General features: G+C 42.9%; 80 protein-coding genes, 2 tRNA genes and 1 rRNA gene (1 of these 83 cut by a window edge). 50 read left to right on the top strand and 33 right to left on the bottom strand.

Going from position 1 to position 99,584, the window contains the following annotated elements; all coding sequences use genetic code 11:
• The 3 genes from rrf to Q0890_RS12130 form a co-directional block, all read left to right on the top strand.
• Positions 1-105 (top strand): 5S ribosomal RNA (gene rrf / locus Q0890_RS12140); the annotation flags it as partial.
• Positions 106-320: 215 nt separating this feature from the next.
• Positions 321-1,151, top strand: coding sequence for a nucleotide-binding protein (locus Q0890_RS12135; RefSeq protein ID WP_299221307.1), 831 nt, complete (start codon positions 321-323; stop codon positions 1,149-1,151).
• 131 nt (positions 1,152-1,282) lie between these two features.
• Complete coding sequence (locus tag Q0890_RS12130) at positions 1,283-2,062, top strand: hypothetical protein (protein ID WP_299221304.1); 780 nt, start codon at positions 1,283-1,285, stop codon at positions 2,060-2,062.
• Between the two features lie 323 nt (positions 2,063-2,385).
• Here the strand turns inward: Q0890_RS12130 and Q0890_RS12125 are convergent, their stop codons facing one another.
• Both Q0890_RS12125 and Q0890_RS12120 read right to left on the bottom strand, forming a co-directional pair.
• On the bottom strand, positions 2,386-3,279 hold the full coding sequence (locus Q0890_RS12125; protein WP_299221302.1) for a pirin family protein: 894 nt from the start codon (positions 3,277-3,279) through the stop codon (positions 2,386-2,388).
• Positions 3,280-3,441: 162 nt separating this feature from the next.
• Positions 3,442-3,702: a DUF1289 domain-containing protein gene (locus tag Q0890_RS12120; protein WP_299221300.1), complete on the bottom strand. Its 261-nt coding sequence runs from the start codon at positions 3,700-3,702 to the stop codon at positions 3,442-3,444.
• Positions 3,703-3,875: 173 nt separating this feature from the next.
• Between Q0890_RS12120 and Q0890_RS12115 the strand changes: the two genes are divergently transcribed.
• The 3 genes from Q0890_RS12115 to Q0890_RS12105 all read left to right on the top strand — a co-directional run bounded on the left by Q0890_RS12115 (position 3,876) and on the right by Q0890_RS12105 (position 7,307).
• Positions 3,876-4,499, top strand: a complete 624-nt coding sequence (locus Q0890_RS12115) for a YqiA/YcfP family alpha/beta fold hydrolase (RefSeq protein ID WP_299221298.1) — start codon at positions 3,876-3,878, stop codon at positions 4,497-4,499.
• 125 nt (positions 4,500-4,624) lie between these two features.
• Entirely contained in the window at positions 4,625-6,514 is a 1,890-nt protein-coding gene (parE, locus tag Q0890_RS12110; RefSeq protein WP_299221296.1) for a DNA topoisomerase IV subunit B, read from the top strand.
• Positions 6,515-6,665: 151 nt separating this feature from the next.
• The gene (locus tag Q0890_RS12105; protein ID WP_299221293.1) at positions 6,666-7,307 is read left to right on the top strand and encodes a lysophospholipid acyltransferase family protein; all 642 of its coding nucleotides are present in this window, start codon (positions 6,666-6,668) and stop codon (positions 7,305-7,307) included.
• A 185-nt stretch (positions 7,308-7,492) separates the two neighbouring features.
• Here the strand turns inward: Q0890_RS12105 and Q0890_RS12100 are convergent, their stop codons facing one another.
• A complete protein-coding gene (locus tag Q0890_RS12100) occupies positions 7,493-8,275 on the bottom strand; it encodes an SDR family NAD(P)-dependent oxidoreductase (protein ID WP_299221291.1) in 783 nt (260 codons plus the stop codon).
• A 307-nt stretch (positions 8,276-8,582) separates the two neighbouring features.
• Here Q0890_RS12100 and Q0890_RS12095 point away from each other — a divergent pair, with 307 nt between their 5' ends.
• The gene (locus Q0890_RS12095) at positions 8,583-9,983 is read left to right on the top strand and encodes a hypothetical protein (protein ID WP_299221288.1); all 1,401 of its coding nucleotides are present in this window, start codon (positions 8,583-8,585) and stop codon (positions 9,981-9,983) included.
• A 74-nt stretch (positions 9,984-10,057) separates the two neighbouring features.
• Here the strand turns inward: Q0890_RS12095 and Q0890_RS12090 are convergent, their stop codons facing one another.
• Positions 10,058-11,773, bottom strand: coding sequence for a mechanosensitive ion channel (locus Q0890_RS12090; protein ID WP_299221285.1), 1,716 nt, complete (start codon positions 11,771-11,773; stop codon positions 10,058-10,060).
• 472 nt (positions 11,774-12,245) lie between these two features.
• Here Q0890_RS12090 and Q0890_RS12085 point away from each other — a divergent pair, with 472 nt between their 5' ends.
• Positions 12,246-12,932, top strand: a complete 687-nt coding sequence (locus Q0890_RS12085; RefSeq protein WP_299221329.1) for an FKBP-type peptidyl-prolyl cis-trans isomerase — start codon at positions 12,246-12,248, stop codon at positions 12,930-12,932.
• Positions 12,933-13,050: 118 nt separating this feature from the next.
• On the opposite strand, the gene argA is transcribed toward Q0890_RS12085, so the two are convergent.
• Positions 13,051-14,373, bottom strand: coding sequence for an amino-acid N-acetyltransferase (gene argA / locus Q0890_RS12080; RefSeq protein WP_299221282.1), 1,323 nt, complete (start codon positions 14,371-14,373; stop codon positions 13,051-13,053).
• Positions 14,374-14,752: 379 nt separating this feature from the next.
• On the opposite strand from argA, the gene Q0890_RS12075 reads away from it, so the two are divergent.
• On the top strand, positions 14,753-15,346 hold the full coding sequence (locus tag Q0890_RS12075; protein WP_299221280.1) for a hypothetical protein: 594 nt from the start codon (positions 14,753-14,755) through the stop codon (positions 15,344-15,346).
• A gap of 106 nt (positions 15,347-15,452) precedes the next feature.
• Here the strand turns inward: Q0890_RS12075 and Q0890_RS12070 are convergent, their stop codons facing one another.
• A complete protein-coding gene (locus Q0890_RS12070; RefSeq protein ID WP_299221279.1) occupies positions 15,453-16,463 on the bottom strand; it encodes a patatin-like phospholipase family protein in 1,011 nt (336 codons plus the stop codon).
• Positions 16,464-16,719: 256 nt separating this feature from the next.
• Between Q0890_RS12070 and recG the strand changes: the two genes are divergently transcribed.
• The 9 genes from recG to Q0890_RS12025 all read left to right on the top strand — a co-directional run bounded on the left by recG (position 16,720) and on the right by Q0890_RS12025 (position 30,301).
• A complete protein-coding gene (gene recG / locus Q0890_RS12065) occupies positions 16,720-19,080 on the top strand; it encodes an ATP-dependent DNA helicase RecG (RefSeq protein ID WP_299221277.1) in 2,361 nt (786 codons plus the stop codon).
• A gap of 450 nt (positions 19,081-19,530) precedes the next feature.
• The gene (locus Q0890_RS12060) at positions 19,531-20,814 is read left to right on the top strand and encodes an efflux RND transporter periplasmic adaptor subunit (protein ID WP_299221275.1); all 1,284 of its coding nucleotides are present in this window, start codon (positions 19,531-19,533) and stop codon (positions 20,812-20,814) included.
• Positions 20,811-23,921: an efflux RND transporter permease subunit gene (locus Q0890_RS12055; RefSeq protein ID WP_299221273.1), complete on the top strand. Its 3,111-nt coding sequence runs from the start codon at positions 20,811-20,813 to the stop codon at positions 23,919-23,921. The genes Q0890_RS12060 and Q0890_RS12055 overlap by 4 nt, the downstream gene beginning before the upstream one ends.
• Positions 23,922-25,301: 1,380 nt before the next feature.
• Entirely contained in the window at positions 25,302-26,309 is a 1,008-nt protein-coding gene (locus tag Q0890_RS12050; protein WP_299221271.1) for a DUF1852 domain-containing protein, read from the top strand.
• 180 nt (positions 26,310-26,489) lie between these two features.
• Positions 26,490-27,533, top strand: coding sequence for a methionine synthase (locus Q0890_RS12045; protein ID WP_299221269.1), 1,044 nt, complete (start codon positions 26,490-26,492; stop codon positions 27,531-27,533).
• Between the two features lie 188 nt (positions 27,534-27,721).
• Entirely contained in the window at positions 27,722-28,225 is a 504-nt protein-coding gene (locus Q0890_RS12040) for a flavin reductase (protein ID WP_299221267.1), read from the top strand.
• Between the two features lie 43 nt (positions 28,226-28,268).
• Positions 28,269-29,093: a sulfite exporter TauE/SafE family protein gene (locus tag Q0890_RS12035; protein ID WP_299221266.1), complete on the top strand. Its 825-nt coding sequence runs from the start codon at positions 28,269-28,271 to the stop codon at positions 29,091-29,093.
• A gap of 774 nt (positions 29,094-29,867) precedes the next feature.
• Positions 29,868-30,023: a hypothetical protein gene (locus Q0890_RS12030; RefSeq protein WP_299188083.1), complete on the top strand. Its 156-nt coding sequence runs from the start codon at positions 29,868-29,870 to the stop codon at positions 30,021-30,023.
• A 62-nt stretch (positions 30,024-30,085) separates the two neighbouring features.
• On the top strand, positions 30,086-30,301 hold the full coding sequence (locus Q0890_RS12025; protein WP_299221264.1) for a hypothetical protein: 216 nt from the start codon (positions 30,086-30,088) through the stop codon (positions 30,299-30,301).
• A 13-nt stretch (positions 30,302-30,314) separates the two neighbouring features.
• On the opposite strand, the gene Q0890_RS12020 is transcribed toward Q0890_RS12025, so the two are convergent.
• Together Q0890_RS12020 and Q0890_RS12015 are read right to left on the bottom strand one after the other, a co-directional pair.
• Complete coding sequence (locus Q0890_RS12020) at positions 30,315-30,986, bottom strand: hypothetical protein (RefSeq protein WP_299221263.1); 672 nt, start codon at positions 30,984-30,986, stop codon at positions 30,315-30,317.
• Between the two features lie 88 nt (positions 30,987-31,074).
• Positions 31,075-31,530 (bottom strand): Lrp/AsnC family transcriptional regulator, encoded by a 456-nt coding sequence (locus Q0890_RS12015; RefSeq protein WP_299221261.1) that lies wholly within the window; start codon positions 31,528-31,530, stop codon positions 31,075-31,077.
• 148 nt (positions 31,531-31,678) lie between these two features.
• Here Q0890_RS12015 and Q0890_RS12010 point away from each other — a divergent pair, with 148 nt between their 5' ends.
• Positions 31,679-32,596, top strand: a complete 918-nt coding sequence (locus Q0890_RS12010) for a DMT family transporter (RefSeq protein ID WP_299221259.1) — start codon at positions 31,679-31,681, stop codon at positions 32,594-32,596.
• A gap of 184 nt (positions 32,597-32,780) precedes the next feature.
• Here the strand turns inward: Q0890_RS12010 and truC are convergent, their stop codons facing one another.
• From truC to hisF, 8 genes are all read right to left on the bottom strand, one after another.
• Positions 32,781-33,563, bottom strand: a complete 783-nt coding sequence (truC, locus tag Q0890_RS12005; RefSeq protein ID WP_299221326.1) for a tRNA pseudouridine(65) synthase TruC — start codon at positions 33,561-33,563, stop codon at positions 32,781-32,783.
• A 307-nt stretch (positions 33,564-33,870) separates the two neighbouring features.
• Positions 33,871-35,715 carry a glutamine--fructose-6-phosphate transaminase (isomerizing) gene (glmS, locus tag Q0890_RS12000; RefSeq protein WP_299221257.1) on the bottom strand — a complete coding sequence of 615 codons (1,845 nt, stop codon included), beginning with the start codon at positions 35,713-35,715 and terminating at the stop codon, positions 33,871-33,873.
• A gap of 220 nt (positions 35,716-35,935) precedes the next feature.
• Entirely contained in the window at positions 35,936-37,318 is a 1,383-nt protein-coding gene (gene glmU, locus Q0890_RS11995; protein WP_299221255.1) for a bifunctional UDP-N-acetylglucosamine diphosphorylase/glucosamine-1-phosphate N-acetyltransferase GlmU, read from the bottom strand.
• Between the two features lie 155 nt (positions 37,319-37,473).
• The gene (locus tag Q0890_RS11990) at positions 37,474-38,055 is read right to left on the bottom strand and encodes a phosphatidylglycerophosphatase A (RefSeq protein WP_299221253.1); all 582 of its coding nucleotides are present in this window, start codon (positions 38,053-38,055) and stop codon (positions 37,474-37,476) included.
• A 3-nt stretch (positions 38,056-38,058) separates the two neighbouring features.
• On the bottom strand, positions 38,059-39,075 hold the full coding sequence (gene thiL / locus Q0890_RS11985) for a thiamine-phosphate kinase (protein WP_299221251.1): 1,017 nt from the start codon (positions 39,073-39,075) through the stop codon (positions 38,059-38,061).
• A 2-nt stretch (positions 39,076-39,077) separates the two neighbouring features.
• Positions 39,078-39,941 carry a transcription antitermination factor NusB gene (gene nusB / locus Q0890_RS11980; protein ID WP_299221249.1) on the bottom strand — a complete coding sequence of 288 codons (864 nt, stop codon included), beginning with the start codon at positions 39,939-39,941 and terminating at the stop codon, positions 39,078-39,080.
• Between the two features lie 206 nt (positions 39,942-40,147).
• Positions 40,148-40,669, bottom strand: a complete 522-nt coding sequence (gene ribE, locus Q0890_RS11975; RefSeq protein WP_299221247.1) for a 6,7-dimethyl-8-ribityllumazine synthase — start codon at positions 40,667-40,669, stop codon at positions 40,148-40,150.
• A 258-nt stretch (positions 40,670-40,927) separates the two neighbouring features.
• The gene (hisF, locus tag Q0890_RS11970) at positions 40,928-41,710 is read right to left on the bottom strand and encodes an imidazole glycerol phosphate synthase subunit HisF (protein ID WP_299221245.1); all 783 of its coding nucleotides are present in this window, start codon (positions 41,708-41,710) and stop codon (positions 40,928-40,930) included.
• A 186-nt stretch (positions 41,711-41,896) separates the two neighbouring features.
• Here hisF and Q0890_RS11965 point away from each other — a divergent pair, with 186 nt between their 5' ends.
• The 3 genes from Q0890_RS11965 to Q0890_RS11955 are packed head-to-tail and all read left to right on the top strand — an operon-like array spanning position 41,897 to position 44,364.
• Positions 41,897-43,069, top strand: coding sequence for a homoserine kinase (locus tag Q0890_RS11965; RefSeq protein WP_299221243.1), 1,173 nt, complete (start codon positions 41,897-41,899; stop codon positions 43,067-43,069).
• A 41-nt stretch (positions 43,070-43,110) separates the two neighbouring features.
• Positions 43,111-43,455, top strand: a complete 345-nt coding sequence (locus Q0890_RS11960) for a hypothetical protein (RefSeq protein WP_299221241.1) — start codon at positions 43,111-43,113, stop codon at positions 43,453-43,455.
• Positions 43,456-44,364 (top strand): class II glutamine amidotransferase, encoded by a 909-nt coding sequence (locus Q0890_RS11955; protein WP_299221239.1) that lies wholly within the window; start codon positions 43,456-43,458, stop codon positions 44,362-44,364. It begins immediately after the preceding gene.
• Positions 44,365-44,530: 166 nt separating this feature from the next.
• Here the strand turns inward: Q0890_RS11955 and Q0890_RS11950 are convergent, their stop codons facing one another.
• Both Q0890_RS11950 and Q0890_RS11945 read right to left on the bottom strand, forming a co-directional pair.
• On the bottom strand, positions 44,531-45,091 hold the full coding sequence (locus tag Q0890_RS11950; RefSeq protein WP_299221237.1) for a YchJ family protein: 561 nt from the start codon (positions 45,089-45,091) through the stop codon (positions 44,531-44,533).
• Between the two features lie 59 nt (positions 45,092-45,150).
• Complete coding sequence (locus tag Q0890_RS11945) at positions 45,151-45,867, bottom strand: metal-dependent hydrolase (RefSeq protein WP_299221234.1); 717 nt, start codon at positions 45,865-45,867, stop codon at positions 45,151-45,153.
• A 114-nt stretch (positions 45,868-45,981) separates the two neighbouring features.
• On the opposite strand from Q0890_RS11945, the gene Q0890_RS11940 reads away from it, so the two are divergent.
• Entirely contained in the window at positions 45,982-47,028 is a 1,047-nt protein-coding gene (locus Q0890_RS11940) for a DUF3025 domain-containing protein (protein WP_299221232.1), read from the top strand.
• A 294-nt stretch (positions 47,029-47,322) separates the two neighbouring features.
• Positions 47,323-50,130, top strand: a complete 2,808-nt coding sequence (acnA, locus tag Q0890_RS11935) for an aconitate hydratase AcnA (RefSeq protein ID WP_299221229.1) — start codon at positions 47,323-47,325, stop codon at positions 50,128-50,130.
• 119 nt (positions 50,131-50,249) lie between these two features.
• On the opposite strand, the gene Q0890_RS11930 is transcribed toward acnA, so the two are convergent.
• From Q0890_RS11930 to gltX, 5 genes are all read right to left on the bottom strand, one after another.
• Entirely contained in the window at positions 50,250-50,903 is a 654-nt protein-coding gene (locus Q0890_RS11930) for a LysE family translocator (protein ID WP_299221226.1), read from the bottom strand.
• A gap of 268 nt (positions 50,904-51,171) precedes the next feature.
• On the bottom strand, positions 51,172-52,230 hold the full coding sequence (locus tag Q0890_RS11925) for a hypothetical protein (RefSeq protein ID WP_299221223.1): 1,059 nt from the start codon (positions 52,228-52,230) through the stop codon (positions 51,172-51,174).
• Between the two features lie 448 nt (positions 52,231-52,678).
• Positions 52,679-52,754: transfer RNA gene (locus Q0890_RS11920), tRNA-Glu, on the bottom strand.
• Between the two features lie 157 nt (positions 52,755-52,911).
• Positions 52,912-52,987: transfer RNA gene (locus Q0890_RS11915), tRNA-Ala, on the bottom strand.
• A 278-nt stretch (positions 52,988-53,265) separates the two neighbouring features.
• Complete coding sequence (gene gltX / locus Q0890_RS11910) at positions 53,266-54,801, bottom strand: glutamate--tRNA ligase (protein WP_299221323.1); 1,536 nt, start codon at positions 54,799-54,801, stop codon at positions 53,266-53,268.
• Between the two features lie 263 nt (positions 54,802-55,064).
• On the opposite strand from gltX, the gene rsmH reads away from it, so the two are divergent.
• The 7 genes from rsmH to Q0890_RS11875 all read left to right on the top strand — a co-directional run bounded on the left by rsmH (position 55,065) and on the right by Q0890_RS11875 (position 64,572).
• A complete protein-coding gene (rsmH, locus tag Q0890_RS11905) occupies positions 55,065-56,249 on the top strand; it encodes a 16S rRNA (cytosine(1402)-N(4))-methyltransferase RsmH (RefSeq protein WP_299221221.1) in 1,185 nt (394 codons plus the stop codon).
• 262 nt (positions 56,250-56,511) lie between these two features.
• The gene (locus tag Q0890_RS11900; RefSeq protein ID WP_299221218.1) at positions 56,512-56,988 is read left to right on the top strand and encodes a cell division protein FtsL; all 477 of its coding nucleotides are present in this window, start codon (positions 56,512-56,514) and stop codon (positions 56,986-56,988) included.
• Positions 56,988-59,087: a penicillin-binding protein 2 gene (locus tag Q0890_RS11895; protein WP_299221215.1), complete on the top strand. Its 2,100-nt coding sequence runs from the start codon at positions 56,988-56,990 to the stop codon at positions 59,085-59,087. The genes Q0890_RS11900 and Q0890_RS11895 overlap by 1 nt, the downstream gene beginning before the upstream one ends.
• 131 nt (positions 59,088-59,218) lie before the next feature.
• The gene (locus Q0890_RS11890; RefSeq protein ID WP_299221212.1) at positions 59,219-60,838 is read left to right on the top strand and encodes a UDP-N-acetylmuramoyl-L-alanyl-D-glutamate--2,6-diaminopimelate ligase; all 1,620 of its coding nucleotides are present in this window, start codon (positions 59,219-59,221) and stop codon (positions 60,836-60,838) included.
• A gap of 91 nt (positions 60,839-60,929) precedes the next feature.
• Positions 60,930-62,360, top strand: coding sequence for a UDP-N-acetylmuramoyl-tripeptide--D-alanyl-D-alanine ligase (gene murF / locus Q0890_RS11885; protein ID WP_299221209.1), 1,431 nt, complete (start codon positions 60,930-60,932; stop codon positions 62,358-62,360).
• A 3-nt stretch (positions 62,361-62,363) separates the two neighbouring features.
• Complete coding sequence (gene mraY / locus Q0890_RS11880) at positions 62,364-63,482, top strand: phospho-N-acetylmuramoyl-pentapeptide-transferase (RefSeq protein ID WP_299188003.1); 1,119 nt, start codon at positions 62,364-62,366, stop codon at positions 63,480-63,482.
• A gap of 121 nt (positions 63,483-63,603) precedes the next feature.
• On the top strand, positions 63,604-64,572 hold the full coding sequence (locus Q0890_RS11875) for a putative RNA methyltransferase (protein WP_299221207.1): 969 nt from the start codon (positions 63,604-63,606) through the stop codon (positions 64,570-64,572).
• Between the two features lie 11 nt (positions 64,573-64,583).
• On the opposite strand, the gene cls is transcribed toward Q0890_RS11875, so the two are convergent.
• Complete coding sequence (gene cls / locus Q0890_RS11870; protein WP_299221204.1) at positions 64,584-66,047, bottom strand: cardiolipin synthase; 1,464 nt, start codon at positions 66,045-66,047, stop codon at positions 64,584-64,586.
• A 437-nt stretch (positions 66,048-66,484) separates the two neighbouring features.
• Here cls and Q0890_RS11865 point away from each other — a divergent pair, with 437 nt between their 5' ends.
• From Q0890_RS11865 to Q0890_RS11855, 3 genes are all read left to right on the top strand, one after another.
• A complete protein-coding gene (locus Q0890_RS11865; protein ID WP_299221201.1) occupies positions 66,485-68,023 on the top strand; it encodes a sodium:alanine symporter family protein in 1,539 nt (512 codons plus the stop codon).
• 263 nt (positions 68,024-68,286) lie between these two features.
• Entirely contained in the window at positions 68,287-68,538 is a 252-nt protein-coding gene (locus Q0890_RS11860; protein ID WP_299221198.1) for a hypothetical protein, read from the top strand.
• Between the two features lie 258 nt (positions 68,539-68,796).
• Entirely contained in the window at positions 68,797-69,042 is a 246-nt protein-coding gene (locus Q0890_RS11855; RefSeq protein WP_299221196.1) for a hypothetical protein, read from the top strand.
• Between the two features lie 93 nt (positions 69,043-69,135).
• On the opposite strand, the gene Q0890_RS11850 is transcribed toward Q0890_RS11855, so the two are convergent.
• Positions 69,136-69,351 carry a hypothetical protein gene (locus Q0890_RS11850; protein WP_299221194.1) on the bottom strand — a complete coding sequence of 72 codons (216 nt, stop codon included), beginning with the start codon at positions 69,349-69,351 and terminating at the stop codon, positions 69,136-69,138.
• Positions 69,352-69,746: 395 nt separating this feature from the next.
• Between Q0890_RS11850 and Q0890_RS11845 the strand changes: the two genes are divergently transcribed.
• The gene (locus Q0890_RS11845; RefSeq protein WP_299221191.1) at positions 69,747-70,691 is read left to right on the top strand and encodes a DMT family transporter; all 945 of its coding nucleotides are present in this window, start codon (positions 69,747-69,749) and stop codon (positions 70,689-70,691) included.
• Positions 70,692-70,785: 94 nt separating this feature from the next.
• Positions 70,786-71,199 (top strand): PaaI family thioesterase, encoded by a 414-nt coding sequence (locus Q0890_RS11840; protein ID WP_299221188.1) that lies wholly within the window; start codon positions 70,786-70,788, stop codon positions 71,197-71,199.
• 148 nt (positions 71,200-71,347) lie between these two features.
• Here Q0890_RS11840 and Q0890_RS11835 read toward each other — a convergent pair whose 3' ends face one another.
• Positions 71,348-72,064, bottom strand: coding sequence for a hypothetical protein (locus Q0890_RS11835; protein WP_299221185.1), 717 nt, complete (start codon positions 72,062-72,064; stop codon positions 71,348-71,350).
• A 155-nt stretch (positions 72,065-72,219) separates the two neighbouring features.
• On the opposite strand from Q0890_RS11835, the gene Q0890_RS11830 reads away from it, so the two are divergent.
• The 6 genes from Q0890_RS11830 (at position 72,220) to Q0890_RS11805 (ending at position 79,291) form a co-directional block, all read left to right on the top strand.
• A complete protein-coding gene (locus tag Q0890_RS11830; protein WP_299221182.1) occupies positions 72,220-73,773 on the top strand; it encodes a type I restriction-modification system subunit M in 1,554 nt (517 codons plus the stop codon).
• A complete protein-coding gene (locus Q0890_RS11825) occupies positions 73,763-74,959 on the top strand; it encodes a restriction endonuclease subunit S (RefSeq protein WP_299221179.1) in 1,197 nt (398 codons plus the stop codon). Before Q0890_RS11830 ends, Q0890_RS11825 begins: the two co-directional genes overlap by 11 nt.
• Before the next feature lie 58 nt (positions 74,960-75,017).
• Complete coding sequence (locus Q0890_RS11820) at positions 75,018-76,412, top strand: anti-phage deoxyguanosine triphosphatase (protein WP_299221176.1); 1,395 nt, start codon at positions 75,018-75,020, stop codon at positions 76,410-76,412.
• A 254-nt stretch (positions 76,413-76,666) separates the two neighbouring features.
• Positions 76,667-77,947, top strand: coding sequence for a hypothetical protein (locus tag Q0890_RS11815; protein WP_299221174.1), 1,281 nt, complete (start codon positions 76,667-76,669; stop codon positions 77,945-77,947).
• Between the two features lie 21 nt (positions 77,948-77,968).
• Positions 77,969-78,247 (top strand): hypothetical protein, encoded by a 279-nt coding sequence (locus Q0890_RS11810; protein WP_299221171.1) that lies wholly within the window; start codon positions 77,969-77,971, stop codon positions 78,245-78,247.
• A gap of 363 nt (positions 78,248-78,610) precedes the next feature.
• Positions 78,611-79,291, top strand: coding sequence for a hypothetical protein (locus Q0890_RS11805; RefSeq protein ID WP_299221168.1), 681 nt, complete (start codon positions 78,611-78,613; stop codon positions 79,289-79,291).
• A 309-nt stretch (positions 79,292-79,600) separates the two neighbouring features.
• Here the strand turns inward: Q0890_RS11805 and Q0890_RS11800 are convergent, their stop codons facing one another.
• Complete coding sequence (locus tag Q0890_RS11800) at positions 79,601-80,194, bottom strand: BLUF domain-containing protein (protein ID WP_299221165.1); 594 nt, start codon at positions 80,192-80,194, stop codon at positions 79,601-79,603.
• A gap of 310 nt (positions 80,195-80,504) precedes the next feature.
• On the opposite strand from Q0890_RS11800, the gene Q0890_RS11795 reads away from it, so the two are divergent.
• From Q0890_RS11795 to Q0890_RS11785, 3 genes are all read left to right on the top strand, one after another.
• Positions 80,505-83,909: a type I restriction endonuclease subunit R gene (locus Q0890_RS11795; protein ID WP_299221162.1), complete on the top strand. Its 3,405-nt coding sequence runs from the start codon at positions 80,505-80,507 to the stop codon at positions 83,907-83,909.
• A 6-nt stretch (positions 83,910-83,915) separates the two neighbouring features.
• Positions 83,916-84,743, top strand: coding sequence for a M48 family metallopeptidase (locus tag Q0890_RS11790; protein ID WP_299221159.1), 828 nt, complete (start codon positions 83,916-83,918; stop codon positions 84,741-84,743).
• Positions 84,744-85,016: 273 nt separating this feature from the next.
• On the top strand, positions 85,017-87,566 hold the full coding sequence (locus Q0890_RS11785) for a membrane-bound PQQ-dependent dehydrogenase, glucose/quinate/shikimate family (protein WP_299221156.1): 2,550 nt from the start codon (positions 85,017-85,019) through the stop codon (positions 87,564-87,566).
• A 119-nt stretch (positions 87,567-87,685) separates the two neighbouring features.
• Here Q0890_RS11785 and Q0890_RS11780 read toward each other — a convergent pair whose 3' ends face one another.
• From Q0890_RS11780 to pqqA, 6 genes are all read right to left on the bottom strand, one after another.
• The gene (locus Q0890_RS11780; protein ID WP_299221154.1) at positions 87,686-88,735 is read right to left on the bottom strand and encodes a dipeptidase; all 1,050 of its coding nucleotides are present in this window, start codon (positions 88,733-88,735) and stop codon (positions 87,686-87,688) included.
• 10 nt (positions 88,736-88,745) lie between these two features.
• Positions 88,746-89,927, bottom strand: coding sequence for a pyrroloquinoline quinone biosynthesis protein PqqE (gene pqqE, locus Q0890_RS11775; RefSeq protein WP_299221151.1), 1,182 nt, complete (start codon positions 89,925-89,927; stop codon positions 88,746-88,748).
• Positions 89,924-90,220: a pyrroloquinoline quinone biosynthesis peptide chaperone PqqD gene (gene pqqD / locus Q0890_RS11770; RefSeq protein WP_299221148.1), complete on the bottom strand. Its 297-nt coding sequence runs from the start codon at positions 90,218-90,220 to the stop codon at positions 89,924-89,926. The genes pqqE and pqqD overlap by 4 nt, the downstream gene beginning before the upstream one ends.
• The gene (pqqC, locus tag Q0890_RS11765; protein ID WP_299221145.1) at positions 90,217-90,981 is read right to left on the bottom strand and encodes a pyrroloquinoline-quinone synthase PqqC; all 765 of its coding nucleotides are present in this window, start codon (positions 90,979-90,981) and stop codon (positions 90,217-90,219) included. Before pqqC ends, pqqD begins: the two co-directional genes overlap by 4 nt.
• A 183-nt stretch (positions 90,982-91,164) precedes the next feature.
• Complete coding sequence (gene pqqB / locus Q0890_RS11760) at positions 91,165-92,076, bottom strand: pyrroloquinoline quinone biosynthesis protein PqqB (RefSeq protein WP_299221142.1); 912 nt, start codon at positions 92,074-92,076, stop codon at positions 91,165-91,167.
• A gap of 90 nt (positions 92,077-92,166) precedes the next feature.
• Positions 92,167-92,241, bottom strand: coding sequence for a pyrroloquinoline quinone precursor peptide PqqA (gene pqqA, locus Q0890_RS11755; protein ID WP_201500340.1), 75 nt, complete (start codon positions 92,239-92,241; stop codon positions 92,167-92,169).
• Positions 92,242-93,100: 859 nt separating this feature from the next.
• Here pqqA and Q0890_RS11750 point away from each other — a divergent pair.
• The 5 genes from Q0890_RS11750 to Q0890_RS11730 form a co-directional block, all read left to right on the top strand.
• Positions 93,101-93,286, top strand: a complete 186-nt coding sequence (locus tag Q0890_RS11750) for a hypothetical protein (RefSeq protein WP_299221140.1) — start codon at positions 93,101-93,103, stop codon at positions 93,284-93,286.
• Positions 93,283-93,492 carry a hypothetical protein gene (locus Q0890_RS11745; protein WP_299187981.1) on the top strand — a complete coding sequence of 70 codons (210 nt, stop codon included), beginning with the start codon at positions 93,283-93,285 and terminating at the stop codon, positions 93,490-93,492. The genes Q0890_RS11750 and Q0890_RS11745 overlap by 4 nt, the downstream gene beginning before the upstream one ends.
• Before the next feature lie 12 nt (positions 93,493-93,504).
• On the top strand, positions 93,505-95,298 hold the full coding sequence (locus Q0890_RS11740; protein WP_299221138.1) for an N-6 DNA methylase: 1,794 nt from the start codon (positions 93,505-93,507) through the stop codon (positions 95,296-95,298).
• 167 nt (positions 95,299-95,465) lie between these two features.
• Entirely contained in the window at positions 95,466-98,549 is a 3,084-nt protein-coding gene (locus Q0890_RS11735) for a type I restriction endonuclease (protein ID WP_299221135.1), read from the top strand.
• A protein-coding gene (locus tag Q0890_RS11730) for a class I SAM-dependent DNA methyltransferase (RefSeq protein ID WP_299221134.1) crosses the window boundary here: on the top strand, positions 98,543-99,584 show its 5' portion. It continues 593 nt past the right edge of the window; only the first 1,042 of its 1,635 coding nucleotides appear in the window; it begins with the start codon at positions 98,543-98,545; its stop codon lies beyond the right edge, outside the window. The genes Q0890_RS11735 and Q0890_RS11730 overlap by 7 nt, the downstream gene beginning before the upstream one ends.

Raw genomic sequence — 99,584 nt, 5'->3', positions numbered from 1 at the left:
ATAGCACGATGGCACCACCTGATCCCTTCCCGAACTCAGAAGTGAAACATCGTCGCGCCAATGGTAGTGTGGCTCCGGCCATGTGAGAGTAGGTCATCGTCAGCTCTCTATTCCTGAAAAGCCCCCCAACTTGATTGTTGGGGGGCTTTTCTTATGGTCAGGATTATTGTTTATAGTTATTTAATTTTTTTAGGCCCATATTTATATATTATTTAATCAATTTCTTTCTTTATTTATATTGTTATATTTGGATTGTTGGTCTTTCATATTGATGCTAGATTTACAGGATAGTAAATTGTTAGCCTCTATAAGGAGTCAAAATGTATTACCATGTAAAAGTAAAACCAAAATCAGATACACATTACGGTGAGTACAAAACAGATCTTACTAAAGAACAATTAATTTCAAGGTTTGTTGAACCTTATGAGCAAGGAAAACCAATTGTTATTAATGGAAAGACTGTTCAGCCTGATGATCTTGAAAGGATAACTATTGCTAAAAGTGAAAAAACAATTGAATCATTTATTCCTCAAATAAGAGCAGAGAATCAAAATTCATCAATGGTTATAATTGGTGGTCCATCTGATACCTATCAGGCTATTGGACGGGCTACAAATGTCACCGATGATTTTATTGAAGGTGCAGTAGGCTATAAGAAAGAGCTTGTAGCTACACGATCTGTTAGGCAAGAGTCTAAAGATGCCAAACCAAATAGAGTATTTATAGTACATGGTCACGATGAGGGTGCGCAAAACAAAGCTGCTAGATTCGTAGAAAGATTGGGATTTGAAGCAATTATTCTTCACGAAAAGGCAAGCTCAGGAAGAACAATTATTGAGAAAATAGAGCATTATTCCGATACAGGATTCGCGATAGTTTTATATACACCTGATGATGTTGGTAATGTAAAAACAGACGCTGGAAACTTAAATGTTCGAGCACGACAAAATGTAGTTTTTGAGCACGGTTTACTTATTGGGAAACTTGGACGAGAAAATGTTTGTGCTTTAGTAGATGGTAAGCTAGAACTGCCAAATGACATTAGTGGCGTAGTTTATATTTCGTTAGATGAATCCTATGCATGGCAGTTGCAACTAGCTAAGGAAATGAAACAGTCTGGCTACAGCATTGATATGAACAAATTGATCTAAGACTAACTATGCGTGATAGCTAATTAATTAGATACTAATCTGCTTTGCGTATAGTTTATTCATATAATACAGAATTAAAAACTAATCAAAATACAGTTTACTCTGTATCATACTTTAAATAGAGACATCAAATGGAATCTAGTTTAGATGAACTTACAAGCCGAATAGAGAATACTATTCGAAACTCTATTAGCAAACTAACAGGTCACGAATGGGATGAAGACTTCATTACTCTAAAATTACTTTCTGACTTGAGAAGTGAACTAGATGGTATGTATTTTACTAGTAACGATAGAAAGAACAAAATAGACTGGCAGCTATATAAGCTTAAGGGAACTTTTGAAAATAATTTTGGTGATATTGCTTTAGTTGTAAATATTAATTATAAGGATGGCACTGATCTTCATGGAGCTGCATTTCTTGAAGCAAAAAAGCGTGACTGGAGAAAAACATCCTTCAGTGCAATGAAAATACCCCAAGCTAGAAAAATATTGAAGAACGCTCCTCGTTCTCAGTACTTGCTTTATGATTATGAAGAAATTACAAACTTTGTGTTAGGTTCTTCGTATCAAGAAGTGTTAGGGTATTACCCTTATCATAGAGGTTCTCAAATCTCGTTTTCTGCGGTAACTAGAGCTATATGTGTACCTCTTAACTTAGCTCTAGAAACAGGTGGTAAAGATACATTGCTTTATCGCTATGGTACACCATTGTCATTACAGCTTGCAAAGCGTTACTTTAATGGTTTGGATTTAGAGTTTGATGAAACATCTAAAAAAGTTGCTACAGGTTTCTTAGATAAATTCGGTTTAGCAAAATATATTATTAAAATTGATATTATTGAGAACGGTGTAGAACCTAAAGAAAATGAACTTCGGGTGAATCAAGCAAACTATAACCGGATAGATTAAAAACTCATAACTTAAATTTATTTATTATCTAGCTCGTAACCTCAATCTCTTAAAACAACCCTCAAACCTCAATCACTTCCTCAAAATCAAATCCTAATTGCTACCCTTTAAGCAGGCGCATTTGCTCAATACGCAGCTTACGGCCTACGATTAGCTTTAAGACCTCTCAGTGCTGTTCGAAGTTCATACTAAACCTTAATTTATGTTCAGGAAAGCTTCGTAAATAGTTATAATAATAGCCTTTTTTCCACAAAAAAAGCCCATATTAACAAATAATACGGGCTTTAATATTAAATGAATTATTCAAAAAGCTAGGCTAACAACTAAGCACCTTCACCAAATTTACCACTTTGAAAATCAGTGACCGCTTGCATGATTTCTTGCTGACTGTTCATCACAAATGGACCGTATTGCACAATCGGCTCACGTAGTGGGCGTCCGGTGATTAAGATCACTTTGGTATCCTCACTACTATCGGCGGTAATGGTAACACCATCCGTATTGTCATCATTTTTCAAGATAGCCATGTTCTTAGCCGGCACGGTTTCGCCTTCGATATCTACTGTTCCACGATAGACAAAGACAAACGCATTGTGATCAGCCGGAATCGCTTGGCTAAAGCTCGTGCCTGCTGGTAAATGGATATCCAAATACGTCGGCTCAGTGATGTCGCGGGTGACTGCACCTTCTACGCCGTGTGATGTACCTGCGATTACCGTGACGTCAACACCATCTTCCGTGGTGTGTTTAGGCAAATCATCACTTTGGAAGTCTTTATACCAAGGATCGTTCATTTTGTCTTTAGCAGGTAGATTGAGCCACAGCTGAAAACCTTCCATCACGCCATCTTCTTGTTCCGGTAGCTCTGAATGGATGACACCGCTAGCCGCCGTCATCCACTGCACGCCGCCATTTTGCAATAGTCCTTCGTTACCCGCGCTGTCACGGTGACGCATACGACCCGTAATCATATAGGTAATGGTTTCAAAGCCACGATGTGGATGGTTTGGGAATCCGGCGACATAATCGTCGGGATTGTCGCTTTTGAAGTTATCGAGCATCAGATACGGGTCGAGGCGATCTTGCAGCTGCTGGGTGAGTACGCGAGTGAGTTTAACGCCAGCGCCGTCTTGGGTATCTACCCCAGCAAAAAGCTGTTCAATTTGACGTGACTGGGTGACGGTATCTTTTACGCTATTCGCTATAGTATTATCCATTATTTTTTCCTGCTTTTTTAATAACCGTTGATAATCATTAAGTTTTATCAATCTTCACTTATATATTTCGAGGTTAGCAGGACAAAATTCAATATTACTATGTAGAATTGTTATATTGATAATATCTATTATTAAGTTTATTTTAATAACTATATGTTCTAATTAAAACAAATCACCCATCTCAATGACTTCTTCAAAATCGAAGTCCAATTGCTGCCCTTTACGTTGGCGCATTTGCTCAATACGCTGTTTGCGTCCTACGATTAGTCTTAGCACCTCACGACGCTGTTCGGTGTTCATACTTAACCATAATTGACGTTCAGTACGACTGCGTAGACAGCCGAAGCAATAGCCTTTTTTATTACTGGTACAAACCCCAATACAAGGATTGTCAATATCAAACAGTTCAATCTGCTCACTCATGACGTCTCCTTGTCTCTTTTTTGATTTGAATAACCTATTTTAAGTCAGTATTCATGCTAATTGGATTTGACTATAGATTCGCGTTTTTAGCACTATTATCGCTATATGACTGGTGTTATGCTCGTTATCTATCAATTTTTATAGTATAACCAATTACAAAGATGAGATTGCATATGAATATTGTGTACGTGCATGGTCTAGATAGCGATGCCAATTCTACTAAAGGGCTTTTATTAGAGAAATATTGCCAACAGCATTGTCCTGATATCAAAGTACATCGTCCTGATTTAAATCAGTCGCCAGAGCAAGTGTTTAGTTATTTAATGGACTTAGTCAGTAAACTTAGCAAGGACGCCAAAACCGTCTTGGTAGGCAGCTCATTGGGCGGATATTTTTCAACGCTCGTCAGCAATCATACTGGTTGTCCTATTTTATTATTAAACCCTAGCACACAGCCGCATATTACTTTACAGCGTTTTGAAGACGATAAAAACGCTGATACTTTAAAAATGGATGACAATAAGGACGAGACGCTTTATACCACTCCTGGTGGCTGGGCGATGACAAAGGCAGACTTACAGTGGTTTGCTCATCATCAATTATTGTCAGTTGCCAATCCAAGTCAGGTCACTGTCATGCTCAAAAAAGACGATGAATTACTGGATGCCAATTTATCAGCAGCGTTTTACCAGCAGCAAGGTGCGACTGTTACTATACAAGAAGGCGGCGATCATAGGTTTAGTGATTTTGCTGAGCATTTGCCTAAAGTTATCGAAATGGTACGACAGTTAGTCTGAGCCAAGTTAGCTTATAGAGACGACATTATCTGACGTAAGCTACTGACGATTGACGTAAAGAGCGCCATTTTTGGTTATAATGGTTGGATAGAAACAATGATATGTGAATAATAAAGGAAGGCATTTTGAGTCAATATAATGCGCAATCGTTAGAAGTATTAGAAGGTCTTGAGCCAGTACGTCGTCGTCCGGGTATGTATACCGACACCACCCGTCCCAATCATCTGGCACAAGAAGTCATTGATAATTCCGTTGATGAAGCGTTGGCTGGTTATACTAAAATCATAAAGGTTCAATTGCATAATGATGGCTCGTTGTCCGTTGAAGATGATGGTCGCGGGATGCCAACTGATATCCATCCTGAGTTTGGTCAATCAGGTATAGAGCTTATCTTGACGCGTCTGCATGCTGGTGGTAAATTTTCGACCTCTAATTATGAAGTATCGGGTGGTTTGCATGGCGTTGGCATCTCTGTCGTCAATGCACTATCGACGCGAGTTGAAGTAACGGTATGGCGAGACAGTACCCAGTTCGATATGGCGTTTGAAAATGGTGCGCCAGTCACAAAGCTTACTGAGTCTGTCAGTTCTAATAAACGCAAACGTGGTACTCGAGTGCGTTTTTGGGCGGATGGGAGTTTTTTTGATACGCCCAAGTTCAATGTCAAACAGCTTAAGCACAATCTAAAAGCCAAAGCTGTGTTGGCCGCTGGTCTAACGATTGAGTTCGTTGATGATATCAATAACGAAAAAGTCGTTTGGCAGTTTACCGATGGGGTGGTGGAGTACCTCAGTGAGCAGCTAGATGGACTGGAGACGTTACCACCCGCGCCATTTTATTATAATCATGAGGCAAAAGCAGGCGAGCGCGCAGGCATTACCTTTGCACTGTCTTGGCTGCCTGAAGGCGGCACACCGATTCAAGAAAGTTACGTGAACTTGATTCCAACCGCGCAAGGTGGTACCCACGTTAACGGACTGCGTACCGGTATTTTGGAAGCCTTGCGCGAGTTTTGTGACATTCACAATTTATTGCCACGCAGTGTGAAACTTACGGCAGAAGACGTATGGGATGGGGTCAACTACATCCTATCGCTCAAATTCTCAGAGCCGCAGTTCTCTGGGCAAACCAAAGAGCGACTCTCTAGCCGCGAAGCCGCTGGTGCGGTGCAGACGCTTGCAAAAGATGCTTTTAGTTTATGGCTCAATCAGCATGCTGATATGGGTACGCAAATTGCGGAATTGGCTATTAATAAAGCAGGGCGGCGCTTAAAGTCTGCCAAGAAAGTCGCCCGTAAAAAAATTACTCAAGGTCCAGCATTACCCGGCAAATTAGCAGATTGTCGTGGAGATTTGCGTGATGGTGCCGAGCTATTCTTGGTAGAAGGGGATTCGGCTGGCGGCTCAGCCAAGCAAGCGCGCGATCGTCATTATCAAGCGATATTGCCGCTGCGAGGTAAGATTTTGAACACGTGGGAGGTGTCATCAGATACGGTACTCTCGAGTCAAGAGATTCATGATATCGCTATTGCTATCGGTGTCGATCCTGCCTCTGATGACCTCTCTGAGCTACGATATGACAAAATATGCATTTTAGCCGATGCAGACTCTGATGGCCTACATATTGCAACGTTGATTTGTGCTTTGTTTGTCAAACATTTCCCTGCGCTCGTTGATGCAGGACATTTATTTGTCGCGATGCCACCTTTATACCGAGTCGACGTGGGTAAAGAAGTCCATTATGCACTAGATGAACCTGAACTTGCTCATATCTTGGCCAATGTGCCTGGCAATAAAAAAGCGCAGATCACACGTTTTAAAGGGCTTGGTGAGATGAGTGCAGAGCAATTGCGTGAAACCACGATGAACCGTGATACTCGGCGTTTGGTTCAGTTGGATATGGATGACATCGTACTAACCAGTAGTATGATGGATATGTTACTCGCCAAAAAACGAGCGGCTGACCGTAAGTCGTGGCTTGAGGACAAAGGTAACCTAGCTGATATTTCAGTATAGCGCCATAGAGAGAGTCACAGTCTTTGAGGAGAGGAGTCGTTTGGTTTGAATAGTATTTTATAATTTATAAAATGCTGAAATTTTGCAAAAGACGATTTAGTCGTATTTATTTAAGGCTAGTATTCGTTTTTACTTTATAGGCCTTAATACATTGTCAAAATTCCCTAAACTTAGTAAAAAACACTTAGGTCATCTGGTTCCAAGACGTGGTAATAAAGTTGCGCCAATCATCGCATCAGCGATGTTAAAAGCAGCTGGCTGGCGAACGGTCGGGGAGATCCCAAATATTCCGCAAGCAGTGGTATTGGCGCTTCCGCATACATCTAATATCGACGGTGTCTATGCAATACCCAGTTTATTTGCTCTAGATCTAAAAATTAGTATCATGGGCAAGCATACTCTGTTTAAGGTACCAGTTCTTGCTCAGCTACTACGTTGGATGGGTATTATCCCTATTGATCGTGGCAATAAAGGGTCAGTATTGCAGGCAAGTATTGATAAGTTTAAAACTGGCGAACCCTTATTTTTGGGGTTATCTCCAGAAGGGACGCGTCAATATACCAAAGAGTGGAAAACAGGATTTTATTATTTGGCAGTAGGGGCCAATGTGCCAATCTTACCAGTAGCGCTGGATTATAAAACCAAAGAGATACGATTTATGTCTTTGGTTTATCCTACTGGAGATATTGCAGGAGATTTGCAAAAAATTTATAGTCAATATCAGGGAGTGGTTCCAAGGTATCCTGAGCGCTTGTCGCAGCCACTACAAGACGTTAATAGCGTAGATGATTGACAGTTTTATTAAAGTAGGTCGTTGTGAGGTGGACTTCCCGCTTATAAGTATTGATATCCAAAAAACCTCCGATATTTCAATATCGAAGGCTTTTTTATTTTGAACCGTAGTGATCTAAGCTTGTCGTTGAGGCTGACAATAATATGATTAATATGTAACGGAGATGAGGGTCTTGCTATTAATATTTAGAAGTTTGGTTGTCCGTTAGAAGCATTCACACCGCCGTCAACAGGCAGATTGACACCAGTAATCATCGAGGCATCATCACTTGCTAAAAAGGTGATCGCTGCTGCAATATCCTCAGGAGTGGCAAGACGTCCTAGTGGGCAACGGGCCAAAAATTTGTCAGTTTTGGCCTTGTTGTTTTGAATAGCACTGGTCATATTGGTCTCCGTCACGCTGGGATTAACGGCATTGACACGTACCCCATCTGGACCGTGATCGAGAGCCAACGTACGAGTTAGATTGGTAATGCCAGCTTTGGCCGCATTGTAGGCCGCCATGTTCCAATCGCCTCCGATACCTGAAAGCGATGAGACATTGATGATATTGCCTTTCGTCTTGATCAGATACGGCATTGCAGCTTGACAGACATAAAACGTACCATTTAAGTTGACATCGATTGCAGATTTCCACTCTTCAGCTGACATCTCAGTGATTTTACCTTGTGTTGCCTTGCCAGCGTTATTCACCAATACATCAATCTTTTCAAACTTTTCTATGACTCTTTTCATCATTTCTTGTACTTGGTCTTGTACACTAATATCACAGGTAACTGTAAGATAATTGTCGCTATGAATCCATGTACGATCTAAGGGAAACTCTTTTGCGGTCTCTTCTAAAGTTTCAGCAGTACGACCTACTAAGACCACACTGGCACCTTCTTGAGCAAATCGAATAGCGGTTGCACGACCAATACCTGACCCTGCTCCTGTAACGATAACTGTCTTTTCTTTAAAACGTTTCATGGCCTTCAATCCTTGTTATTATAAGAGAGTAACTATATAAGCAAAACCGGCAAAGGGAGTTTCGATCAGTTTATCATCCATGAATCGACCCTCAAATGGTATTGCTTTATTATTATCATAACAAGTCACTGCTTTGAAAGCGACAGCAAAGCTGCGATGTATAACAGTCTTCTTGTATAGGAGTGTTACGATGGTTAAGGTTTTTTATATGGATATTTATCACGCTGTTATTTTTTACTTTGCGTATTAGCTCGCAATTATACTTGTTCAAAAGAATGCTATTTTTCAACCATAAGAGTGATGCATTGTGCCAGACGCTATCAAACCTTTATCTGAACGTCCTCTTGCCCTAGAAGCGCTAAACTGTTATCTACAGTTGTCACCTTCTACTGTGAGCTTGTCTATACCACAAACAGCAGATGTAGAGTATTCTGCCTGTCAATATGCCTATAAGTTGCCAAAAGGAGCGCTACGCATACTAGAAGTGTCGTTGCCCCTATCTATCATGAGTAGTACGGCTGATATTGAAACGGCACGCCTCGCTATTGTCAAAGCTGCAATGATATGGCAAAAGCAAAGTGTGCAGCGTGATGAAGATAGTAATACTGTGACTCACAAGGTGTTAGTACTGGATGTTCAACTTGTAGATCATCAAATATCAGATAATGATGGTATTAAAGAAGACAAGAGACTATCGGTGACGACGTCTATCAATCATAGCTTTGGGGCGCGTTACTTTATGGAGCATCTGATAGCAGATGTTGGTAAAGACGAGCAATTGTTACAAGTATTTAGTCGTCAGGATTGGTATCTAGCTATCGAAAGGGTTCAGACTCCTTGTGATCTATGGCAATTTTTGGATTTTCACTTAACGCATATTAATCAATCGCTCATAAGCGGGGTAGCGAGCTTTGAGACTGAAACAGCAATTATCAACCAATTTATGCATAGTGATACTTTGTTGGCGCAGGCTATAGGTGTAGACAATGCGCTTATCAAAAATGGCTTGCAGGATAAGCCAAATTCGGCTTTGGTCGCGATGAGTTTGGCGCAAAAACAACAAGACGTGAGTTTACAGCATGCCTATCAGCAGCACCAAAAACAGGCGTCTATATTGTGGTCACAGCTTAGTGGGCAAATCATTAGCTTGGCTAGCGAGCCGTCTATTACAACCAATAAAAAGGTGGTAGACGCACAGACTATATGGCAACGACAGCTCTTAGATGAGTCTTTATTTTCACGTCATGAGCTTATACGTACCCTATATAAACATCCTGAGCGCGCACTTACTATGAAGGAGAATGGGTATGTTATTCATCAGCACTCTTATACAAGTTTGGGCCGTCATTATGTGATGATATTTTATGGAAAAGGCAAAGATACCGCGCAGAGTAGAGCGGTTATCCAACCAAGGCTACAAGCAATTGCACAAGATGTTGCCCTGCGTTTGCCACTCGTTGAGCTACACCATATTATTGTACTGGGCATCGAGTTTGTCTTAGAGAGTGACGACACTTATTTAGACATAGATGCATGGATTCAGCCAGTTGAGTCTATGACTCAAAGGGAGCGTCAATTAACCAAGCAGTTACAGCGCTTAAATCAGCAAAACAAAGCGCAAGTACAAAACAGTCAGTCAGTAGACGATGGTCCATCAACACGAATACAGTTGAATTTAAATGTACCTGCACGACCTATTAAGTTATAAACATAAAATCTGAACCATAAAAAAAGACAGCCTAGGCTGTCTTTTCTATATTCAAACGATAGCTATATTCAAACTTACTTTAGATTATCGTTGTTATCGATGTCAGTAAAGTCTGTACCTGAATCTAAGTTTGAACCAGTGTCTGTATTGTTATCACGTGTCTCTACATGCGTGATATCTACATGATCACTACCAAGCTTAGTGGTGTCAACTACGTCTGTGTGCAAGTCGCTAGTCGATGGGCTAGTAGAAGCAGTAGGTGTATTATCACGAACTGAGTCAGCGACTTTTTCCTGAGTCGACGAGCTGGTATGAACAGTAGACTTTGCTTCTGCTTTGTCCTGTTCTTTATCCATCTTGTCTTGCATTTTACGTAAGAAACGAGCAGCAGCTTCTTGACCACCAAGACCAAACGATAGAGCAAAAGCAACGGCTACGGCACCTAAAGTTAAGCCAAATGCTAGATTTACAATAGAGTCAGCGATACCCATGGCTTTTAAGCCCATTGCTAACACTAAGCCCATGATCAATACGCGTACGATATTGGCTAAAAATTGTGAGCCTTTTTCAGAACGCTCAACGACACCAGCAATGATATTGGCAAGCCAAAAACCGATGAATAGAATGATCGCACCTAAGATGATGTTTGCACCAAAGGCGATAAACATCGTGATGATCGCTGAGATAGGTTCAAAACCAAGCAAATCAGCTGCCGCGATTGCAGCAAACAACATAGCAAAGAAGATAATGGCATAACCGACTAGATCAGAGATCTTTTTGTCGCCCATGGTTTCTTGCAGGCCAACTTTAGCAGGTAATTGGTTAACCTGAGTATTCTCGATCAAGCCTTTAATGATGTCTGCTACCATACGTATGACATAATAAGTCACAACAAGGATCGCTATGGCCATGAAAATGTTAGGCAATGCTTCCATAATCTTATTAAGCATATTAGTCGCTGGGCGAGCAATTACTTCAATTTTTAGAGCATTTAATGCAGCGATGACGGTTGGGATGATAACAACCAAAAACGCTAAAGAACCAGCGATATTAGGTAAGCTATTTTCTTCACTCAAACCTGCTTTGGTAGCCAATGCTTGTACGTTAAAGGTAGATACAAGGTTGGTCACGATACCGCGTACGACTTTGGCGATGATATAACCCACCACAAAAACCACAATAGCGATAAGAATATTAGGGATAAAGCTAAAGATTTTGTCAACCATATTGGTCAATGGAGCAAACAAACCATCAAGCTCTAACTGGCCAAGTACCATCGTCAATACAACCAACAAAATAAACCAATAAACCATATCAGCAATAGTACTGCTCATAGGTTTAACGCCAGCTTGAGCACTTAAACGCTCATCCATAGTCGTCTTTGACAAAGCAGTGTTAAGCGCCGTACGCACAACAGTTGCAATAACCCAACCAATGATACCGACAGCAATAGCGCCTATAAGATTTGGAATAAAGGCAAGTACTTGATTAACCATATTTGCAAACGGTGCTGAAATTGAATTTAAGTTTAACTGAGTCAACGCGCCTGAAATAGCAATAACGAAGATAAACCAGAAAACGACTTTAGAGATAATACCCTCTAAATCGTAGGTTTTGCCTGTAGAAGAATTCATACGCTGGTTTAAATTGACCTTAGCCAATACATTGCGTACCAAAGCTGCGATGCCAAGGGCAACGAGCCAACCGATCACAAAGATCAAAATAGCACCAATGATGGAGCCGATAGGTCCACCAAGATAACCATTAAAAGATGCAAACATTGGGTTCATCCTGTCCTCCTTTAATCACTATATAGTAAGTCATAAAACAATCATGGATTATATTATCGACGGATACACAGTATTTTAAAAATAGTATTGTTGTATTTAACATTATTGACTAATTTAATGTTTTCTTATAAAAGTTTTGCCTAAACCATTACAAAGAAAGATAGTATTAAAAAATTACTTTAATTGACTTATCAATTTAGCTGATTAAGCTTAGCTGATATAATGATGCAGTTAAAGTTAGAATGCTTTACCTGACGCTATAATTGTGTGATAAGTTGTTATTTTTGGGGCAAAAATTAACAAAGACTGTACATTGTTATGTTAATTTTATCGGAAACATAGCTCATAAAACTAAGATTTGCTATGATAGCTGGCAAATAATATTTTAGTGTTCTTCCTAATTGATTTAACAGATTGAGAGTAATATATGAAAAAAATTACCACTTTAACTATCAGTACGCTGGCCAGTGCAATGTTATTGGCTACAGGCTGTAGTACCAACAATGGCAACCAAGAAAGCGCTACTCCAAGTGTTTCTATTACTGAGCAAAGTACAGCGAAAGAAAAAGTAGGCTATAGCTTGGGCTTTATGATGGCAGAAGGTAATAAAGAAGCGGTACAAGATTTAGACCTTGATACCTTTGAGCAAGGCTTTCGTGATGGCTATGAAGGTGAAGAGTCTGCCTTGACCCAAGAGCAGATGGAAGAGGTACTAACGACGTACCAAAAAGAACAAGAAGAGAAGTTTGTTGCAGATATGCAGAACAAAGCAGAAGAGAATAAAACCAAAGGTGCTGCGTTCTTAGCAGAAAATGCTAAAAAAGAGGGCGTAAAAGAGACGGATTCTGGTCTGCAATATAAAGTACTAACAGTAGGTACGGGCAAATCACCAAAAGCGACTGACGTGGTTGAAGTAAACTACGAGGGCAAATTGATCGATGGCACTGTGTTTGATAGCTCTTATGAGCGCGGCGAGCCGATCGAATTCCCATTGAACCAAGTCATCGCTGGCTGGACTGAAGGTTTACAGCTGATGAAAGAAGGCGGCAAATATGAGTTCTATATTCCAGCAGATATCGCTTATGGCGAAGCTGGAAATTCAGGTATTGAACCTAATAGCACGCTCATATTCACTGTTGAGCTATTAAAAGTAAAATAGCACAAAAGTAAACTAATGCTGCGTTAAGCATATAATATTAGATAACTGAAAAAGCCCTCATATTGGATATGAGGGCTTTTTTAGTCACAGGATTTTTGTATAAGATAAAGTGCCGTATTTAAAGGGTCTTTTGAAATACTTTAGAGTTGCGACCATTATGGTACTTTTCTTGGCGAGCTTCTGGTAATGCACTAGCATTGACTTCAGCGAAGCCTTGTTCTACAAACCAGTGCGCCGTACGTGTGGTTAATACAAACAACTTATGTAGGCCATGACTGCGCGCTTGCTGTTCTAAAAATGCCAGCAAGTCTGCACCGCGGCTACCATTACGATATTCTGGATGCACAGCCACACAAGCAACTTCTGCTGAATCATCATTAAGTGGATATAGTGCCGCACAGCCCAAAATCATACCATCGCGCTCAATCACACTATAGTTGTCGATCTCTTGTTCTAGACGTTCGCGTGAGCGGCTGACCAAGATGCCTTGCTCTTCTAATGGTGTTAGCAGCTCAATAAGACCGACCACATCATCTATATTGGCATGACGAATCTCTTCGTATGGGTCGTGACTGATTAGCGTACCGGAGCCATCACGTGTAAACAGCTCTTCAAGTAGCGCGCCATCTTTGGCATACGAGATGATATGTGTACGATGAACACCTTGGCGACAAGCCAAACTGGCACAATGCAAGAAGTAATTAATTTCATTGTTCAAATCACGTTCTCGCAAAAAACGATCCACTTCATTTGGAATCATTTCGTGCAATAAGCGACCGTTATCATTGATGTCAGCCTCTTCACCTAAGAAGATAAGCTTGTCTGCAGCAAGCGCCACTGCCGCACTAAGCGCCACATCTTCACTCAACAAGTTGAAAACTTCACCTGTTGCTGAATAGCCCATTGAGCCTAAAATGACAATATGATCGTGTAGTAGGTTGTTCTTAATCGCCTCGATATCGATGGAGCGTACTTCACCTGTCATCTGATGATCGACGCCATTGCGAATACCATAAGGACGCGCGGTCACAAAGTTACCAGAAACCGCATCAATACGTGAGCCGTACATGGGCGAGTTGGCAAGCCCCATTGATAATTGGGCTTCGATCTGTAGACGAATAGCACCGACCGCTTGTAAGATAGATGGCATGGCGTTACGTGGCGTAATGCGAACGTCGTGATGTAGGGGAGAGTCGATACCAGCTTCTTGTAGATTTTTTTCTATTTGCGGACGCGCACCATGCACCAATACTAGCTTGATTCCTAAGCTGTGTAACAAAGCAAAGTCATGAATAAGGGTGTTAAAATTGGGATGATTGACTGCCTCACCACCAAACATAATCACGAAAGTCTTGCCGCGATGCGTGTTGATATAAGGCGCAGAGTTACGGAACCAATGGACGTATTCAGGTTTAATCTGGGGCATGGCGCTAATAGTCATAGTAGGAGCAATAATAGTAGGTATGGTAAAAGATAAGAGACATTAAAGATTTAACGAATATTAAAGATTTACCATAGCAAAAAACGTCGGTATGAGCTATCTTTTTATTTTGACGATCGCTGTTTGAATTTGGTCAGTTGTCTATATACACAACCTAAACACGGGGTTAGTATACCTATAAAAGCTTTTTGCTATGCTAAGCCCTATCACATGATCAATGACACGCATAAATTGTATTTTCAACGCATAATGTAGAGTACATAACCTGTGTTTGAAAAATATGTAGGAAGAAATACGAAAAAAGATTACAGCTTTGTCTCATCAATAAACCTTGAGTAGCACTGTTTTACCGATACATTAACTAGGAATAACGAATATCATGAAGAAAATAAACCATTTAGCCAGTCCTTTTACTGCTTGGAGCGGTCATCGCTTATTTCAAGTCGTCGCCGGTACCCTTATCGGTGCAATGGTAGTCACAACCCAAGCGTCAGCTATGCTGCCAACACCAGAGCCTGCACTTGATGGCTCTGCTGCTGTAAAGACAGTTGCAAATGCTAATGGTAGCAACTCAAATATGCAAGCCGTTGATACCAAGATTACAGCTTCTCTTATAAGCGTGGATGCGAATGGACAAGAGACATTGGTGCCTGTAGATGCCAATACGCGCTTGCAGCCAGGTAACGTTCTAGAGTATCAAGGATATTTTACCAATACCAATCCAGATCGGGTGCGTAAGATGACGGTTACCTTGACTATTCCTGAGCAAGTGGAGCTGTTACGCACGGTGTCTCCTGATTTTCCATACGGTAGTGTCGATGGTGATACTTTTGCTCGGATGCCGTTACGTACGCGAGTGGATAACCAACTACAAGAAGTTGATCTCAAGCATTATAAAGCAGTACGCTGGGATATCGAAGGTGTCGGTCTCAACGATACTGTCATGGTTAAATATCGTGCAAAAGTAAAATAATAGCCACAGTCGATATACTTGGTAAAATAAAAAAGCACGGCAATTAATAATTGCGGTGCTTTTTTTATGCCATCTTTAGAGCAGGTAAAAAACAGTTTATAAGGTGTTAAAGGGTGGCGTGCTTACTACTAGATTTCTCTTTAATAAGTTGTTTGATGACATTGACTTGCAGGGAAGTGGCTTGCGCGCCAGCGGTAATTAGTGCGCTACGTTGACTGGTATCTAACGAGCTGATGTGACCGACATTAGGAGTAATCACAATGTCGGCGCGCTCGCGTTCGTTACGTACTGATAAGTGACGACTGGTACTCGAATAAGCAACGTTCGAGGCTAGGTTGTTTTCCAGTAATGCCCAAAAGCTACTTAATGAAGTAATAGCCGGTAGTAGATTGCTAGTCAGATTATTTTTACTAAACGTGGGCATAGTGACATCGACAGCAATGACAATATCAGCGCCCAAGTCTCGAGCACTATCGACAGGCACCAAGCTGACCACACCGCCATCAATATATTTTTTACCGACTTTTTCGGGAATACGCGGGGCAATAAAAATATTTGGTACGCTACAAGAAGCTTGGACGGCAAGGCCTGCGTCTCCTGAGGTAAAGACCGCTTTTTTGAGTGTGTGCTTCTCAGCTGCGATAGCCGCAAAACGGATCGGAAAGTCCTCTATTGTACGACCACCAACTTTAGCGTTGATAAAATTTTTGAGTTTGATGCCTTCGATAAAGCCTTGGTTGGATAAGACAAAGTCTGTTAATTCGCTATCGGGGGTACTCAGAGCCACCTGCTCAAGCTGCATTGGTGTGTAACCACTTGCGTAAAGGCTACCAACCAAACTGCCGACACTCGTTCCTACCACGAGTGTCGGCGTGATACCGCTTTCTTCTAATACTTTAATAACACCAACGTGAGCAAAGCCTTTAGCACCGCCGCCACCTAACACTAAAGCGACGGTTGGTGCTTTTGTGACTGGCTGAGTTTGTGTGATTGGAGTGGATGGTCCAATGCTGTTACAAGCACTGACAATGACGCCTAGAGTCGTCAGTAGGCTTGTGCGTATGACTTTTTCATAGAAGGTTTGAGAATCTAGATTGTGAATAGGCTGAACGGACATAGAAAGGCCTTAAAAGCATTTTGAAAGCAAAATATTGGTCAAATGAATGGTTGATTAAGGGTTGAGTCTATAGACGCACGATCACCAAATAGCTTAGTCTTATTAATAGTATTGTCAGCTATAATGATTAAAGTACACTTTATAGCGTATTGATTGTCGTCATAGTTAGGTATACTTTCATCATCAGTGTCATACAATAATCAAGTATAAAACATTTGAGTATGTAGAATTTAAAATAATATCTTTAAGGTTTTTGATGCCAATATCTAGCCATTCCATAGCCGACTTATCAAACAGTGTGTTGCCCAAACAGTCGGCTTCAGCATTAGATATGCCAGTGACGGCGCTGGCAGGTGTCGGACCAAAAGTAGCAGAGCAATTAACGCAACTGAGTATTACACGGATTTTTGATTTATTACTCCATTTGCCGCGAGATTATGAAGACCGTAGCCGACTCGTATCTATCGCAGATGTAGGGCATGGGCAAGCGGCATTAATCACGGGGCGGGTGGTACATGTCGAGACCAAACGCAGTGGCATGACGGTGATTGTAGACGATGATACTGGCACAATCTCTCTACGCTTCTTCAAGGTTTATCGTGGCCTTGCCCAGACCATGAGTGTGGGCACGCGACTACAGCTGTTTGGAGAAGTAAAAGTCAGCCGTTACGGCAAGCAGATGCATCATCCTGAATATCAGATTTTGACTGATAGTGTCGCCATTACCAACACGGGCCTACAGCCCATCTATCCGAGCGTCAAAGGCCTGCATCAAAATAAATTACGTACTTTGATTAAGCTGGCCCTACAAACCGTACGCGGCCAAGGTCTACCAATGACGCTATTTACGCCAGAGGATTTTGCTGTGGTAGCAGATTTGCCATTAGCGCCCTTTGAGCCGACTAAACTACTGGTTACAGAGACGGATTATTCAGAAGACATATTCTCCGCATTGGCGCGTAGTGTGCCAGACAACGCTGCTACTGATCACGGTAACAAAGCTGGTGTGACTACTTATGACGCAAGCAATAAAGGCAATTCGATCGCCGCTAGTGGCGCTCATAACAATGCACACAGCAATGTCTACAACTTAACGATATTTGAAGCGTTGGTGCTACTGCATACACCGCCTACTTATACCGACGCTGGACAGCAGTATAAACTACTCACTCAATTAAGCGCGCGTACACATGCGGCTTGTCAGCGCCTTATTATCGAAGAGCTGACCGCGCATCAGCTCAGTCTGTTATATCGCCGTCAGCAGCTGCACCAGTATAAAGCGCCCAAATGCACCACTCAAAGCCCATTGGCTGATAAGTTGTTTGCAGCATTGCCCTTTGATCTAACCGGTGCGCAGCAGCGTGTGATGAAAGATATTACCACTGATATGGCGACTTCTATTCCAATGCTGCGACTGGTACAGGGTGATGTAGGCGCAGGTAAAACGTTAGTCGCAGCAGGCGCAGCAGGCTACGCGCTTGATAGCGGCTGGCAGGTGGCGGTCATGGCACCGACTGAGATTTTAGCAGAACAGCATTTGTTAAACTTTAAACAGTGGTTTGAGCCGTTGGGTATCCAAGTCGGTTGGCTGGCTGGCAAACAAACCGCAAAGCAGCGCCGCGAAGCGTTAGAAGCCGTGAGCGAAAATACGGTGCAAGTGGTGGTTGGTACTCATGCTTTATTTCAAGAGCAAGTACAATTTGCCAAATTGGGTTTAGTCATTATTGATGAGCAGCATCGTTTTGGGGTTGAGCAGCGCATGGCCTTGACTAATAAAGGTGTGGCGAATAGTACGCCGCATCAGCTAATTATGACCGCAACGCCTATTCCGCGTACGCTCGCGATGAGTGTCTATGGCGATATGGACACCTCAATTATCGATGAGCTACCACCCGGGCGTACACCGATTACGACCGTGACCATTGATCGTAACCGCCGCGATGAAGTGATCGAACGCATTGCAATTAACTGTGAGTCAGGTAGGCAAGCGTACTGGGTGTGCTCCTTGGTAGAAGAGTCGAGCGTACTTGATGCACAAGCTGCCGAGGCGACTTTTGAGGACTTAAATGAGCGTTTGGATATTCGTATTGGCCTGGTTCACGGCAAAATGAAGTCCGCTGATAAACAAGCCATCATGCAAGAGTTTAAGGCAGGCAATCTTGATTTGTTGATTGCTACAACGGTCATCGAAGTCGGCGTTGATGTACCGAACGCATCGTTAATGGTCATTGAAAACGCCGAGCGTTTGGGTCTGTCACAACTGCATCAATTGCGTGGTCGCGTTGGACGCGGCTCGACCAAAAGTTTCTGCGTTCTACTGTATCAAAAACCTTTATCAGAGACAGGTACAGAACGGTTAAATGTGCTGCGCGATAGCACCGATGGCTTTGTCATTGCCCAAAAAGATCTTGAGCTGCGCGGACCAGGTGAGCTGCTAGGCAAACGCCAAACGGGTAATGTAGGCTATTATCTGGCGGATTTGATTCGTGATGAAGAGCTATTTGCCATCGCTCAACGTTTGGCCAAGCATCTAATTGCCGACCCCACGCGTAAAGCCGACGTCAGCCAACTAATTCATCGCTGGATGCCAGAAGCCAGCCGCTATACCAATGCTTAAAAAAACGTATAAGATAGTTTGGCAAGTAGAACTTTAACCATATATAAACTATAAATGCAAAAACAATAGTCAGTGCTATCCTTTTCTATGCATCTGACCAATTGGTATATTTTAAAAGAAGTTTTATTTAGAGATTGCTTCACTCTTATACTTTCTTGTTCTTATATTTTTTAGCCTTTTTTTATGAGTCATGAAAGGCTCTTTAGTTAATCATACAACTCCCCACTCATAGACTCCTACCTCTATATTTTTATTACTGCACGTTTACTTCATATTCTAACGATAGTTCTTGGTGAGTTATTGATAAAAAAGGATAAACGACAGTTGACCTGTTGGTACGATAGACTACAATGCAAAAAGCGTTCAATAATATAAACTGTCTATACCACCCCGCTAAAAATTAACGTTTATCCTCTTTTTTACCAATGTGCTTATTTATAGAGACCAACTATGAGTGACCTTCAAGACCCTAATGATAAGCAAGTGTCTAATTCTACACCTGAGAGTGAGCTGCCGCCTTATCGCAACCCTGATACGCCTAAGCATAAACCCTCAAAAAAGCTGCCTGTGTGGCTATTGCCTGTGCTGGTAGCAGTGCTGGTCATTGGTGTGCTGTTAGGCAAATATTGGGGTGGCAATGACTCGACTACGGATGAGTCGACCGTTGTCTCTGGGACACAAAATGATAAGGTGCCCATTGATACCGATAGCGATCAAGCCGTTTTAACGGTCGAAACCGTACAGCCGAGTCAAGATAGTGTCGGCAACACGCTAACAGCTGACGGTACGATTAGTGCCAAGGATATTGCCAATGTCAGTGCCAAGGTCAATGGGGTGGCGATTGAGCGTGTATTGGTTGAAGAAGGTGCGCGCGTTAAGGCAGGTCAGGTTTTGGCAATATTCGATACCGACGCGATGGAACAACAGGTGTTGCAAGCAGAAGCAGACGTGGCCGAAGCCGAAGCCACGCTTGCCAATGCGAGTGCAGATGCGGCACGCGTGCTACCGCTACTTGATATCGATGCTATCAGTAAACAAGAGGCGGACCGTTACCGTACTTCTGAGATTCGTGCTAGAGCATCCCTGCAAGCCTCAAAAGCGCGCTTAAGCAATCAGCGCCTAAACTTTGAGAATGCCAACGTCGTCGCGCCCGTAAGTGGGGTAATCAGTGAAAAGATGGCTGAGGTCGGCATGGTCGCAGGTGGTGAGCCGCTATTTACGATTATTAAGGGGGGTGTTTTAGAGTGGCGTGCTGATATCGATCCTAAGTTAATTGGTGATATAAACGTGGGCACGCCTGTTAAAGTCAGCTTGCCAAGGGACCAGTCGGTGATGGGGCAAGTCAGTCGTATCGCGCCGACAGCGGACAATAACCGTCAAATTACTATCTATGCAAGCTTAAATGACAACTCTGCAGCGCGTGCAGGTATGTACCAAACTGGTGAGTTTTTGCTCGGTAGCGAAAGCATGCAAACGGTGCCCAATAGCGCCATTGTCAGCAACGATGGCTATGATTATGTGATGCTAGTGACGGATATCAAAACCCAAAATGGCAAAACGGTTGGCCGTATTCAACAGCAGCGCGTGACCTTAGGAGATCGTATTGACAACAGCGCCATACTTGCAGAGCCTTTGCCGAGCGATACTAGAGTGGTCAAGCAAGGCGGTAGTTTTTTAAATGATGGTGACTTGGTACGGGTCATTGAGAGTCAGGCTGTGCAGGCAACATCATGAATATGAATGTATCTACCTATTCTATCAAAAACCCGCTCGTTGCGATTTTATTATTTGTCTTGCTCACTTTCGGTGGTTTGTTTGGCTTTCAACAAATGAAAGTGCAGCAGTTCCCTGATATTGATCTACCAGCGGTCGTAGTCACGGTTACTTTGCCAGGAGCCGCCCCAGCCCAGCTTGAAAACGATGTGGCTAAAAAGATTGAAAACAGACTGACTAGCATTGAAGGTATTAAGCATATTCGTACTACCTTACAAACAGGCGCTGCGACTATCGCAACCGAGTTTGTGTTAGAAAAAGACATTCAAGAAGCCATGGATGATGTGCGTTCAGCTGTCGGTGAGGTACGTGGAGACTTACCCGCCGCCGCGAATGATCCTATTATTACTAAAGTCTCAACCGCAGGATTTCCAGTAGTCACCTATTCTGTGACTGGAAATAATATGAGTGTTGAGGACTTATCATGGTTCGTGGACGACACGATTACCAAGCGCTTATCTGATATTCAAGGAGTAAGCGCTATCAGTCGTATTGGTGGTCTTGAGCGTGAGATTACGGTTGCCGCTGACCCTATCGTGCTTAGTGGCTTACAGCTCTCTATCCCTCAGTTGTCTCAGCAAATCACTGGTATTCAGCAAGATAGCGCAGGCGGAGAAGCTGAAGTTGGTACTACGACTCAGACCATTCGAGTGTTGGGAGCGGTAGAGCGTGCGCGTGAGCTTACCGAGTTACAGATTGCCGTACCTACTGGCGGCACACAAGCGTTAGGGCGTATGGCTGAAGTGACGGATGGCGCGGCTGATCCTAGCTCCGTTGCCAAGCTAGATGGCAAAACGGTTGTCGCCTTTAACATTACGCGCTCACGCGGTGCCAGTGAAGTCGAAGTTACCAAGAGAGTGGACGCAGCACTGGCGCAGTTAAGTGCTGAGATGAGTAATATCGAGGTCGAAAAAGTCTACGACCGTGCGACTCCAGTGGAAGAGGACTATGAGTCTTCGTTACGCATGTTGATTGAAGGCGGTATTTTAGCAGTCGTTGTGGTGTTCTTATTTTTACGCAATATTCGCGCCACTATCGTCGCCGCTGTGGCTTTGCCATTGTCGGTCATTCCTACTTTTTTGGGGATGTATCTGTTTGATTTTAGTCTCAATATTATTTCATTATTGGCGTTGTCGCTGGTCATCGGAGTGTTGGTCGATGATGCTATCGTTGAGGTCGAAAATATCATTCGCCATTTACGGATGGGTAAAACACCTTATGAAGCGGCAATGGAAGCCGCTGATGAAATCGGTCTTGCAGTTATTGCCACTACCTTTACCTTAATCGCAGTATTTTTACCCACAGCCTTTATGGGCGGTGTGGTTGGACAGTTCTTCCGCCAATTTGGTTGGACAGCAGCGATGGCTATCTTTGCCTCGTTATTGGTCGCGCGCTTGATTACACCAATGATGGCAGCCTACATTTTGCGACCAGAAAAACATCGGGTCGAAAAACAAAGCGCCTTGATGACCTGGTATCTAAAGATAGTATCCTGGACACTTCATCATCGCTGGTTAACGATGGGCGCCACCTTATTACTATTTGTAGGGTCATTGGCATTAGTACAGCTACTACCGACCTCGTTTATTCCTGATAATGACATTGATCAAACGCGAGTAGGGATTGAGCTGACACCTGATGTTGAGCTTCAAGATACCGAGCGAGTGACCGCATTAGCACGTGAGCGTATTTTAGTATTGCCTGAAGTTGCTCATGTTTTTTCTTCAGTTGGACAAGCACAAGAGGCGATGGGTCCAAACAGCTCTAGCGGCAGTGGCGGCGCAAAGAATATTGCCAGTTTAGATATCGTTTTGACACCGCGTGCCGAGCGTATCTCCAAAAAGGAGATTGAACAACATATTAGTGCCATATTGACAGAAGTGCCTAGTGCGCGTTTTACAGTAGGGTTATCAAGCGGCGGCGAGACGGGATATAGCTTTTCATTGACCAGTACCAATCCGCAAGTGCTAGAGCAGACTGCCCAGCAAATTATGACAGATATCCGCGCATTACCAATTGTAGGCGCGGTCACCAGTGATCGCAGCTTACCGCAACAAGAGCTGACTGTAACCCCTAATCGGCTAGCAATGGCAGATAAAGGCGTCACTACACAAGATATCGCAACCACCTTACGGATTGCGACAGTGGGTGATTATGAGCAGCGTCTATCCAAGCTCAATTTAGATACGCGGCAGATCCCTATCGTGGTGCGCTTACCTGATGTGGCCAAACAAAACGTCAATCAGTTAGAAGGCTTGTATGTACCTAGTACAAACCCAGCCGGACAAGGTGTACGTGTCGGCGAAGTTGCTGATCTCAAGTTTGGTACAGGGCCTGCAAAGATCAGCCGACTTGACCGTGAACGTTCAATCACTATTACAGTGCAGCCTGGTGCAGGTGAGCTTGGTGAATTGATAAATGCAGTCAAAAACACCTCTTCCATGCAGCAACTTCCAGCTTCTATTACGATGATTGCACAGGGTCAAGCAGAAAACATGGCTGAGCTATTTAGCGGTTTTGTCATTGCCATGTCAGTGGGTATTATCTGTATCTTAGGCGTCTTAATTCTACTCTTTGGTAAGCTTTTACAGCCCTTTACTATTTTAATGGCACTGCCGTTATCGATAGGCGGTGCGTTCGTGGGCTTAGTTATTACGGGTAGTAGTCTATCGATGCCGTCGATGATTGGTTTTATTATGCTAATGGGTATCGCAACCAAAAATTCTATTTTATTGGTCGATTATGCCATTATTGCGCAAAACAGAGGCTTAGCACGTTTTGAGGCTATTATCGATGCCTGTCGCAAGCGCGCCCGTCCTATCATTATGACGACTATTGCAATGGGTGCTGGCATGTTGCCGCTCGTGTTTGGCTGGGGTGATGCCGATCCTACCTTTAGACGCCCGATGGCAGCTGCTGTGTTAGGCGGTCTGGTAACCTCAACGCTATTAAGTTTGGTCGTAATTCCAGTCGTATATACTTTGATGGATGATTTGTCAGGATGGTTTGCTAAATGGTTGACACCGCATGGTAAAGATAACAATAATCCGGCTGCTGACAAAATATAGCTTTAGTAAGCATAGAAAAGGCTAAGACTGAATGAACAAGTCTTGGCCTTTTTTATCGCCTAATTCTCTTACAAAAGATATTGGCTACCTATACGAGCAGTATCAATAACGTAATAAAATTAAAAGACTGCACTTAACACTATAAGTTATATCATTCTAAAAATGGTTTCCCAGTTGTGTATCCACAGTATGTCAAATGCCTGCTTACAATTTGTACTCGAAAGAGCTGTGTCTACTGTGATGAAGCTCTGAGAAGGAAGTATCCATACTGTTTCAATTAACGATGTTAAAAAGTAATATAAGTAATTGTTTAATGATTTAATATATTAAAAAAGTAAATATTAGCTAGAATGTTTATGTATTAGCCATTTTAAATTCGTACCACTTTTTTTAAACTGTCCTTTACTATTTACGTAACTTGAATTTTTGATCAACAGCATGGTGTCTTATTAATTAACTAGATTATTCAAATCATATTAAATTGAGATTAAAACTTTACTAGAATGTATCTATCCAAAATTATTGACAATAATGTTTTTAATTGTAGTTATTTCACTCTTAATCTAATATACATATTATATATGTAATATACTATATACATAGCGTTCTTAAGTCTCATAATTAAGACAGCGGAGGTGTGAAATGGTTACCCATGAAACAGTAAGCTATTGGACAGTATGTTGGAAATGGATTTTTCCTTATCCATGTAAAAAGTATAGAGATGAGTGGTGTTATAACTTTAAAAGAGTAAAAGAATATAGATGGCTATTTTTCTGTTACAACAATGGTTGTATGGATGGGGAAAAATATACTTGGTATAGTCCCTGTGTTAATGTATTTGGAACGGAAACATTTTATAATATAAAGTTATGTTTTAAAAAGAGAAAAACGCCGAGTGGAACATGCTAGTTTTATAAATTTAATACGTTAACTCACATGATATTTAATAAGAAAACCCTACTATTAATAAAATAATAGTAGGGTTTTTTAGGTTTAATAACTGTCCTACTATGAAATTGATAATTAATTGCTATCATTTGTTAGTTAGTTACCATAATACAGCCACTATTTTCTTAATAGCCCCTTTGTACCATGCGTTATATATGGTTTGTATTCGTCGTAGTAAGATTATTGACGATTGGTTTGTCAACTCTTAGATTTGTCTTCCTTAGTACTGTTCACGCTTTTACAAGGCTATTTTTTTACCTAACAAATTTGTCTAAATTAATCATGAAAACCATTATTACCTAATATTATCAGCTCATAAGTGAATTATATTCATCTTAAATTTAATTAACATCGTTTTTATTCATGTCAGAGTTTGGGTATGATCTACCTCATACACAAATTTGGTTTTATCTTGAATAAAGGCAATCTATCATGAGTAAAGAATTTAGCTGTTCAATTAAGCGCATCCGTTTCGATGAAAACTATCAGCCTGCAGAGAGCACGCGTCTGACCACCAATTTTGCTAATCTAGCACGTGGTGAGCAGCGTGAGGATAATTTGCGCAAGACGCTTAATATGATTAACAATCGTTTTAATGCTTTAGCGCATTCAGATAACCCAAACGCCGATCGTTACTCTGTTGAGGTGGATATTATTTCAGCGAATATGGATATCGAAGGTAAGGGCGACGCCTTTCCGATCATTGAGATGCTACAAACCACTATTGTCGATCATAAAGACAATACCCGTATTGATGGCATGATCGGCAACAGCTTTTCATCCTATGTGCGCGATTACGACTTTAGCGTGGTCCTGCCTGAGCATTTCGATAAAAACCCAGGATGCCCGCCGCCAGCGGAGTTTGGTGAATTACATGGCAAACTGTTTCAGTATTTATTACAGTCAGAGGCCTACAAAGCTAACTTTAGCAAGACACCAGTGATTTGCCTGAGTGTCTCAACCAGTAAAGCCTATCATCGCACTGCCAATCAGCATCCAGTATTAGGGGTGGAGTATAGACAGGATGAGTACTCTTTGACGGATGATTATTTTCATAAGATGGGCTTAACCGTGCGCTATTTCATGCCTACCGGTAGCGTGGCACCGCTGGCGTTTTATTTCGCTGGTGATTTGCTCAGTGATTACACCGATCTTGAGCTGATCAGCGCTATTGCGACGATGGAGTCGTTCCAAAAGATCTACCGCCCTGAGATTTATAATGCCAACTCGACCGCTGCACAAGTGTATCAGCCGAGTTTAACCTATCAAGACTATTCGCTGACACAAGTGGTCTATGACCGTGAAGAGCGTAGTCAGATGGCGGTAACGCAAGGTAAGTTCACCGAAGAGCAGTTTATTAAGCCGTATCAAAATATTTTAGAGGAGTGGGCGGCAGACTTTGAGGTTAGCCGTTCAACGGTTAGAAAACGCGCGGCTTAATAGTATGCTATTCGCCAAGATATGAAACTAGTTCGATGTAGAGATTATTTAGGGAGACTGTTATACATTTTTCTTGCTTGCTGTGTCTACGCTGACAGAGGCTGTAAAAAATAGATAACAGTCTCTTCTCAAATCACCATACATTTACTATAAAAACCAAAATATAAAAGACAAATCACTATGACAACATTATCATCAAAATTACTATTACCAACCTCAACCGCTGGTAGCTTACCCAAACCATCTTGGTTGGCAGAACCTGAAAAAATTTGGTCGCCTTGGGCATTAGATGGCGAGCAGTTATTAGAAGCCAAACAAGACGCCTTGCGCGTGTCTTTGCAAGAGCAATTACAAGCTGGTATCGATATCGTCAGCGATGGCGAGCAGACCCGCCAGCATTTTGTGACGACCTTTATTGAGCACCTGCAAGGTGTGGATTTTGAGAATCGTGAAACGGTCAAAATACGTGATCGCTATGAGGCGAGCGTACCAACAGTGGTAGGCGCGGTCAGCCGTACTAAGCCCGTGTTTGTTGACGATGCCAAGTTTTTGCGCGCGCAAACCGATCAGCCGATCAAATGGGCGCTACCAGGCCCGATGACCATGATCGATACGCTATACGATGCGCATTATAAAAGCCGTGAAAAGCTCGCTTGGGAATTTGCTAAAATCCTTAACGAGGAAGCGCGCGAATTAGAAGCGGCTGGTGTCGATATTATTCAGTTCGATGAGCCTGCATTTAACGTGTTCTTTGATGATGTTAATGATTGGGGCGTGGCTACGCTTGAGCGCGCTATCGAAGGGCTAAAGTGTGAAACGGCGGTGCATATCTGCTACGGTTATGGTATCGAAGCCAATAATAATTGGAAAAAAACACTGGGTTCCGAGTGGCGTCAATACGAGCAAGCGTTTCCCAAATTGCAGCAGTCGAATATCGATATTATCTCGCTTGAATGTCAAAACTCGCATGTGCCTATGGACTTGATTGAGCTGATTCGCGGTAAAAAAGTGATGATCGGTGCTATCGATGTCGCCACCAACACCATTGAAACGGCTGAGGAAGTGGCCGATACCTTACGCAAAGCCTTGCAGTTCGTCGATGCCGATAAGCTATATCCGTCGACCAACTGCGGCATGGCACCGCTCTCTCGTGAGGTTGCCCGCGGTAAGCTACAAGCATTAAGCGCTGGCGCGGCAATCGTGCGTCAAGAGCTGACGACTTAGCGTTTCTTAACACCCCTTAGCTTGTTTATCCCCATGAGTGGCCTCAGTTACAAGCATACATATATTCGTGTAGGCTGGGCTTTTAGCCCAGCTTTTATATATTACAAAGTTATGATGCTGGGTTAAAAACCCAGCCTACAGCTAAGCGCATTTGAGAAACAAGCTGTGATAAATTTAGGATATTAGTTATGATTGAAGTCACTGATTTTAGAAATGCCATGTCGTTGCTCACGACAGCGGTGAATGTGATCACGACTAAAGGCGTGTCCGGCAGTCATGGTTTTACCGCATCTGCGGTATGTAGTGTCAGCGATACGCCGCCAACTTTGCTGGTCTGTATGAATACGGCGGCACGCTCGCACGTGCATTTTGTAGAGAATAAAATCTTAACGGTTAATGTGCTAGGCGCGCAGCACGAGCATTTATCCAATGCCTTTGCTTCTAAATTAAGTGCAAAGGAGCGTTTTGCGCAGGGCACTTGGACTGAGCTGGTCACTGGCGCGCCCGTTCTACAAGATGCGTTGGTGAGCTTTGATTGCGTTATTGAGGATATTCAGCAAGTGGGCACTCATAGTGTGTTTATGTGCCGAGTAGTCGCTATCAGCCAATCTGAGCAAGACTCTGAAAGTGGCGAGAGTTTGGTCTATTTTAATCGCGCTTATCATCACGTTCGTCAAATACAGAAGGCTTAAGTGATTCACTCTTTAACTTTAACCAACTAAAAAGTACTCACCTGTGGAATTATTCATTTTTTTAATCATTGGCGCGCTAGCAGGGTTTGCGGCAGGGCTTTTTGGCGTAGGTGGCGGTACTATCATTGTGCCGCTGCTATTTATTGTCTTTACCCAAATGGATTTCCCCGCTGATAACGTCATGCATCTGGCATTGGGTACCTCCCTTGCAACCATTATTATCACCTCTATCAGCTCGCTGATGGCGCACCATAAAAAAGGCGGCGTCATGTGGCCGGTCTTTAAAAACCTCGCTCCCGGTTTGGTGCTTGGTTGTTTTTTTGGCGCGGGGATTGCAGGACAGATATCTGGGTTATACCTTCAGCTTATCGTTGGTGTGTTTTTGCTGTGGGTTGCCTATAAGATGTTTTTTGGGGGTAAAAAACAGGTAGGTAAAGATTTTAATGATGCTAATAACAACGTTATGCAGCTACCGTCTAAGCCGAAACAGTTGGCAGCAGGCGGGGTCATTGGCATCGCCTCTGCTATCTTTGGTATCGGTGGCGGCAGCTTAACGGTGCCTTATCTCACCCGTTATAATGTGGTCATGCAAAAGGCGGTTGGCACCTCAGCGGCATGTGGTCTACCTATTGCTATAGCTGGCGCGTTAGGATTTATGTTCTTTGGTATGCAACAAGAAGTGAATGTACCTAATACCATTGGCTTTGTGCATGTGTATGCCTTTTTGGGTATCAGTATTATGAGCTTTTTTACCGCTAAAATCGGCGCAAAAGTTGCTCATATGCTCTCACCGCAATTATTGAAAAAGTGTTTTTCGGTATTGTTATTTGTAGTAGGACTTTATTTTCTTTATAAGGGAGTGGTTTGAGTATTTATGGATCATGACAAATGATCTTGAGGCTTGAAAAGTCATCGAGCCGAGATCTATATCTTAGAGGTTTTCGGACAACTAAGAACTAATATTAAAATATCTGGGTTAATCGTTTAAGATGTTAATAAAGAGTTATAAACAACGAAACCATAAAAAGTCTTATGATTGATCGGGACAGTGTTTACTTACTACTAGGATTGTGTTTACTCCTTTTAGGTACAAATAGAAAATTATCTATTATTGCGATTATAGTCAAAGCAAGAAAAGCACAAATTGTACCAATAATTGCCAAAATGTTTCCTTAAAATATGAGTAAATATTAATTTAAAATACTGGTAACGCTATTACGAAAAAAAGTAAACATTCAAAAAAATACGATTGCAGGTATAGTTAAAATATACAATCAGCAAAGACCCCAAAATTAGGACTGTAGCGTCTTATTTGTTCCTAGTGAAGCGCTATATCTAAATGACAAGCATAAAAAAAGCCCTATCAGGACTTATTTATCAAATTTTTCATTCACTACGCTACATCATGTTTATACGATATATGAATAATGCGGTAAGACCTAAAATTAAGAAAAATACAACAACAAACTGCATGACAAACAAATCACTTTTAATATACTTACTCGTAATTGGAATTGCTTTAAAGAACACAAGTATGAAGAGTTTGTGAAAAGAACAAGCTACAGTTCTATTTATTTGTAACTCATATAAGATAGATCCAATTCAATATTGTTGTGGTTACTTGTTTACTTAGGATCTCTATATGAATATTAAGATGATGATAATCATTGCTGTTACTGCCATTCTTGCTTTTTGGCTAGGTATCAAAGCTCACGAACGTCATTATAATGATATTTGCTTAGATCTAGGTGGTGGTCAGAATCCAGGAAACTATCCTATTTGTGTCATTGATCGATAACTATACTACAACGATGAGGAAAGCGTGTGTATGCCCTCAATTTATCATCTAAAGGAGCTTTTATGAAATCTAAACTGTTTATCGGTGGCTCAATCCTGCTAGCGCTTGCTGCGTTTTCTGGACTGATGGAAACCATGTTTTACGGCGACATTGATTCTGAAGGCGTACTTCAAGAAAGTCTGTTTTTACCTCTGACTTTTATCTGTCTAGCTTTATCAGTAACTTTTTATGCTTTATCACTAATCATGCAGGTAAAAACGAGACTAACCCATAATTAAAGCCACTAAATGCTTATTCTACGATAGCATCATCAACTAAGCTCAACTCTTCATCTACATCAAACGTCAGCCTATGAGCACTTGAGTTGATTTCTTTATCTTGGTCAGCGTGTGTTGGATACTGACGTATAGTGACATCAACAGTCTTTTGTCCATCATAATCTATCGCAGTCAGTGTACTGTACTTACCTAAAAGCTGTTGCCCGTATTGGTTGATATTATTAGTATGGTAATCTAGCTCAAAAGCACCTAGATAGAGTGCGCTACTAGGTAGATCAGGGCTATCTAGACTGGATTTTTTATCCGTATCAGGATTGGTATTCGTTAAAGTATAAGGCGCAACAAATTTAAAAATGTTCTTATCATTTGAAATATTCAACGCAGTGATATTAGTATAGTCAAGCCATGCTGCATAATGTTCATTGTTTGACAGGACGCCTTTTACATAAGGCTTTTCATTTTTACTAGTGCTCAACTTAGTAAACTCTGTCAATTGGATTTGATTCTTATGATCGGGAAAAGTGATATAAAATGCTTTATCAACATCAATATTGAATAACTTTTTCATGACGCTAGGGGACTGTGTTTCTAGTGATGTCTCTAATGCCTTGTCAGTTTTTTGGTAACCGGTTAGCGCGGATAAGGCTGCTAATAAAATGATTGAGCTGAGTTGTAAAGTCTTCATGGCATCTTCTTGAGTTTATTCACTACTTAAGTCATTTAAATGACTGTCTTTTAAATTGAGCGCAGACCCTAATAGGTGTTAAAAGATATCATGTAAAAATAGGCAACGTTGTTTTATTAACCACTTTTCTCACTGATAAGTGGGTATGTATGTCTTTAACGCTAGTCAGCTTATGCAATTTACGCGTAAACTCTTCATAACCGTTGAGGTCTGCGCTGACTACTTCCAATAAGTAATCATAAGGGCCCGAGACCACATGGCCATTAATGACTTCTTCCATCTCAGATAATGCATTTTCAAAAGCGATAATTGACGCTTCTTGATGGTTATTGAGACTAACTTCCACAAAAAAGCTCATCTCAATGCCAGCTTTCACTCTACTAACGTTCGCTTGGTAACTCTCTATATAGGATTCATCTTCTAAACGTTTCAGGCGCCTAGCACAAGGTGAGGGTGACAGACCAATGCGCTCGGCTAATTCAGCTGTCGATAAGCGTCCTTCTTTCTGAAGCACTTCCAAAATATGACGATCAATTTTATCCATGTATTACCTTTCTGGTGTTTTAAGCCAATAATTCTATATTAATTGGCATTATCCACTAAATAACTATAGATTTGCAATAAAAGAATAGAGATAAAAGCGCGATGTTTGATTGATAATTAGGCTTTGTATACAAGCTTAAGATATCGACATGAATACAATCTTTCAATCCTCTCCGCGCAAAAACACCTTATTTGCAATGTCTCCGCTAGCGAAAGGCTATGTGGCTATGATTGCCGTGCTACTTATTTGGTCAGGTTTTGCATTGACTGTCCGAGCTATTGGTGGGTCATCGCTAAGTATTGCTGATGTCATGCTCATTCGATTTAGTGTGCCATTACTTTTATTGACGCCTTGGGCATACTCCAGTTTGAGGGAAGTCAAAAGTATCAAATGGATTGATGTCTTATTTATATTATGTGGCGGCGTGCCCTTTCTATTACTAGCTTCCTTTGGCGCAAGAACTGCTCCTGCTGCTTACGTTGGTACTATTTTGACAGGGACGCCAGTATTCTTTGCTGCCCTCTTGTCTTTTATTCTTTATCGTCAAAAGATCTCGTTAAAGAAATTTTTGGCATTCATCCTGATTTTATTTGGTGTAACCGCTATGATTGTAGGGAATGCAGGGTCTCCGCCTAAAAGCCTGCTACATGGCGTGGCCTTCTTATTACTTGCAAGCTTGGTCTGGGCAGGTTATACCTTGGGTCTAAAAAATACAAAGTTAAGTCCAATAGCGGTGGCTATTGTCCTTTCTTACACATCATTTTTTATAGTATTAGTGATGGTTCTGGTTGGCATTTTAAAGACAAACCTAGGGGTCGTTTCTTTTGACGACGCGCTACCTTTTATCTTAGTACAAGGCGTTGGTGTTGGGGTGGTCTCAACCATTGGGTTTTCTTATGCAGTCAACAAACTGGGCTCTATTCGTACCTTGCTGCTTGGTTCCTTGTCTCCTGGACTGACCGCCTTACTTGCAGCGTTGATACTTCATGAGCCTTTAACAATAGTAGTGGTATGCGGCATAGTGTTAAGCTCAATTGGCGTTATTTTATCTAATCGAGTGAAGTAAATGAAAACCAGTAAGCTTGCTAAAAAACCGTAGAGCTGATTTTAATAAACGCACAATTTTTGGTTTGATTATTATCGTTAAGCTATATAACTAAAACCTTCCCAGTTAATATTTATGAATTTGACAGCTATGTCAGCAAGTTAAAATATTGAGACTATTAGCCTATAGCCTAATATTCAAATCCTCAATAGGGAACCAAACCCTCAACACTCTCAACCCAATCAAACTCTTCTAAAATGCGCATCCATTGATCATCTAATCCTGCTTTTAAAAGCAACGGCTCACCAGTAACTGGATGACTGAGTGCTAAAGTCTGAGCATGCAGTAGCATGCGCGTGCAATCATACTGACTACGGAAAAATCGATTATGTCGTCCATCGCCGTGGCTAGTATCACCCACTATAGGATGAAATAGATGTTTCATATGCCTGCGCAGCTGATGCTTGCGCCCTGTCTCAGGTATTAAGCGTATAAGACTATAGCGACTGGTATCATGCTTTCTTGATACGGCAAAGGACAATTCAATTTGCGCCAAGCTTTGCCAATGGGTCACCGCCTCTTGGGCAGGTTTATCCAAACTGGCAAATTTATCAGCGATGGCATCAGGCTTAAAGCTGAGTGCATGATCAATAGAGCCTTGCTCTGGCATGTAACCGCGTACTACCGCTAAATAGTGTTTGGTTACCTTGCGCTCAGTAAAAGCCTCGGTAAGGCTGCGCGCGACGCTTGAGCTTTTAGCAAACAGCAACACCCCTGATGTCGGTCTATCTAACCTATGTACTGGAAATACATGACACCCTACCGCATCGCGGGTCAGCTGCAGAGCAAAGCGTGTCTCACCTTTGTCCAGCCAACTGCGATGGACGAGTAGTCCCGCCTCTTTATTAATGGCTACTAAAAACTCATCTTCATAAATGATTTCTATTGGATCGGTGTTTTGGTCAACGTTGCCGTTTTCGATATCCATATTCAGGTTCATGTTTGTGTCTTCAATGCTCATAATGTAGATGCCATCATTATATATTTACTGTCTCTTATAAATATCTTTTTATCACACTCATAATGGCATAATAAATTGGTACTGTGTTTATACGCTGTACACAAATGAACGGTTATAATTGAAGTGCCATTAAGTTATTAAACTTTTCAATTTTTTATACAAAAAAATCCTCCGCCATCTGCTTTGCATAAGATAGCGGAGGATTTGGCATGTTACGGTAATATTTAGAATAAAGCTGTATTGGTTAAATTTAGTGTAAAATCAACAACTTAAATTATTCAACCGTTACCGATTTGGCCAAGTTACGTGGCTGGTCGACATCTGTACCGCGCATAACAGCAACATGGTACGACAACAGCTGCACAGGAACACTATAAACGATCGGTGCGAGTATCTCGCAGACATCAGGTACATAGACCACGTGCAATCTATCTTCTGCAACCATTTGGCTGGCTTCACTGGCGAATACAAACAGCTCACCGTGGCGCGCGTGTACCTCTTGCATGTTGGCTTTAAGCTTATCGAACATATTGTCTTTTGGTGCAAGTACCACGATTGGCATGTCTTTATCTACCAATGCCAACGGACCGTGTTTTAGCTCACCTGCCGCATAGCCTTCAGCATGGATATAAGAGATTTCTTTCAGCTTAAGCGCGCCTTCTAAGGCAATTGGGAACTGCAAACCGCGACCTAAGAACAAGCAGCTCTTTTTCTCTTCAAAGCTTTCACTCATCGCTTTAATAGGAGTATCAAGCTTTAAGCTGGCATGAAGCTGACCTGGTAGCTTATGCAAGTTTTCTAGTAGTGACGTCAAACGCTCATTATCGATACGCTGTTGTACGACACCAATCTTTAACAATAATAGCACTAGCGCGACAAGCTGGGTGGTAAAGGCTTTGGTAGACGCGACACCAATTTCAGGCCCTGCAAGTGTTGGCAAAAAGATATCCGTCTCGCGTACTAATGATGACGTTGGTACGTTACACAGTGCCAAACTCACTAACCCTTCTGGTTTGTGCTTTTGAATCTCACGTAACGCCGATAAAGTATCGGCTGTTTCACCAGATTGTGAGATACAAACGACGAGCGAATTATCGACAACGACAGGATTACGGTAACGGAACTCGCTTGCGATTTCGACCGAGCAGGGCAGACGTGTTAAATTTTCAAACCAATACTTTGCAACCATACCCGCATGATAACTGGTACCACAAGCGAGCACTTGAATGTGTTTAACACCAGCAAGCTTTGTTTCGTGACGGTCTAAAAAGTCATCGCGTAGTTTGGTCGTTTCACCATTATCTACTGCCATCTCAACCGTACGAGCGACCGCATCTGGCTGCTCGTAGATTTCTTTGAGCATATAATGCTTAAACTCGCCCTTATCGGCGTTGTGCTGCTTGGCATCTATCTCATGTACTTTGCGACTGACTTCTACGCCGTCCGCATACACACGAATATGTTCACGCGTAATATTGGCAATATCACCTTCTTCTAGGTACATAAAGCGGTTGGTGACTGGCAATAGCGCCAATTGATCTGACGCAATAAAGTTCTCACCGATACCCACACCGATGACCAAAGGTGAGCCCAAACGTACAGCAATGAGCTCTTCTGGACTGTCTACGTGGACGATGCCAAGGGCAAATGCACCATGTAGTAACGGCGTAACTGTGCGGACAGCTTCTAGTAGATCAGATGTTTTTTGATAAACATCATTGATCAGATGCGCGACTACTTCGGTATCTGTCTGTGATGTAAACTCATAACCTTTGGCCATCAAGTCTTCTTTTAGCTCAGCGTAGTTTTCAACGATACCGTTATGAACGACCGCGATTTTACCTGAGACGTGGGGATGCGCGTTACGTTGTGCAGGCTCGCCATGAGTTGCCCAGCGTGTGTGCGCAATACCAATATGACCATCAAAATTGGCTGGATCATTTGCGACGGCATTAACCAATGCCAGTACTTTGCCTACTTGACGTTCACGATGTAATTCACCATTACGAATTACCGTCAAGCCCGCAGAATCATAGCCTCGATATTCCAAACGCTTTAGGCCTTCAAGTAAAATATTAGCGATATTACGCTCAGCAACTGCGCCTACAATTCCGCACATAGCTATTCCTTAAGTTAAATTTTTAATGATGTTAGACAAATAAAAGTGAATCAAAAACAATGTATACAAATCAGTAGTAAGTAAAAAAGCTTTGAGTGTTCAAAAGTTATTTAATATATAAGTCATATTATTAAGCAGCACCGCAAAACTGCCGCGCTGCTCAAGTTGGTTATAATTTTACTACTAAACGCTTAACTATAAACTTACTACTATCAGCTAACTATTTCGACTTTTTAGTTGGACGTTGAAAATCTGCTTTTTGTACCTGACGAGCACGGCCCAAAGCCAACGCATTACTATCAACATCTTCTGTAATTACAGATCCTGCCGCAACTACCGCAGTATCGCCAACCGTTACTGGAGCAACCAAACTCACATTGGAGCCAACAAAAGCATTATTGTTAATAATAGTTTGCGACTTATTCACACCATCATAGTTACAGGTAATGACCCCAGCACCAATATTGACATCAGTACCTACGGTCGCATCGCCAACGTAACTGAGGTGATTGACTTTACTGCCATGACCGATAGTCGACTTTTTAATCTCAACAAAGTTGCCAACTTTACTGTTGTCAGATAATACGGTGTCAGGGCGCAAGTTTGCAAAAGGGCCAACATCAACGCCAGCGCCGACTTCAGCGCGATCAAGCACGCAGTACGGTTTGATATGACAAGCATTGCCAATCTGAGTATTTTTGATAACACAGCCAGCTTCGATATAGACATTGTCACCTAAAGTACAGTCACCTTCAAATACTACACCGACATCGACGAACACATCTTGACCCACGCTTAGCGTACCACGTATATCAACACGAGTCGGGTCAGCAAACTGTACACCATCTTCTTGCAAGTCAGCGACGAGCTTATTTTGCCAAGTACGTTCTAAGCTGGCCAATTGTTGACGGTTGTTAACCCCTTCAATCTCAAACGTATGTTCAGGCTCGATTGCTGCAATCGTCACACCATCAGCAACCGCCATTTTGACGATATCGGTCAAATAGTATTCTTGTTGCGCATTGTCATTTGATAATTCAGGCAAGTATTTATGAAGCAGAGCATTATCAACGCAATAAATGCCACTGTTGATCTCTTTAATACGCTGTTCATCGGTGCTAGCGTCTTTTTGCTCAACGATGGCTTCAACATTTCCTGATGCATCACGCTTGATACGACCCAATCCAAATGGATTGTCCACGGTTAACGTCAGCATCGACATGCCATCAATGTTAGCTGTTTGTAGTGTCGCTAAAGTCTGACAGCTTACTAGGGGTACGTCACCATATAAAATAAGGCTTTGGCCATCTTTTGGCAATTGCTCTAAGGCAACTTTAACAGCATGACCTGTACCTAACTGTTCAGTCTGCGCGACCCATGTAATTGGTAAATGCGCATATTGACTATCCATCGCCGTCTGTACTTGATCGCCACCAAAACCATAAACCACGATAGTTTTAGTAACAGTCAACTCATCACAAGTGTCTAAGACGTGTCCTAATAGAGGTTTACCTGCTAATGTCTGCAAAACTTTTGGCTTAGCAGACTGCATACGCGTGCCTTTTCCGGCAGCAAGGATAATTACAGAAAGGGAATTTGTCATAAGTACTCTATAATAGGTGTAACAGAATATGATAAGATTATAACGCAAATGTCGAGAAAAACATATTCATTTAAGTGAATATTATGATGCTTTGTTATGGTTGGGTTTATAGTAATGAGGTAGTTTGTAACATAATTAGCTAAAATAGCAGTTATTTATACTAGCATGCCTATCATAACAACAATCCAAACAGCTGCGGCCATAATACCGGCAATAATGTCGTCGAGCATAATACCAAGACCACCTGAGACTTTTTTATCTGCCCAACCAATGGGTGGTGGTTTAATGATATCAAAGAAGCGGAAAAGTACAAATGCGATGACAAGAGCAATAATAGACAAAATTTGTGAAATATCGTGCCAAAAATTCGTAACAGTAATACCTGTATAAGAAAAAGGCAATAAAGTAATCCACATACCAGCCCACTCATCCCAAACGATATGCGGATCGTCATGTCCTTGCATCAAATCAGAGGTACGACCGCATATCCAGATACCAATAATGCAAGATAGTATTGTGATAATCAGAAACGGTACAAAACCTAAGCTCATAAGCGGTATCGCAACGATCAAACCACCAACCGTTCCCCAAGTACCCGGAGCACGGCGAGGTAGACCGCTTCCTAAACCAATACCAAGCCAATAAATAATACGGTCAAGTAGGCTGGCATTAGTAGGTAGCGGTGGGCAATCGTTTGCTTTACGAATATCGGGCTTAGATAAGTCATGATCCGTCATGGATTAACCTGCAAAATGTTGGTAACCAGTAAGAGTCGGCCAAGTGGCAAAAGGGGTAGGGTGCGTAGGCGTTACTGGCTGGCCCTGATACAAAAGCTCTGGTCGTAAACTATCTGCCTCGTTTACGGCTATCACTTCACCAATACAGGTGACTTGCGTGTTACTGCTATTAATAGTAGGCGGCTCAATATGAGCAGGTAAGGTAAACGCCAATTCGTAATCATCGCCACCCGTCAGCTGACATAATAAACGTTCAGCTAAATCAACGCTTGCTAAGGGTTGGCTAGCCGGCAGCTGCTCCAAATCAATGCGCATACCAACAGCGCTCTGCTTGCAGATATGTCCAAGGTCTTGATATAGGCCATCTGAGATATCTATCATCGCCGTTGCGCCAATTTGTGCTAACGCTGAACCTAAGGCAATACGCGGCGTAGGCGTATGCAAACGATGAGCCAGCTCTAAACCTTGGCGGCTGTTAGGGTGCTGTAGAGCATAGGCGGCATCACCAAGGGTGCCTGAGACATAAACTTTGTCGCCGACTTGGGCGCCCGAGCGATAGACTGCTGGCGTGCTTGCGGCTAATAACCCTTGTGCGCTAACGCTGAGTACTAAGTTCTCACTGCGCGTGGTATCACCGCCAATAAGGGTCACGTCAAACAGCTTGCAGGCATGAAACAAGCCTTTAGCAAAGTTTATGAGCCAAGTCTCAGTTGCCAAACGCTCAGGCAGTGCCAGCGCCAGCAAAATACTATGCGGCGTTGCGCCCATAGCAGCGATATCTGAAACATTGACTGCCACTGCTTTATAACCAATTTGGAAGGCCAGTTTGTTTATTTCATCCCAATCGGCACTAAAGTGTCGACCTTGAACCAAGGTGTCAATACAGCTGACCAAGCGCGTGCCTGCAGGCAATGCCATCACCGACGCATCATCGCCAATGCCTTTTTCGACATCATCAGCTAAAGAATGTGCTGCTTGCATTTGTGTAAATATGCGCTCGATCAGCTCAAATTCATTCATGGTCAGTCTTGGCTTTTTTCATCAGAAGTAATGTCATCTTTTTTGGCATTATCTTTTTTACTTGCCTTAAAGTCACTAATGTTTGCACTGGCTTTGCTAGCGCTATTGCGTTTGACGTTGGTATTATTAGCACTGATACGTGGCTTATTTGAAGCAGTTGGTTTTTCTTCAATGCTACGTGTATCGGTAGTGTTATCTGTATTCGTATCAGTTTTTACTACAGGTTTAGCAGCCGTTTTTTGTGAAGTGCGTAGATTGGCTTTGGTATCTGCTTGTACTTCCACTTCGCGTAACTCAACTGCCATTTTATCAAGGACAGCGTTAATCAATTTATGGGCGTCAGTCGCACCAAAGTGGTTATTGAGCTTCATGGCTTCATCGAGTACGACTTTATATGGAATCTCTAAGCGGTTTTGTAGCTCATAAGCTCCAATCAATAAAATAGCGTGCTCAACGGTGTCTAATTTGTTGATGTCACGATCAAGATGCTGACTGATAAGTACGTCCAATGCCTCGATTTGCTCTGGAATATCGCGCATCATTTCATGATAGTAGCCGATATGGACGGTATGCATGGCATTGGTGGCGCGAGTACGGGCAGCGATATCATGGGGTGCATTGTCTTTCCAGCCAAGCTTGCCATCTATATCGAAACGGCGGTCAGTCACCAGCCATTCGTACAGGCCTTGCATAGCAAAACGTCGTGCTTTACGGACAGCAGTATGGCTGGTCTTATAAGAAGACTCACTCATATCAAAATTTTGATCACCCGCACTACTGCTCGCTATACCGGTTGCTTTAGCTTGTTCAGTATTGGGTTGCTCGGTTTTTGCTGCATTAATCGCACGTTTGAGTTGGTCAGTCATAAGGGGTTTATACCTAGTTTTAAAATAATAAGGGTAAAAATAAGATGTTAAATAGTGGTCGACAGGCAGATATCACCAGTCAGTTTTAAATGTTTACTACAGTTTTATCAGAGCCATAGTTATGACCATCGTTCCAATAAAAATAACCGAGAATCATATGTATAAGCTAATTAATACAATTAGCAATCAATCATTTTGAAAAGCAATTAAGCGTCGTCACTGTCGTCGTCGATATCTAGCTGTGATAATACCGCCAACATCTCAAGCACCACCATCGCTGCTTCAGAGCCTTTATTACCCGCTTTAGTGCCAGAGCGCTCAATCGCTTGCTCGATACTATCGGTTGTGATCACGCCATTGGCCACAGGGATATTATAATCAATCGCAACGCTGCTAAGACCTTTGGCTGATTCGCTAGCGACAAAGTCAAAATGCGGCGTGCTACCACGGATAATCGCGCCTAGCGCAACAATCGCATCAAAGCGATCAGACTCAGCAGCACGCTGGGCAACCAATGGCAACTCAAACGCGCCCGGCACACGAATGACAGTAATATTGCTACCCAATACACCATGACGTAGTAGGGCATCGATAGCACCATCGACTAATGACTCAACGACAAAACCATTAAAACGACCGACCACGATACCGATACGGGCGTTCTCATTTTGGTGTAAGTTACCATCGATATGAGTAACGTCATTGCGCTGCTGCTGTAAATTTGACATAAAGGTATCCTCTGATTTTATTAATTGTTGAATAGTGATTAAATAATGAAACAAGCGAAAATAAGTCGTTGACTATGATAGCATTTTTTAGCAATAAGTTTTTACTTTACAGGCCCTGATCTAATGTAAAAACGATACAGCGCGACTGGTATAAATTTTCCTTGCGTGCTGCGTGCCCAGAGGCTGCGCAACTTATGTTTAAAAAAAGCATCCCAGCCGCGCGTTAAAATATAATGTATCTATTTTATAATGTCTGTATTATAAGCGCATTTCAATACCGCGTGCGGCCATATATTGTTTGGCTTCTTGTACCGTGTACTCGCCAAAGTGAAAAATGCTGGCAGCCAGCACTGCATCGACGCCGCCTTGTAATACCCCTTCCGCTAAATGTTCTAAATTACCAACGCCGCCAGAGGCAATGACAGGCACATTAACGCGGCTGGTAATTTCACGCATCAGCGCCAAATCATAGCCTTTTTTGGTACCGTCACCGTCCATCGAGGTGACGAGCAATTCGCCTGCGCCAAGATCGGCCATTTTGCTCGCCCAAGCGACCGCATCAATACCCGTTGGCTTACGGCCGCCATGAGTAAAAATCTCCCAACGCGGTGTGATGATGCCATTCACTTCGATATCTGCAACGCGCTTGGCATCGATAGCGACGACAATACATTGGTTACCAAATTTTTGCGCAGCTTCACCGACGAACTCCGGAGTAAATACGGCAGCTGAGTTAATGGCGACTTTGTCGGCGCCCGCGTTAAGCAAATTGCGAATATCGGCGATTTTTCGCACGCCACCGCCAACGGTTAAGGGCACAAACACCGTCTCAGCCATGCGCTCAACGGTATGATAGGTGGTATCGCGTTCATCACTGGTGGCAGTAATATCTAAAAAAGTAATCTCGTCAGCGCCTTGTTCGTTGTAACGCTGCGCCACTTCGACAGGGTCACCTGCATCTTTGATATCGACAAACTGTACGCCTTTGACCACGCGTCCATTGTCTACGTCCAAACAAGGGATGATACGCTTTGCTAACATAGGGTCTTTCACCTTATAATTAATTCATTCTTTAAGCGCTAGTCTAGCAAAATCACCGCCATATCAGGCAGGTTTTCGCAAGATTATTATGCTTTTCATCATAGTTTTGTCATACGCGGTACAATTGCTGTCGTCAGCGTCTAAATTTACCTTATTTCTTTATTTTTTTGCCAAAAGTGAGATGTCATGTCCGTCTATACCCAGTTAACCGATGATCAATTTGCCGCCTTTTGCTCAAGTTTTGGTGTGTCCTTTAAGCGCGCTATACCCATTACCCAAGGCATCAAAAACTCGAACTGGTTTATTCAGACCACTGATGACCACGACGGTCAGCACTCCTATGTTTTCACTTTATTTGAAGAGCGACCACCAGAAGATATCGAAAAAATGGCCGTTATTCTCAATCAGCTAACGGGCAAGTTACCAGTAGCCGCGCCACTAGCTTTGCGTGAAGGTCACGAAAAGCCTAGCGATAGTCAAGATGATAAACGCTATGTCATCCGCTATGAAGATAAAGCCATTACGATCGTACCGTGTTTGGCAGGGGCGCATCCCAAGCAGACTACGCCGGCGATGTGTCACGAGATTGGCGCAGCGTTAGCGATGTTGCATGAAACCCTGCAAGCGCTACAGCCTGCGCAGGATTACGGCGTGCCACTTTATCCATGGGGAGAGGTAAGCGACCGTGAAATGCAGTTTATGCCCGGTGATGAAGCCAAATTAATGCGCGATATTTGGCAGGCTTACTCGAACTTACCACTTACCAGCTTACCAAAAGGCTTGTGTCATCTCGATATGTTTGCGGATAATACTTTGTGGAATTTGCAAAAAGATAATGAGACATTAACGGGCTTACTTGATTTTACTGAGGTTAGCGTTGAGCATTACGTGATGGATATTGCTATTACCATTAATGATTTTTGTACCACGTGGGGTGACGCTGAGCAAAGCGAAACGGTCAATTTTGATCGTCAAAAAATGAACGCCTTTTTGCAAGGGTATGAGTCTAAACGTGCGCTTGGCGAAGATGAAAAACGTGCATTGCCAGTGATGCTTGCCAAAGCGGCCGTGATTTTTTGGCTACTACGTCTTAACGTCATTTACTATAACCGCACTGAGGGACGGACTGGCGACAATATCATGGTCAAAAACCCTGATTTGATGAAGCGTTTGGCCGCTTATCACTGGTCGCATGTCGAAAAAGCACAAGAGACAGTATTTGTATTATTAAATAGTGAAAGCAATAATTATGTCGAGGGCATATTTAGTGATATTACCCAGGCTGAGCAAGCGCGTGCTACTTTAAACGATAATAGTAATGTTATCATCAAAGAGTATGCGCTCGATCAATTGGTATAGAGTGTTTTAACGATTTCTGTCTTAACCCCAAAGGTAACCCTATGACCGATCAAGTTGATAACTGGCACAAACTGGCACGCTATGACACCAACATCCAAGGTGAGCTGCATGCCAATTTGCTACGTAATAACGGCATTACTGTGTCTTTACAAGCCCTTAGCGCCATTCCGGGTATGAATTCTGGTATCGTGCTTTGGGTGCAAGATGAAGATTTGGCGCACGCGCAGAGTATATTAGATAATATCGATAGCGAGACGGCAGGTGAAGTGCTACTGGATAATATGAGCGATGCAGAGCTTGGTATTACAACAGTGACACAGGACAATGTCATGCAAGAACACAAACACAGCTTAGACAATCAAAGTAACCAAGGCGGTAAATCATAAATGTGCCAACTCCTAGGAATGAACTGTAATACCCCAACCGATATCGGTTTTAGCTTTGCAGGGTTTCGTCGCCGCGGCGGTATGACTGATAGCCATGAAGATGGTTTTGGTATTGCTTTTTTTGAACGTAGTGACTGCACCAATAATGGCGAAGGAGCAAATGACTCAACCGGACTACGCTTGTTTCATGACAATCGCCCAAGCCATCTGTCACCGGTGGCTGATTTGGTCAATAATTATCCGATTAAAGCCATGAATGTCATCGCTCATATTCGTAAAGCGACCCAAGGACAGAACTGCTTGGCTAACACCCATCCTTTTGTCCGTGAAGTCTGGGGTGAGCAGTGGGTATTTGCCCACAATGGACAGATGAATAGCGAATTTATCAAGCGCTGCCAGCGTCTGCAAGATAATGGCAACGCCACGCACTGCCAGCCTGTTGGCTCAACAGACTCTGAAATGGCTTTTTGTTATCTGGTCAATCGCTTAAAGAGTAGCTTTAAGACCCGTCCTGACGACAAGACGCTGTTTAACTTTTTGACCACCCAATGCCGTTATTTATCCGCCAATGGCTTGTTTAATTGCCTAATATCCAACGGACGCTGGCAACTGGCTTATGCAGGTAGCTTGTTATTTTATTTGACCCGCCAAGCGCCATTTGGTGAAGCAAAATTGGCGGATGATGATTTGGCGATTAACTTTAGTGATGTGACTACAGATACGGATAAAGTAACGATACTAGTTACCGTACCACTCACTGAAAATGAAAAATGGCAACAATTGGCTGTCAATGAGTGCCTGATATTTCAAGAGGGTGAAATTATTTATAAAGACAGCCCAAGTCAGCGTAAATTTTTGACCATTGACGAAGGGATTGCGGTGGCACGCGCGGTTGGGGCGAGTGTTTAAAGTTGGCGCGTCATCAATATCAGCTACAGATATAGTCAGTTTGGAATAAGATCGATATGCTCATATCAACGTGCAACTGGTACAAATTTTCCTTGCTTGCTGTGTCTACGCTGACAGATGCTGCGCAAAATTCATACCAGCTGCACTGTATCGGTTTTACAGTGAATTAACTATATAATCCACAACAGCGTTTAAACTTCTCGCCAGATCCACAAATACACGGCTGCTTTTGCGTCACAGTCATGGCAACCGTTGGATCTAAAAAATACCAACGCTCGTCTTTTTCTTTAGCAGTTTTATTTACTACCTTTACAAAAGTAGATAGCTCATGGTGTGCTGCTGGTTCTCCGTCTGGCTCAATATAAAATGCTTTAAACTCGACCTTCGCATGACGTTTGCCAAGCTTTGGCGTGTGTTCTACGATTTCTAGTCCTGCCCAATCGGTCTCAGTGGCCCATATCTCAATCGCCTTGATATCCAGCAAATTTTGCTGGGCGGGCAGGGTGGTCTTGACAATATATTCTGGCTTGATGAGCACAAAAGCGCTATAACGCGTGCGCATCAGACGCTGCGCTGACTCCGCTCTTATACTATCTACTTTATCAACGTCGTCATTATAAAAAGCATCATGATAAGGTTGGCAGCAGTCTTGATAGGATAATAGAGCGTCTGTCGTCTCTGCTGTTGGATTGGTTTGGCAAGGGCAAGGATGTAGGGAGGTCTGCATGTTTTACTCTAATTTTCGTTTGGGCTTATTCGTTTAGGTTTAATGGTCTTATGATAATTTTATTGCAGCATACTTTTTAATAATTCTGGCAATATACCAACCTTGAGCTGCGCCCATGCTGATGGGTCACTTAACCGCGACCAAAAAATCTCAAAAGGCGGCGCTATATATATCAAAAGCAAAAGAATAGCGTACAGTAGCAAATACCACCATTTGTCTTTGTGTTGATAAAACTTCATGGCCGTGCCCGATGAGCGCTTCATTTTCATGTTGGATAAATTGACGCTATACAGCTCATCCAGTGTCAAATGCACCATTGCCCCACCGAATAAAAACAGCCCATAAAACCAGCTGGCGGTCAGCGGCATCTGTAATCCATAATAGCTCAAACAAGTCATCCCAAGTCCCATTATCGCCATATAAGGGACAGAATGGATGACACCGCGGTGCACCGTCATATTGGTAAAAATATAAAAAACCACATAACGCATAAAGCCATAGCCTGCCAGCCATAACGCCATCAGAGCAAGTAAACTTAGCTCACTGCGCCAATGCATCACCAAACCAAAGGCAAAGACAAAAGAGATGATATTAAACCCAAGCTTGATCGGGGTTGAGTGATCAGAGTCCAAATCAGGCAATAGCCCGCCGATGGTACCGAGCGCCACACACATCAAAAAACCTGAGTCGTCAACCAATCCAGCTTTATAGACCGCCAAACTCAGCGTGCCGCTGACCATAAATGCAACATTTAGGTGGGTATTAAAATTTGCCATAAAAACTCATTAATAAATAGCGCGCGAAAACATTGTTTCGAGCTGCTTGTCTAGCCGTAAAAAAGCGCACCATGATACCATAGAGCCGCCAGTCGCCTAATAGAGATCGTCAATATGACCGCTAGTAATTTGCCACATCTGCATCGTGCTGATGCTCTTTTTGATCAACCTTTGATAAATGATTCGTCTGCTCATAAGTCCGTTATATTTACCAGTAAGCTTGATGACAGCTTTGCTCAGATTGACTGGCATGCCCCGTGGCTTAGTCATTTAAGTCAATTGAACGACATTAGTAAAAGTATAAATGAGCTAAGTCATTCACCTCAGCAGGCAGAGGTCTCGATACTCAATGACAAGTCTATAGATATTGTCGCAGGTATACTTAACGCTGCCTCAAAGCAACAAAGCGAAACTGTACAAAGGCCACTGCCGACCACTAAACCTATTAAAAATCAGCGAGCGCATACTTTGAGTTTTGTCTCACAGGATGCACTACCAGAAGGCGAGGCTTACGAGAGTTTTATCGCCACGACTGGCAATATTCCGACGCGTGATAACTTACATGACTTATTTAACGGTAGTATTTGGCTGACCTTTCCCAAAACCAAAGCCCTGCTAAACCACTATCATATACTTGAGATTGAGCAGCAAGGGGTCGGTGCCAGTCGAGGCCGCGTCCGCGATACCATCACTGTGTTTGATGAAAATGGTGCGGTGCTAGTTACAGCTGACCCTAGTATTGGCGAGGCGCTCATTGATTTTGATTGGCAGGGTAGTTTGGTACAGCCGCGCAGGCAGTGGGATGACCCTAAAAAACCCTGTACGCAGGCGCAAGCGGCAGTTTATATCTTTGGTCATGCCCTGCTTGAGCAACTTATACAACCGCGGAAACCTTTATGCGCGCATAGTGTGGTGATACATGTCTCGCAAGATTTCTTTGCGTTATCATTATCTGAGCGTCTGCAGTATTTAGACGATAGAGTCGCTGATTATATGAACGAGTTGCTATCATGCAATGAGGTCACACCGCGTCATTTATCGCCATTGCCTATTTTAGGCGTACCGCATTTTTGGGCGAAGAATGTAGATGCTGACTTTTATAAGGACGCTTATGTGTTTAGGAGCGGTCGCCGTAAACAGGGTAAAAGCCAAGATATATAAAGTTAATGACAATCATACTGTTAGAGCCTGGTGACGGTTACGATTGTGCCACGATTTGACTACGTCTAAGCGTTAACAAAGTCTTGAATATTTGTTATGGTAAAAACAAGTGAATATTAAATTCTAAATGCGAAGTTATGTTTAGGTTTAATTGAAACTTACACCTAATTATTTATTACTCTATATTGCACTATTTTTCATCAAAACGATTAATCAGCTATTTAGCCACCAGTCACAAGCATAAGTTCATGATGATTTATGTTCAGGATTTATAACAACGATAAGGAAGCTACCATGAGCGATATCTTTAACGTAAAAGACACTATTTCAGTCGATGGCAAAGAGCATGCCTACTACAGCTTGCCCAAACTTGCTGAGACTTACGATAATATTAATACGCTACCATACTGTATGAAAATCGTACTAGAGAACCTGCTGCGTAACGAAGATGGCGGGCAGTCTGTCGGTAAAAACCATATTGAGGCAGTCGCCAACTGGGATGCAGCAGCAGAGGCCTCAAAAGAGATTGCCTTTATGCCAGCGCGGGTGGTATTGCAGGATTTCACCGGTGTACCATCAGTCGTCGATCTGGCAGCGATGCGTGATGCGGTAGTCGAGCTTGGCGGTAAAGCTGAACAAATCAATCCATTTATTCCCAGTGAGCTCGTCGTTGACCACTCGGTGCAAGTCGATGTGTATGGCCGTGAAGACTCGCTTGATTTAAATGAAAAAATTGAATTTAAACGCAATAATGAGCGTTATGAATTCTTGCATTGGGGTAAGAGCGCTTTCAAAAACTTTGTCGTCGTTCCACCAGCGACCGGTATCGTGCACCAAGTTAACTTAGAATATCTTGCGCGCGTCGTCATGGCAGCGGAAGTTGATGGCGAGTTGACTGCTTACCCTGATACCGTGTTTGGTACCGACAGTCATACCACAATGATTAATGGTATTGGTGTGCTTGGTTGGGGCGTTGGCGGTATCGAAGCGGAAGCGGCGATGCTAGGTCAGCCCTCTTCAATGCTGATTCCACAAGTGGTTGGGTTTGAGATGACAGGTGAGCTGTCTGAAGGCGTTACGGCAACTGATTTAGTATTACGTGTGGTTGAGATGTTGCGTAAACATGGCGTAGTTGGTAAGTTCGTCGAGTTTTACGGTGAAGGCTTACATCAAATGCCGCTTGCTGATCGAGCAACGATTGCCAATATGTCGCCAGAATATGGCGCCACGTGCGGTATTTTCCCAGTTGACCAAATGGCGATTGATTATTTACGTCTATCAGGTCGTGACGAAGCACAAATTGAATTGGTTGAAAAGTACGCTAAAGCGCAAGGCATGTGGCATGATGCCGACACGAAAGCGGCAACCTATTCAAGCAATTTGTATCTAGATCTCAGTACTGTCCAACCAGCTCTTGCGGGTCCTAACCTACCGCAGCAGCGTATCAATCTATCTGATATGCATGAAAAGTTTGGCGAGACCTTACTAGAGATGACTAAAGGTCGTAAAGCTGAAGTCGATGCCAAGGTGCGTTTCGATGAAGAGGGCGGTAAGCAAGAGCAAGCTAAAAAATTAGCAGCCAAACCCAAGCCTTTCTGCGCTGAAGGTAGTACCTCTTGTAAGGTTACAATCGAGGACGAAGAATATAGACTGCGTGATGGTTCTGTCGTGATCGCAGCGATTACCTCTTGTACCAATACTTCAAACCCTGCCGTTATGATTGGTGCCGGACTTGTCGCCAAAAAAGCAGCGGCTAAAGGACTGACAGCTCGCCCATGGGTCAAAACCTCTCTTGCACCAGGCTCAAAAGTTGTGACCGACTATCTCGAAAAGTCTCAGCTCATGGATGAACTTGAGAAAGTAGGTTTCTATCTAGTCGGTTATGGTTGTACTACTTGTATCGGTAACTCAGGTCCGTTGTTAGATGCGATTGAAGAGGCCATCGAAGAAAATGATTTGGTTGCCTCAGCCGTACTATCAGGTAACCGCAACTTTGAAGGTCGTATTCACTCACATGTAAAAGCCAGCTATTTGGCTTCACCACCACTCGTCGTTGCTTACGCGCTAGCAGGTACCGTCGATATTGACTTGACTACGCATCCACTAGGCCAAGATTTAGAGGGTAACGATGTTTATCTAAAAGATATCTGGCCGACCTCGGAAGAGATCAACGAGCTGATTGCCAATAATATCGATGCTGATATGTTCCGCAAAAACTACGGTGAAGTGTTTGATGGTAGTAAAGCGTGGAATGCCATTAGCTCAGCAGATAGTCAGTTGTATCCATGGAGTGAAGCTTCCACTTATATTAAAAACCCGCCGTTCTTTGATGGCATGACCATGGAGCCAGAAGGCATCCCTGATATCGAAGGCGCACGTATCTTGGGTCTGTTCGGCGATTCAATCACCACTGACCATATCTCACCGGCGGGTAATATTGATGCCGAATCGCCTGCTGGCAAGTACTTGCAAGAGCGCGGTGTCATGGAAGCTGACTTCAACAGCTATGGCTCACGCCGTGGTAATGATGCGGTCATGACTCGCGGCACATTCGCCAACATCCGTATCAAAAACAGCATGATGGATGGCAAAGAGGGCGGTTATACGTATTACTTCAAAGATGACAGCGCAACGCTACAAGATGGCGAAGAGATGGCTATCTATGATGCGGCTATGAAGTATAAAGAAGACAAGCGTCCGCTAGTAGTATTAGGCGGTGCAGAGTATGGCTCTGGCTCAAGCCGTGACTGGGCAGCGAAAGGTACGATTTTGCTTGGTGTAAAAGCAGTACTGACTACCTCGTTTGAGCGTATCCACCGTTCAAACCTAGTCGGTATGGGCGTGTTGCCGCTGACCTTTAAAGATGGTGAGAATGCAGACACTTATAAGCTAGACGGCTCAGAGGTGATGAGTATCACAGGCCTTGACAATGGTGAGAGCAAAACCGCCAAAGTCACTGCTACTCGTGCCGATGGCTCGGAGGAAGTCTTTGAAGTTAACGTTGGTTTACAGACGCCAAAAGAGCGCGAGTATGTGCGTCATGGCGGCGTATTACACTATGTGCTGCGTCAGCTAGCGGCTGACAACAAAGACGCTGCGTAGTGATTGATTAGAGTTAGAATGATATAAAGCCCAGTCTCCTCAATGTAGGGGACTGGGCTTTTTTATAGGTAGTTAAATTTTATAGGAAGTGGCTTATTTAATCGTTTATAGCAGTTTTCTCAACCCTTATCAATTAACAACTTAACTCCCAAGCCGATAAATACCGCGCCGCTTATTTTATTTAAAAGAACTTCGATAGACGGATTTTTTCTTAAGTTGGCACTAAATTTTGATGCCAGTAAAGCTAGACATAAGCACCATATAAAACCAGTAATAGCAAAACTCAACCCTAAAATTAGAAAAGACAATGCGCTATAGGTATAGTTAGGATCAATAAACTGCGGGAAAAACGCGAGGAAGAATAAAGCCACTTTTGGGTTAAAAGTATTGGTCAATATGCCTTGTTTATAGATTCGCCTATAATTCAAAGACTCAGCTTGTACAAGTTTTCTGTTATTGGGCAAACTGTCTGATAGGATAGATTTCGATTTACTGGTTAACATTTTAATCCCTAAATAGCATAGGTAGCTGGCACCAATATATTTAACGATAGTAAATGCTAGTGGAGAGTTGGCTAAAATGATTGATAGTCCTAATGCCGCCAATACCGTGTGCATTAGTATTCCAGTGACAATGCCCAGTACAGAATAGAAACCAGCTTTGTGCCCTTGTGAGACGCTGCGAGTGATGATATACATGCTATCTGTGCCAGGTGTCAGGTTCAACAAAATAGCCGCTAAAACAAACCCTAGATAATTCTCGATACCGAACATCGCAATCACTTCCCTTTGATAGTTCTAAAAATTCATACGTTCTAGAGCATTTTTATGTTGTATAAAATACTTATGGGGTAGATAGTAGCGAGCATTGGATAGGTTGGCAATAGCGCGGGTAGTTATAAAGTAGTGAGAATAAAATCAAGAAGTGTTTTAAAAGTGATAGCCATAAAATAAGCCCAATCATCGTATGTAATTGAGCTTATTATGGGTAAGTACTATTGACTAATAATCAGTTTTACCAGATCTATAATCTAACATGCTCTTATCTAACGTTGTCACCCCAAGTAACAATAGGCTTATCTAAACGATGCTTAGTAGCAGCGCTTTTGGCACCCATAGTAGCAGCGATGAAAGTTAAGATAGTACTGATTAACCAAAATAGACCACTATACAAGGCAGCTTTACGAGCAACGTCTTCAGCTTGTTGTAAGTTTTGATCAACGGTTTGTTGGGCTTGGGCGATATACTGCTCAGTTTTTGTTTTGTACTCATTAAATGACTGTACTACTTCTGAACGTACTTCAGTCGCTTGCACTTCGCTCAATCCTTCTTGCTGTAAGCGGTTGATTAGCTCAGGACCTTTTAGTGTCTGCTCAATAGATGCCATGCGTTGTTTTGCATACTCATCAATATTGCGCCATGTGTCGATACTGGTGAAGTCCATATCAGTAACGTCAGTTTTGGTTTCGTTAATCATCTCATCCAATACGTTAGTCGTCGCTTGGATTTGTTGATCGTTTAAATCTTGAGTATTCTTGGCTACCATAGCGCTGATATCTGCTTTGCTGATATTACCAGATACGGTTTGGTAAACTTCTTGCGCTTTTTGCTGAACCTGCGTAACAGTACTATCAGGTGCAGCGATGGCTGCTGTACTTGCCGCTGATGTACCAGCCGCTGCTACGCCACCTGCAGTTTTTGCTACTGTACTAACCGTACCGCCAACAGTATTACCAGCCGTCGCTAGGATACCAGTTGCACTACTTAGAGTGAAAAACGTGGTTACCAATACAATTAAAGCCGCAGTCAACATACCAGTCAACGTAGCGTCTTTTTGATCGACATCTGTACCATCACCAAACAAGGCCTCGGGTGCAGAGTATTTGATAGCAAAATAGCCTGCAACATAAGCGCTGACTAAAGCAGTAATAGCAGCATAGATACCAGCAGCAATACTAGTACCTTTTAGGTCAAACGGTATAAATGAGCTTAGGATTAAAGCGATGGCAATCATCGCCATGACTACGAGCAGTCCCATAATAAGACCTGCTAGTACACCGCGCCAAGAAGGGCGACGTTGAGGCGTATAGGTAGGTAACATAACAATTCCTTATCACATGTTATTTAACGCTAATTTGCATATCATTATGGTTGATTTCTATAAAGAGGCTTATACAAGTCTTCACTAGGTACAAGGCAATCTTAATTAATAGAGAAATATATTCATAATAGCGTTAAGTAGAAAAACACTAACTTTGTGTATAAGTGTGTTAACCTGTGTGACTAAATCCACTAAATGTAAACTTGTGTATTTTTGTCGTTAATAGAGTTAAAGTATTGATTGTAAAGCCGAAATTTATTACTTTTGGGTTTCTTCATCTAAGAATTGGAAAATTATCAGATGTAATAGCAAGTTTGTGTCTCTACCGTACTTGTAGATAAACAGGCATAAAAAAGCCCAGTCATCATATGATGACTGGGCTTTTTATTGTTCGCTTATTAGTCTGACCTGATGCTAAGCAAAAGTGCTAATAAGTGACGCCGAATAGTGGCGTCCCCAGGGGGATTCGAACCCCCGTTACCGCCGTGAAAGGGCGGTGTCCTAGGCCTCTAGACGATGGGGACGCATAGAGTGTTATAACCAAAAAGGCTACAACGGTACTTCACAATATCAGAGTGCTTATCTATTAATAAAGCAAGCATTGCCTAGGTGCTGATATCGTCCTACTAGCGAGTATTTATGGTTACGTTTCAGTCGTACTGAGCGTTGCTATAAATAGTATGGTGGAGCTAAACGGAGTCGAACCGTTGACCCCTTGCATGCCATGCAAGTGCTCTACCAACTGAGCTATAGCCCCTCGCTAAGAGTGTGCGTATTTTAGGTAAGAGCGGCTGTCTTGTCAACTGCTATTTTAAAAATAATTCATAAATATATATAAAAAAGTGTTTATAGCTATTTTTTCTAATAATTCAGACCAAAATAGTGTGAATTCTGCTTAATAACATGCATTAAAATTCAAAACTTCCTTCTATGCACTACTAAAACGTCAGAAGGGGTCAGCTTATATTGAACTGACCTCCTCATTGGCCACTAGCCATGTGATTCAACAACAGCTTTATTAAACGATGATTAAAACTATTCAGCAGCTAAAAAGTCCGGCAACTCTGCTGCTTGTTTTTCAAGCTTCTTCAGTTTCTTTTTACCGAGGCCGCCCAGTACATCAACCGCATGACGTAGACGCGTCAAAGTCATATCAGCGCCGATAATCGCCATAGAGTTCATAACGGGTGTCGATGAGGTGCTACCCGCGATAGCAATAAAGAATGGTGCCATAAAGTCGCGCATCTTAATATCCATATGCGCCGCCAGACCTTTTAGCGTGGCGTAGATGTTTTCCTCCGACCATGTTGGCAAGGTTTCTAACTGCCAAAGCGCGAGTTGTAGCATCTCGATGATTTGCTCAGGCGCAAGCGATTTATGAGTAAAGCTTTCTGCATTAATATCAGGTAGGTTCTGAAAATAAAAGCCACCCCAATTGACCGCATCAGACAATAACTCAATGCGTGGCTGAATGGCAGCAGCGATAGCGGTGAGTTTATCGCTGTCACTGGCCCAGTCAAGAATTTTATTTTTTAGCTCTTCAGGCGTGAGCGCGCGTAGCCACTCGCTATTTAACCAATTAAGCTTTTCGATATCGAAGATAGGCCCGCCAAGTGACACACGCTGAATATCAAAACTGGCAATCATCTCATCTAAGGTGAATTTTTCAGCTTCGTCAGGCGTTGAGTAGCCCATACGGCCTAGATAGTTGAGTAACGCTTCAGGTAGTACGCCAGCATCACGATAGTAGGTAATCGAGGTTGGGTTTTTACGTTTCGACAGTTTTGACTTATCTGGGTTACGCAGTAATGGCATATGACAAAGGGTCGGCATCTCCCAACCAAAATACTCATAAAGTAGCTGATGCTTAGGTGCTGAATTTAGCCATTCTTCGCCGCGCATGACATGACTGATGTCCATTAAATGGTCGTCGACGACGTTGGCTAAATGATATGTTGGCATGCCGTCGGTTTTGAGCAGTACTTGCATGTCAACTTGCGCCCAGGGTATCTCAACAGTACCGCGTAGCATGTCATGTACTTGGCAGACGCCTTCGGTCGGCACGCGCATACGAATGACGTTTGGTTTGCCCTCATTGACCAATTGCTCAGTTTTTCCGGGAGCAAGATGAGCACAGCGCCCGTCATAGCGCGGGGTTTCGCCATTGGCCATTTGTTCAGCGCGCATGGCATCTAGCTCCTCGCTAGTACAAAAACAGCGAAACGCATGATTGTTATCTAATAGCTTGTTTGCATGTTCTTTATAAATATCGCTGCGCTCGCTTTGACGATAGGGGGCGTGTGGTCCACCAATATCTGGCCCCTCGCTCCAGTCCAGGCCGACCCAGCGTAGCGCATCCAAAATCATTTGTTCAGATTGTTCGGTTGAGCGGGTTTGGTCGGTGTCTTCGATACGCAAAATAAATTCACCACCATTCGCTTTAGCAAACGCTAAGTTAAACAGCGCAATATAAGCAGTACCGACATGTGGAAAACCAGTCGGTGATGGCGCAATACGAGTACGGACAGGACGCGAGCCATTAGGAGTAGTTTGAGTAGAGGTTTGCATGATAAAGTTCTCAAAAAGGTTGTTTATGATAAAAAATGACAATGAAAAATAAGAATGAGTAAGAAATGCGAATGAATAGAAGTTAAAGTAGAAAAATAGCGTAAAATATAGCGCTAGTATAACAGAGAGACATGATATTTTTAACGAAAAGGCCGTCTAGCGCTTGACTACAGATGTATCCTTGCGATAATAACGCTAGATAAGTCATAACTTGTTTATTTTTATCTAATTATTGGCCTTGGTGGTCGTCATCTATTGAGTTGTTTGTGTCATTGTCAAAATATAAGCCAAAATCTAAATTAACATCGTCAGATACCAAAGCCAACCCTTCTTCTACTACCGGAATACCTGAATCAATGGTTAGCTCATCTTCTATAAAAAACGCCTCTACTAAAGCGCCCGCCCAACAGCTTGATCAAACGACTCAAGCGCTTAGTCAAGGTGATACGGTGGTTGATGATTCAAGTTTTGTCCATGATGCGGTGCTGCTACAAGAGACCGTCGCTGCGGTGCTCGGCGTAAAAGCACTGCCCAAACAGACAGAGGGTGATGTCCAAAATAGCTTACAGTTAAGTGGTATTTACGTTGATGCGACTTTTGGCCGTGGCGGTCATAGCAGGCTACTACTAAGCCAGCTTGCAGATGATGCGCAGCTGATTGTCTTTGACAAAGACCCGACCGCTATTAGCGTGGCCCGTAAGCTGGCAAGTGAAGATAGCCGCGTACATGTCATTCATGATAGCTTTGCTACGTTGACCGATAGTCTGGCAGCCATGGGCATCATGGAAGTTGATGGACTAATGGCAGACTTGGGTATCTCATCACCGCAGATTGATGATGGCAGGCGCGGCTTTAGTTTTATGCGTGATGGCGCAGTCGATATGCGGATGGATACCAGTCGTGGCCAGTCGGTTGCCGAATGGCTCGAGCAAGTCGATGATGAAACTTTGGCTAACGTACTTTATGAGTTTGGCGAAGAGCGTCATAGCCGCCGTATTGCGCGCGCTATCAAACAGATGCATAGTTACGAGTCCACACTTGAGCTGGCAGAAGTGATCAAAGTTGCGCACCCTAATTGGCAACGCGGTAAGCATCCAGCGACGCAAAGCTTTCAAGCCATGCGCATCTTTATTAATAACGAGCTTGGCGATGTCGATGACTTTTTAGCACAAAGTATTCCGATTTTAAAAACGGGAGGGCAGCTGGCTGTGATCAGCTTTCACTCATTAGAAGATCGGCGTATCAAGCAGTTTTTGCAGCGCCATAGTAAAGGTCAGTATCCAGAAGATGAAAACTTACCTATGCCGCCCAAACGCCCACGTTATTTTAGTAAGCCCAAACGTATCGGCCCAAGCAAAGCTGAGACGAGTCAGAATCCGCGTGCTCGTAGTGCATGGCTACGTATGGCAACGCGTACTGATACAGCTTATCAGCAGACAGATGCATCTTAAACCCTAGGTGAAATCATTAGATGAACCACGTATGGTTGCTAATGTTTATCTAAATAGTGCGCGAATGTGTTAATCGCTACGCCACTGTTAAAAAGCTGTAAATATTGTCTGCTAGGCTCAGCAGTTAACTTTTCGTTTGGTTGTTTTTTGGCCAGTTGACTGAGATATTTGATTTTATGTTTTATTGATAGTGCTGATAAGTTATTTGTAAATCTAAAACAGTTAGCGCTTTTATACTTCAAGTCCACTTTTTGAGATCGTCATGGCAATATCTGACAAACCTGCAAACCACCACGCCGCTATGTCCAATACGACCGATGTTGGCGAATTATTCGCGCGTCGATTCAATGTCGTCAGTATTTATGTGGTTGTACTGTTGCTATTGGCAGGTGCAATCGTATGGAGCGGTATCAAAACGGCTGAAAATGTTCAACAATATCATCAGGATTATAGAACCTTGCAAGACATGAAGAAACAAGAGCGTAAGCTACAAGTAGAACACCAGCGTTTGCTTATTGAGCAGCAAACCTTTAGTGCCACACCGCAAATTGCCAGTCGCGCTGTCGCCGAGTTGGGGATGTATTCACCAACGCTAAAGGACAAGCTGATTATTCAGCCAGGTGTCGCTACTGCGTTGGAACCGGTGGTAACTGACTCAGCTGAGAATGGTTCGTACGATATGGGACCACGAGCCACTACGGACTTATCTCCTGAAGTGCCGGCTGTGGAGGCAGAGTAATGAGTGATAAAAAACCAAAAAGCACTGGCAAAAGCACAACAAAAAATACCAACAAAAAAACAGCCAGTGGTAAAGTGATTAAGCCCCTACGCCGTACTAATACTGCCAAATCAGGCAGTAAGACTTCAAACACAACATCTTCCAAAACGGGAACGAACAATCGTGCTGGTAAGCTATTTGGACGCCTAAAGAACAACGACAATCAAGGCGCTTATACCAGTGTCAAAAACCGTAAAAAAGTCATTTTTAGCAAAGCCTCTGGCGCCTCCTCACGTGGCGGTTTTGAAAACGACAAAAATCGTTTTCGTACTATTTGGGCTATTGCCTTAGTCATATTGGGCTTGTTGATAGCACGCGCCTATTATCTGCAAGTAGCCAACGCACAGTTTTATCAAGATAAAGGTAATGAGCTCATCACGAGCGTACGCACACAAAAATCCTATCGCGGTATGATTACCGATCGCAACGATTTGCCTTTAGCCGTCAGCGCACCGCTTGCGACTGTGTCGTTTAGCCCACATGATTATGCGCGCGAATACTATGAGCTCAATCGTGTCAAAATCGCCAATCCCGATAGTCCGCAGCTACAAGCGCGTATGCAAAAACGCTTAGACAATATGGATCTGACCCGCTTAGCGGCTGCTGCTAATATTCCAGTCGCTGAGCTTGAAAAAGCGGCTGCCATTGATGAGAGTATCGACGTCACCGATGAAGAAGCGGTCAAAGCGGCACTGCCATCGGGCGCCGGCTCGCATTATTTGCCGTTGTTAAATAAGGTCACGCCTGAGATTGCTCAAAGTGTCAGCTCGCTTGATTTCCCTGGTGTTTACGAGAAAAACTTTTTTCAGCGTTATTATCCTCAGCCGCAGCCCAATTCACAGCTGCTCGGGTTTATGGGACAAAATGCCAGCGATCCTGAGGGAGGTTACGAGGGTCGTGCCGGTATTGAGCGTCAGTACGAAAAAACATTGGCAGGGGATGATGGCAAAGTTTTGGTGTTAAAAGATGCCAAACAAAACAGCCTAAGAGAAATCAAACAAGTCGAACCAGAGATTGCAGGACAGGACGTGGCGTTGACCATTGATTCGCGTTTGCAGTATCTGCTTTATAAAGAGTTAGAGAAAGCAGGACGCTTACAGCAAGCACGTTGGTCGACTGGTATGGTGGTCGATGTACAGACTGGTGAAGTATTGGCGCTATCGACATGGCCATCATTTAACTCTAATAATCTTAATGAGATGACTGGTGAAAACCAACGTAATCGCGCGTTACTTGATGTTTTTGAGCCAGGTTCGGTGATGAAGCCGTTTACGGTCGCGGCTGCGTTAGACTCTGGTAAATATACGGCCAACTCTTTAATCGATACCAACCCAGGTTCTATCCGTGTCCGTGGCTATACCATTCGTGACCATAACAATCTAGGACGGATTAATATGGCGACGCTACTACAAAAATCGAGTAACGTTGCCTCGACCAAGATTGCCTTATCTCTACCGCCTGATGCCATTACCAACATGCAAAAACAATTTGGCTTTGGGGCCAAAACCCCGCTTAAATTTCCAGGTGAGGGCGCAGGCTTGGTGACTACCCCAAAAGAAAAAGAAACGGCTCGCCGCGCGACGGTCAGCTATGGCTACGGTCTACAAGTGACGCTTGCGCAAGTAGCACAGGCTTATGCAGCATTGGCTTCTGGCGGTGTCATGCACCCGTTAACTTTGACTAAAACTGATAAGGCACTGCCCAGTAAGCGTATCATGGAGCATGAGCAAGCGATGTCGATTGTCAAAATGCTTGAGGCAGTAACAGAGCCAGGTGGAACCGCGAAGGCAGCTGCTATTGATGGTTACCGTGTCGCGGGTAAAACAGGGACATCGCGCCGGATTAACCCAGATGGTGGCTACTATACTGACCAATATCGCAACGTGTTCGCTGGCATGGCTCCTGCATCAAATCCAAAGCTAGTCGGTGTCGTTTTGATCGAAGACCCTCGTAGTCAAATTTATGCAGGCCTGACTACAGCTCCAGTCTTTCACAATGTCATGAAAGAGGCTTTGCGCTTGTATAACGTGCCTTTAGATAAGCCATTAAAAACTGAATAAGCCTAGCAAACAGGTGTCTTTTTGGTGATTTATAAAGGGTACCTGTCATAAAGGTCACCTGCGGTTTTAACGCATGACTTATGTATGTTACGTCTTAATTTTTCATTTTCTCAATCGTTTAGGATTTGCCCATGACCCCATCAGCCCATAATGCTGTTACGTTGCAACAACTTATAGAGAGTAGTAGTGAGGCGTTGGGGCAGCAATTATCACAGATGGTGCACAGTGCTAAAAATCCAGAAGTTATAGCAAATATTGCTTTTAATAAATTACGTTTAGATAGCCGTCATGTCGCTGACAATGATGCGTTTATACTATTAAAGAGTCAGACGCAGCAAGGTCAAGACCCGCAAAAGATTCGTGATTATCTATCACAAGCTGGCAAACGGGCAGCTCTTATTTTTTCAGAGATCAATCCATCAGCACTGTTTGATAATACCGCTATACTACCTTGCCCTATCTTGTACGTACCTAACATTCGCCATTTTTTAGGAAGCTTGATACAAGCACGTTTGCAATATCAGCAGCCAATCACATTGCCAACAGTCGTCGCGGTCACTGGTACCAATGGTAAAACCACGATCAGTCAACTTGTTGCACAATTGGCACAGCTGGCTGGTCACGATAGTGCGGTCATGGGCACAGCAGGTAATGGTAAGCTTGATGCATTGTTACAAGCGCGCCATACCACGGGTGATGCGTTAGCAGTGCAGCAGTTTTTGTATCAAATGGGTGAGCAAAACGTTGACTTATTAGCACTTGAGGCAAGCTCGCATGGATTGGATCAACAGCGGTTGCAAGGTGTACCCATAAAAGTCGCTATTTATACCAATCTAAGCCGAGACCATCTGGATTATCACGCCGATATGGCAGAGTATGTCGCTGCAAAAGCCAAGCTATTTGATAAAGCCCATTTTCCAACCTTGACGCACGCTATTATTAATATCGATGATGAGCATGCGACCGTAATGATGGATACGGCCAAAGCCAGTAATCTCACCGTATGGACATATAGTTTGCATGCGGATAATGCGTCAGAGGTTGCTACTTTTGTCGCTACTAAGATTGAGCCTAGTCTACAAGGGGTAAAAATCGCTTTACGAAGTGTATTAGAGGGCAGTCAAGGTAATGATGTGAATAATGTCAATATTATTAGTCCTTTGTTGGGGCGTTTTAATGTGGCCAATCTGCTGGCGGCAATTGCAGCAGCGGTAGCGTTGGGCATCAGTCTTGAGCGCATTGCAAGCTTGGTACCACAGTTACAAGGTGCAGTTGGACGTATGCAGCGTGTACCATCGACCGATGGGTGCTTTATCGTGGATTACGCGCATACTCCCGATGCGTTGACACAAGTGCTAGATAGCTTAAGAACGCATTGCCAAGGTCAGCTATGGGCGGTGTTTGGTTGTGGCGGCGACCGCGATGCAGGTAAACGTCCATTGATGGCACAGGCGGGGTTGTCTGGTGCTGATCAAGTAATATTAACTGCCGACAATCCGCGCACTGAAGATCCCAACGTCATTTTGCAAGATATGCAGGCTGGCATGAATGAAGAGCAGTATCAGCGTACGCATATCGAGCCTGCCCGCCAACGAGCGATTGAGTATGCAGTAAGTCACGCCAGCGCCAATGACATTGTGGTTATTGCGGGCAAAGGTCATGAGACCTACCAAGAGATCAGAGGTGTCCGTCATGATTTTGATGACAGCGTTGTTTTGCAGCAGGCGCTACAACAAGCGGGACGCATATAAATTCAGAGTTTTATGCATAACCAAATATAACCATCAAGCCAAGTCAAACAAAAATAACGAAATACCGTAGTCACCATATAGGGCAATTATTATGACAGCTGGCAACAACAATACCATTCAGTCGCAAGGACTTTATGTCTGGCAAGCAGACAACTTGCTGGCGGCTACAGAGGCGCTTAGCAGTCACTGGCAACAAGACCAATCAGACACAGAGATTGGCGTTACAAGCAATCGTATCACAACCGACACGCGCACCATCAAGGCAGGTGATATATTTTTAGCACTCAGTGGCGATAATTTTGATGGACATGACTATATCAATGTCGCTGCTGCTCAAGGCGCGGTCGCAGCGATCGTATCACGTCCGATTTCTACAAGTATTCCGCAGTTGGTGGTAAGCGATACCCGTTTGGCTTTGGGGCATCTAGCCGCTTATCGTCGTCAGCAGCATCAAAACTTGACGGTCATCGCCATTACGGGCTCTAGTGGTAAGACAACTTGTAAAGAGATGCTCGGGAGTATCTTTGGCCGCTTGGCACCGACGCTTATTACTCGCGGCAACCTCAATAACGATTTGGGGGTTCCGATGATGCTGCTTGAGCTGTCTGATCATCATCGTTATGCCATATTAGAGCTGGGCGCCAACCATATTGGTGAAATTGCTTATACGACTGAGATTGTCCGCCCTGATGTTGCCTGTATATTAAATATCGGTACAGCGCATTTAGGCGAATTTGGTAGTCGTGAAGGCATATGTCAGACTAAAGCTGAAATCTATCACACGTTAACGGACGCTCAATTTGCTATTGTCCCTGATAAAGATGATTTTACCAACCAACTGCGCCGCATCGCTGAAAAGCATACCTCACACGTGATTGGTTTTGGCAATACTGATGTCAGTGCCAGCCACTTAGACGTAGAGCCTGAGCGCAGTGAGTTTAAGCTACATGTGGGCGATCAGGTCCATGATATCAATTTGCCTTTGGCAGGCGAGCATAATGTGAATAATGCTCTGGCGGCTGCTGCTTGTGCTCATGCGCTAAATATCGATGTCAGCGATATCGTCATCGGTTTAGAAAATGCCCGACCTGCTAAGGGGCGTTTAAACAGTCAGCTATTAGGTATGCATCGGCTCATCGACGATACTTATAACGCCAACCCTCATTCAGTACGTGCTGCCGCAAAAGTATTGGCAGCCCAAACAGGTACGCAAGTCATGGTATTGGGTGATATTGGAGAGCTAGGTGATGCCGCTGTCAGTGAGCATCAAAGCCTTGGACGGACTATTGGTGCCACGGGTATCGATGTACTGCTCTGTGTGGGCGAATATGCAGCCTATAGCGTTGCCGGTGCAAATGAGGTGAGTGCGATCAGTGCTCATGCCTTTGATGACAAAGAAAGTCTACTACAATACTTGCAGACGTTTTTGCAAGCGCAGCAAGCCAAGCCTTGTACCGTGTTGTTCAAGGGTTCTCGTTCCATGCAAATGGAAACACTTATTGATGCGCTAGTTGAGGAGTAGACGGTGTTAGTTTGGTTGTTTGAATGGCTTGGTCAGTATTACACACCGTTTTTTGCGGTTTCTTCGTTGACACTACGAGCGTTACTTGCGGTCATTACTGCGCTTAGTTTTAGCTTGTTTTTTGGCGGACGGGTCATCCGTCATCTACGCTCACTTAAGTATGGGCAGGCGGTTCGTGATGATGGTCCTCAGTCGCATCTAATCAAGACTGGAACGCCCACGATGGGCGGCGTTTTGATTCTGACCTCCATTGGGGTCGCCACACTGCTATGGGCAAGGCTGAGTAATCCTTACATTTGGATATTGCTGATTGTAATGATTATCTTTGGCGCGGTTGGCTGGGCAGATGATTGGCTAAAAATTAAATATAAAAACCCTCAAGGTCTCATTGCCCGCAAAAAGTATTTTTGGTTGTCTGTTGGTGCATTATTTGTCGGGGCTTCCCTTTACTATATAGCTACGCTACAGCCTGATATGGCAACGACACGTGAGATGCAGGATCTGCTGATTCCCATCTTTAAAAACTTAACGATTCCATTTTCGGCAGTTCCATTTGGTATCGGTTTTATTGTTTTTACCTACTTTGTCATTAATGGTGCCTCTAACGCAGTCAACTTAACGGATGGCTTAGATGGCTTGGCTATTTTGCCCATCGTGCTTGTCGCAGCAGGTCTGGGTGCGATGGCATATGTGTCAGGTGATGTTAGATTCTCTGAGTATTTGCATGTTCCCTATATAGCCTATAACTCAGAAGTTATTATCGTTTGCGGTGCGATGATTGGCGCCGGTCTTGGATTCTTATGGTTTAACGCCCATCCAGCACAAGTCTTTATGGGTGATGTAGGTGCGCTAGCGCTTGGCGCAATGCTAGGTACGATTGCAGTCATGACGCGGCAAGAGATTGCTTTTGCTATTATGGGCGGTCTATTCGTCGCCGAAGCAATGTCAGTCATGATTCAAGTAGGCTCATATAAACTTCGTAAAAAGCGCGTTTTTCGTATGGCGCCATTGCATCACCACTTTGAGGAGATCGGTTGGAAAGAGACCCAAGTGGTTGCCCGTTTTTGGATTATCGCCATTGTGTTAGTGGTATTAGGTTTAATGACGCTCAAGCTACGCTAGCCTAGCGTCTTAAATTGTCCAATAAAAAGCCATCTTTAATCTGTTGAGATGGCTTTTTTATTATTTAATGAGGGTTAATGTCATCCGTTGTCCATAAATTTTGCTAATATGCTCATCAACTATGTCTGATCTTGAGTTGCCTGTGTCTTTATTTACTTGTCCTATTTGCCACTCACCTATGCAGCCTGCTAAAGATACATGGCGCTGTGATGGTAGCCTGCATCCTAAACAAACCTCGCATCCGTTTGATGTAGCACGGCAAGGCTATGTCAACCTATTGCCAGTCCAACAAAAAAAATCCAAAGCACCAGGGGATAGTCAGCAATCTATTGATGCCCGCAAGCGGTTTTTGGACGCAGGTTACTATCAGCCTCTGCAAACGCTTGTCTGTCAGAAAATGACCCAGTTATTGGCAGTAAACAGAGCAGCAATTGAGGAGGATGCACAGCCTATACGCTGGCTAGATATCGGTTGCGGGGAAGGCTATTACACGCAAGCAATGGCGCAAACTGGACTGGACGCTTTAATCGCTGCCGACATCAGTAAGCCTGCGCTCGCCAGCTTGGCCAAAGTCAGTAAAGCGGCAAACAGTCTTTGGTATCAACAAGGCGCTGATACTAAGCAGACTGACACGAAGAAGGCAGCTATTTATCCAGTAGTGACCAGTGCCGCGCACCTACCGCTACGTCCTTATAGCATGACAGGTATTAGTAGTATATTTAGTCCAATATTGCCAGAAGCCTTTGCAGCAGTGCTGCAAGATGAGGGGTATTTATTGATTGCCAAGCCAGATGCCGGGCACTTGGCGAGTATGCGTGAAGCCTTGTTTGATAGCGTACGTGAGCATGACTCCGATAAGTTTTTGCCAGCTTTGGCGCCTTATTTTGAGCTAATAGACACGCACAATATTAGCGTTTCATTAAGCTTACCAGTAGAGGCGCTAACCGATCTGTTAACCATGACGCCTTATGCTTACCGTGCTCGTACTGAGAGTCGTCAAATATTATTGGCCAGTGCTGAAACTACACCCTTTATAACCGAAGCAAAATTTGTGGTGTATGCCTTAAAAAAACGCACAACTTTATCGTGAGATTAGTCGCTTTATAATATAGGTCCCATGGTGGCGACGATATTATTCCAAATTCGATAAGGTAGCGGCCAGTCATTGACTTGTGCTAGCGTTACTTTATCCGAGTCAGTGATATACTGGTATTGGCGCTCGATAATACCTGCAGTCAGCGCTTTATTACTAAATACAATGTTGTTTTCATAATTTAGATCAAAGCTACGCAAGTCTAAGTTGGTCGAACCAATTAAGCTGATTTCACCATCAACGGTCAATGTCTTAGCGTGGAGCAAACCTGGCTTATATTCATAGATTTTTACCCCTGCCTGTAGTAATTGCCAATAATAACTGCGACTGGTCGCTGCTACTACCAATGAATCATTGTGTTTTGGGAAAATCATCGTGACGTCTACCCCGCGAGAGGCCGTCGCGCATAAGATACTGACCAGCGAATAATCGGGGACAAAATAAGGGGTTGAGATGATCAAGGTATGCTGAGCTTGGCTAATAAGAGCGCCCAAAAACTGCGGCGTTGATCCATGACGCTGAGTGGGACCATCTGCAAAGACTTGGGCGGCAAAACCTTCTTGTTTTATATGGGCTTGAGTATCAGCAGCATGGCTGGTGTAATAAGGAAAGCTATCCAAAGGTGTCTCTGGATTTTCAATCAACCAATCACTGGCGAAAAGCATTTGATTTTGTGCAACCACTGGCCCTTCAACCCGCAGCATAATATCCACCCACGGCGCAAATTTTGGCTTTACTCGAAACTCAGGATCTGCACAGTTGCGACTTCCTGAGTAGCCGATCTGACCATCGATGACGGTGATTTTGCGGTGATTGCGCAAATCAATACGGCTAAATAGTAGCACCTTTATTGGATTGCTAATTGGCAAAGCAACGCTGATTTGTACGCCAGCGTCCTTCATTTCTTGCCATATTTTGGAGCCAACCATTTTGCGTGAACCCATTCCATCGACCATTGCCCGGCAAGTAACCCCTCGTTTAGCAGCACGTATCAGTGCTTGGGCGGTATCCATTCCCATTCCGTCAATGAGCCAAATATAATACAGGACATGAATATGATCGGTTGCTGCATCAAAATCTGCAATCATACGCTGACGTGTATCGGCTGCATTCTTCATCAGCTCAGCGCGATTGCCTAAGGTGGTATGAAAGCCAGTTATATTGGCTGAATAGGCAAAGGCAGCTCGGTACTCTGGTTTGACGCCTTCTATGAGCGCCGCCTCACTACCGAGTACTTCAGGATTGTTGTGATGTATTTCTTTGATGGTTTTCTCATAGCGCTGTGCAAAGCCATTGCCTAAGTGAACCTCACCGAACATCCAGTAGACAGCTACCCCGATATAGGGCAGTACAAATAAGACAACCAACCAAGCCAGTCTGGCTGATGAGGTTAATTCAGGACGCGAAAGTACTCGTAAAGAGATGATTAGCAGTAGTATAAAATGAATAACGAGTAAGATATCCAATATCATAGGGCGATCCGTTGTTGTTTTTCTGAATGCGTTGTCGAGTTGAGTGAGGTGCTTAGTATAACTTACTCTAAATATTGGTGTGGTTAGCAAACGGTTAAGGCAGTAGGCTTGTTGTGTTAGACAGTAGCGAATGGAGTATTTTAATGGTAAAGCATACTATCGTCATGCACATTTTTATGACATCACACTCAAATATATGCTAATCCAAACAAAACCGATGAAAAAACTGTCTAGTAATATTTTAAAAATTATGCCAAATTGCAGTGACTCAATTATACGCTGTTATTTTCATCTGGATACCAGCGGTATTTATAGCGCACTAAGCCGTTAAAACAATAATCATCGTTCATTTTAGTGATAAAGAGGCGGTTAATCTTTGTCCTGATAGTAATGTTAAAACCAACACTGTTAAGCAAAGCAGTATTAGGAACAGATACATGGAAGATTTCGTCAATACAATAAACGGCATCATTTGGAGCTCAGCGTTAATTTACTTGTGTTTAGGAGCCGGTCTCTTCTTCTCGGTAGTGACACGGTTTGCACAAGTACGTCTCTTTGGAGAAATGATACGTCTGATATTCAAAAGCAAAGCAAGTCGCAATGGTATCTCTTCCTTTCAGGCCTTGACCCTATCGTTAGCAGGACGTGTGGGAATGGGCAACATAGCAGGCGTGGCTGCAGCTATCGGCTTTGGTGGACCAGGCGCTGTATTTTGGATGTGGGTAGTTGGGTTTTTAGGGGCGACTACGGCTTATATCGAGGCGACACTAGCGCAGATATATAAAGAAAAAGATGCGACGACTGGAGAGTATCGCGGTGGTCCTGCTTATTATTTTGAAAAGGCGCTGGGACAACGCTGGTATGGTATCGTTTTTGCAATTGCTGCTATTACCGCTTTAAGTATATTTTTGCCTGGCATTCAAACAAATGGCGTGGTCAATGCGGTCACACAGGTGATGGGTGAGGGGGCTACGCTAAATATCTTAGGCACAGACGTCAGTAGTATGAGACTTGGGGCGATAGCGCTTATTCTCGTTGTTTTTGGGATTATCATCTTTGGTGGTATCAAGCGTATTGCAACGTTTACCGAGATTGTCGTACCGTTTATGGCAACCGGTTATATTGTCTTAGCTTTGATAATCATGCTTATCAATTTTGAGCTGATCCCGCAAGTATTTGGGCTTATCGTTAGTGACGCCTTTACCGCGCAGGCAGGATTGGGCGCTGCTATCGGCTGGGGTGTCAAACGCGGCGTTTACTCAAGTGAAGCTGGGCAAGGTACGACCCCTCATGCTGCTGCTGCTGCTGAAGTCGATCATCCAGCACAGCAAGGATTGGTACAATCATTTTCTGTCTATATCGATACCTTGTTGGTTTGCTCTGCAACTGCCTTTATGATTTTGACAATGGGGACGTATAATATTCAAGGAACGTTGCCTGAGGGTCAATACCTTGTACAAAACGTCATGGCGGGCACTGAAATCAACTCTCCTGCCTTTACGCAGCTGGCGATGGAGTCAGTTTATGGGGCATTTGGCAATACGTTTATTGCTGTCGCCGTGTTCTTTTTTGCCTTTACTACTATCCTAGCCAATTATTATATTGCTGAAGTGAATGTCGCCTACTTGACGCGCTCTATTAGTCCTAGGGTCAATAGAATGGCGTTGTTTTTGGTTAAAGTATTGACGATGTCGATGATTGCTTATGGTGGGCTTAATTCGGCCGGCTATATTTGGGCGGTTGGTGATATCGGTGTTGGTCTGATTGCATGGTTGAATATCGTTGGTATTTTATTGATCTTTTTTATAGCACGTCCTGCGTTTAAGGCGCTTAAAGACTATGAGACCCAGCGCAAAGCAGGGGTAACTCGCTATACGTTTGATCCTCACAAACTAGGTATCAAAAATGCTCTGTATTGGGAAGAGCGTCACTCGAAAGAGCAGGTTAACGTCAAGGATGGGTTTATACGTAAATAACATGCGCAGATAATATCAATGGATAAGGCAAATATAAGTTAAGTCCGCTATCGATATGTCCTATTTATCTATTAGCGGTAACTTTTTTTACGTAGCTATTTTTACATGACTATAATTTTTGGTTATTTACTTGTTTTTGTACAGATAGTATACAAATAGTTGAAAAATTAAAACACAAAAATGAACATTCTATAAACATAAATCGGCACTATAAAGCGTATGCTCAAAGATAACGACGATTGTCTACTAATAAGGAGATATAGATGAATAATAATCTGATAGGTAGTGATTTGGCCCGTGCAATGTTGCGTCGCGGTGATAAGCAGATATGGTGTGCAGTCAGTAACGATAGTGATGAACAAGCTTTGACTGCTATTCATAAAGATGACTATAGCGGCATCTATCCTATCGTTACTTATAAAGACGATCGCTTTATTTGTAGCAAAGGAGAATCATGGATGCATGCGGTGCCTGTTCGTAGAGTTGAGCTAAGTCAAAACGAAATAGGATTTTGAGACATACTTCTTTAAGTTACTCAACTGCTTTAGCGAACAACCGTTCAGACCATAGAAAAGACCTTTTATACAATTATAAATAGATAAAAAAAACAATTACTTATAACATTCACCCTCCATACATCTACAACCCTGTTTTGTCAAAAATCTCAGGATAAGGTGTTTTTAGATGTGCTTAAATTTCCTTGTTTATAAAAATATTAAACTACAAGGTTTTTTAAGGTTTGATAATAATAAATTAATTTAGGAGGAGTTAGAATGTATCAAGAATTGATGGGTAGTGAACTGACACGGGCAATGTTGAGCCGTGGTGACACGCAGATATGGTGCGCAGTAAGTGATAACAGTGACGAAGAGGCCATGTCGGACCAAGTCGATAATGACTTTACTGCTCGCATTGTTTCTTTTGATGATAATGGTTTTTATTGTACAGCGGGTATGGCATGGTTATTTGCAGTACCTATTAAGATCAGTCCACTAACACAAGAAGAGGCAGGGTTTTAGGCCTCTTATATCTTTATTGACCAATCAAGGAGTGATGGTTGATAAGGTTTTTTAAAGCAAGGCTACAGCGATATAGTGGTATTTAGAGTTACTTTAAATCTCTGAGAGTTTTTTCTGTAACATATCGATGACATCTAGCTGCATTCTGTCATAATCACCAATCCAAACCTCTTCTCCGTCTTCTGTCACTTCTTTAAGAGACTTAAAGCGGTTTATCAAATCTCGTTGAAGATTACTTAATGAAGTATGTATCAAAGATATTTCATGATCAGTAAGTGAGATGTCATGTACCTTTTTTTCCATTGCCATACATCCTTTTTTATCGTGTATATTCATAAAGACGAATATACACGATAATGTCAAAAATGCAAACTATAGTTTATCAATAATTCAATTGTCAACAATATTTGTGACGATTATTCAAAGTAACGCAAGAGATAAACCGCCTCTTTTAAACCTCTGTATCAGCAGTAGTAACGCTTGTATTGAAAAATTACTATAAAAACGACTCGATCATACAATTGGATAATAGTTAGGTCATATGACCATGAGCTTTATCTGTTTGATTCATTTTTAAAGAAGATAGAGCAGTTGGTATAGATAAGTAAGCGCTTGAAGATATTGGTTTTTACTTGGTCATGGTTCAGGTAAAGTTATAACGAACTCTGATTAACCAACTGTGTTTTAGATGATTAGGATAAGCGATGAATCAATTGAGCCGACCAAAAATATCGCACCACAAGCCTAACTGGTTTGTTCCTTTGATCTGCCTGTTGGCTGGCGGTGTATTAATTGGGGTGTCTACCAATCTAGCGAAATACGCGGGTGAGCTTAATCTGGCGCCGTTGGCTTTTTTGTTTTGGTCGATCACAGGGGCGGCAATTATTTTATTCATCATTGCCTTGGTAAGAGATGAGTTACCGCCTTTAAACAAACGCAGCTTTGAATATTATCTGGTGGCAGCGCTGGTGAGCGTTGCAGGTTCCAATCTCATATTTTTTTCAGCCGTGCCGCAAGTTGGTGCAGGTTTTGTCGCCCTGATTATCGCTCTACCGCCGCTTCTCACTTATCTTGGTGCCATAGTACTGCGAATAGAGCGCTTTAACGCGCTTCGTGCGGTTGGTGTTGTGGCAGCTCTTTTGGGTGTGGGCGTGCTGGCAGCACGCAAGTTCTCTACCCCAGATGCCAGTGTGTTTTGGATTTTGTTGGCACTTTGTGGTCCTGTTTTGCTCGCTATCGGCAATCTATACCGTACTTTACGCTGGCCAAATAACGCCTCTCCTAGCTCGCTTGCTCCTGGTATGCTGATTGCCGCTGCAATACTGCTGGGTATGGTCAGTATGTTGCCCAGCTTTTCAATCGCGGTGCCGCTGACAGAGTCTAAGTCGCTTTGGTTAATCGCTATACAGGCATTGATTTTTGCTGGTCAATTTTTACTACTGTTTTTACTACAAAAAACAGGCGGACCCGTTTTACTGAGCTTGTTAGGCGCAATAGGGGCGATCGTTGGTGTCCCTGTGGCTATCTTTTTGCAAGGTGAAGCGCCGCCTGAAGGGTTACTATTGGGCGCCTCTTTAATTGGTATTGGCGTCGCGCTTGTCACCTGGGGCGGCGTAAAAATAGCAAAGGTATCGATAGAGGAGATTTAAAGGTGTGGATTTAAAAATTTGTTATGATGATTGAGAAAAGGACTGTTTAATAAAGAACAGGCAAGGAAATAACAACCAAACTCAAGGAAGATATATGTCTGCAACCAAAGAAGAAATCGTCGCGTTTATAACATCGGAGTTTCCTCAGACCAAGTGTATCATCGAAGCTGTAGATGATAGCGGTGCGACTTTAGCCCATGATATTGGTATAGACGAGCTGCGCCCAGGTGGCACGGTCTCTGGGCCAGTATTAATGAGTATCGCTGATGTCGCCATCTATGTGGCGATACTGGGCAAAATAGGCATCGTCCCGTTGACCGTGACGACGAGCCTTACCATCAACTTTTTGCGTAAACCCTCCGCCCAAGCACGTATTATTGCTAAGTGTACGCTGATAAAAGTAGGGCGCACACTCATAGTGGGTGAGGTCGCTTTGTATTCAGAAGGCTCAAGCGACATGGTGGCTCATGTCGTTGGTACATATTCTGTACCGCCGCAGCTCAACTAAAGGACGATTGTGAGCTGCGCGAGGTAACAGATAGGGCTCTACTGATCATGTGCCTTTGGCTCGCTACATCACCTAAAGACGCTACATCACTTAAAGACAAGATATCTTGTAGAGGTCAGCTCACTTTTCTCGTCAGTATTTATTTAAACTACTGACTAACCAGTGTCACCGTCTTAGTCGCATTTGCAGACGGCTGATTTAGCACCACCTTGCTGGCTAAAATATCCCCTTGGGAATTGATTTTATAACATTCTGCTGCTGCGTCTTCAGTGCTAGTAGTCAGCAATAGATTTTCTGAGGTAGTGATACACAGCCATGCTGTATTATTGGTCTCTTGCGTCAGTGACCAGTCTTGCTCATACTTACCTGTTTTTTTACCCATACTGCTATCGGCATAGACGGTTTCAGTAATAAATTTGCTTGAATCGCCGACTGTCACCATCTTTGGGATAGTGGTGGTCTGATTGGATAGGGAGTATTTGCCCGTACTATCTGTAAAGCCATGAAATACTAACGGGTTTAGGGTAAAGTAGTTGATGGCGACTGACTGAGCAGTAATCCGGTCATTCACTTTATTGATCGTATTTATTTCGGCACTTTGCACCGCTTTGTTATTGAATAGAACGCGCCCTTTAGGCGTGACTTCTATATCCGCTGATACGCTTTGGTTGTCTACCGTTCCAACCAATCTTGCACTACGTTGTTTGGTGTAGATATTGAGCATGGCCGTCTCAACGGGGTATTGAGTCACAATATTGTTTGGGTTGTCGCTTGGGTTGGTATTAGCTGTCGTCCCACCACTGATGCCACTAGCACAAGCGCTTAGTCCTAGCCCTGCGATCATATATAATCCTAGTGTTTTCATGGTTTCATCCCTTAGTGTGTTTAAGCAAGTATTATCGACAGTTACTTTACTATAGTCCAATTTTGAGCCAATGACATCTGCCAGCCCTCTTAGACCCTGTTATCATTACATCACTATAACAACCAGCAATTTTCCAGCGCGTTAAGGAATCATAAATGCCCACCAGCACCTCCAATAATATTAGCCAAATCAATCAAGACGATATCAATAAAGCCGTCTGGAACGCCTGTGATACCTTTCGCGGGGTCATTAGCGCCGATACCTATAAAGACTTTATCTTAACCATGCTGTTTTTAAAGTATTTATCCGATGTTTATAAAGATGAATACAACAAACTCGTTGAGCAGTTCGGCGATAATCCTGAGCTAATACACGCCATGATGGCCAAGCAGCGTTTTGTATTGCCTGAGGGTGCAAGCTTTTGGGACTTGTATGAGCAGCGTCATCAGCCGGGTAATGGTCAACGTATCGATGAAGCGCTACACGCGATCGAAGAAGCCAACGGTACTAAGCTTAAAAACGTCTTTCAAGATATTAGCTTTAACACTGATAAACTCGGTCAAGACAAGCAAAAAAACGAGCTACTGCGCCATTTATTAGAAGATTTTGGCAAAGACATTTTAAACCTAAGCGTAGAGCGCGTCGGTAGCCTTGATGTGATCGGTAATGCTTACGAGTACCTTATCAAGCACTTCGCCGCCAGTAGTGGCGCGACGGCGGGCGAGTTCTATACGCCGCCTGAGGTATCAAGCCTGCTTGCGACTATATTAGAGCCAAATGAGGGCGATGAAATCTGTGATCCGGCCTGTGGGTCGGGGTCGCTACTCATCAAATGCGGGGCGATGGTACGGCAAAACTCAAATTCTAAAAAGTACGCGCTATACGGTCAAGAAGCCATCGGCTCGACGTGGGCACTGGCCAAGATGAATATGTTCCTCCACGGTGAGGACAACCACCGTATCGAGTGGGGCGATACCATTCGTAATCCGCTGTTATTGGATAGCGACGGTCAGTTATTACAGTTCGATGTGGTGACCGCCAACCCGCCGTTCTCCTTGGATAAATGGGGTCATGGCGATGCCAGCCAAGACCCCTATGGTCGCTTCCATCGCGGCGTACCGCCCAAGACCAAGGGCGACTATGCATTTATCAGTCATATGATTGAAACGCTGAAACCTAGTACTGGTCGCATGGGCGTGGTGGTGCCGCATGGCGTGCTGTTCCGTGCGTCCAGTGAAGGTAAAATCCGTCAGCAGCTGATTGAGGAAAACCTGCTCGATACGGTGATTGGTCTGCCTGAAAAGCTGTTCTTTGGCACGGGTATTCCAGCGGCTATTCTTATCTTTAAAAAGAATAAAACCGATCCTGTCAGTGGTAAGGTTGATGACTCAGTACTGTTTATCGATGGAAGCCGCGAGTTTAAATCCGGTAAAAATCAAAACCAGCTCACGACTGAGAATATCAATGAAATCATTGAGACCTACAAAGCGCGAGAAAGCGTCGATAAATACGCGTATCTAGCGAGCTTTGATGAAATCGTCGATAACGACTTTAACTTAAACATCCCGCGTTATGTCGATACCTTTGAGGAAGAGGCAGAGATTGATTTGGATGCGGTGCGGTCTGAGCGTCTTGAGTTAAAAGCTGAGTTAGAGAATTTAGAGACTGAGATGGCAGGGTTTTTAAAGGAGTTGGGTTATGGTGCCTAAGGGGTGGGAGCGAAAGGCTCTTGATGAGGTTTCGAATGTGATTGACTGTAAACACAGGACTCCAAAATATGTTGGAAGCGGTATTCCATTGGTTTCACCTGGTACTATTAAATGGGGAGCAATCGATCTTGAAAGCCCCACAAAAAGGGTAACAACTGAGGAATATGAATCACTGATGGATCATTGCACAGTTGAATACGGCGATTTAGTTCTTAGTCGAAACCAATCTGTTGGTATAGCATCTTTTGTCGATTCAGATAAACCATTTGTTCTAGGACAAGATACAGTTCTAGTTAAGCCTAAAGGTAGTGATCCGAGGTTTCTATTTTATAACCTTCAATCAATTGATACTCAAAAGACAATATTTAAGCTTGCAGGTGGTTCTACTTTTTCACGAATAAATTTAGGAGATATACGTAAGTTAAAAGCTATATATCCTCCTTTAGCGGAGCAACAAAAAATTGCCAAAATCCTCTCTACTTGGGATAAAGCGATTAGCACCACTGAGCGTTTAATTGAGAATAGTACTCAGCAGAAAAAAGCGTTGATGCAGCAGTTATTGACGGGTAAGAAACGGTTGCTTGATGATGAGGGTAAGCGGTTTGAGGGTGAGTGGGAAGAGGTTAAGTTGTCAGCAGTCGCTCAAATTACAATGGGTTCTTCTCCAAAATCTGAAGCATATAATGATGTTGGTGACGGTTTACCTTTACTACAAGGTAATGCAGACATTAAAAACAGAAAGTCAGCACCAAGAATTTATACCTCGCAAATAACTAAAGAATGTCATATTGGTGATATTTTATTTAGTGTCAGAGCGCCAGTTGGCACAGTTGCTATATCTAATCATCATGCTTGTATTGGACGTGGTATTGCTGCCATAAAAGTGAAGAAAAACTACTCTCAAGACTTCTTATACCAATGGCTTCTATCCTTTGAAACAAAGTGGGAACGCTATTCGCAAGGTAGCACTTTTGAAGCGGTAAACAGTAACGATATTAAATCGTTAAACCTCTCTGTTCCAAATCCCAACGAACAACAAAAAATCGCCACCGTGTTAACCAATGCCGATAATGAAATTGAGTTACTTGAGCAGCAATTGGCTGATTTGCAGCAAGAGAAAAAGGCGCTAATGCAGGTGCTTTTGACGGGTAAGAAGCGGGTGGTGGTTGATGGGGAGGGTGTTTGATGGATATAATCGGTATAAACGATCCTTGGACGAAACTTACTCAAAAGAAGCGATAAAAATGATTGATGATATATTTAAAGGGAAAATGGAAGCAAGAAGAAAGTATCAGCCATATCGTTCAGGTGATGTTAGAAGTCAGTTTGATAGAGATGAAGCACGTCTAATACATTCAGCTGCTTTCAGACGGCTACAATCCAAAACTCAAGTGTTGGGATTGGGAGAAAGTGACTTTTATCGTACTCGGTTAACTCACTCTATGGAAGTAGCTCAAATTGGTCGAGGGATAGTTCAGTATCTTGAGAAGTCAGATAACTTTTCTATGTATCAAGAATATTTGCCTGATATGGCTTTAATTTCAGCAATTTGCTTAGCACACGATATCGGTCATCCACCTTTTGGTCATGGTGGCGAGGTTGCACTTAACTACTGTATGAGAAACGATGGTGGTTTTGAGGGTAATGGTCAGACTCTACGAATTCTCGGTAAGTTAGATAAATATACTGAACAGCATGGTCTAAACCCTACCAGACGAATGTTGTTAGGTGTTTTGAAGTACCCTGCTTCATACAGTAGCTTAATAAATGATAATTTTTATGAGGATGAAAATAATCCTGATGTTCCTTACTGGTTATTCAAAGCGGACGCACAAAAGCCTCCTAAGTGTTATTACGATATAGATAAAGACATTGTAGAATTTATATTTGAAGGCTTTGATGAAAAAGACGTTAAGAAATTTACTGCTTTTGAATCTAAAAAAGACAAGCATCAAGGCACACGTTTTAAATCTCTAGATTGTACAATTATGAATTTGGCAGATAACATATCTTATAGCTTACATGATTTAGAAGATGCACTTTCTTTAGGAATGATTAGTCGAGAGCAATGGCGAGAGCATTTTAAAGATAACGCTAGTTTGTTCGATATTGTCGAAAACTTAGATAGTGAAAGAGTAGAAGAAGAATCTAACTTCAATTGCCTAACTAGAAAGCTTTTCGATGATGAAAGTTATGAAAGAAAGGATGCCATTGGCCGTCTAGTTAACCTTATGATAACTAATGTGGAAATAGTTGAAAACGGTTCAGACTGTGAAAATCCATTATTAGGTCTTGAGGTTAAACTAGAAAAAGAAGTTGAAGCTCTAAGAGAAAATATTTTCAAACTTGTATGTGAAGTCGTCATCAAGGATGAGAATGTCCAGCAACTTGAGTTCAAAGGGCAGAAATTAGTTATAGAGTTATTTCAAGTCTTAGCAAAAGACCCAAAGAGATTTCTACCAAAATCCACAAAAGCGATTTGGATAAACTCAACAAAAAACGTCCCAGTAGAAAATCATGAGTCTGTTCAAGCAAGAGTTATTTGTGACTTTATCGCTGGTATGACTGATGATTACGCAACCAAGTTTTATGAGAAGTTTTTCACTCCTAATAAAGGCTCTATATTTGATAGGTTGTAATTATAAAAGAATGCAACTTATGATTTACTAATATTTTAAATAAAGTGCGTAGGCTGGGTTTTTAACCCAGCATTTTAATTCTGCAAAGTCTTAATGCGGGGTTAAAAATCCAGCCTACTAAAACTACAGATCGTTATAATTATCAGTTATTGACGTTTAATAAAGAAAATATTAAGCCTATCTAGAAACAAAGGTTTGCCTGTAAATTTAATATAGGTATACTTAATTGAAATTCAGTTAAAGAAGTAATGTATATGGTTGCTAACAAAGGCGATAAGATAATAAAAAAAGCAAACATTAGGTTCTTAGAAGCACATTATTACTTAACTCATAACAGTCATTCTATGAATGCATTTGTCAAAAATAGATGTGATAAGGCGCTTCTAACTATATTTGAAGAAGCAAGCAAAGAGCTGGAGCTAGAACAAGAATTACAGATCAATGCTTTGCCACTTTCAGAAGGAAGCCTAGTAGAGTGGTATCAGTTTATCATTTCACCCGCAGGCACCTTCAATATTCTTACTCTATTAGTTAATACAATAGCTTGTGTTGTGGCGATAAAACCGTCCTTAGCTTTAGAGTCTAATTTGGATATTGAATATAAAAAGCTTAAAATTAGAGAAAAAGAACTGAAGGTAAAGTCTTTAGAAAAAAAGTTAGCTAAAATTGAAAAAAAAGAGAAAAATAAGGAAGAAAGGCAACCTTCAACTTCTATGGAGCCAATGATTTACGATTCATTAGTGGTTTCAGAAAAGCCACTTAATAGCTTAAGAATTTTGGATACTGCTTACAATCACACACAAAATGAACAGCCAGTTTTATCTGAAGAATCTAGACTAAATATAGAGAGTAAAAAACTAGATAATAAAAAAAAGCAGCTTGAAATAAAGCTACTAAAGAAAAAGCTAGCTTACATCGATAATAAGGATCAAGACTTAAAAGATATCAGGAATGAGATCAAAGATATAAATGACATAACTTATGATTTGATGATCGAAAATCATAAGATAAGAAAAAACTTATCTGTGTTTTATGAGAATTTGATTGAATACAAAAAGATAGATGCTATTGGGTTTGCTACCTATGATGAAAATCATAAAGTTATCTCTTCAGAGAAAAAGGTCAAAAGAAGTGATTTCGATAGTTTTATATTAGACCTAGATGAGTTCGAAGAAGTCGACGACAACGCAAAAATTTATATCTTTTCACCTAATTTAGTCAAAGGTAGGCACAAGTGGCGAGGAATGTACGAAAAGGAAGGTAGGATTATTGATTTTAGTATGAACGACAAAGACTTCAAAAGCAGTGTCGAGAATGGTGGTATAACCTTTAAAAATGGCTCTATGATTGTAGCAGTGTTAAATATTAAAATTAAACTTGATATTTCAGGCAATGAAACTTCAAGGATTTACCATGTAGAAACTGTTTTAAAATACTATTATGAAGGGAATTATACTGAGACTATTCAGGGTAAAAAATACAAAGCAGATCGAAAAGATGCTGAAGCACAAATAATTTTACCGTTTGACAACTAATATAAAATGCGAGCAAACAACATGATTGAAGTTACCCAAGCCGTAAAGCTCGCTCGCCAATTTTTCAGTGAGATATATCAAGACGAAGATATCCAAAATTTAATGCTTGAAGAGGTTGTGATTGACGATGATAGTAATGAGTGGCAAATTACCTTTGGTTATGATGCGAACACTACCAAAGAAGCCAGTACTATTTTTTCTGAAAAAATTATAGATAAAATACCGAGAGTGTATAAAAGAATACACATAAATGCTGACGAAGGTGATTTTAAAGATATGTTTAATCGTGAAGTGGAATAGATGTAAGCTGTGGCTTTAGCCCAGCTCAAGACTTTACAAAGTTATTATGCTGGGCTAAAGCCACAGCCTACGGGTCGCGCTCTATTTAAGAGATAACGTATATTTCACTAGTTCTTCAAATTAATAAACATTGACACTAAAACAATTATCAACTAATCTGTACCCAACATAACCGTCACGCTTAGTGCCCTCTGGGTAACGCGCAACCTTGGCGGTTTTTTGTTGCCTTTTTTATGTCGTTATCGGCTACAATTGATAAAACCAAACAAACGCTATGACTAAAGTAGGCAGAGGCGTAGAGGTGAGTTCCATGAACTATTCAACTACTATCCATAATAATGAATTTTAAAAAGGCGTCATCTCATGTTCAAAAAATCTTTAGTACTACTTTTTATATTACCTTTAACAGCTATAGCGGCTCCCGTAGTAGAAGGTACTTATGTAAGTGGTACAAATAAGCGAGTACATCTAAGCAGTTTCGAATATGAGGGCGCTAAACACTACGAGCTTTTTCTTGCTAATATGATTGGAGATTCTAGCCTTATTATCGCTAGCAAAGCTAAGTCAATTCAAGACGATAACACTGTTATTTTTACGGTACCAGAGAGTGGTTATCTAGACTATCAATCAAACTTAGGTTGCCGAGTCGAAGTTGCTTTTTCAACCAATGAAATTCAGCTAAAAAACTTAAGCAACTGTACCTCTATTGAAAAATCTTTTAACGGCTCTTACGTTTACTCAAAGCAGTCCAGTATCATTCCTAAAGAATATCAGGGTTCTTGGGGTGAATGTCAGTATCCTAAATCAAGCCGCGAGCAAGCATTTTTAAGTGAGAATGAAGGCTCTTCAAATGGTGTTCAGCGATTCAGAGTTATCAAAGTAGATCCTATATCTTCAAATGAATTAAACGTAACTGGCGCATTCTATTATGAAGCCGAGCCATCTATAAGCACGATAAATTACGAATATTTATCTGATAAGAGTGTACGTATTAAAGCCGATTGGAATGATGATTCATCAACTTATAAAAAGTGTCGTAACTAAATTCGCGTTTATTAGGCTATGACTATAAGAATACTAACATGACCAAACCTAGTATTAACTTCCAAGAAGAATTCAGATGTGTAGGCTGGGTTTTTAACCCAGCATTAAGACTTTGCAAAATTACATGAAAATTCTATTTAAAGAATTTTCCTTGCAAAACTAGAATTGCAGTACAATTTTCTAACGTTTCTCAGGGTTAAAAACCCAGCCTAAAAACACTAATCTATACCTAACATAACCGCCACGCTACGCCCTTTGGGTCACGCGCAACCTAGGCGGTTTTTTTGCCTTTTATAAAAGTAGAACTTATCAAGAAATTACATTATATCTAAACAGTGAAATCACCACGCTAGAGCTAATTAATAAACTAAGAAAGATGTAGAACAAAACATTATCATCAGCTAACTTTTTTTCAACATCAGAATACCCTAGACTATCAAAGGTAATATAGTTTTCATCTAGAGTAGAGTAATCAATTGTTTTTACAGATTCGATAAAATGCTCAACAAACCAAGAGGGCCAATGCTGAGGTTTGAAGGGGGAGATATTACTTAACTGAGTATGATTTGAGAATTTTTCCCAGTTACCATCATTTAGATTCAGACTATGCATACGCCAATCGCTAAAGCTATAATCGCTCACCTTTTTGACAAAAACTACATCCACATCTTTATGATGAATATCTTTAAAGATCCTTTGCATAAGCGCAGAGATAACGTCCTTCGTGCCTTCTAAACATTGCAAAAAGCTCTTGTTGTTATTGCACAAAAAGCCCACGATATTATTATCTTTATTAAAAGATTCTGAATGACCTTGTATATGCTTAAACACAGAGCTATCAGCGGTATTTACGCCACTAATATATATCAATCTTATAAGAGCATTCGCAGGCGTCTCTTGCATAGATCTCTCTAGCATGTCGTGGCTGGCTATATTCATATTTATAGCTATATTCCTAATATCATTATTAAGTTTTATGTGTTTAAAAACTATTATTATACAATTTTTTTGGATATTCGTTCAGTGTTACTATATGAAAAATATGTTTAGGCGTCCATATTGATGCCTATTTTATTAAAATCAGCCAGATAATCTTTTTGACCAGCTGTTGCATGACTGGTAGTAGATTAATATCATAAAACGCTACGCTTTTTATAACGTTATGGCTACAATTGATAAAACCAAACAAACGCTATGTCTAAAGTGGGCAGCTATGACCAATCCCAGCATCAACTTCGCCGAAGAATTTGCCTCAAAAATTCCTGCTTTAACCTTACTCACCACGCTGGGCTACGAGTTTATTTCGCCTAGCGAGTGTGGCGTGATGCGTAGTAAAACGGCATCGAATAAAGCCACCAACCAAGTGGTGCTATTGCCTATCATGCGTGCGTTTTTAGCCAAGCAAACCTTTATGTTTGCAGGCACAGCGCATCATTTATCAGAAAGCGCCATTGATAAGATCATGCACACGCTCAACCCTGCGATGAATTTAGGCTTGCAGACGGCAAACGAAACCCTTTACAACGCCATGCTGTACGGCGTGACCGTGACCGAATTTATCGACGGTAAAAAAACCGCGCAAACCATCAGTTTGATCGATTGGGATCATATCGACAATAACAGCTTTCATGTGACCGAAGAGTTTGTCGTACAAAATAGTGAAAGCACGAACAATCGTACACCTGATATCGTCTGCTTTGTGAACGGTCTACCGCTGGCGGTCATTGAGGCCAAACGCCCTGATTCTACTAGAGAAGGGCAATCGACCAATGTCCAAGCGGTCTCGCAGCATATTCGTAATCAACATCAAAAAGAAATTCCGCATCTGTTTGCCTATAGTCAGTTACTGCTCGCGGTCAATGGTCACGACGGACTGTATGCCACTTGCGGCACGCCTAGAAAGTTTTGGGCAAAATGGGTTGAGGAAGAAATATCTGAGGCCGAGTTTGCCCGTCTAAAAAACCAAAAGCTTACTAATGAGCAGATTGAGAGTCTGTTTAACCATCGTCCAGCTTCTGCGAAAAACGAATATCGATCATTAATTAATGGCGGTGACCTGCAAGTTACCGATCAAGACCGCTTAATCGTTAGCTTATTACAGCCGCAGCGTTTGCTTGAGATGATGCGCCTGTTTACCTTGTTTGATAAAAAGGCAGGTAAGATTGTTGCCCGTTATCAGCAGGTCTTTGGTATCAAAGCTTTGATTGAACGTATCAGCAGCTTTGATGGCCCTGATGGCCCTGATGGCCCTAATAGTAAATCGGGTAGTCGGCAAGGTGGTGTCATTTGGCACACCACCGGCAGTGGTAAATCTTTTACCATGGTGTTTTTCTCTAAAGCTTTGATTTGGTTAAATGAGCTCAAAGCTTGCCGAATAATAGTCGTGACGGACCGTGTCGATCTAGAAAAGCAGCTCAGTAATACCTTTAAGTCGGGCGGTGTCCTAACCAGCAAACGTGATAGTCGCGACGCCATGGCAACTTCTGGTCGCCGCTTAGCTGAGCAAATCGGTCAGGGTAATGAGCGTGTTATTTTCTCCATCATTAATAAGTTTGGCTCAGCCGTTAAGTATGAAGAATGCTACAACGACAGCCCAAACATCATCGTCATGGTTGATGAAGGTCACCGTAGCCAAAACGGTGAGAACAATATCCGCATGACGCAGGCGCTACCAAATGCCGCCTTTATCGCCTTTACGGGTACGCCTCTCTTAAAAGATGACAAGACCGAAAACAAATTCGGCAGTATTATCCACTCCTACACCATGCAGCAAGCGGTCAAAGACAAGACTGTCACGCCATTGCTCTACGAAGAGCGCGTTCCTGAATTAAATACCAATGATGCTGCCATCGATAGCTGGTTTGACCGTATCACCCAACAGCTTAGCGAGGAGCAAAAGAATGATCTCAAGCGTAAATTCTCCCAAAAAGGTCAAATTTATCAGGTAGAGGGTCGTATTGAGCTCATCGCGCATGATATCTCTGACCACTTCCAAAACTTTAAGCAGCAGTATCTAAAGGGTCAGCTGGCTTGTGATTCTAAAGCCTCAGCGATTCGCTATAAAATGGCATTGGATAAGATTGGTAAAGTGACGTCAGTGGTTGCCATGTCAGCGCCTGATACCCGTGAAGGTCATGACACCGTTGACGGCGAATCAAAAGACATCGTGCAGAGATGGTGGCAAGATAATGTCGCTAAGCAGTACGGCGGTGACGAAAAGGTCTATACCGAAGCCATTATAGACGCCTTTAGCACCGATGAGGGTCCTGACATCATGATCGTCGTCGATAAGCTATTAACCGGCTTTGATGAGCCAAAGAACACCGTACTGTATATCGATAAGCCCCTAAAACAGCACAATCTTATTCAAGCGATTGCACGGGTGAACCGCTTACATGAGAAGAAGCGTTTTGGCTACTTGATTGATTATCGTGGTGTTTTGACGGAGCTAGACATCACCATTGAAAAATATCAAGATTTGGCCGAGCGTACGCAAGGTGGCTTTGACATCGAAGACCTCAAAGGTCTATATCATGCCATGGATACCGAGTATAAGCAGCTACCAAGGTTGCATAGTGAGCTGTGGGCAATATTCTCATCGGTCAAAAACAAGCAAGACGGTCAAGCACTGCGCCAAGTGCTTGCGCCAAAGATGCAGGAAATCGATGGCAGAGTGGTCGATACCAAGCTTAAAGCACGTGACGACTTTTATGCAGCTTTGACCGCATTTTCTAACGCCATGAAAATTGCGCTGCAATCAGCATCGTTCTTTGCAGATAAGTCCTTTGATAGCAAGCGCGAGCGCTACAAAGCCGATCTAAAAGCCTTTATCAATCTGCGTAAGCAAGTGCGCGAGGATGCTGATGAGACCATCGATTATGATGAGTATGAAGCCGATATTCGCAGCTTACTCGATAAGCATATCGCAGGTCTAGAAGTTCGCGCGCCAAAAGGGGCTTACTTGGTTGGCAATTTAGGCAATTTAGGCAAGTTGGGTAAAGAGGTGAGGCCTGAAGCGTTAAGTGACGATGAGGCCCGTAACCAGACTGACAAAATCACGGGCCGGGTCACCAAGATGATTGAGCAGGATTTGGCGGATGATCCGTATGCCCAAGCGTATTTCTCTAAACTGCTCAAGCAAGCGATTGCAGATGCCAAAGCGATGTTTGATGCGCCCGTAAAGCAATATATGATGTTTGCCAGTTTTGAGCAAACGGTAAAAGACCGTGATGTCGCAGGTATGCCTGATGACTTCATCGATGATAATGGCAAATTAAACAAACATGCGCAAGCGTATTTTGGTCTGTTTAAGCACCTATTTGACGCTGCTGGTGACAAAGATGGCTTAGCGGATACAGAGCTGGATAATGACAAGCTGATCGCTTACGCTTTTGAAATTGATAATGTGGTAAAAACCAATGTGGCGGAATATTCACTCAATCCAAGTGAAATTGAAAACGCCATCAATCGACACTTACTGCCCATGCTGTTTGCTGATTTGGGTATCGATAAAGCGCAGCATCTGATTGAAGCCGTGTTAAAAATTACCCGACTTGGGCTGTCAAGAGAAGCAAAAAGCACGAAAGAGACAAGTAGCCCACGAGCAGCAAGAGGGTAGTAGGCAATGACGGAGACTGGCCACTTTTATTATGGTGATAATAAAATCGATTATGACATCGTGCGTAAAGACGCAACTTGTAAAAAAAAGACAGGCAAGTCTAAAGGCGACAAGCTCATTGAAGAAAATACCAAGCCCAATCAACTAAGACAACCTCGTAAAGTGGTTATTAAAGTACATCCGGATTTGCGCGTGGTCGCTACCGTGCCTATCGATGCGACGGGTGAGATGATACATGACGCCATAATGAAGCGTGCGCGCTGGATATGGCAGAGCCTACAGGACTTTGCCAAGCAACAAGATCATGTGTTGCCCAAGCGCTATGTCAGCGGTGAGACTCAGTTTTATCTGGGTCGTCGTTATGTGTTAAAAGTGCTTAACGCTGAGAATGGCCCTAGTGTAAAGCTCAGACACGGTAAGCTCAATGTGATATTACGTCAAAGTGATACTGAGCTCGACGCGGATAAACGAGCGATTAAGGTCAAAAGGCTACTTGATCACTGGTATCAAGATAAAGCCAAACTTGTCTTTACAGAGTGCCTAGAGGCAGTGTTGCCTAAAGCCTCATGGGTCACAAGCACGCCATCATTTAGACTCATGACCATGAAAAAACAGTGGGGCAGTTGCTCGGCTAAAGGCAACTTAATACTCAATCCGCATTTGATAAAAGCACCCAAAGAGTGCATTGATTATGTGATACTGCATGAGCTGTGTCATATCAGCGAGCACAATCATAGTGAGCGTTTTTGGCGGCTACTCACGCAAATAATGCCAAACTGGAGGGAGGTAAAGGCTCGGCTTGATGGGATGGCGGAGTTGTATTTGAATGAGTGAACCTGCTAGCGATATACGCAAATCGACGCCCACCTGTGCTGACTGCGTTACGCTTGTGCTACCGAATAGTTTCAAGTTTTATACTCGTTTGCTATAAAATAACGTCGCTACAGCTAAAATCACTTTTTTGCTGACCTAAAAACTATCGATCGACACGCCGCTGCCATAAATGTTATGGCGGCTGGGTGTTTTTATTTTTAAAATACATAAGGATACACAGATGCGCAAAGTATCCGTGTGTTTTTTAGCGTTAAAGGCACACTTGGAGCAGTTATGATTAGAGTTATACTCGCCATCCTGATTCTCATACTTGGGGTGGCACTTGCCATTGGCGGCATCTGGCTGATTAGCCTTGGTGGCAGTTGGGGCTATGTGATTCTCGCCATTCCCCTGATAATCTCCGCGATTTTGTTATTGCGTCGGCAGCGTTCTGCTTTGGTCGCTTATGCCATCGTGATTATAATCAGCTTGATTTGGGCACTATGGGAAGTTGGGTTTGATTGGTGGGCGATGGCACCGCGCGAAGGGCTGATTGTGCTGCTTGGCATCATCATGCTACTGCCGCCTGTGGTGCGCAGCCTAGAGTCGAAGCGCGCCGGCCCCGGTCAGTACTCGATTGAAAGTAAAGGGCTGATGGGGGTGATGGTCGTTGGGGTGGTCATTGCGATCATCTCTTTTGTCTCAAAACCGCATGAGATTGATGGCGACCTAGCAGCGGAGCGTATGGCGTCAGGCCCTGCCCCTGCTGATGATGTCAAGCCGGGTGAGTGGGCCGCTTATGGGCGCACGTCCGCAGGCCAGCGCTACTCGCCGCTTGATCAGATCAACACAGACAATGTCGGTAAGTTAGAAAAAGTGTGGGAGTATCATGCTGGCGATGACATTCACCCCGACTTGCCGGGCAGCGCGCTTGAGTCCACGCCGCTTATTGTCAACGATACGATGTATGTGTGTACCCCAAAAAGTGAAGTCATCGCGCTTGATCCGGTGACAGGTGATGAGCGCTGGCGCTTTGACCCCAAACTATTAGACTTACCCTCAGGGCTTGCGTCTTATACCACATGCCGCGGTGTCAGCTATGATGATGGCAGCAATATACCCGTAAGTGCAGCGAGTGCGCCGCTTGCAAGCGCTGATGAGGCGGAGGCGCTGCTTGAGGCCAGCCGTGCAAGCGCCACGCAAAAAGCGGCAGGCGTTGCCCAAAACATTTTGGTCGATAGAGCAAAACCTAATGACCCCAATCCTATCGTGCCTGGTAATATCACAAGTGATAACGCCTCTATTCGCCAAGATTGCCGTCAACGTGTTTTTATCACCACACGTGATGCGCGCCTAATTGCATTAAGTGCGGAAACCGGCGTTATTTGTCCCGGATTTGGCGGTGATGATGGTACGGTCAATCTGTGGCAAGGGATGCCTAATATCTCCCCTGGCGCTTATTATAGTACCTCGCCTGGCCTTATTGCTGATGATGTGATCGTCGTTGGCGGTGCTATCAATGACAACGTGTCTACCACCTTGCCATCAGGCGTGGTTCGCGCTTTTGATCTCGCGACAGGGGATCTGGTGTGGAACTTTGATGCGGCTAACCCAACAGCGACTGCGCCCATCAAAGAGGGCGAAACCTACACCGAAAACGCGCCGAACAGCTGGAGCGTGTCAAGCTATGATGCAGATTTAGGCTTGGTCTATGTGCCCTTTGGTGTCGGTTCGCCTGACCAATATGGCATTGGTCGCTCAGAAGCCGAGGAGGAGTATTCAACCTCCATTACCGCGCTTGATGTTGCAACGGGTGAGCCGCGCTGGACCTTCCAAACGGTGCATCATGACTTATGGGATTACGATGTGCCAGCTCAGCCAAGCTTGATTGACTTGACCATTGAGGGCAAAAAAGTACCCGCACTGGTGCAGCCTACCAAGCAAGGCGAGGTGTTTGTGCTTAACCGCGCCACAGGGGATCCTGTGCTGCCAGTCGAGGAGGTCGCGGTACCACAAAGCGGTGGTATTGAGGGCGAGCCGTTATCGCCCACGCAGCCGGTCTCTAAGATATCCTTTGCGCCCAAAGAAGTCACCGGCGCGCAAATGTGGGGCATGACCCCAGTCGATCAGATGTTGTGCCGTATTGACTTGGCAAAACTAAACTACGAAGGCCGCTTCACCCCGCCAAGCCTCAATGGTACGCTCACGCATCCCGGCAGCTTTGGGGTCTTAAACTGGGGCGCGGTCGCCGTTGACCCAGCACGCCAAATGCTGTTCTCCATGCCGGTGTATTTAGGATTTACCGCGCAATTGGTTGAGCGTCCTGACAGCCTAGAAAAAGTCGTCTCACGCCCAGGCGATGATGTGCCGATAGGCAATGAAAACTTTGGCGCGCCGTATGGCTCCATCGTTAAGCCCTTTATGTCACGCGTTGGACTGCCATGCCAGCAGCCGCCATGGGGCTATGTGCAGGGCGTTGACTTGACCAATGGCGAGACCGTCTACCGCCGCGTCAACGGCACCGTGCGCGATATGGCGCCTGTGCCGCTGCCCTTTAAGACCGGCGTGCCCGGTATCGGTGGCCCTATCGTCACCGCAGGCGGCGTCGCTTTCTTGTCCGGCACAGTTGATTATTATGTGCGCGGTTATGATCTGGCCAATGGCAATGAGATCTGGCGCGCGCGTCTGCCAGCAGGTGGTCAGTCTACGCCAGCCACTTATTTAGGTCGTGACGGTCGTCAATACTTAGTCGTCGTGGCAGGTGGTCATCGCTATACTGGCACTAAAACTGGCGATTCGGTCATCGCTTATGCGCTACCTGAAAGCGCGACTGCCACCCAGTAGTCGTCGCTATTTGATAGCAGTTAATGCGCAAAAGCGGGCATCACCAGATGCCCGCTTTTTTATGCCATTAGATTAAATGTAAAAATAAAGTTGGTTTAAAAATCAAAGATACTTTACCCTCACTGCCAAATCGTATCCAACACCCGAAACCAATTTTTAGCCGTTATTTTCTCAATCAACGCATCTGAAAAGTGACGCTGCTGCATCCGTTCAATAAGCTTGTCGATGTCACTAACGCCAGCTAGGTCATCAGGCAACAGGCACCCATCAAAGTCCGAGCCAAACCCCACGTGATTGTCCCCCAAATGCTCAACCAAATAAGCAAGATGATCGACAATCACATCAAGCGCGGTGTGCGTATCGCGCTTGCCATCGCTACGCAAAAACGCCACATCAAAATTGACCCCAACCAGACCATTGCTGTCTTTAATGGCGCGCAGTTGCCGATCGGTTAAGTTTCTCGCCTGCGCGCATAACGCATGGGCATTGGAATGCGTCGCCACAATAGGCTGATCAATCATCTCGGCAGTGTCCCAAAACGCGCGCTCATTCATGTGCGAGACATCGATAAGCATCCGCTTTTCAGTACATTTCTTTATGAAGTCTTTACCGTCGTTGGTAAGCCCCGTCCCCATATCAGGAGAGTGCGGAAAAGGCGCGTTTAAGCCATCGCCAAACTTGGTTTTTCGGTTCCAAAGCAGGCCAATACTTCTAAGACCCGCCTCATAAAACTCGTCCAATAATTCAGGGTCAATAGCAAAGGCTTCTGCGCCCTCTAAATGCAGGACAATGGCGAATTGTTGGTTTTGGATACAGGTTTGAATTTGCGCCAGCGTGGTACAAATTTTGATTTGACCATTCGAGCGCTCTTGTAGTTGCCCCGCAAGCTGTAATTGCGCACGGCAAATATCAATGATTTCTTGCGGCGTAAAATCTGAGCTTGAGGTATTAGTTAATTTGTCGGAATGGTTGTTTTTAACATATGCAAACGGCGGCAAAAATATTGAGAACAATCCACCCATCCACCCTACTTGACGGCAGCGCTGTAAATCCAAATGCCCTGGCAGCGTGCCATAAATAAAATCATGCACGGGATCATCGGCATTGCTCAGCCATAGGCGGGTCAATAAATCATTATGTCCATCAAAAATGTGTCCATCAAAAATCATAGGTAAACCATTACTCAATTAGCGTACGCGTAGGAATCAGCTGATTTTTATCCAAAAGCTTTTTATTGGTAAGCTTTTCGTTTGCCAGCTTAGAGTTCTTTGGATTTCTAAATAACAAATCGTCAAACGGCGTCGGCGAGGCGCTATTTGCGCGCGCCTCTTCAATCAGATGATGGTATGGTGATTTACCACACACCGGATCGGCATTGTTAGCATCGCCTGTCAGCATAAAGGCTTGACAGCGACAGCCGCCATAATCGCGCTCTTTGTCTTCGCAGTTTTGGCACATATCCGGCATCCAAGCGTCACCGCGAAACTCATTAAAGCTTGGCGAGTCATACCAAATATGGGACAGCTGAGTATCGCGCACGTTTGGAAACATCAGCGGCAGCTGGCGGGCAGCGTGGCAAGGCAGCGCGGTACCATCAGGCGCGACGGTCAAAAATATTTTGCCCCAACCATCCATACACGCCTTTGGGCGCTCTTCATAATAATCAGGAACCACAAAGATAAGCTTACATTTAATATTGTTATCTGCAATTTTTTGCCGATACGCATTGGTGATGCGCTCAGCTCTCACTAACTGCGCTTGGGTAGGCAGTAACCCTTGCATGTTCTCAAACGCCCAACCATAAAACTGACAAATGGCAAGCTCGACCGTATCTGCGCCAAGCTCCAAACACAGCTCAATAATCTGATCAATCTGATCGATGTTTTGCCGGTGAATGACGAAGTTGAGCACCATCGGATAATCGTATGCTTTGACCAATTGCGCCATCTCATACTTTTGTTCAAACGCTTTTTTTGATCCTGCTAGAGCGTTATTGACCACCGGATCGCTGGCTTGAAAGCTGATTTGAATATGATCTAGACCGGCTTGTTTTAAGTTAGCAATTCGCGATTCATTCAATCCCATGCCTGAGGTGATTAAATTGGTATAAAAACCTTTATTATGCGCATAAGCCACCAGCGCTTCTAAGTCCTGACGAACCAGCGGCTCACCGCCAGAGAATCCCAGCTGCACCGCGCCCATCTGCCGCGCTTGATCAAACACGTCATACCATTCATCCGTGGTCAGCTCCTCTTGATACTGCGCATAATCCAGCGGATTGGAGCAATACGGACATTGCAAGGGGCAGCGATAGGTCAGCTCAGCGAGCAGCCACAGCGGTAGCCCAACGTCATGGCTCATAATAAATCAATCCAATGTTCACGCTGCGCGACCAGCATGTACTCAACGATGTCTTGCTTGATCTCAGGCACATCGCCAAACATAGCGCTCACCTTTTCGATAATGTCACTAACGGACGCCTGACCATCGATTTGTTGACCGATGATGCTCGCACTCTCATTAAGCTTAATCATGCCCTCAGGGTAGAGCAGCACATAAGCGTCTTGTGCCGGCTCAAACTGCAAGCGGTAGCCATGCCGCCATGTCGGCACCAGCGATAAATCAAGATTGGGAACTACATTAGGCGTACTCATTTAAACAATCCTCTATGCCATACCTTATCTGTAGTCACGCTTTGATAAGGCGCTTGGTCGTGGACGTACGCTAGGCTCAGCGCATCCAAAATTGACCATAAAATATCAAGCTTAAACTGTAAAATCTCCAGCATGCGTGTCTGCTCTTCGACCGTGGTAAACGAGTCCAAGGTAATGGTCAGACCATGCTCGACATCGCGGCGCGCTTGACTCAGACGCGAGCGAAAATAGGTATAGCCTTGCTCCTTTATCCATGGGTAGTGCTTGGGCCAAGACTCAAGGCGCGACTGGTGAATCTGCGGGGCAAACAGCTCGGTCAGTGAGCTACTGGCCGCCTCACGCCACGTCGCCCGCCGTGCAAAATTAACATAAGCATCCACTGCAAAGCGCACGCCGGGTAGCACTAATTCTTCAGACAAGATTTGCTCGCGGGTCAGTCCTACCGCCTCACCAAGTCCCAACCACGCCTCGCGGCCACCGCCATCAGGATAGACACCATCTTGGTCAATCATGCGCTGAATCCACTCTTGACGCACACGGTGATCGGGACAATTGGCCATGATCGCCGCGTCCTTTAGCGGAATATTGATCTGATAATAAAAGCGATTGGCCACCCAAGCCTGAATTTGCTGCTGGGTTGCGCGCCCTTCATGCATCATGATATGAAAGGGGTGGTAGATATGATAATACTGACCTTTAGCCAAGATCGCTTGTTCAAATTCTTTGGCGCTTAGGGCTGTTTTTTCTGGCATTGTTTTCACCTTACGATTGCTATTCTCAGCTTATTGTCAATCCTAGATAAAATTGACATATTTAGCCATGTGCTGCTGGTATTAATTTTACTTGCGTGCTGTGTCTACGCTGACAGAGGCTGCGCAAAATTAATACCAGCAGCATTCAATGGTAATACTTCTAAAGAGGCTTAACTAGATATTGTTATTGTCCTACAATTCAATCTGCATTCCATCAAATGCCACCTCAACCCCGTGCTGCTTTAGGATAGCCGCTTGCTCGGAGTCGTCATCTAGGATGGGATTGGTGTTATTAATGTGGATCAATACCTTGCGGATGCCTGTGAGCTGATCTAAATAATGCAGTGAGCCGTTCTCTCCGCTAATATGCAAATGACCCATGTCTTGACCGGTCTTAGTGCCAACGCCGCAGGTTTGCATCTCATCGTCAGTCCATAACGTGCCATCAATCATCACACAATCAGACGCTTGCATAATCTGCATAATGCGCTCATCAATTTTGGCCAGTCCTGGCGCATAAAACAGCTGCTTTTGACTGCTTAAGTCTTTGACAATCAGCGCGATATTATCACCATCGTGTGGATCGTTGCGGTGCGGAGAGTAGGGCGGGGCTGAGCTTTTTATAATCAAAGGCGTCAATTCTAAATCATCAAAGCCGTTGATATGAAATCGCTGATTGGGGTCAATTTGATGGTGTTGTAGCCCGCCATTCCAATGCGTTAGCATATTAAAAATAGGAAATCCGGTGGTGAGATCTTGATACACCATATCGGTACACCACACATCCATCGGGCAGCCTTCGCGCAGGGTCAACAGCCCTGTGGTGTGATCGAGCTGGCTGTCCATCAGCACCACCGCACTGATCCCCGTGTCTCTAAGTCCGCGCGCGGGATGCGCCGCCTTAAAGTCAAACAACTGCTGGCGAATATCGGGGGAGGCATTAAATAAAATCCAATCTGTGCCGTTCTGTGATATGGCAATCGAAGACTGAGTGCGCGTCTTAGCATTAATCGACCCCTGACGCACGCCGCGACAATTATGGCAATTACAATTCCACTGCGGAAATCCGCCACCTGCCGCTGAGCCTAAAACATGAATATACATAAGTTAATATTTCCAAAAAAACAAAAGCCCTAGTCATCTAGGGCTTTTAACAAATCGAGGTTTGACAGATTTTAACGCGCTTTAAAATACCTAGCGTGCTTCGAAATACATAGTAACTTCAAACCCAATACGAATGTCTTGAAAAGCAGGTTTGGTCCATTTCATAACGGTACTCCGAAAGTGTTTTATTGGTTAATAGACAAAATTATTAGTGGTAACTTTCAATGGTAGTATAATCCGGCGCTTGATGTCAAATCAGTAGAAACGCTTTTGAAAGATACAGTTACATAACTCAGTGATTGCTACAATGAATGACAATTAAGCAATCAGTTTTAGCAATCAATAGACCAACACAAGTCACGGGATAGGTAGGTTATGTTCGGTCAGATTAGGAAAACGTTAGGCATAAAAAAAACGCTAGACGCGTTATTTATACAGGATTACAAAGGTATATAGGAGTGTTTAGGGCAAGCTGGGAAAACTAGGCAGCTCTTATAAAAAGCTAAAATTGGCGGTGAAGGAGGGATTCGAACAATATTCTTAAATTATTGATAGTTATAGGTTTTTTATTCAGTAATATTATTATAGACCAACAAATAGACCAGCAGTAATATAGTATTGGATGCAAGGTAAAAAACGGGATTTATCTCATAGTTAATTGTATCAAGATATTACTTAAAAATATACATGCGCATAGCAACGCCATAAACTCAGCTCAGGTATATATTATCATCAAAAAACTCTTTTTTCCTCACTAAGCCAGTTCTAGCTTATCAAATCATTAGCGTCAATCCTTGTACAAAACTTATTTAGCATACAAAGCAATAAGGTAGTAATCAAACCGACAGTCAGAAAACGGTGAGAATTCAAGCATAGATATTTCTTAATAATTCCTAGAAATAAAACCATCTTTATATAAAATTTAGTACTAATTTATTTTAAATGGAACAAAAATATTATTTGACAAGGAAAGTAAACTCGCTTATTCTTATCTCATCAAATGATGGATGACAAGGATACTCTCATGAATACTACAAGACACTTGCAAGCTAGAATGAGTCAACGAGCGATAAGCATGTCTGAGCTAGACATAACGTTAGCGTTTGGAGAGGTGAGAGGAGACAAAGTAGTCCTTAATAAGAAGCGTATAAAAGAGCTACTAGCTGAATTTGAGTATATTCATAATAATCAATTGGAGAGAGCAAAATGAAACTAAGCTGTTATGAAACAATGAAAGCTGGTAAGGCGTTTGATGCAAGAGAAGTACAAATGATTATTAAAACGTTGAAGCAGATTTTGAAGAAAGGTGGGGTGGTAGCAGTATCTGAGAACGATACTTTGATCACAGCTTACCATCTAAACAGCTATGACCGTCGACGTGCTAAAAACAGCTCGTCTTCATTACATAATCTATAAAAGGCATGTTTTATGCAAAACTTTAAAACTAGTGAAAATACTGCTTATCAGCTCTATGATGTCTTAAGAGGTCAGAACATTTTAGAGACTAATAGTATCACTGCGTTAAAGATGACAGCAATGTATTCTCTATTTTTTCGAAATAAGTTACCAGAGGATATAAAACTGGACTCTAGTACTGCTGAAAACAGAGATAAGTGGTTAGCACTATTAGATAGTTTAAAAAATAGCGAAGATGAACAAGTACAAAGAGTCTTTGCTAATAGTAAAGATGTAGAGCAACTGCCAATGTCGCTAGTTAGTAAGCTTCTACAAACCTTGCTCAAAGTCCCTGAGCAAGAAATCAATCAGCTTGTTCGTGAGCTTATAATTTTACATATTAGTAGCCAATCAAAAATGAATGGTTATTACGCTCATATTAGCTTATACGATTTAGTAGCTGCTATCCTAGGTGACGTACACAATAAAAGTGTTTATATAGCATCACCAGCGACCGCACCTTTATGCACCATTATTAGTGAAAAAAATGGTGACGTTAGTTACGAGACGATCAACGCTGACTTGATAATCGCAGATGTGCTGTCATTGATTAGTTCAGATAGTTTTGATGTTAACTATGCAAACCCGCTTCTGTCTCCTAGCTACACTGATGATAAAAATCAGCTTCAGCTATTTGACTATGGTGTAAGTTTCTCACCAATGGGCGTTCGATTTTCAAGCAAGAATGCTGAAAATGATAAGTATGGTAGATATGAGGTTGTGCCAAAGAAGATAGAAACAGCGGATATCTTCCATCTCATCAAACAATGCTCTGAAAAAGTCATTACTACTGTCTCAGAGGGCATACTGTTTTCTAGTATGGAAAAGCCAGTCAGACAATATCTGATTGATAAAGGTATGGTTAGCACGGTTATTTCATTACCTAGTAATATTTGGACAAGTACGGGTGTGAAAACGTCTATGTTGATTCTTGATCCCAAAGGGGGCAATGATCAAGTAAGATTCGTTGATTTATCGGAGTCCGAGTTTGTTGATAAGACGACAAATCGCTGGTTGGTTGGGTTAACAGATATCGAGGGTATTCTAGCTCATATTGAATCTGGTGATGAAACAGACTATGCCTTATCGGTTGATCGTCAAAGTATCATAGATAAAGAATATAGCCTATATAGCGCGGCTTATATATTGAGTCCTGAAGAAAAAAAGGTTCAGTCAATTATTGCAAAGTCTGAGACCATAGATTTAGATAGATTGGTCAGGTTTGAGCGTGGTCTACCTTTTAATGCCGATGAAGGGGATTATACTGTCTTAGAAGTGGGGGCAGGTGAGATTGAGGGTATCGGTGATATTGCTACACCTACCAAAGAGGTAGGTATATCAGAATCTGTTCGTGCAAAGAATGAAGCTGGGTTTTTGCAACCCAATGATATCGTTATGATCTTAAAAGGCAGTGCTGGTAAGCTTGGTATCGTGCCTGAGAGCGTTCCTACTAAAGGGGATCAGCGCTGGATGGTCAATAAGTCTGCTATTGTGATACGAGTGACTTCAAGTAAAGTTGATCCTAGAGCCTTGTATACATACCTCAAATCTGACTTTGGTACTGTGCAGATCTCACGCCTGATCAAAGGGGCAACGATTGCGAATATATCGCTAAAAGAGCTCAAACAGATGCCAGTTATCATACCGTCTGAGGATGAGCAAAACGAGGCAATCGCTTGTACCCAAAAGAGCCGAGAGACACAGCAAACTATCCAAAAGCTACTAGATGAGCAACAGGCAAGACAAAGTAAGCTTTGGGCCGTATAAAGGTCTATAAGCCTATATGTAAAAACAGGATAGGTAAGGTGTTCTATGATTGTCAGTAGAATGCCTTATCATAACTTGCTGAAAACATCGTTATAAAATCAATAGATGATAAGATACGATTAGATCTATGTTTATAAAAAAATGAACTTTAACCATGAGCTTATCCCATGAAATTTAACGAAGACTCCCGCGTAAAAATTCCGACAATACTTCACTTAATGAAGCTAGGCTACCAGTACTTATCGCTCAAAAAGACGACATGGGATATCGATACCAATATTTTTCCTGAGCTATTTTATGATGCTATAAAGCAGATCAATAAAGGCATTAAAGACGATGAGGTCAAACGTCTATTTGAAGATGTAAAGCTGCTTTTAGACAACGAAGATTTGGGCAAGGCGTTTTTTGATAAGCTATCGGAGCGCTCAGGTACGAAGCTCATTGATTTTGAGGATTTCAATAATAATAGCTTTCATGTGGTCACAGAGCTGACTTATAAAAATGGTGATGAAGAGTTCCGCCCTGATATCACTTTGCTGATTAACGGTATGCCTCTTGTCTTTATAGAAGTCAAAAAGCCGCATAATCGAGAAGGTATCATTGCTGAGAGAAATCGTATCAATACACGATTTCAGAACCCTAAGTTCAAACGCTTTATAAATATAACTCAGTTTATGATTTTTTCGAACAACATGGAATACATAGATGGTGACCCTGAGCCACTACGAGGGGCTTTTTATGCCAGCTCTTCTTATCATAAGCCAATATTTAACTACTTTCGTGAAGAAGAGACTTTTAACTATACCGCGCTGTTACAGCCAGTTGATGATGCTGATGAGCTTAGAGTTTTAAAGGATAATAACTTAGAAGTTATTCGAAATAGTGAAGAGTTCAAGACCAATAAGCAGCCTGAACGTCCTACTAATAGCATATGTACCTCTTTACTTAGCCGAGAGCGGTTGGCATTTATTTTGCGATATGCGCTGGTCTATGTGAATGAGACTAAAGGGCTTGAAAAGCATATCATGCGCTATCCGCAGATGTTTGCAACCAAAGCTATTGGTAGTAAGCTCGATGAAGGAATCAAGAAAGGTATTATTTGGCATACGCAAGGTAGTGGTAAAACGGCCTTGGCTTTTTATAACGTGCGTTTTTTAACTGACTATTTCCAAAAGCGGCAAACCACCCCTAAGTTTTATTTTATTGTTGATCGGTTAGATTTGCTACAGCAAGCACAGCGCGAATTTACAGCCCGTGGCCTAAGGGTACGAACCGTTGATTCCAAAGCTGACTTTGCTCGTGATATCAAAGCAACTAAGGCCATCCACAATGACTCAGGTGTACCTGAGATTACTGTAGTCAATATTCAAAAATTTGAAGATGATCCCAACGTTACATCTACCAAGGATTATAACGTTGATATTCAGCGCATCTATTTCTTGGATGAAGTGCACCGTAGCTATAATCCCAAAGGCAGCTTTTTAGCCAACCTAAAGGAGTCAGACCCTAATGCTATTAAAATCGGCTTAACAGGGACACCGTTATTGGGTGATGACTATAATTCCAGAGCGTTATTTGGCGATTATATTCATAAGTATTACTACAATGCCTCGATTGCTGATGGCTATACCCTACGCCTAATAAGAGAAGAGATCTCTACCAAGTATAAACTGATCTTACAAGAAGCCCTTGCAAAAGCGGAGGTGCTGGTAGGTGATGTTAAGCGTGAGGACATATACGCTCATTCTTGCTTTGTTGAGCCAATGCTTAAATATATTGTCTCAGATTTTGAGGACAGCCGTGGAGCACTGAATGATGCGAGCATAGGCGGTATGGTCATTTGCGATAGCTCAAAGCAAGCGAAGCAAATGTATGAGCTGTTTAACAAACAATACGCGCCAGATAACGCAGTCGCCGATAGCCAAACCTCTGACGCAGGTATAAAAACCTTAGCTGAGATTCGTCATGAAGAAGTAAAGGTGAAATCTGCTCAGCTGATTTTGCATGACGTTGGTACTAAAGAAGAGCGTAAACAATGGGTAGAGGATTTTAAGGCTGGGAAGATAGATTTATTATTTGTGTATAACATGCTGCTTACAGGCTTTGATGCTAAGCGCCTAAAAAAACTATACCTTGGACGCATTATACGAGCGCATAATTTGCTACAAGCTTTGACACGAGTAAACCGTACCTATAAAGACTTTAGATACGGCTATGTGGTTGACTTTGCAGATATCAGTAAAGAGTTTGATAAGACTAATAAAGCCTATTTTGAAGAGCTACAGTCTGAGCTAGGCGATGAGATAGAAAGCTACTCTCATCTGTTTAAATCACATGAAGAGATACAGCAAGAGATTGAGCATATCAAGGATGTACTGTTCCTTTATGAGACCGACAACATGGAGGTCTTCAGCGATCAGATCAGTCAGATACAGAACAGAGATACGATACTAAGTCTCAAAAAAGTGCTTGGCGATGCTAGAAGCCTGTATAATTTGGTACGCCTGCAAGGTGACTATAAGTTTTTAGAATCGCTTGATTTTAATACGCTCAACAAACTGTATCGTGAAACCAGTCAGCATCTTGATCTACTTAATACTAAGCAAAGCTTAGAGCAGGGGACAGCCACCAGTAATCTACTGAACCAAGCTTTAGAAGATGTGATATTTAAGTTCACGAAGATAGGCGAGGAAGAGCTGGTACTGGCCGATGAGCTAAAAAGCACCCTACGCAAAACCCGTGAAGCGATGGCAAGCAACTTTGATCAAAAAGATCCTGAATTTGTCAGCTTAAAAAAAGAGCTTGAGCGTATCTTCAAAAAAAGAAAGCTAAGCGAAGTGACACAAGAGCAGATGACTGAGAATATCGATGAGCTGAATAAGATTCATAAACGCATAAAAGAGCTTAACCGTACCAATGAGCAGACGCGACATAAGTACAAAGGCGATGCCAAGTACGCACGCATTCATAAGCGCTTAACGGAGCGTCAACAGATAGATATTAATAGCTCTGAGCGTACTATACATGATGCGCTCATGGCGGTAAAAAACGATGCCGATGAAAAGGTGCTTAACAGTAGTCAGATCGTTGAAAACGAAAGCTACTTTGAAGGGCAAATGATGCCTATCGTCATAAAACGGTTTATGAAAGATCATAAAATAAAACTGAAACCTGACAGCTCACGCTATATTAACAAGCTGGTTGTCTCAGAGTATATCGATGAATACAACGTTGGAGCAAGACCATGGTAGAGCTTGAGTTTAAAGCTAAAACCCAAGAGTTAATTGATAGTTTAAAGAGCATTTGCGCCAATTACGGATTAGGTAATGATGGTAACGAGTTTAAAATTATCACTCAGATATTCTTATATAAGTTTTTAAACGATAAGTTTGCTTATGAAGCCAAGAAAATAGATGAGGATGTCGCTAAAGCTGATAATTGGGAAAAAGCGCTTAGTGAGATGAGTGCAGAAGATTATGAGATGCTACAGTTACAGATGAGCGCAGATACCGCACATTTGGAGCCACAGCATTTTATTAGTTATCTATTTAGCCAAAGTAATGCGCCTGATTTTGCTAAGCTCTTCGATGACACTTTGATCGATATCGCTACCAAAAATAACGATATCTTTGCGGTAAAAACAGATGGTGGGGCAAAAGTAGTACTCTTTGATCGCCTTAGTACTTTTATCGCTGATGAGTCGAAGCGTGATGATTTTTGCCGCGCGGTGATCAATAAGCTGATTGAGTTTAGCTTTGAGCGTATCTTTGATCAAAAGTTTGATTTTTATGCAGGTATTTTTGAGTACTTAATCAAAGACTATAACAGCAACTCGGGGGGGAAATATGCCGAGTACTTCACGCCTCATGCCGTCGCACGTATTATGGCGGAGATATTAGTACCACAGGCAGAGCGTGGTAAGGTGAGGGATGTCACCTGCTACGACCCATCGGCAGGTTCAGGTACGCTACTGATGAACGTTGCTCATGCCATCGGTGAAGACCGCTGTACTATCTATACGCAAGATATCTCACAGAAATCATCGAACCTATTGCGTTTAAATTTAATCTTAAACAATTTAGTTCACTCGATCCCCAATGTGATTCAGGGTAATACTATCTATCATCCTTATCACAAAGAAGAAGAAGCGCTTAAGCAGTTTGACTATATCGTCTCTAATCCACCGTTTAAACTCGATTTTAGCGATTATCGAGATGCCTTAGATAGCAAAGAAAACAAAGAGCGCTTCTTTGCAGGTATTCCAACGATACCTAAAAAGAAAAAAG

The sequence above is a fragment of the uncultured Psychrobacter sp. genome, from assembly GCF_947488565.1.
In the GTDB taxonomy this organism is placed as follows: Bacteria; Pseudomonadota; Gammaproteobacteria; order Pseudomonadales; family Moraxellaceae; genus Psychrobacter; species Psychrobacter saeujeotis.
This window is presented reverse-complemented; position numbering and strand designations above follow the sequence as displayed.

Bases quoted from the DNA above. Each gene is read 5' to 3' on its own strand.
- Q0890_RS11825 (WP_299221179.1), top strand. From the start codon at position 73,763: ATGGTGCCTAAGGGGTGGGAGCGAAAGGCTCTTGATGAGGTTTCGAAT.
- Q0890_RS12050 (WP_299221271.1), top strand. From the start codon at position 25,302: ATGAGTAAAGAATTTAGCTGTTCAATTAAGCGCATCCGTTTCGATGAA.
- Q0890_RS12100 (WP_299221291.1), bottom strand. From the start codon at position 8,275: ATGAAACGTTTTAAAGAAAAGACAGTTATCGTTACAGGAGCAGGGTCA.
- Q0890_RS12060 (WP_299221275.1), top strand. From the start codon at position 19,531: ATGAGTGACCTTCAAGACCCTAATGATAAGCAAGTGTCTAATTCTACA.
- Q0890_RS11790 (WP_299221159.1), top strand. From the start codon at position 83,916: ATGACGGAGACTGGCCACTTTTATTATGGTGATAATAAAATCGATTAT.
- Q0890_RS11780 (WP_299221154.1), bottom strand. From the start codon at position 88,735: ATGATTTTTGATGGACACATTTTTGATGGACATAATGATTTATTGACC.
- cls (WP_299221204.1), bottom strand. From the start codon at position 66,047: ATGATATTGGATATCTTACTCGTTATTCATTTTATACTACTGCTAATC.
- acnA (WP_299221229.1), top strand. From the start codon at position 47,323: ATGAGCGATATCTTTAACGTAAAAGACACTATTTCAGTCGATGGCAAA.
- Q0890_RS11800 (WP_299221165.1), bottom strand. From the start codon at position 80,194: ATGCAAGAGACGCCTGCGAATGCTCTTATAAGATTGATATATATTAGT.
- Q0890_RS12030 (WP_299188083.1), top strand. From the start codon at position 29,868: ATGAATATTAAGATGATGATAATCATTGCTGTTACTGCCATTCTTGCT.
- ribE (WP_299221247.1), bottom strand. From the start codon at position 40,669: ATGTCAAATTTACAGCAGCAGCGCAATGACGTTACTCATATCGATGGT.
- Q0890_RS12055 (WP_299221273.1), top strand. From the start codon at position 20,811: ATGAATATGAATGTATCTACCTATTCTATCAAAAACCCGCTCGTTGCG.
- Q0890_RS11950 (WP_299221237.1), bottom strand. From the start codon at position 45,091: ATGCAGACCTCCCTACATCCTTGCCCTTGCCAAACCAATCCAACAGCA.
- Q0890_RS11845 (WP_299221191.1), top strand. From the start codon at position 69,747: ATGAATCAATTGAGCCGACCAAAAATATCGCACCACAAGCCTAACTGG.
- hisF (WP_299221245.1), bottom strand. From the start codon at position 41,710: ATGTTAGCAAAGCGTATCATCCCTTGTTTGGACGTAGACAATGGACGC.
- Q0890_RS11805 (WP_299221168.1), top strand. From the start codon at position 78,611: ATGTTCAAAAAATCTTTAGTACTACTTTTTATATTACCTTTAACAGCT.
- Q0890_RS11945 (WP_299221234.1), bottom strand. From the start codon at position 45,867: ATGGCAAATTTTAATACCCACCTAAATGTTGCATTTATGGTCAGCGGC.
- Q0890_RS11875 (WP_299221207.1), top strand. From the start codon at position 63,604: ATGTCTGATCTTGAGTTGCCTGTGTCTTTATTTACTTGTCCTATTTGC.
- Q0890_RS11745 (WP_299187981.1), top strand. From the start codon at position 93,283: ATGAAACTAAGCTGTTATGAAACAATGAAAGCTGGTAAGGCGTTTGAT.
- Q0890_RS11835 (WP_299221185.1), bottom strand. From the start codon at position 72,064: ATGAAAACACTAGGATTATATATGATCGCAGGGCTAGGACTAAGCGCT.
- Q0890_RS12130 (WP_299221304.1), top strand. From the start codon at position 1,283: ATGGAATCTAGTTTAGATGAACTTACAAGCCGAATAGAGAATACTATT.
- Q0890_RS11750 (WP_299221140.1), top strand. From the start codon at position 93,101: ATGAATACTACAAGACACTTGCAAGCTAGAATGAGTCAACGAGCGATA.
- Q0890_RS12040 (WP_299221267.1), top strand. From the start codon at position 27,722: ATGATTGAAGTCACTGATTTTAGAAATGCCATGTCGTTGCTCACGACA.
- Q0890_RS11735 (WP_299221135.1), top strand. From the start codon at position 95,466: ATGAAATTTAACGAAGACTCCCGCGTAAAAATTCCGACAATACTTCAC.
- Q0890_RS11865 (WP_299221201.1), top strand. From the start codon at position 66,485: ATGGAAGATTTCGTCAATACAATAAACGGCATCATTTGGAGCTCAGCG.
- Q0890_RS11965 (WP_299221243.1), top strand. From the start codon at position 41,897: ATGTCCGTCTATACCCAGTTAACCGATGATCAATTTGCCGCCTTTTGC.
- Q0890_RS11990 (WP_299221253.1), bottom strand. From the start codon at position 38,055: ATGACGGATCATGACTTATCTAAGCCCGATATTCGTAAAGCAAACGAT.
- Q0890_RS12015 (WP_299221261.1), bottom strand. From the start codon at position 31,530: ATGGATAAAATTGATCGTCATATTTTGGAAGTGCTTCAGAAAGAAGGA.
- pqqB (WP_299221142.1), bottom strand. From the start codon at position 92,076: ATGTATATTCATGTTTTAGGCTCAGCGGCAGGTGGCGGATTTCCGCAG.
- Q0890_RS12045 (WP_299221269.1), top strand. From the start codon at position 26,490: ATGACAACATTATCATCAAAATTACTATTACCAACCTCAACCGCTGGT.
- nusB (WP_299221249.1), bottom strand. From the start codon at position 39,941: ATGACTGACCAACTCAAACGTGCGATTAATGCAGCAAAAACCGAGCAA.
- Q0890_RS12115 (WP_299221298.1), top strand. From the start codon at position 3,876: ATGAATATTGTGTACGTGCATGGTCTAGATAGCGATGCCAATTCTACT.
- pqqD (WP_299221148.1), bottom strand. From the start codon at position 90,220: ATGAGTACGCCTAATGTAGTTCCCAATCTTGATTTATCGCTGGTGCCG.
- Q0890_RS12085 (WP_299221329.1), top strand. From the start codon at position 12,246: ATGTTATTGGCTACAGGCTGTAGTACCAACAATGGCAACCAAGAAAGC.
- Q0890_RS11890 (WP_299221212.1), top strand. From the start codon at position 59,219: ATGACCCCATCAGCCCATAATGCTGTTACGTTGCAACAACTTATAGAG.
- Q0890_RS11855 (WP_299221196.1), top strand. From the start codon at position 68,797: ATGTATCAAGAATTGATGGGTAGTGAACTGACACGGGCAATGTTGAGC.
- Q0890_RS11785 (WP_299221156.1), top strand. From the start codon at position 85,017: ATGATTAGAGTTATACTCGCCATCCTGATTCTCATACTTGGGGTGGCA.
- Q0890_RS12025 (WP_299221264.1), top strand. From the start codon at position 30,086: ATGAAATCTAAACTGTTTATCGGTGGCTCAATCCTGCTAGCGCTTGCT.
- Q0890_RS11940 (WP_299221232.1), top strand. From the start codon at position 45,982: ATGACCGCTAGTAATTTGCCACATCTGCATCGTGCTGATGCTCTTTTT.
- Q0890_RS11820 (WP_299221176.1), top strand. From the start codon at position 75,018: ATGATTGATGATATATTTAAAGGGAAAATGGAAGCAAGAAGAAAGTAT.
- thiL (WP_299221251.1), bottom strand. From the start codon at position 39,075: ATGAATGAATTTGAGCTGATCGAGCGCATATTTACACAAATGCAAGCA.
- Q0890_RS12020 (WP_299221263.1), bottom strand. From the start codon at position 30,986: ATGAAGACTTTACAACTCAGCTCAATCATTTTATTAGCAGCCTTATCC.
- Q0890_RS11930 (WP_299221226.1), bottom strand. From the start codon at position 50,903: ATGTTCGGTATCGAGAATTATCTAGGGTTTGTTTTAGCGGCTATTTTG.
- Q0890_RS11960 (WP_299221241.1), top strand. From the start codon at position 43,111: ATGACCGATCAAGTTGATAACTGGCACAAACTGGCACGCTATGACACC.
- glmU (WP_299221255.1), bottom strand. From the start codon at position 37,318: ATGACAAATTCCCTTTCTGTAATTATCCTTGCTGCCGGAAAAGGCACG.
- Q0890_RS11740 (WP_299221138.1), top strand. From the start codon at position 93,505: ATGCAAAACTTTAAAACTAGTGAAAATACTGCTTATCAGCTCTATGAT.
- Q0890_RS12010 (WP_299221259.1), top strand. From the start codon at position 31,679: ATGAATACAATCTTTCAATCCTCTCCGCGCAAAAACACCTTATTTGCA.
- pqqE (WP_299221151.1), bottom strand. From the start codon at position 89,927: ATGAGCCATGACGTTGGGCTACCGCTGTGGCTGCTCGCTGAGCTGACC.
- Q0890_RS11840 (WP_299221188.1), top strand. From the start codon at position 70,786: ATGTCTGCAACCAAAGAAGAAATCGTCGCGTTTATAACATCGGAGTTT.
- Q0890_RS12090 (WP_299221285.1), bottom strand. From the start codon at position 11,773: ATGAACCCAATGTTTGCATCTTTTAATGGTTATCTTGGTGGACCTATC.
- Q0890_RS12120 (WP_299221300.1), bottom strand. From the start codon at position 3,702: ATGAGTGAGCAGATTGAACTGTTTGATATTGACAATCCTTGTATTGGG.
- Q0890_RS12135 (WP_299221307.1), top strand. From the start codon at position 321: ATGTATTACCATGTAAAAGTAAAACCAAAATCAGATACACATTACGGT.
- Q0890_RS12125 (WP_299221302.1), bottom strand. From the start codon at position 3,279: ATGGATAATACTATAGCGAATAGCGTAAAAGATACCGTCACCCAGTCA.
- Q0890_RS11795 (WP_299221162.1), top strand. From the start codon at position 80,505: ATGACCAATCCCAGCATCAACTTCGCCGAAGAATTTGCCTCAAAAATT.
- Q0890_RS12075 (WP_299221280.1), top strand. From the start codon at position 14,753: ATGAAGAAAATAAACCATTTAGCCAGTCCTTTTACTGCTTGGAGCGGT.
- Q0890_RS11860 (WP_299221198.1), top strand. From the start codon at position 68,287: ATGAATAATAATCTGATAGGTAGTGATTTGGCCCGTGCAATGTTGCGT.
- argA (WP_299221282.1), bottom strand. From the start codon at position 14,373: ATGACTATTAGCGCCATGCCCCAGATTAAACCTGAATACGTCCATTGG.
- Q0890_RS12070 (WP_299221279.1), bottom strand. From the start codon at position 16,463: ATGTCCGTTCAGCCTATTCACAATCTAGATTCTCAAACCTTCTATGAA.
- Q0890_RS11895 (WP_299221215.1), top strand. From the start codon at position 56,988: ATGAGTGATAAAAAACCAAAAAGCACTGGCAAAAGCACAACAAAAAAT.
- Q0890_RS11850 (WP_299221194.1), bottom strand. From the start codon at position 69,351: ATGGCAATGGAAAAAAAGGTACATGACATCTCACTTACTGATCATGAA.
- Q0890_RS11830 (WP_299221182.1), top strand. From the start codon at position 72,220: ATGCCCACCAGCACCTCCAATAATATTAGCCAAATCAATCAAGACGAT.
- glmS (WP_299221257.1), bottom strand. From the start codon at position 35,715: ATGTGCGGAATTGTAGGCGCAGTTGCTGAGCGTAATATCGCTAATATT.
- Q0890_RS11900 (WP_299221218.1), top strand. From the start codon at position 56,512: ATGGCAATATCTGACAAACCTGCAAACCACCACGCCGCTATGTCCAAT.
- truC (WP_299221326.1), bottom strand. From the start codon at position 33,563: ATGGATATCGAAAACGGCAACGTTGACCAAAACACCGATCCAATAGAA.
- recG (WP_299221277.1), top strand. From the start codon at position 16,720: ATGCCAATATCTAGCCATTCCATAGCCGACTTATCAAACAGTGTGTTG.
- murF (WP_299221209.1), top strand. From the start codon at position 60,930: ATGACAGCTGGCAACAACAATACCATTCAGTCGCAAGGACTTTATGTC.
- Q0890_RS11810 (WP_299221171.1), top strand. From the start codon at position 77,969: ATGATTGAAGTTACCCAAGCCGTAAAGCTCGCTCGCCAATTTTTCAGT.
- Q0890_RS11955 (WP_299221239.1), top strand. From the start codon at position 43,456: ATGTGCCAACTCCTAGGAATGAACTGTAATACCCCAACCGATATCGGT.
- Q0890_RS11925 (WP_299221223.1), bottom strand. From the start codon at position 52,230: ATGTTACCTACCTATACGCCTCAACGTCGCCCTTCTTGGCGCGGTGTA.
- Q0890_RS11815 (WP_299221174.1), top strand. From the start codon at position 76,667: ATGGTTGCTAACAAAGGCGATAAGATAATAAAAAAAGCAAACATTAGG.